The organism is Phycicoccus sp. Root101 (genome assembly GCF_001426245.1).
GTDB lineage: Bacteria > Actinomycetota > Actinomycetes > Actinomycetales > Dermatophilaceae > Pedococcus.
Map to the genome: position 1 here is coordinate 449,167 of NZ_LMCM01000010.1, position 92,991 is coordinate 542,157.

Genomic DNA, 92,991 nt, shown 5'->3' on the forward strand with positions numbered 1-92,991 from the left:
AGGGCGGTGCGCTGGTCGAGCAGCTCGTCGTGGTCGAGGGTGTCCATCGCGACGTGGGCGGTGAGGTCGCAGGTCCCGTCCGGGACCGGGTCCACCGCCCGCCCCTGCCGGTATGCCGCGAGCGTGCCCTGCAGCGGCCGTGACCCGCCGCGGTGCCCGTAGTCCACCGCCACCGCCAGGCCGCTGTGGATGCGGTCGAGCAGGGCGGTCCACGCCTCGTCACGGCTGAGCCCCACCTCGACGCGGTCGCCGGGTGCCTCGGTGGGCCAGTGGGCCGTGGCCCAGGCCAGCTCGGCGCCGTCGAGGGGTTGCCCGAGCGTCTCGGTCCCGGTGCCGGGTTCGACCTCCAGGGTGCGGAGCACTCCCTCGGCGTCGACCTCGCCGACGGTGCACGGGACGACGTCGAGCCACTCGTGGGCGAGGACGAGGGCGCCGGAGAGCTGGTGCAGGGCGGCGGGGAGGTCACGCCCACCGGGGGAGCTGACCCACTCGACCGGTGCCGACAGCGAGGCGGGTCGCTCGACCACGTCGACGCCGGTGAGGCGCAGGGTGGGGTCCGCGACGTGGAGCTGCTCCAGCAGCTCGCCACGCCCGGCGCCGACGTCGACCACGTGGGTCAGACCCTGCTCACGGGCGAGGAGGGCCAGGGCCCCTGCGAGGACGGCGCCGGCCGTGCCGTGGGTGGCCGTCGTGAAGTGACCGCGCGGCCCCCGCTCGTCACGGTAGAACCCCCGCGGTCCGTACAGCGCGTCCTGCCACGCGTCGCGCCACTGCACCCCTGCCATTCGGCACACGCTATCGAGGTCGGGGCGAGCCGCGGGTCCGTCAGAAGGACGGTCTGTCACCCGTCCCGTCCGGCTCCGCCGAGGGCCTTCACCCGTGGGGACCCCACGAACCGTCCACCCTGCCACCGCCCCACCACCACCCGGTCGCGCGGGCGCCGCATGGGGTGGGGCTCGGCGGGGGTAGCGTGCTCGCGTGAGTTCGGCCGACGAGCGTCCAGCACGGCTGGCCGTCGGCGTGGTCGGGACCGGCCGCGTCGGCGCCGTCCTCGGTGCTGCGCTGCGCCGGGCCGGGCACAGGGTCGTGGCGGCCTCGGGCGTGAGCGAGGCCTCCCGCAACCGCGCGCAGGAGCTGCTCCCCGGCATACCGGTCCTCCCGGTGGAGGACGTGGTGGCGCGGGCCGAGCTCGTCCTGATCGCGGTGCCCGACGACGCGCTGGCCGACCTCGTGGCCGGGCTGGCGAGCACCCGCACCTGGCAGGCGGGTCAGCTCGTCGTGCACACGTCGGGGCGGCACGGGCTCGAGGTGTTCGAGCCCGCGCTCGGCCAGCACGTCCTCGGGCTGGCGCTGCACCCCGCGATGACGTTCACGGGCACCGCCCTCGACCTCGACCGGCTGGTGGACTGCTGCTTCGGGGTGACCGCCCCCGAACCCCTGCGAGCCGTCGCCGAGGCCCTCGTCCTCGAGATCGGGTCCGAACCCGTCTGGGTCGAGCAGGAGATGCGTCCGCTCTACCACGCAGCCCTGGCGCACGGCGCGAACCACCTCGTCACCCTCATCGCCCAGTCCCTGCAGGCGCTCGCTGCGGCCGGCGTGGAGACGCCCTCGAGGGTCCTCGGGCCCCTCGTCGCGGCGGCCCTCGACAACTCACTGCGCGCGGGTGACGCTGCCCTCACCGGACCGGTCGCGCGCGGCGATGCCGGTACCGTTGCCGAGCACCTGCGACAGCTGCAGGGGCTCACCCCCGACATCCGGCCGACGTACGTGGCGCTGGCGCGGGCCACGGCGGAGCGGGCCCTGGCCAGCGGACGGTTGCGACCGCAGGCCGCCGAGCCACTGCTGGACATCCTCGCGAGCGATCAGGAGCAATGAGTGAGTGACCCCCGTCCCGTCGGCGCCGTCGACGGCCCCGTCGTCGCCCGCACCCGCGCGGAGCTGCGGACCGCCCGCGCGCGCCTCACCGGTGGCGACGTCGCCGTCGTGATGACCATGGGAGCCCTGCACGAGGGGCACGCGACGCTCATCGAGACGGCCCGCCGCAAGGCCGCCCACGTCGTCGTCACGATCTTCCTCAACCCGCTGCAGTTCGGGCCGCGCGAGGACCTGTCCCGCTACCCGCGCACCTTCGACTCCGACATGGAGATCTGCCGCAAGGCCGGCGTCGACGTGGTCTTCGCCCCGACCCCGGACGTGATCTACCAGGACGGCGACCCGGGCGTCCGCATCTCCGCCGGTCCGCTCGGCAACGTCCTCGAGGGCCAGGCCCGACCCGGTCACTTCGACGGGATGCTCACGGTCGTCGCGAAGCTGTTCCACCTCACCGGTGCCGACAGCGCCTACTTCGGCCAGAAGGACGCCCAGCAGCTCCTCCTCATCCGCCGTATGGTGCGCGACCTCGACTTCCCGGTCGACGTGGTCTCCGTGCCGACCGTCCGCGAGTCCGACGGCCTGGCGATGAGCAGCCGCAACACCTACCTCACCGACTCCGACCGCGAGGTCGCGCTGTGCCTGTCCCGGGCCCTGGAGGCCGGGGCTGCCGCCGCGGCCGAGGGCCCGTCGGCGATCCGGCGAGCAGCCCGGTCGGTGCTCGTGCGCGAACCCCTGGCCCTCGTGGACTACCTCGTCCTCGTCCACCCCTACACGCTCGAGGACGTGCCCGAGTGGTACCGCGGTGAGGCGCTGCTCGCGGTCGCCGGACGCGTCGGCACGACCCGGCTGATCGACAACCTGCCGGTGCTCGTGGGACCCGGTGGGCGGGCCCTCGAGGTGTTCTCCGACGTCGACACCGCGACGCCCGCCGTCCCTGCGACGCCGTCCGTGACGGGTCGCCCGGATGGCGACTGAGCTGACGGTCCCGCGCTGGCTCGTGGCGGGGGAGCCCGGCTGGACCGCCTCGGCCGACGTCGTCGTCGTCGGCTCGGGCATCGCCGGCCTCACCACGGCCCTGCGGCTGCGCCAGCGGGTCGACCGCGTGCTGCTCGTGACCAAGACGGTGCTGAACGAGGGGTCGACCCAGTGGGCCCAGGGCGGCATCGCCGCGGCCCTCGACCCCGCCGACTCCCCGGAGGAGCACCTGCACGACACCCTCGTCGCGGGCTGCGGCGTCTGCGACGTCCGGGCCGTGACCGCCCTCGTCAACGAGGGACCTGAGCGGGTGCGAGAGCTCGTGGCGCTCGGCGCCGAGTTCGACCTCGACGACGAGGGCGAGCTCAAGCTGACCCGCGAGGGCGGCCACCACCGCGACCGCATCGCCCACGCCGGCGGCGACGCCACCGGCAAGGAGATCTCCCGGGCCCTCATCGCGGCCCTGCACGCGGTGCAGGACGACCCGGGCATCGAGGTCATCGAGCACGCCCTCGTGGTCGACCTCCTCCAGGACGCGCGGGACCGAGTCTGCGGAGTCACCCTGCACGTCATCGGCGAGGGCCAGATGGACGGCGTCGGGGCAGCCCTGGCGCGCGCGGTCGTCCTCGCGACCGGCGGCCTCGGGCAGGTCTACTCCGCCACGACCAACCCCTCCGTCGCCACGGGCGACGGGCTGGGAGCGGCCCTGCGCGCCGGAGCCGTCCTGGCGGACGTCGAGTTCGTGCAGTTCCACCCGACCGTGCTCTGGCTCGGCGAGGGGTCCAGCGGTCAGCAGCCGCTGATCTCCGAGGCGGTGCGCGGAGAGGGTGCGTTCCTCGTGGACCGGGACGGCGTGCGGTTCATGCAGGGTCGGCACCCGCTGGCCGACCTCGCACCACGCGACGTCGTCTCGCGCGCGATCGTCGACCGGATGCACCAGACCGGTGACAACCACGTCTTCCTCGACGCCCGCCACCTCGGTCGTGAGTTCCTCGAGGCGCGGTTCCCGTCGATCGTGGCCCGCTGTCGCGAGCTCGGGTTCGATCCCGTGACCGACCTCCTCCCGGTGGCTCCCGCCCAGCACTACGCCAGTGGCGGCGTGCGCACCGACCTCGTCGGACGCACCTCCCTCGACGGCCTCTACGCCTGTGGCGAGGTCTCCTGCACCGGTGTCCACGGCGCCAACCGGCTCGCCTCCAACTCGCTGCTCGAGGGCCTGGTCTTCGCCCACCGCATCGCCGACGACATCAGCGCCCGGCTCGCCGAGGGCCAGCTGCCGCAGGTGGACCCGGTCCGCCCGACCGCCGACACGGCACTGCTCGACGCCTCGGCCCGGGTGCAGGTCCAGGCCACCATGACGACGGGGTCCGGCGCGGTCCGTTCGGCTGACTCGCTGGCCGCTGCGGCCGCCGCGCTCGTGGAGCTCGCCGCCGCCGCGACCTCGGGCGAACCCGGCCCGCTGTCGTGGGAGACGACCAACCTCCTGCACGTCGGACAGGTGCTGACCCTCGCAGCGGCCCTGCGCGAGGAGACCCGCGGGGGCCACGTCCGCTCGGACTTCCCCGAGCAGGTCGACCCGTCGTGGCGCGGTCACACCCAGCTCGTCCGTGGCGTCGACGGTGCCGTCACGACGACGTTCGTCCCCGTCCCCGAACAGGACCTGGCATGACCGACCTGCAGTTCCCGCAGACCGACGCCCTCGAGGTGGTCCGCGTCGCGCTCGACGAGGACCTCGGCGGCCCCGACGGGGTCGACGTCACCACGTCGGCGACGATCCCCCCGGACCAGGTGAGCACCGCCCACGTGGTGGCGCGCGCGGCGGGGGTGCTCGGCGGCATACCGGTCGTCCCGCTGGTCTTCGACGAGGTCGCGCGACGCCTCGGGGCCGCGCCGGTCCACGTCGAGGTCCTGCGCGCCGACGGTGACCGGCTCGTCCGCGGCGACGTCGTCGCGACGGTCGAGGGCTCCACGCAGGTCGTCCTCGTCGGCGAACGCACCATGCTCAACATCGTCTGCCGGCTGTCCGGCATCGCCACGCACACGCGCCAGTGGGCCCAGGAGCTCGAGGGCACCGGGGCGACCGTCCTCGACACCCGCAAGACCACGCCCGGGCTGCGCGCGCTCGAGAAGTACGCCGTGCGAGCCGGCGGCGGCACCAACAAGCGGATGGGCCTGCACGACGTGGCCATGATCAAGGACAACCACAAGCTGGCGGCCGGTTCCCTCGCCAGGGCGTATGCCGCGGTGCGGGCCCGCTACCCCGACGTGCCGGTCCAGGTGGAGGTCACCACCACGGCCGAGGCGCTCGAGTCGGTGGGGGTCGGGGCGCGGTTCCTGCTGTGCGACAACATGTCCGTCGACCTGCTGCACGAGACGGTCGAGGCGGTGCGCGCGACCGGCGAGGACGTAGAGCTCGAGGCGACCGGCGGCCTGACGCTCGACGTGGCGCGCGAGTACGCCCTGACCGGGGTCGACTACCTCAGCGTCGGTGGGCTCACCCACTCCTCGCCGATCCTCGACCTCGCCCTCGACCTCGTCTGACCCAGGCCGTCGTCGTCGCCGGTCCCGCCCGGCGGTGCCCCGTTACCCGTGCCGCGTTGCCCGTGCCCCGTTGCCCGCGCGAAGCGGGTGTCGTTCGGTGAACCGGCACTTATTTCCCATGGTTTCCCCGAAGGACACCCGCTTTGCGGGGAAGCGGGGCGGACGCCGGGCGGGGTGCAGGGACCGGGTATGGCGCTGGGTACCCTTTGCTGGTGAGTGAAACCCCCAGCGCCACCACCGCCAACCCCACCGACGCCGCCGCTCCCGAGGCCGACCTGCCCGAGCAGATGCAGGTCCGTCGGGACAAGCGCGACCGGCTGCTGGCGCAGGGCAAGCAGGCCTTCCCGGTCACGGTGCCGCGGACCCACTCGCTCGGCGAGGTGCGCGACCAGTGGGGCCACCTCGAGACCGGTGAGGAGACCCAGGACGTCGTCGGGGTCGCCGGCCGGGTGATCTTCGTCCGCAACACCGGCAAGCTGGCGTTCGCCACCCTCCAGGAAGGGATCGGGACTCGTCTGCAGGTCATGCTCAGCCTCGCCGAGGTCGGCGAGGAGGCGCTCGCGGAGTGGAAGTCGACCGTCGACCTCGGTGACCACGTGTTCGTCGAGGGGCGCGTCATCAGCAGCCGCCGCGGCGAGCTGTCGGTCATGGCGACCAGCTGGGAGATGGCGTCCAAGGCGCTGCGCCCGCTGCCGGTGCTGCACAAGGACCTGTCCGAGGAGGCGCGGGTGCGTCAGCGGTACGCCGACCTCATCGTGCGGCAGGAGGCTCGCGACATGGTCCGCACCAAGGCGCAGGTGCTCTCCTCGATCCGCCACGTGCTGGAGGGCCAGGGGTACCTCGAGGTCGAGACGCCGATCATCCAGCTCGTCCACGGCGGCGCCGCTGCCCGTCCGTTCAAGACCCACATGAACGCGTTCGACCAGGAGATGACCCTGCGGATCGCGTTGGAGCTCAACCTGAAGAAGGCCGTCGTCGGCGGGGTGGACCGCGTCTACGAGATGGGCCGCATCTTCCGCAACGAGGGCGTCGACGCCACGCACAGCCCCGAGTTCACGATGCTCGAGGCCTACCAGGCGTACGGCGACCAGACGACGATCGCGGCGCTGATGCGCGACATCTTCGTCGGGGTCGCCGACTCCCTGGGCTCCCGGCAGGTCGAGACCGCGGCCGGCACCATCGACCTCGACGGTGAGTGGCGCTGGCTGCCCGTCTACCAGGGAGTGTCCGAGGCGGTCGGCGAGACCGTCACCCTCGACACCGACGTGGAGACCCTGCGCGGGTATGCCGCGAAGCACGACGTCGCGATCGACCCGGCCTGGGACAAGGACAAGGTGTTCCTCGAGCTGCTCGGCGAGCTGGTCGAGCCCGGCCTGCTGCAGCCCACGTTCCTGTGCGACTACCCGGCGGTGGCGCAGCCGCTGGCGCGCCCGCACCGCAGCGAGCCCGGGCTGATCGAGGCCTGGGACCTCATCATCGGTGGCGTCGAGCGCGGCACCGGGTTCTCCGAGCTCGTCGACCCCGTCGTGCAGCGCGAGGTGCTCACGGCCCAGTCCATCAAGGCGGCCGGTGGCGACCCGGAGGCGATGCAGCTCGACGAGGACTTCCTGCGTGCCCTCGAGTACGGCGCCCCGCCCATGGGTGGCCTCGGGTTCGGTGTCGACCGGCTGGTCATGCTCTTCACCGACGCGAACATCCGCGAGACCATTCTCTTTCCCCACCTGAAGCCCGAGGTCTCCCGATGAACATCTGGCCCTACGTCGCGGCCCTCATTCCGTCCGCAGGGGTCGGATTCCTCTTCTACCTCGTCATCAAGAACATGATCGAGGGGGACAGAAAGGAACGTCTCGCGCATTCCCAGTGGGAGAAGGCGCACGCGGAGAATGCCGACAATTCAGCTCCCGCGACAGATGTCGACAATTCTCGCTGAGGGTCGTCTTTTGCCTTGAGCGGGAATAGCGAATACTTTCAGGTGCAAACCCCTGCACCGAACCCCGAGAGGAATTCGCCATGGCACAACGCGTCAACATCGTTCTCGAGGACGACCTCGACGGAAGCCCCGCCGACGAGACGGTGACCTTCGCCCTCGACGGCGTCACGTACGAGATCGACCTCACCGCCGCGAACGCCACCGCCCTGCGCGAAGCGCTCGCCCCCTACGTCGGGCACGGCCGTCGCTCCGCGGGCCGTCGCACGACCAGCCCCCGCACCGCAGCCCGTCCCGCTGGTGCCAAGCGCGACCTCGGGGACGTTCGCGAATGGGCCCGCAAGAATGGCCACAAGGTCAGCGAGCGCGGGCGCATCTCAGCCGAGGTCCAGGCCGCCTACGACAAGGCGCACTGAATCCTGGTCCAGTGACCGGGCCGTTTGCGTGGTCCTTTTCCAGCGGGTGGCATTTCCGGGGTCGGCCCGGAAATTCCACCCGCTGGCCTCGTGACCTGCAGCGATGCCGTGGATGAATCCCTGAGCGCCCTCGTGCGCGTCGTCCAGCCGCACCTGTTGTGGCAGGTCGTCGCGGCCGACGACAATTCCCCCGACCTTCCCCTCGTGTGGTCGCACCTGGCCTCGGCGGGACCGGGTGATCCCACGGCGCGGTGGCGGGCGGCGTTCTCCGCGGCGACCGAGCGCTACTACCGCAGCCCTCCGCCGCCCGCGATGCCGGCCGCCTTCGTCCTCCAGTGGTGCCTCGAGCTGCCGGCCGCGCTCACGGCCACGGCCGCCCTGTTCGGCCCGTGGTCCCTGGACCCCCGCACCATCGGGCTGAGCTTCGCTGTCGAGCCGTCGGCGGCCTACCCGACGACCCTCCAGGTCCGCTCCGCCGGTGCGCTCGTCGCGGACCCGGGGCAGCGGCTCGAGTCCGCCAGGGCCGCCTACCTCGATGCGGGGCGTGAGCTCGCCGCGAACTTCCGCCCGGGGGTCAACCTCGGCCGCCACCAGCGCCTCGCCATGGTCGAGGACCTCTGGGAGATGTCCGTGGCGAGGGTGCGTCGCCGGCCTCCGGTGGAGCGCGACTCGTGCTGCTACCTGTATGCCGTGCCCGGCACCCACGAGTGCGCCGGCTGCCCGAGGCTCCGCCGCCGCTGACCGGGCCGTCCTGCGCGTGGCGCGGTTCTTGGGAAATGCCCGCTGGCCGGTTCCCGTCCGCGCGGCGGCCACGGCCCCTAGCATCGACCCATGCGTGAGGTCAGGGGTGAGGAGCCCGCCGAGGTGAGCCCGCTGTCGCCTGCCGGTCAGGTACGGCAGTGGGGCGACCTGGCCCACGGCTTGACGTCCAACGACCAGGGCCGTCGCCGGGGGCTGCGGATGCTCGCGGGCCTGGCGGTGGTGGTGCTCGTCCTGGGCGCGCTGGTGCTCGCCCTCGCCTGACCCCCGGCGAGACCGGTCAAGCTCGTCGGCCGTCAGAGGAGGTCGGCCACGAGGTCGCCGTCGGCATCGAGCCGGTCGAGGACCTCGTCGAACATCAGCTGCTCGAGCTTCTTCCCGGCCGCCCCGGCCTCGACCTCGTCCCACGTGCGAGGCGCCGCGACGGTGGGGGTCTCCTTGCCTCGCAACGAGTACGGGCAGATCGTCGTCTTGGCGGCGACGTTCTGGCTCCAGTCGAGGAAGATCTTCCCGGGGCGCAGCGACTTGGTCATCTTCCAGACGACCAGGTCGGGGTGCTTCTTCGTCAGCTCCTGGGCGAGCTGCTGGGCGAGGTCGCGGGTCTGGTCGGACGAGAGGTCGCCCGGCAGGCCGGCATACAGCTGCATCCCCTTGCTCCCGCTGGTGACGGGGAACAGCTCCAGGCCGAGCTCGGAGAGCCGGTCGCGCACCATCACGGCGACCTGCGCGCACTCGCGCAGGCCGGCACCCGTGCCCGGGTCGAGGTCGATGACCAGCCGGTCGGGGTGCAGGCGGTTCCCGTCCTCGTCGATCCTCCACTGCGGCACGTGCAGCTCGATGGAGTTGAGGTTGACCAGGTAGGTGAGCTGGGCCAGGTCCTCGACGAGGGGATAGGTCACGTCGTCGATCCGCACCCGGGGCAGCCACGAGGGAGCGCCCGACGGGAGGTTCTTCTCGAAGAAGCTCTGGTCGCCGGTGCCGTGCGGCCAGCGCACGCGGGTCAGCGGCCGTGACGCGAGGTGGGGAAGCAGGACGTCGGCGACCTGCGCGTAGTAGTTGAGCACCTCGCCCTTGGTCGTCTCGGTGGAGGGGAACAGCAGCTTGTCGAGGCTGGTCAGCTTGAGCTTGCGGCCCTCCACGACGACGGAGGTCGACTCAGACATCACCGGCCTCCTCGTCGGCCCCGGCAACCTCGGAGAGCAGGTCCTCCGGGGTCAGGTCGGTCCGGACCCCGAGGTAGGCCGGCTGTCGCAGCCGACCGTCCCTGGTCACCTCCAGCGTCCGGGCCTCGACGACGACCCGCGGCTCGACCCAGAACGCGCCGTCGGCATCGATCCGGGGCACCTGCGTGACGAACGGCGACGTCTCGCGCGCCAGCGGCGCCAGCACCTCGGCCAGCTGGCGCTGGGCCCTGCCGGCGATCCCCGAACCCATCCGCCCGGCATACCTCCATCCCTGGGGGGAGGGCACGCCCAGCAGGACCGCGCCGAGGCGGTCGGTCGTGCCGACCTCCGGGCGCCACCCGCCGACCACGGCCGAGACGGTGAGCTTGTGGGGTGACTTGAGCCAGTCGGTGGACCGCCGACCCGGCAGGTATGGCGCGGAGAGCCGCTTGCTCACGACCCCCTCGAGCCCCTGCTCCAGGGTCGCGGAGAACAGCTCCTCGCCGTCGTCGTAGACGGGCGGCACCTGCCAGTGCCGGCCGGCGAGGTCGAGCCGCTCCAGCAGGTCTCGGCGGTCCGACAGCGGCTGCGAGGTGAGGTCCGAGCCGTACAGGCGCAAGAGGTCGAACACCATGAGGGTCACCGGCCGCACCGCGGCCAGGCGTTCGGCCTTGCGCCGGTCACGCACGTGCATGCGCTCGGCGAGGGCGCCGAACGACGGGCGGCCGCCGTCGAGGGCCACCACCTCCCCGTCGAGGAGCATGTCGTCGTACGCCTCGGCGAGCGGGGCGAGCTCGGGGTAGCTGGCCGTGACGTCGTTGCCGGTGCGCGACGTCAGGGTGAGGTGACCGTCCCGGATGTCGGCGAGCACCCGCATGCCGTCCCACTTGACCTCGTGGACCCAGCCGTCGCCGTGGGGGATCGCGGTGGCCGGGCTGGCCAGCATGGGGCGCATGGGGCCATCCTGACGCATAGGCTTTGCCGTGGAAGGCAACCGGGGACAAGGAGCGTGTGGCATGCGAGCGATCTGGAAGGGCGCCGTGTCGTTCGGCCTGGTCAACGTGCCGATCCGGCTGTACTCGGCGACGGAGAACCACGACGTGCAGTTCCGCCAGGTGCACCGCGAGGACGGCGGTCGCATCAAGTACCAGCGGATCTGCAGCATCGACGGCGAGATCGTGTCCTATGACGACATCGCCAAGGGGTACGAGACCGAGGACGGCGACATGGTCGTGCTCACCGACGAGGACTTCAAGGACCTGCCGTCCAAGAGCTCCAAGGAGATCGCGGTCGAGAAGTTCGTGCCCGCCGACCAGATCGACCCGATGCTCCTGGACAAGTGCTACTACCTCGAGCCGGACAAGGCCTCGACCAAGCCGTACGTCCTGCTGCGCGACGCCCTGGAGAAGGAGAACCGCATGGCGGTCGTCTCCGTCTCCATCCGCACGCGGATGACGATGGCGGTGCTGCGCGTGCGCGACGGCGTGATCGTCATGCAGACCATGCTGTGGCCCGACGAGATCCGCAAGCCGGACTTCGCCCACCTGGACGACGACGGGAAGGCGACCAAGCAGGAGCTGGCCATGGCCGACCTGCTCATCGAGCAGCTCGCCGGCGACTACGTGCCCGACGACTACGAGGACGACTACGCCACTGCCCTGCAGTCGCTGGTCAAGGCGAAGGTCGAGGGTGGCGAGGTCCAGGTCGCCGAGGAGTCCAAGGACGAGTCGGGGGAGGTCGTCGACCTGCTGGCCGCGCTCAAGCGCTCGGTCGACAAGGCCAAGGCGGCGCGCGGCGAGTCGACGTCCGACGACGCGCCCGCGACGAAGAAGGCGGCGTCGAAGTCCACCGCGGCGAAGTCCACGACGAAGAAGGCCGCCGCCAAGAAGACCGCGAAGAAGGCCAGCTGACGTGCCCACCTCCACCACGGCAGAGATGCCCACGCAGGACGACTGCGACATCGTCAAGGACTGCGAGCTGGCCCTGCTGCGTGGGGCGGTGCGGGGTGACCGGACCTCGGCGACCTTGTTGCTGCACAGGGACTTCCACGAGTTCGGTGCCTCGGGCGCTGTGTGGGACCGCGATTCGGTCCTCGACATGATGGAGGCCGAGGCAGCCGAGGGCCCGGTGGACATCAAGGCCGTCGACCTCGTGACCACCGGGCTCGGCCCGGGCGTCGTCCTCGTCACCTACGACTCGGTCACCCCGACCCGTCGCGCCCACCGCAGCTCGGTCTGGCTGCGGGAGGCCGGCCGGTGGCAGGTGCGCCACCACCAGGGCACCGTCGTCGCCGACTGACGACGGCGCCCCGGCGGGCTAGGCGTTCTCCTTGCGGAAGGTGGACGTCCCCCACGCCACTGCCAGCACGAAGAGGACTGCTGCCCACACGGTGCCCCAGATCATCGGCGACGAGGCGAAGTCGCCGGAGAAGGCCGTGCGGACCGCGTCGACGACCCACCGGAACGGCATCCAAGCCGAGATGTCGAGCAGCCACTTCGGGCCGATCGTCATCGGCAGGAGGATGCCGGACAGCAGCAGGACGGGCATCATCACCATGTTGATGACGGGGGCCATGACGTCCTCACTCTTGGTCGTCAGCGCCAGGGCGTTGGAGGCGGCGGCGCAGGCGCCACCGACCAGCAGGGTGAGCAGGATGCCGAAGACGATCCCGCCGGCGGACCCGCGCATCCCCATGGCGTAGCCGAGCGCCACGAGGATCAGGGCCTGCACGAAGAGCTGGAGGATGTCGCGGATGAGGCGCCCGACCAGCAGGGCCGTCCGGCTCGCCGGGGTGACCCGCTCGGCTTCGATGACCCCTTCGCGCCACTCGCCGATGAGGCTGAAGCCGGCGAAGAAGGCCCCGAAGATGCCCAGCTGCACGAGCATCCCGGGCACGAAGAACGTGTAGGCGTTCGTCGCGCCGAACTGCTTGATGAGCGGCTTGAGCAGCGGCCCGAAGAGCAGCAGGTAGAGGATCGGCTGGAGGAGCCCGATGATCACCCACGCAGGGTTGCGCAGGTTCATCCGCAGCTGTCGCCGGAACACGATGTAGGACTCGCGCCAGAACCGCATGTCAGTTCTCCTTCGTCGTGGCGCCGGGTGCTCCGGCGGGACTGGTGTCGGCGGCGTCGCGCAGCGACCGTCCGGTCAGGGTGAGGAACACGTCGTCCAGGGTCGGGCGGTGCACCTCGATGGACTCCAGCGAGATGTCGGCGTCGTGCAGGTCGCGCAGCAGGCCGGGGACGGCCTTGCCGGCGCGCTGGACCCGTCCGCGGACGTGGTTGCCCTCGATCTCGACGCCCTGCAGCCCGTGCCGGGGTGCCTCGGCGATGGAGTCGAGGCGTTGGGCCGCCGCGGTGACCAGTTCGGCGTCGGAGACCTCGAGGTCGACCAGGTCACCGGCCACCTGGGCCTTGAGGTTGTCGGAGGTGTCGGCCGCCACGATCCTGCCGTGGTCGATGATGATGATCCGGTCGCTCAGGGCGTCGGCCTCGTCGAGGTAGTGCGTGGTGAGGAACACCGTGGCCCCTCGGCGGCGACGCAGGTCGGCGATGTGCTCCCAGAGGTTGGCCCGCGCCTGCGGGTCCAGGCCCGTGGTGGGCTCGTCGAGGAAGACGAGCGTGGGCTCGTGGATCAGGCCCATGACGATGTCGAGCCGCCGTCGCTGGCCACCGGACATGTTCTTGGGCATCCGGGTCCACAGGCCGTCGAGGTCGAGCTGGGTGAACAGCTCCTTGCCCCGCCGCTCGGCCTCGGCGCCCTTCATCCCGTAGAGCATCCCGTGGTCGACGACCTCGTCGCCCGCGCGTGCGCCGCTGAAGGCGCCGCCTGCCTGCGAGACGTAGCCGATGCTGCGCCGCACCTGCTCGGAGTCCTTGACCACGTCGTACCCCGCGACCGTCGCCGTGCCCTCGGTCGGCCGCAGCAGCGTGGTCAGCATGCGCAGCGTCGTGGTCTTGCCGGCGCCGTTCGGACCGAGGAAGCCGACGACCTCCCCCTCCGCGACGTCGAGGTCGACGCCGTCGACGGCGCGCACCTCGGTCTTCTTCTTGCCCTCCCGTGTCTGGAAGGTCTGCACGAGCCCCCGTGCGTGGATCATCTGCCGCCCCCTTGATCTGTCGGCCGCGTGGGTCGGTGGTCCCGCGCGACCTGACCAGTGTTCAACATTGAATAGTGCCCGTCAACAGCGCTGCCCGCCCGGATCGCAGGACGACCCGACCGCATGCGCCGCAACGTAGACCCCGGCACCGACAGGAACTCATCGCTGACGGGTGCGCAGAGAGGGTGGAGGCCTACTCGGCCAGCATCGCCCGGTAGCGCTCGCGGTCGGCCTGCATCTGCCAGCCGGGGTCGTCGGCGGCGGGCTGCCACCCCATCGGCTCCCCGGCATACGCGAAGTCGCCCGCCCGCACCCGCCGGACGGTCTCGTCCAACCAGTCGTGCTGCGTGGCCGCGAGGCGGCTCCAGAGGTCCACCAGGGCGACGACGTGCGGTGGCAGGGAGTCGCCCGCTGCGGCTTGCGCGGCGTCGGCGGCCATCTTCTCGCGCATCGCGCCCAGGGTCGCGAGCCGCTTCTCGAGGTGGCCCAGGACGACTGGGCGGGGGACGAGCACGCTCATGCTCAGCGCGGTCTGGAGGCCGATCGAGTCGTAGGCGTCGACCGTCTCCAGGGCCTCCCCGAAGAGGCGGTCCAGCTCGGCGCGACCGGCCGGCGACACCGTGTAGACGGCGACGGTGCGCCCGCCGTCGACGAGGTCGTGGCGGACGAGGTGCTGCTGCTTGGTCAGGGTGGTGAGGGCGGAGTAGATGGAGCCGGGGTTGATGTGCGCCCACTGCTCGACGTCCCACGACAGCAGCTCGCGGCGGATCTGGTAGCCGTTGACCGGCTCGAAGAGGGCGACGGCGCCGAGCACCAGAAGCCGGGTCTGGGTGGCTGCCATGCCCGCAGTGTAGGAGTGCCGCATGATGGCCCCATGCCCGAAGGCCACACCCTGTACCGCCTCGCCCGAGACCTCGACGCCGCATACAGGGGAACGCAGCCCGAGGCGAGCAGCCCGCAGGGCAAGTTCGCCGCCGGTGCCGCCCTGCTGTCGGGCCGCACCTTCGTCCACGCGACATCGTGGGGCAAGCACCTGTTCGTCGAGTTCGACGGTGACGCCTGGCTGCACGTCCACCTCGGGCTGATCGGGACGTTCACGATCGACGAGCACGCCTACATCGGGGAGGTGCCGGTGGTCGGCCAGGTGCGCCTGCGCCTCGCGAACGACGCGCACGTCGCCGACCTGCGCGGCCCCAACCTGTGTGCCGTGATCACCCCGGAGCAGGTCGAGTCGGTCACGGCCCGGCTCGGGCCGGACCCGTTGCGACCCGAGCCCGACCCGGAGCTGGCCTGGCGCAAGATCTCGCGCAGCGCCCGGTCGGTGGCCGAGCTGCTCATGGACCAGTCGGTGCTGGCCGGGGTCGGCAACGTCTACCGCAGCGAGGTCCTCTTCCGGCAGCGCATCGACCCGTTCCGGCCCGGGAAGGAGCTGCGCCGCTCGAGCTGGGACGCCATCTGGCTCGACCTGGTCGACCTGCTGCCGCTGGGGGTGGCGACGGGGAAGATCGTCACGGTCGCGGAACAGGTCGAGCAGGTGCGCGCCGAGGTGGCAGCCGGCCGGGTCGACCCGCTCCAGACCCGGACCTCCTACGTGTACAAGCGGCAGGGTGAGCCGTGCCTGGTGTGCGGGTCGCGCATCCGGACCCGTGAGGTGGCGGGCCGCAACCTGTTCTGGTGCGGTCGCTGCCAGCGCCGCCGCTGACCCTGCTCCGCGTCAGTCGAGGGCGTCGCAGACGTTCTCGGCGCTGCCGTGCCGGCCGAGGGTGAAGCTGCGCGTCCCGTCGGCGGCGAAGGTCACGCGGGTTCCCTTGCCCGACAGCACGAACAGCCCGGTCGCCGGGGTGCTCCCGGCAGGCAGCGTCGCCCCGAACGGCCCCTTGAGCGACGTGAGCGACGCGGGCGACCCGTCCGGGTTGTAGGCGAACACCGCCGTGGCGCTGAGGTCCCGGACGACCGATGCCCCGGTCGACAGGTTCGTGTAGCGCTCGACGAGGGTGCCGCGGAACAGCTGCTCCCTGGGCGTGCCGTCGGGGTATGTCGCCGTGGTGCGGTACTCCTCGTCGTCCTCGACGACGGAGATCCGCACGTCGAACGCGCACGTCGAGCGAGCTGCCGTGACGGTCACGTCGCTGGACCGGTATGGGGTCCAAGGACTTCCGGTCCCGCCCGCGGCAGCCGGGGTGCTCCCGGACCCGAGGACGGCGGTGGTCGCCAGCAGGGCGGCGGGGGTTGCGGCGAGTCGTCGCATGATCGTCTCCTAACCAGATAACATGCTTTGAATGGTTAGCAGTCAAGCGGTGACCTCCGCCGAGGTCAAGGGCGGCCACTGGTTCGTGGTGGACGGACTCGCCATGCCCAGGGCCGTCGGCGGACACCCCGGGCTCGACTTCGTCAACACGCTGGCCGGGTGGGCGGAGGCGGAGCCCAGCGACTACCTGAAGACCTACGACCACCTCGCTGTCTGGGCGTCGGTGTCAGGGCTCCTCGAGGCGGACGCGGCTGCGGCGCTGCGTCGTCGGGCGGCCAGCCGGAAGGCCGAGGGCGACGCGATCCTCAAGGACGCCAAGCGATTTCGCGCCGACCTGCGCGCACTGGTCCTCGACCCGGCGGACGGTCGTGCTCTGCGCCGTGTCAACTGCGTGGTCGGCAGGGCCGCCGCCCGGGCCGAGCTGGTTCCCGGCCCGGGACCGGCACCACGGTGGTCCGTCGGGGGCGGGCTCGAGCGCCCCCTCTTGGCGGTCGCGTGGGCCGCGTCGGAGCTCCTCACCCAGGAGGACCTGTCAGCCGTCGGCGCCTGCCCGGGGGACGGTTGTGGATGGGTCTTCCTCGACCCGAGGGGTCGTCGGCGGTGGTGCAGCATGCAGTGGTGCGGCAACCGCTCCAAGGTCCGCGCCCACGCCGAACGCCACCGCGCCTGAGCCCCCACTCCGCCTGCCCGGCGCGCGAACCACCCGTAATCGCCGGAAAGCCGCCAGATGTGGGTGTTCAGGACCCCATCACAGGAGTACAAGGGACACACGGCGTCACTGGGGAGGCACCATGCAGGGCACACGAGTCCGTGGTCGGGTGGCGGTGACAGGGCTGCTGGCCGTCACCGTCGCGGCGTGTTCTGGGGCGCCGGTCGACCCGGGTCCAGCCACCTCGGCAGGGTCCACGACCACGACAGCGCCGACCACCACGACGGTGCCAACCACCACCACACCGGTGTCCACGCCCACGTCCACGACCAGCGCCGAGAGTGCCGGCCCCGTCGACTGGGCGAAGCTCGTCGCCGATGCCCGGCCCGGCGTGGTCCGGCTCGAGGTCGCCTCGTGCGATGCGCGGTGGATGGGGACCGGCTTCGTGGTCGGGCCGCACCAGATCATGACGGCGGCCCACGTGGCGATCGACGCGCAGACCGTCAGCGTGCAGGGCGACGGCTTCAACACGACCGCCGACGTGGTGGCCCTGGACCGCGGTTCGGACTCAGCCCTCCTCTGGTCGCCCGAGGACCTCCAGCATCCGCTGAAGCTCGCACCGGTCGCGCCGCAGCTGGCCGCCCCGGTCGCGTTGCTGGGATTTCCGCAGGCCGTGAGCGACCTGCGCGTCACGCAAGGGATCGTCAGCGGGCTGCAGGCGTCAGCCGACTACTCCGACGTCGACATCCACCTGGCCGGACTCATCGCCACCGATGCCGCGATCAACGGCGGCAACAGTGGCGGTCCGGCGCTGGGCCGTGACGGGTCTGTCATCGGCCTCGTCACCGGCAAGCAGGTCTGGAACGTCGAGGACGATCCCGTTGAGGGCACCGGGTTCCTGGTGCCCGCGGCGCAGCTCGCCCCCCACCTGCGCGAATGGCGTGACCTGACGCCCCCGGACGGTGGACGCGGATGTGACGGTGACAACCAGGCCCCCGAGGCGCAGGGCTCCATCCTCGAGGTCGAGGTGGTGCCCGACTCCGCCGAGGCCGGGGATGTCGCGCGCTCCCTCGTGCTGCACGGCGAGAGCATCAACCACGGCGACTACGAGATCGCCTGGGGGCTGTTCACCCCCCGCCTGAAGCGTGACCTCGGAAGCCTGAGCACCTGGGAGTCCGGGCTGGGGTCGTCGTACTGGACCAACCTGACCGTGGGATCGGTCGAGGTCTCCGGTGACGAAGCCGTCGTCGAAGCAGCCCTGCGGACCGAGCAGGATGCCAAGGACGGGTACCGCGGCCAGACCTGCTCGATCTACTCGCTCACCTACTCGATGAAAAGGGACGGAGCGGCTTGGCTGATCGACCACGCGAAGAATGCCCAGGGTTCCCCACGCGCCTGCCCCTGACGTCGGTCAGCTGGGGTTGGACCGCCAGCGGCTGCCGAGCCACAGACCGCCGAGGAGCAGCACTGCGGCCATCGCCGCGAACGCGACGCTCACGTCGACCGACTGCTCCTGGGTGACCACGTGCTTGGGCAGGTCCGCCAGCACCCCCTGGAGCTGGTCCGCGTCGCTGGCGGTGAAGTACTCGCCGCCCGTCGTCGAGGCCACGGCGCGCAGGGCGTCCTCGTCGACGACGAGGAAGTTGCGCCCTCCGGGACCGATGCCGCTCAGCCCCTGTCCGGGCCCGTCGTACAGCCCGCCACCGAGCTGTTCGCGGGTGCAGACCATCTGCGTGGGCTCGGTCGTGCCGAACCCGATGGGGTAGACGCGCACCCCGCGGGCGGCGGCCTGGGCCGCTGCCTCCTCGGGGGTGACCCCGCGGGTGTTCGCCCCGTCGGTGAGCAGCACGACGATCTCGGGCGCGGTCTGCGCCGCCTTCGGGGTGGGGGTCGTCGGGTTGCCGGGGGTCCCGGGCTGTCCGGGCAGCCCGCCGGGAACCCCCGGCACCTGGCCGCCCGCGCTGGTGTCTGCGGGGGCGACCTGGGGGTTGATCTCGGCGATGGCGTCGATGGACTTCAGGATGGCGGCGCCGATGGTGGTGCCGCGTCCGGTGGTGAGGCCGTCGACGGCCTTCGTGAGCTGGTCGTGGTCGGTCGTCGGTGCGACCGCGACCTGCGCGAACCCGGAGAACACCACGAGCCCGATCCGGGTGCGGTCGTCCTGCTTGTCGATGAAGGAGCGCACCGCGTCCTGGGCTGCCGCCAGCCGGTTGGGGGTGACGTCGGTGGCGCACATCGACCCTGACACGTCGACGGCGAGGATCACCGCGGAGGAGGAGATGGGCACCTCGGCGCGCACCTGCGGCCGGGCGGCGGCCGTGCCGAGGGCCGCGAGCGCGGCGAGGACGAGGGCGATGGGCACGTGCCGACGCCACATCCGCTGCCTGGGCAGCGCCGCGCGGATCAGCGCGACGCTCGAGAAGGCGACCGCCTGCCGACGACGTCGGCGCAGCTGCCACAGGTAGAGGCCGACGAGCAGCGGCACGGTCACGAGCGCGACGAGTGCGTAGGGGATCGCGAACGACATCTAGACCACCCGTCCTGAACGGAGCACCGACACGGCCGCGCCGAGCAGCAGCAGGATCGCCGCCGCCGTGGCGAACCACGACGTCACCTCGCGCTCCTGGGTGCGCGCGGTCCACGCCAGGTCGATGGAGCTGTAGACCTTCGAGAGGGAGGCGGCGTCGTCGGCGGCGTAGTAGGCGCCGTCCGTGGTCTCGGAGATCTTGCGCAGCGATGCCTCGTCCAGCGCCGTGGAGATCTGGAACCCGTCCACCTGCAGGACCGTGCCCCGGGTGCTGCCCACGCCGATCGTGTAGATCTTCACGCCGGCGCTCGAGGCGAGGTCGGCGATCTCGAGGGGGTCGGGATCGGTGGTGTTCTCGCCGTCCGAGAGCAGCACGATGGCCGCGGAGCCGTAGTAGCCGATGTCGGCGTCGTCCCCGGCTCCGGGCGTGGCCCCCACCTCGATCGGCTTGCCTGCGATGGCGCTGAGCGAGGACACGATGCCCCGGCCCACCGCGGTGGCGCCCTGCGGCGTGAGGCGGTCGATCGCCGCGAGCACCTCGGTGCGGTCCTCGGTCGGCTGCTGGGAGACCAGGGCGCTGTCGCCGAAGGCGACCACCCCGATGCGGATCGTCGACGGCTGGCGCTCGACGAACTTCCGCGCGGCGGCCTTGGCGGCGTCGAGCCGGGTGGGGGAGATGTCCTTGGCCGCCATGCTGGTCGAGATGTCGAAGGCCAGCATGACCGTCCCCTCCCGCCGGGGCTCGGCCACGGTGGCGGTGGGCCGGGCCAGCGAGACCAGCAGGACCGTGAGCGCTGCCAGCATGAGGGCCGGGGCCAGGTGCCGCCGGCGGTCGCGGCGCCGCCCCGGGGAACCGGCTGCGCCCCATACCTGTCCCGGCCCGGCTGCGCCGGCCTCGGTCGGTATGCCGCCCACGGGCACCAGCCCCATCGCGGCCAGCTCGTCGCGCCGTGCGTCATGACGGCGCTGCTGCGCCCGGTAGGCGACCACGAGCGCGGGCACCGCGAACAGGCCCAGCAGCATCCACGGCCAGGTGAAGCTCATCGGCCCTGGCTCCTGCGCAGGGCGGAGATCCGGGCCAGGGCCCGGACCAGGTCGTCGTCGGTGGCGACGGTGTGGATCATGGTGCCGGCCTTGCGGGCGGCGGCCTGGAGGGACTCCTGGCGTTCTGCGGCCAGGACCCCCAGGCGCTCGCGGAAGACCGGGTCGTCGGTGTCGACGAAGATCTGCTCTCCCGTCTCGGAGTCCTCGACGTAGACCATCCCCACCGCCGGCAGCTCGGACTCGCGCGGGTCGACGACCTGGATGGCGACGACGTCGTGCCGTCGGGCCAGCAGCGACAGGTGCTTCTCCCACCCCGGCTGGGTGATGAAGTCGGAGACGATGACCAGCAGCGAACGTCGACGCGCCAGGCCGAGGGCGGCGCGCAGCAGCGCCGACAGGTCGGTGGTCCCGGGGGTGGCCGGTTCCTCCGTGTGGGACCGGCCCCAGCGGCGGCCGGTGCGACCGGTGCGTGAGACGGGCGCGGCCGGCGGTGGGCGCAGCAGGGCCTGGGCGATCCGCAGGACCTGGTTGCGTCCCTGGCCGGGAGGGATGGTCTCGATGGTCCCGTCGAACAGGGCCGCGCCGATCCGGTTGCCGCCGCGGGACAGGACGTGGGCCAAGGTGGTGGCGACCTCGGCGAGCACGAGCGACTTCTGCCGGTCGACGGGGCCGAACCCCATGGACGCGGTGCGGTCGAGCAGCAGCCAGCAGGTGACCTCGCGGTCCTCGATGTACTCGCGCACGTACGGGGTGTCCATCCGCGCGGTGACGTTCCAGTCGATGTGGCGCAGGTCGTCGCCGGGGGCGTACTCCCGAAGATCGGTGAAGTCGACACCGGACCCGCGGAACAGCGTGCGGTAGTCGCCCTGCAACCGGCCGTCGAGCCGGCGGATGACGCGCCACTCCAACCGCCGCAGCAGTCGCTCGGCGGTGAGCGGGGAGGCCGTGGCCCCCGGCTCGGTCAGCGTGGCCCGGCGGTCCACGGTGCCTCGGTCTGCTGGGGGCGGCGGTCCCGGAGCGGGACGTCGGGCATGGAGACGGCGCGCAGGATGGGCTCGAGCAGGTCGTCCGGTCCGATGCCCTCGGCCAGGGCCTCGTAGGACAGGACGAGGCGGTGCCGCATCACGTCGAACGCGAGGTCGCGCACGTCCTGGGGTCGGGCGAAGTCGCGACCACGCAGGAACGACAACGCCTTGCCCGCGAGGACGAGGTTGATGGACGCGCGCGGGCTGGCCCCGAACGACAGGTACCTGGCCAGCTCGGGCAGCCCGACCGACGCCGGGTTGCGGGTCGCGCCGACGAGCCGCACCGCGTACTCGATGACCGCGGGGTCGACGTAGACCGCGTCTGCCTGCTGCTGGTACTCCACGAGCCGCTCCGGGTCGAGGACCCGCTGGGTCGGTTCGAGCCGCGTGGTCATCCGCTCGACGACGACGAACTCCTCCGAGGGCGTGGGGTACCCGATGACCGTCTTGAGCATGAACCGGTCGACCTGCGCCTCCGGCAACGCGTAGGTGCCCTCGGACTCGATGGGGTTCTGGGTCGCCATGACCAGGAAGGGGTTCGGGGCCTTGAAGGTCTCGCGGCCGATCGTCACCTGGCGTTCCTGCATCACCTCGAGCAGCGCGCTCTGGACCTTCGCCGGCGCGCGGTTGATCTCGTCGGCGAGGACGAGGTTGGCGAAGACCGGCCCGAGGGAGACCTGGAACTCGCCCTCCTTCTGGTTGTAGATCCGCGTGCCGATGACGTCGGCCGGCACGAGGTCGGGGGTGAACTGGATCCGCTGGAACTCCCCACCGATCGCCTCCGCCAGCGTCTTGACCGCCATCGTCTTGGCCAGCCCGGGGACGCCCTCGACGAGGAGGTGCCCACGCGCGAGGAGGGCGACGAGCATCCGCTCCACCAGCAGGTCCTGCCCGACGATGGTCTTCTTCACCTCGTAGAGCGCCTGCTCCAGCGGGTGCTGCGGGCGACCGGGCTGCGGGCGGTGCGGGTCCATGGGCTCTCCTGGGTTCACTGCGGCGGGCTGCCGGCGACGCCGCCGGCCGTGGCGATGGGAACGGCGAATCCGATGCCCACGAAGAAGTTCTGCTCGGACGGGTTGGCCAGCCCGGTGACGATGCCGATGACCTGTCCGTCGCGGTTGAGCAGCGGGCCACCGGAGTTGCCGGGGTTCACCGCGGCGTCGAACTGGATCAACCCCTTGAGGGTCTGTCCGGAGCCGACGCTGATCGAGCGGTCCAGCGCCGACACGAGGCCGCCGCTCAGGGACTGGGTGAGGCCGAGGGGGTGGCCGAGGGGGAAGACCTCGTCGCCGACCTGCGCACCCCCGCCCAGGACGGCGGGGACCACGACCTGGGGCAGCGTGTCCGGCGTCAGGACGGCGGTGTCGCTGGCCGCTTCCTGCTCCTTGATCGAGGCGCTGGCCCGGGTGCCGTCGGTGAACTGAACGCGGATGGTGTCCGCACCGTCGACGACGTGCAGGGCGGTGAGGATGGTGCCCTCGGCGCTGACCACCACCCCTGCTCCCGTGCCGTTCTGGGATCCCTTGGCACCCACACCCGTGGTGGTGATGGTGACCAGCGAGGGCAGGGCGGCCCGGTAGGCCGTCGCCGCGTCGGTGGGGGCCTTGCGGGCGTTCTCCTGCGCGTCGGCGATGCCCTTCTCGACCTGCTTCTGGACGTCTGCCTGCGTCAGGGGAGGGACGTCCGGTCCGCGGGTGAGGGCGAAGCCCGTGCCGGCGGCCACGACCACGGCCAGCACCGCGGCGAGGACGATCAGGCGGCGGGCCGGACGGGACCGGCCGGCAGGCGGAGCCACGTCGCTCACCGGTCCCGAGGGGGTGTCGACGACCAGCGGCGACTGCACCCGGTCCACCTTGGCGAGCGTACGTCCGATCCCCGGTGGGCGACACCGGCATCCGGCATTCACGGGAAACTCTCAGGTTCGGGGGCCGTGGGCCGCGGCACGCCACTGCGCGGGTGGCAGTGCGAGGATCGCTGCCATGGACAACGTCGTCTCGTCGGTGGAGGAGCTGCGCGCCCAGCAGCTGGAACGGCTGCGCTGGAGCCTGCGTCATGCCTATGACCACGTCCCGCACTACCGCGGGGCCTTCGACGCCGCCGGGGTGCACCCCGACGACGTCCACGAGCTCGCAGACCTCTCCCGCTTCCCGTTCACGGCCAAGGCCGACCTGCGCGACAACTACCCCTTCGGCATGTTCGCGGTGCCGCGGGAGCAGGTCTCGCGCATCCACGCCTCGAGCGGCACGACGGGCAAGCCCACCGTCGTCGGCTACACCCGCGAGGACATCGACACCTGGGCCGAGGTGATGGCCCGCTCGATCGAGGCCGCCGGCGGCCGTCCGGGCGACATGGTCCACATCGCCTACGGCTACGGCCTGTTCACCGGTGGCATCGGTGCGCACTACGGCGCCGAGCGGCTCGGCTGCACCGTCGTGCCGGTCAGCGGCGGCATGACCGAGCGCCAGGTCCAGCTCATCCAGGACTTCCGGCCCCGCATCATCATGGTCACGCCCTCCTACTTCCTCGCGATCCTCGACGAGATGGAGGCCCAGGGCATCGACCCGAAGGACACCTCGCTGGAGATCGGCATCTTCGGCGCCGAACCCTGGACGGAGCAGATGCGCGAGGAGGTCCAGCGCCGCAGCAACCTCCGGGCGGTCGACATCTACGGGCTGTCCGAGGTCATGGGCCCGGGCGTCTCGCAGGAGTCGGGGCAGACGCAGGACGGGCTGCACGTCTGGGAGGACCACTTCTACCCCGAGGTCGTCGACCCGATCACGGGCGAGGTGCTCCCGGACGGCGAGGAGGGTGAGCTCGTCTTCACGTCGTTGACCAAGCAGGCGATGCCGGTGGTCCGCTACCGCACCCGCGACCTCACCACCCTCCTGCCCGGCACGGCCTATCCGCAGTTCCGCAGGATGGCCAAGATCACCGGGCGCAGCGACGACATGATGATCGTCCGTGGGGTCAACGTCTTCCCGTCGCAGATCGAGGAGCACCTGCTCGCCATCGAGGGGCTGACCCCCCACTACCTGTGCGTGCTCACCAGGCCCGGACGCATGGACGAGCTGACCGTCCAGGTGGAGTCGGCGCACCCGACCGACGAGGCCGCCCGCGCGGCGATGGCCTCCGCACTGCGTTCGCGCGTGAAGGACCACGTCGGCGTGACGATCGCCGTCGAGGTGCTCGCGCCCCACGCGCTCGAGCGCTCCCTGGGCAAGGCCAAGCGGATCAGCGACCGTCGCGACCTGCGCTGAGCCGAACCGTTCGCCCTGAGCGGACACCTCTGATGGCGTGGTTGTAACGGTGTAATCATCATTACATGACTACCAAGACCACAGCAGAAGCATGGCTTGCCGGTCGGCTCCCCGCCGACTGGTTCACCGGGCCCGTCGAGGTCACCCGTGACCGTGACGAGCTCGTCATCGTCGGCACCCTGGCCGAGCCCGCCCTCGAGACGGACGCCGACGACACCACCGCCCGCGAGATCGCCGCGCGCGGCCGCATCACCTCCTTCCGGGAGGACACCCGCGAACGCCGCATCGAGATCGCCCGCGAGCTCGAGCACCTCTCCGGCCGCAAGGTCTCCTGGGGCGTTCGGGTCGGCGACACCGAGGCGATGTTCACCCACCTCGCGGCTCCGGTGATGACGCGGCTGCGCCAGCCCGAGCGCCGGGTCCTCGACACGCTCGTCGAGGCCGGCGTCGCCAAGTCGCGCTCCGAGGCCCTCGCCTGGTGCGTCCGCCTGGTCGGGGAGAAGTCCGACAGCTGGCTCGCCGAGCTGCGGACCGCGATGGAGCACGTGGACGAGGTCCGCAAGAAGGGTCCGGGGGCCTGATCGCCCACCACCCGGGAGGTATGGCGCGGGGCCGGCCGCGCGCCATACCCAGCCCGGAAGGGCCCGAGTGGGCCTCGACCACGCCCGGAGTCCGTCCGCCCACGGCGAACATGAGCCGACCCGGCTCAGGGTGGGGAACAGGCGGCCACGCACGGGCGTTCCCCGAACAAGCACCACGAGCAGGCCGGAACCGTCCCGATCAGGTATCGGTCGGCGGAAGGCGCGCGCGGGGCGCGTGTCGCACGGATAGCATCGAGGATGACTCGATAGGCAGGAGCAGAAGAGATGTTTGAACGGTTCACCGACCGGGCCCGTCGGGTTGTGGTGCTCGCGCAGGAAGAGGCGCGCATGCTCAACCACAACTACATCGGCACGGAGCACATCCTGCTCGGCCTCATCCACGAGGGTGAAGGCGTCGCCTCCAAGGCTCTGGAGAGCCTCGGTATCTCGTTGGAGTCGGTCCGCGAGCAGGTCCAGGAGATCATCGGCCAGGGCCAGCAGGCCCCGAGTGGACACATCCCCTTCACGCCGCGGGCGAAGAAGGTCCTCGAGCTCAGCCTCCGCGAGGCGCTGCAGCTCGGCCACAACTACATCGGCACCGAGCACATCCTGCTCGGGCTCATCCGCGAGGGTGAGGGCGTTGCCGCGCAGGTCCTCGTCAAGCTCGGGGCCGACCTCAACCGGGTGCGCCAGCAGGTCATCCAGCTGATCTCGGGCTACCAGGGCAAGGAGGGCCAGGCCACCGGCGTCGGCGGCGGCGTCCAGCAGGAGGGCACCCCCGCAGGGTCGCTCGTGCTCGACCAGTTCGGCCGCAACCTGACGATGGCCGCCCGGGAGGGCAAGCTCGACCCGGTCATCGGGCGCGAGAAGGAGATCGAGCGGGTCATGCAGGTGCTGTCCCGCCGCACCAAGAACAACCCGGTGCTCATCGGTGAGCCCGGCGTCGGCAAGACCGCCGTCGTCGAGGGCCTCGCCCAGGACATCGTCAAGGGCGAGGTGCCCGAGACCCTCAAGGACAAGCAGCTCTACACCCTCGACCTCGGCGCGCTCGTGGCCGGCAGCCGCTACCGCGGTGACTTCGAGGAGCGGCTGAAGAAGGTCCTCAAGGAGATCCGCACCCGCGGCGACATCATCCTGTTCATCGACGAGATCCACACCCTGGTGGGTGCGGGTGCCGCCGAGGGCGCGATCGACGCCGCCAGCATCCTCAAGCCGATGCTGGCCCGTGGCGAGCTCCAGACCATCGGGGCCACGACGCTCGACGAGTACCGCAAGCACATCGAGAAGGACTCGGCGCTCGAGCGTCGTTTCCAGCCGATCCAGGTCGCCGAGCCCACGCTCAGCCACGCGATCGAGATCCTCAAGGGCCTGCGCGACCGCTACGAGGCGCACCACCGCGTGTCCATCACGGACGCTGCGCTGGTCTCCGCGGCCAACCTCGCCGACCGCTACATCAACGACCGGTTCCTCCCGGACAAGGCGATCGACCTCATCGACGAGGCGGGCGCGCGGTTGCGCATCCGCCGGATGACCGCACCGCCGGACCTGCGCGAGTTCGACGACAAGATCGCCGCCGTGCGCCTGGAGAAGGAGTCGGCCATCGACGGCCAGGACTTCGAGAAGGCCGCCAGCCTGCGCGACGACGAGAAGAAGCTGCTCGCCCAGAAGGCCGAGCGCGAGTCGCAGTGGAAGTCCGGCGACATGGACGTCGTGGCCGAGGTCGACGAGGAGCTCATCGCCGAGGTCCTGGCTGCGAGCACCGGCATCCCGGTCTTCAAGCTCACCGAGGAGGAGTCCTCGCGACTGCTCCACATGGAGGACGAGCTGCACAAGCGCGTGGTCGGTATGGACGACGCCATCAAGGCGATGTCCCAGGCGATCCGGCGCACCCGCGCCGGTCTGAAGGACCCGCGTCGTCCCGGTGGCTCGTTCATCTTCGCCGGTCCGACCGGTGTCGGTAAGACCGAGCTGGCCAAGACGCTCGCCGAGTTCCTCTTCGGCGACGAGGACAGCCTGATCCAGCTCGACATGTCGGAGTTCTCCGAGAAGCACACCGTGTCGCGGCTGTTCGGTTCGCCTCCCGGCTACGTCGGCTACGAAGAGGGTGGGCAGCTCACCGAGAAGGTGCGCCGCAAGCCGTTCTCCGTGGTGCTGTTCGACGAGGTCGAGAAGGCCCACCCGGACATCTTCAACTCGCTGCTGCAGGTGCTCGAGGACGGCCGCCTCACCGACTCCCAGGGTCGGATGGTCGACTTCAAGAACACCGTCATCATCATGACGACCAACCTCGGCACGCGGGACATCTCGAAGGGTTCGCTGGGCTTCTCGGCGGGCGCGGAGACCCGCAGCGACTACGACCGGATGAAGAACAAGGTCACGGACGAGCTCAAGCAGCACTTCCGCCCCGAGTTCCTCAACCGCGTCGACGACATCATCGTCTTCCCCCAGCTCACGCAGGACGAGATCGTGCAGATCGTCGACCTCGAGATCGCCAAGCTGGACAAGCGCCTCAAGGACAAGGACATGGGCATCGAGCTCACGACCGAGGCCAAGAACGCGCTGGCGAAGAAGGGCTACGACCCCGTGCTCGGTGCGCGACCGCTGCGTCGCACCATCCAGCGCGAGATCGAGGACGTGCTGTCCGAGAAGATCCTCTACGGCGAGCTCAAGGCCGGCGAGCTGGTGCTCGTCAACGCCGAGGGCGAGGGCAAGTCGGCGACGTTCACCTTCGTCGGCACCCCGCACCCGAGCGGGATCGAGCTCCCGATCGTCGAGACCGTGGGCGACTCCTCGGAGTGACCACCGGTATGGCGCGCGGGTGACCTCGCGCCATACCCACCGCCAGAGGGCGGCACCCCACGGGTGCCGCCCTCTCGTGCTGCCGGGTCCGGTCGGGTCAGGTGAGGCGGTCGAGCATCTCGCGCATGTAGCCGATCTGGACGGACTGGGTCACGTGGATCTCGTCGCCCAGCTGGGTGACCACGTCGTCGGTGCCGTCGCGGTGCTGCTGGACCACCATGGCGAGGGCGCCCTCGTGGTGCGCGGTCATGAGCCGCAGCCAGAGCGTGTCCGCCTCCGGGCCGCTCGCGTCGGCGAGCTGCGCGAGCTGGGCAGGGGTGGCCATGCCGGGCATGCCGCGGTGGTGCGAGGAGGCCGCGCCGGCCTCGGGATTGGCCGCCTGCGGGGGAACGGTCTGGTCCCTGTCCTCCAGCCACTTGGCCATCGCGTCGATCTCCGGGCGCTGCTCGTCGGCGATGCGCGCCGCGAGGGACTTCACCTGCGTGTCGGCGAGGCGGTCCCTGACGAGGGAGACCATGACGATCGCCTGGGCGTGGTGGACGATCATGTCCTGCATGAAGCGGACGTCCGCCTCGAGGGGCTCGCCCCTGGTCGTGGGGAGGGCTGCCGACCCCGTGAGGGAGGCGTTGGGCTCGCCGGGGGATCCCGGCTGGAGCACCGGGGCGGTGGGGGACGTCGCGGTGGTGGTCGGCGGGGCCGGGTCCGGGGAGCACCCGGACACGAGCAGCGCCAACCCGACGGACAGCCCTGCGACGACACGGATGCCGGGCGTCCGGGCACGGCGAAGAGCCTCGTGGTGCTCGTTCCTCATCGCCTCACCCTAACCGGAATTTTTTACCGGAAGCAGGGCAAAGCACCCTTGAGATGCGCACCCGAACCCGGGCAGGGTGGACGGATCGTCACGATTCCGACGCTGAAGGGGCGCCGGAACGGACGCCTCTACGGCAGGAGCCTGCGAGATGAGAATGCGTCACACGGTGCTGGCCACCGCTGCCGCGCTCGCCCTCACGATCCCAGCGACTGCGGCCTACGCCGCGGACGGGGTCGGCAAGTCCGGCACCCAGCTGGGACCGGACGAGATCGGGCGCAGCGCCAACGTCGAACACCTGATCAACCTCCCGAGCAGCGGCCCCCTCGCGGGCGCGACCGGGACCGACATCGCCTTCCAGGACGACATGGCGTTCGTCGGCAACTACAACGGGTTCGTCATCTACGACGTGAAGAAGCCCGAGAAGCCCCGCATGGTCGCCCAGGTGAGCTGCCCGGGTTCCCAGAACGACGTCACGGTCTCGGGCAACCTGCTCTACTTGTCCACCGACTCCTCACGATCGGACGACTCGTGCACCTCGGTGCCGCAGTCCGCGACGATCAAGGAGTCGTGGGAGGGCATCAAGATCTTCGACATCTCGGACGTGCGCAACCCGAGGTACATCAAGTCGGTCGAGACGGCGTGCGGTTCGCACACTCACTCGCTCATCCCCGGCAAGAAGACCGACTACCTCTACGTCTCGAGCTACTCGCCCAGCGAGACCTTCCCGGACTGCAAGCCGCCGCACGACTCGATCTCGATCATCGCGGTGCCGAAGAAGGCGCCGACGAAGGCCGCGGTCGTGGCCGAGCCCAACCTGTTCCCCGACGGCGGCTACACCAACACCTCCGGTTGCCACGACATCACCGTCAACCCGGCCCGGGGCATCGCGGCCGGTGCCTGCATGGGTGACGGCATCATCATGGACATCACGAACCCGGTGGCGCCCAAGGTCATCGACCGCGTCAGGGACACGACGAACTTCGCCTTCTGGCACTCGGCGACGTTCAACAACGACGCCACCAAGGTCGTCTTCACCGACGAGCTCGGCGGCGGCGGTGCGGCCACCTGCAACGCGGCCATCGGCCCGAACCGTGGCGCGAACGGCATCTACGACCTGGGCAAGGACCGCACGCTGACGTTCCGCTCGTACTACAAGATCCCGCGGCACCAGTTCGACTCCGAGAACTGCGTGGCCCACAACGGCTCGCTCATCCCGGTCAAGGGCCGCGACGTCATGGTGCAGTCCTGGTACATGGGCGGCACGAGCTTCTGGGACTTCACCGACAGCTCGAACCCCAGGGAGATCGGGTACTTCGAGCGGGGCCCGGCCGGCCCGGCCGGTGGTGGGGGCGGCACGTGGTCCTCCTACTACTACAACGGCCACGTCTACTCCTCCGACCTCGGCAAGGGGTTCGACGTCCTGCGCATCACGGACAAGTCCCTGGGCAAGGCGGCCAAGGTCAGGATGGACCAGCTCAACGTCCAGACCCAGCCGATCTACAAGGTCAAGTAGCCCGGCCGCACGACCCCGCCGGCGCGCGCCCGGCGGACCGGGTGGCCCGGACCCCGACGGGTCCGGGCCACCTCACTGTGCGCTCGCACCCGTCATACCGGTGCGCGGCGGTGGGGGACGCGCGGGGGGTGAGTGGTGCACACCGGGTATGGCGCCGCGACGTACCCTGTTGCGCGTGGTTCCTCCCCTCGTGCGTGACTGCCTGCCCGGTCTCTCCCTCTTCCGTCGTCCCGTGCCCCGTCGCTCCCTGCTGCTCGGCCTGCTCGGCGCACCGTTGACGCTCGCGGCGTGCACGAAGGACGAGAAGAAGGCGGCAGCCCCCTCGTCGTCCTCGACCGCCGCAGCTCCACCGGCGCCCGCCAAGCCCGCCGCGACCGGCAAGGGTCTGCCGGCGGACCTGCTCGCCGTGATGACCAAGGTCTACCTCGGCGGAACGGTGCCGGCGTCCGGGGCGGTGGCCACGGCGCTGTCCAAGCGCAAGCCGGGCACCAAGGGCGTGATCGTGATCGGGTCGACCGGGAACTGGAAGGGCGTCGCGGTCGCGTCGGTCGTGCGGGGCAAGGACGTCACCCTGCTCGTGAAGGACAAGACCTGGAAGGTCGTCGGCGGCTGGTGGCCGTCGCTGGGAGTGGCGCGCCCGCCGTTCGCGACGATGCGGGTGCTGGCCATCGGATCCGACGCCCGGACGCCGCAGCCGGTCGAGAAGTGCCGTGGCGACGCCCTGCACATCATCGGTGTCGATGCCAAGGGCGTCGGCGGCATCGTCGGCATCCCCCGCGACTCGTGGGTGCCGCTCGCGGGCGGGGGCAACGCCAAGATCAACGCGGCCCTGGTGTTCGGCGGGGTCAAGGGCCAGGTCGCCGCGGTGTCCAAGGCCTCCGGGGTGCAGATCGACGGTTACGTCATCGCCGGCTTCAAGGGCTTCAAGGACCTGGTCCGGGCGATCGGCGGCATCTACTACGTGGCCGACAAGGCGCTCAAGAGCGTCGACAACATGCAGATCACCAAGAAGGGCGCGAACCTGCTGGACGCCCAGCGGGCCCTCGCCTTCGCCCGCGAGCGCAAGCACCTGCCCAACGGCGACTTCGGACGCTCGGCCCACCAGGGCGAGCTGATCAAGGCCGGTGCGGTGATGGCCCGGAAGATGGGCCCTGCGCGGCTCGCGTCGCTGCTCGGCCGGATCGCACCGCACCTGGCCACCGACCTCTCGCCGGCCGAGGTGCTGAACCTCTCGGCCAGCGTGTTCGTGTCCGACCCGGCCGCGATCCGCAACACCGTCGTCCCGGGTGCGATCGGCACCCGTGAGCGCCAGTCGGTGGTCCTGCTGGGCTCGGCCGCCCAGAGCACGTTCAAGGACATGCGGAACGGTCGCCTTGGCGCCTGAGCCCGGCCTGCGCACGACGGGCGCCGGCCCGACCGGTGGGTTGGTCGTCCGCAGGGCCCGGACCAGCGACATCCGTGCCATCCGCGACCTCGTGCGCCCGCACGCCGAGTCGCGGGTGCTGGTCTCGAAGGACGCCGTCACCTACTACGAGGCCGTCCAGCAGTTCCGGGTCGCCGAGGTCGGGGACGGGTCCCCGCTGCTGGGCTGCGGTGCCCTGCACGTGATGTGGGAGGACCTGGCCGAGATCCGCACCCTGGCCGTGAGCCCGGCCGCCAAGGGCCGGGGCGTCGGGTCGCAGCTGCTGGAGGCGCTGATGGCCGATGCCCGCGAGCTCGGGGTGCAGCGGCTGTTCTGCCTCACCTTCGAGGTCGACTTCTTCACCCGGCACGGGTTCGAGGTGATCGAGGGGCAGGCCGTCGAGCCCGAGGTGTACGCCGAGCTGGTGCGCTCCTACGACGAGGGTGTCGCGGAGTTCCTCGACCTCGAACGGGTCAAGCCCAACACCCTGGGCAACACCCGCATGCTCCTCACCCTCTGACCGCCCGGGGGCCGAGCGGGGTCAGACTGCCGGGGCGGGGTGGCCCAGGTGCCGTCGGGTCATCCTGATGCGGATCGAGGCGGCGAGCACCAGTACGAGCAGGCCGGCGATCACGCCGAAGCCGAGCTGGGGGATCAGGGGCAGGCCGATGCCGATGCCGCCGCCGACGACCCAGGCGATCTGGAGCACCGTCTCCGACCAGGCGAAGACCCGCGTGCGCACGCTCTCGTCGATGTCGCGCTGGACGACGGCGTCGCTGCTCAGCTTGATCAGCTGGGCGGCGAGTCCGGCGACGAGGCCCAGCACGAGCAGCGTGACCAGCGAGTAGAAGACGGCCGCCACCAGGGCGGCGAGCACGTCGGCGATCAGGGCCACGGCGATGATCACGTCCGGGCGCAACCTGCGCAGGGCGTTGCCGATGACGGTGCCGAGGGCGTTGCCGGCGCCGGCCGCCCCCACCACCAGACCCAGCACGAGGGTGCCGCTGTGCCCCGGGATCGGGTGCTCGCGCATGAGGAACGCCATGAACAGCGTGAGGAATCCGGTCAGCAGCCGGGCCCCGACGGCGCTGGTGAGGGCTACGAGGACGGTGGTGGGCAGTGCGGCCACCCGCGCCCGCAGCCGCCGGAGCACGCCGGTGCGGCCCGCGTCACGACGAGGTATGGCGACCGGCCCGGTGTCCTCGATGTCCAGCTCGCCGGTGCTCGAGTCGACCCGCGCCGGGAGCCTGATGGCGAGCACCGTGCCCACGACGTAGATGAGGAACGCCAGCCGCAGCGACCATTCGGGGCCAACCTTGGCAGCCGCGCCGGCGAGACCGCCGCCGACGGCCATGCCGGCGACCCCGGCCAGGGCGTTGCGGGAGTTGGCGTTGACGAGGCTGAACCCCGCAGGGAGCAGGCGGGGTACTGCGGAGGCGCGGGTGACGCCGTACGCCTTGGACGCGACGAGGCATCCCAGGGCCGCAGGGAAGAGCCACGGCGAGTCGTTGGCGACCGCCCCCGCGAGCACCCAGCAGAGGAAGGCGCGCAGGGCCAGGGTGGTCCCGATCGCCCAGCGCCGGCCGTGCCGGAACCGGTCCAGCAACGGGCCGATGAACGGTGCGAGCAGGGCGAACGGCGCCATCGTCAGCGCGAGGAACTGCGCGACCTGCCCCCGGGCCTCGTCGGTCGGGATCGCGAAGATCGTGCCCGCGAGGCTGACGGTGAGGGCGGCGTCGCCCGCGAGGTTGACGAAGTGCAGCTCGATGATCCGGGCCAGGCCGGTCTCCCCGGCACCGGAGGAGCTCGTGTAGGCCCTGGCCCTGCGGGCTCCCGCCCGACCGCCCCGGCCGGCCAGACGCGCCCCCGCCACGGTCCCTCGTCCGATGGCCCGTCCGGTGGCCGAGGCACCGTGCCGCAGCGCCTTCGCCGCCCTCCGGTTGCGCGGCCGGTCCCCGGTGCCGGGCGCGGCCCGTCCCTGGTCGGAACCCACCGGAGGCGTGGTCATCTCAGCTCCCGAGCGCGCCGGGCAGCCGGAAGAAGTCTCGGGCGAGGGGCTCGACCAACCCGTCGGCGACGAGCGAGTCGAGGCACCGCTCACGCTGGACGACGTTGTCGGACACGCCCTCGAGGACCGACCTCGGCACCGGTCCGGGGCTCTCCCGCAGGCGCCGCAGCAGGGCTCCCCGCATCTGGCGGTCGGTGCCGGCCCAGGCCTGGCCCCGTCGTGGTGGCCCCTCGTGGGCGGGACGGCCCAGCGACTGCCACCGGCACAGGTCGAGGATCGGGCACTCGCCGCAGCGGGGTGCCCTGGCGGTGCAGACCAGCGCTCCCAGCTCCATCACCGCGACGCTCCAGGTCCGGGCGCGGTCGGAGTCCTCGGGGACCAGGCTCGTGGCCAGGGTGTGCTCGGCCCGCGTCGGTGAGGCCGCGCCATACTCGTCGCCGGTGACCGCGCGGGCGATCACCCGGCGCACGTTGGTGTCGACCACGACGGTGCGCTCGCCGAACGCGAAGGTGGCCACGGCTGCGGCCGTGTAGGCGCCGACCCCGGGCAGGGTGGACAGCTCGGCCTCGCTCATCGGCACCTTGCCGCCGTGCCGTTCGGTCATGGCGACCGCTGCAGAGTGCAGGCGCAGCGCACGACGCGGGTACCCGAGGCGGCCCCACGCGCGGACCGCCTCCCCGGGGGCCTCGGCCGCCAGGTCGGCCGGCTCCGGCCAGCGCTGCATCCACTCGGTCCAGACAGGAAGGACGCGCGCCACCGGGGTCTGCTGCAGCATGACCTCGGAGACGAAGATGCCCCAGGCCGACGCGTCGCCGTGCCGCCACGGCAGGTCGCGCTGGGCATCGGCGTACCACTCGAGCACGCGCTCGTGGAGTCGCTCGGGGGCGACGGCCTGCGCGAGCGCCCCGCGGGAAGCCCCCGCAGCCGGCCGCGGGTGGGACCCGGTCACACGTAGCGTTCGAGGATGCTGGACTCGGCGAGGCGCGACAGGCCCTCGCGGACGGCGCGGGCGCGGCCCTCGCCGACCCCCTCGACGTCCATGAGCTCCTCGAGGTTGGCGGCCAGCAGCTTCTGCAGGCTCCCGAAGTGGTCGACGAGGCGGTCGACGATCGCCCCGGGCAGGCGCGGGACCTTGCTCAGCAGGCGGTACCCGCACGGGCTCACCGCGGAGTCGAGCGCATCGCCGCCGATCGCGAACCCGACGGCCTTGGCCCCGGCCGACAGGTCGAGCAGCTCGGTCGAGGTGAGCTCCTCGAGCGCCGCCATGGCCTGGTCGAGGGTGAGGCCGCCGCGGCTGACGGGGAGGTAGTCGCGGATGACGAGCTCGCGGTCGTTGCCGAGGCCGCCGGTGAGCTCCTCGAGCTGGAGGGTGAGGAGCCGGCCGTCCACACCGAGCTCGACGACGTACCCCGAGATCTCGTCGCGGATCCGTCGCACCATCTCGAGGCGCTGCAGGACGCTGGCGACGTCGCGGACGGTGACGAGGTCCTCGATCTCGAGCGCGGACAGCGTGCCGGTGACCTCGTCGAGGCGGGACTTGTAGCGCTCGAGGGTCTGCAGGGCCTGGTTGGCCCGCGACAGGATGGCGAGGGAGTCCTCGAGCACGTGACGGCGGCCGTCGACGTAGAGCGCGACGATGCGCATCGACTGGCTCACCGAGACCACGGGGTACCCGGTCTGCTTGGCCACGCGCTCGGCGGTGCGGTGCCGGGTGCCGGACTCGCTGGTCTCGATCGAGGGATCGGGCACGAGCTGGGTCGCGGCACGCAGGATGCGGGACACCTCGCGGTCGACGACGATGGCGCCGTCCATCTTGGCCAGCTCGCGCAGGCGGGTCGCCGAGAACTCGACGTCGAGCGGGAACCCGCCCGTCGCGAGGCTCTCGACGGTGCGGTCGTAGCCGAGGACGATCAGGGCGCCGGTGCGGCCGCGCAGGATGCGCTCGAGGCCGTCACGGAGTTCGGTGCCCGGCGCCACTGCGGCGAGGGTCGCGCGGAGCGCGTCGTCCTCGCGAAGATCCACTTCTCAAGCCCCTTGGTATGCCGCCGGTCAGGTGTGCCGCGAGTCTAACCGTGCGAGGCCTGCAGAGCGGCGTGCACCGCGCTGCGGATGTCGGCGCACTCCACGACGTCCATCCCCGACGGCATGGGCCCGTTGCCCAGGACACCGGCCGGGACGTACGCCGTCCGGAAACCCAACCGGGCCGCCTCGGCCAGTCGGCGCGGGATGCCGGCGACCGCCCGGAGCTCGCCGGCGAGCCCCAGCTCGCCGAACGCGATGGAGTTCTCCTTGAGCGGGCGCTCCATCACCGAGCTCGCCACGGCGAGGGCGATGGCGAGGTCGGAGGCCGGCTCGGTCAGCCGTACCCCGCCCACGGTCGACAGGTAGACGTCGGAGCTGCCGATCGGCGCTCCGGCACGCTTGGCGAGCACGGCGATGATCATGGCCACCCGGGCCGAGTCGAGGCCGCTCGTGGCCCGGCGCGGCGTCGGGATCTCGCTCTTGGCGACCAGCGCCTGGACCTCGGTCATCAGCGGCCGGCGGCCCTCGAGGGTCACGGTGACGCAGGTGCCGGGCACCGTGAGGGTGCCCCGCGAGAGGAACAGCGCGCTGGGGTCGGGGAGCCCGACGATGCCGACGTCGGAGAGCTCGAAGCAGCCGACCTCGTCGGTGGGGCCGTAGCGGTTCTTCACGGCCCGCACGAGCCGCAGCTGGGAGTGGCGGTCGCCCTCGAACTGCACGACCACGTCGACGAGGTGCTCGAGCACCCGCGGTCCGGCGATCGAGCCGTCCTTGGTGACGTGGCCGACGAGCAGCGTGGCGATGCCGCGGGACTTGGCGACCTGGATGACGGACGCTGCGACCTCACGGACCTGGCTGACGTTGCCCGCCGAACCCTCGACCTCACCGCTGGAGATGGTCTGCACCGAGTCGATGACGACGAGGTCGGGCTTGATGGCCTCGATCTGGCCCAGCACCGTCGCGAGATCGGTCTCCGAGGCGAGGTAGAGCGTCTTGGCCATCGCCTCGATGCGCTCCGCGCGCATGCGGACCTGGGCTGCGGACTCCTCCCCGCTGACGTAGAGGACGGTGCGGCCCTCGCCGGAGCGAGCGGCCCGGGCGGCGACGTCGAGCAGCAGGGTCGACTTGCCGATGCCGGGCTCCCCGGCCACCAGCACCACGGCCCCGGGGACGAGCCCGCCACCGAGCACCCGGTCGAACTCACCGACCCCGGTCGGATGGGCCTCGGCGCGGCGGACGTCGACCTCGCCGATCGGCAGGGCGGGACGCTCGACCCGGGCCGCGGCCGTCGTCCGGACGGTGACGGCACCGACCTCGCCGACGGTGCCCCAGGACTGGCACTCGCCGCAGCGACCGACCCACTTGGGCGCGGTCCAGCCGCACTCCGAGCAGCGGTAGCCGCTCGACTTCGTCGATGCCTTGGTTGCCATGGGCGACAACCTACGTGGCCGCCCCGACAGCGCTCAGAAGCGGCGCCACCAGAGGTTCACGGCGTAGTCGACCCCGGTGCCCTCGTGCTCGGCGAGGATCCCCTCGGCCGCGGTCTCGGGGAACTCGATCCCGACCACCGCCTCGAGGTCGGCCCGGCTGTCGAAGTCCCAGCGGATGGTCAGGCGCTCGCGGGACCAGCCCTGCCGGCCCCAGAAACGCTCGACGGCCAGGGCGTCGTAGCCCGGGTAGGCCCGCGAGAACCAGTGGCCGAACGTCGAGCGGGTGGCGTCGTTGTCCACGACGAACGCCGTCCCTCCCGGTCGCAGCACGCGCTCGAGCTCGGCCAGCCCGGGCTCGCAGCCGGCGCCGAAGAAGTACGCCCAGCGCGCGTGCGCCACGTCCATGCTGTCGTCGGCCAAGGGCAGCGACTGGGCGACGCCCTCCTCGACCCGCACCCGCGGCATACCGGCGGTGCGGTCCCTCGCCACGTCGACCAGGGGAGGGTGGGGCTCGACGCCGACCACGCTCGCGCACCCCAGGCGCACGAAGCGGGGCAGGTGGAAACCGGTCCCGCAGCCCACGTCGACGAGGTCGGTCCCCTCGAACGGGTGCAGCGCCGCCATGGCGGCCTCGATGAGGCCGTCGCGGTCGACGCCGAGGTTCTCGACCTCGTAGACGTCGGGGGAGTCCCAGATGTTCGGGCTGCGGGTCGGCTCGTGCGGCGTCCCGCCCGTGGTCGGCTCGGTCACCGGCGCTTGCGGCCCTCCTGGGCAGCCAGCGTCGCCGGGTGCACGAGCAGGGGAAGCATCTTGCGGGAGTAGGCGTTCCGCGCAGCCTTGACGCTGGCCAGGTGGGCCTCGCATCGGATCTCGAGCTCGGCGTAGGCCTCCTCGCCCATGAGCTCGACGAGCTCGCCCCTGTTGCTGCGGAACACCGGCTCGCGGCCGACGTGGGCCTCGGGGTTGCTCGAGCAGTACCAGTCGAGGTCGTGGCCGCCGGGGCCCCAGCCGCGACGGTCGTACTCGGTGATGCTGACCTCCTGCCACGACGAGCCGTCCGGCATCTCGACCTTGCGGTAGGTGCGGCGGATCGGCAGCTGCCAGCACACGTCCGGCTTGACCGTGTGCGGCTCCTTGCCGTGGAGCACCGCGTGCTGGTGCAGGGCGCAGCCCGCGCCCGCCGGGAAGCCGGGGCGGTTGAGGAAGATGCAGGCGCCGTCGACGACCTTGGTCTTGGTGGCGTCGTCCTCGGGCTCGGTCCAGGCCGAGACCTTGGTCGAACCGGGGTGCAGCTGCCACTCGTCCTCGCCGAGCTCCTTGACGACCTTCTTGACGCGCTGGAGGTCGTCGTCGTCGGTGAAGTGGGCGCCGAGCGTGCAGCACCCGTCGTCGGGGCGGTCGGCGTAGATGCCCTGGCAGCCGCTGCCGAAGATGCAGGTCCAGCTCGACGTGAGCCAGGTCAGGTCGCAGCGGAACCGCTGACCGGAGTCGGTGGGGTCCGCGAACTCCACCCAGATGCGCGCCGTGTCCAGCGGGGTCTCAACCACGGGGGCAACCCTACGTGGCGTGGTGGCCTCCGGCGGGGACGGTCCGGCGCTGGACCACCCGTCGAGCGCTCCGGGAGCGTGCCGCCGAGACGGCGAGGAGGACCAGCAGCACCGCTGCGAGCACCCATCCGGGTCGCAGCAGCTCACTGCCGAGGTCCGCCCAGGCGAGTGGTCGGTCGGGCCAGGGCTCCCGGCCGATCCCGCTGCGGCTGGCCCACTCCAGGCCGAGGGGGACCAGGAGACAGGTCGGCGCGGCGAGCAGGAGGATCCCCCACCTGCTGCCCCAGCGCACGGCGAGCACGCACAGGAGGGCGAGTGGCACCGCGGCCGTCGCCAGGGCCATGCCCGACTCGATCTGTTCGTCGCGGGTGGGCTGCTCACCGAAGAAGGGGGCCGAGTTGATCGCCGCGACGAGCAGGACCCAGGCGATGAAGCACCACCCGAGCAGGACGGCGGCCGCGGTGACGGGCCAGGTGCGGCGGGAGGGGTGCGGAGGGTCGGGCTGGGAGGGGTGGGGGAGATCGGGCTGGGAGGGGGCCGGCGGCATACCGGGCAGTGTGTCCCGGCCACGGACGGCGACGCATGGGTGCGGGTACTCACCACTAGCGTGGGCGCATGCGCCTCGGAGTGGTCGACGTCGGATCCAACACGGTGCACCTCCTCGTCGTCGACGCGCACCGCGGGGCGCAACCGCTGCCCGCGACGTCGCACAAGATCGAGCTGAGGCTCTCGGAGCACGTCACCGACGACGGCCACATCGACGAGTCCGGTGAGCGCGCGCTGTCGGGCTTCATCGGGGAGTGCCTCACCGTCGCGGAGGACCAGGGCGTCGAGGAGGTCCTGGCGTTCGTCACGAGCGCCGTCCGTGAGGCGCCCAACGGGGAGGACGTGCTGGCCCGGGTGCGCACGGAGCGTGGGGTCGACCTGCAGGTGCTCTCCGGGGAGGACGAGGCGCGGCTGACCTTCCTCGCGGCGCGACGCTGGTTCGGCTGGTCGAGTGGCACCCTGCTCGTCGTCGACATCGGCGGTGGCTCGCTCGAGCTCGCTGCGGGCATGGACGAGGACCCCGACGTGGCCGTGAGCCTGCCGCTCGGTGCGGGCCGGCTGACCCGCGACCTCCTGCCCGGGGACCCGCCCGACGCCGACGTCATCCGTGAGGCGAGGCGCGCCATCCGTGTCCGCCTCGCGGGCGACATCCGCCCGCTCACCAAGGCCGGGGTGCCGGACCGCGCCGTGGGCACGTCCAAGACCCTGCGCTCGCTCGCCCGGATCACCGGTGCCGCGCCGAGCAGCGACGGCCCGTATGCCGCCCGCCACCTCGAGCGCGCCGCTCTCGCCGACCTCGTCCGGACCCTGGCGGGGAAGACCGCCGCGCAGCGGGCCGGGCTCCCCGGCGTCTCGGCGGGGAGGGCCCGCCAGCTGCTCGCCGGCGCGCTGGTCGCCGAGGCCGCGATGGACCTGCTCGACCTCGAGCGCCTGGACATCTGCCCATGGGCGCTGCGCGAGGGCATCATCCTCAACCGGCTCGACAGCATGCGCTGACGCGGGTGACCCGTGGCCGGGGCGTCTCGCGGCTGCGTCGGTAGGCTCGGTGACATGTCCTCGGCGGTCAGGGTTCCCGGTGCCACGGTGGCGCTCTCGACCGCCTCGGTCTACCCCGAGAACTGCGCAGCCGCCTTCGCGCTGGCCGCCCGACTCGGGTACGACGCCGTCGAGGTGATGGTCTGGACCGACCCGGTGACGCAGGAGGCGGGGGCGCTCCGGGCGCTCAGCGAGCTCCACGGCCTCCCGGTGGTGTCCGTGCACGCCCCGACGCTGCTGCTGACGCAGCGGGTGTGGGGTCCGGAGCCGTGGACCAAGGTCGACAAGTCGATCGAGCTCGCCCAGGAGCTCGGTGCCTCGACGGTGGTGCTGCACCCGCCGTTCCGGTGGCAGAAGGAGTACGCCCGCGACTTCGTCGAGGGGGTCGCGTTGCGCGAGCACGAGACAGGCATCCGGCTCGCCGTCGAGAACATGTTCCCGTGGCGGGCCCGGCAGCGGGAGTTCGAGGCGTACCTGCCGCACTGGGACCCGGTCTCCCAGGCGTACGACAACGTCACGCTCGACCTGTCGCACACGGCGACCGCGGGCTCCGACGCGATGGAGATGGCCCGGGTGCTCGGCCCGCGCCTGACCCACGTGCACCTCGCCGACGGGCTGGGCTCGCTCAAGGACGAGCACCTCGTGCCGGGGCGTGGCCTGCAGCCGTGCGCCGAGTTCCTCGAGATGCTCGCCGCCCGTTCCTACTCCGGCTCGGTCGTCGTCGAGGTCGGCACGAGGAAGCTGCTGCCGGAGGAGCGCGAGCTCGACCTCGCCGAGGCGCTCGCGTTCGCGCGGCTCCACCTCGCGACGGCCTCGGTCGCAGGGGCGTCGTGAGCCCTCGCGGCCGGCGTCCGGGCGCCTCCGACACCAAGGCGTCCATCCTCGCCGCCGCGCGGGCGGACTTCGCCGAGCAGGGGTATGACGCCACCTCCGTCCGCGGTGTCGCCCGCCGGGCCGAGGTCGACCCCGCCCTGGTGCACCACTACTTCGGCGGCAAGGCGGCGTTGTTCGCCGCCGTCATGGACATCCCCGCCGACCCGGCCGTCCTCATCGCCGCCATCGTGCACGGCCCGCGCGAGCGGGTCGGGGAGAACCTGGTCCGCACCTTCCTCCGCGTCTGGGACGGCGAGGAGGGCAAGGAGCGCTTCCAGGCCCTGATCAGGTCGGCGCTGACGCACCACGAGGCGACCGTGATGCTGCGGGAGTTCCTGACCCGCGAGGTGTTCGGCCGGGTGCTGCGCGAGCTGGCACCGCAGGGGGAGCCGCCGCACGAGCTGGAGCTGCGGGCCGGGCTGGCGGCCTCGCAGATGGTCGGGCTCGCCGTGATGCGCTACATCGTGGAGTTCCCCGCCGTCGCCGACGCGTCGCACGACGAGCTCGCTGCCCAGCTCGGCCCCACCATCCAGCGGTACCTCGCCCCACTGGACTGAAGTGTCGGCGCTACGTCACTGATCGCACTGCGCGATCAGTGACGTAGGCCCCGGCGCACCTGCCGCCGAACCTGTCGTCGCAGCTGTTGCCGCACCGCCGTGGCACCCGTCCGCGCACCCGTCCGCGCACCCATCCGTCGCACCCACCGGGCGCGCCTGCCGGCGCACCTTCGGGGCGCGCGCCCCCTTGTCGGGCGCCCGAACCGGGAGTACATTTCATCGCATGATGAATAACGCCGTGGAGATCGACGGGCTGCGGGTCGTCCGAGGAGGGCGCACGGTGATCCCGGGGCTGTCGGTGCGTGTCCCCGCCGGTCAGGTGGTGGGCCTGCTCGGCCCGAGCGGGAGCGGGAAGTCCACCCTCATCCGCGCGGTCGTCGGGGTCCAGGTCGTGGCAGCCGGGTCGGTCCGTGTCCTCGGCGAGCCCGCCGGGTCGCCGACCCTGCGCCACCGGATCGGCTACGTCACCCAGAGCCCCAGCGTCTACGACGACCTCACGGTCCGGGCGAACGTCCGCTACTTCGCATCGATCCTGGGGGCCCCGCGCACGTCGGTCGACGAGGCCATCGCCGCCGTCGACCTCGGCAGCCACGCCGACTCGCCCGTGGGTCGGCTGTCCGGCGGCCAGCGGTCCCGGGCCTCCCTGGCCTGTGCCCTCGTCGGCGACCCGGAGCTGCTCGTCCTCGACGAGCCGACCGTCGGTCTCGACCCGGTCCTGCGACGCGACCTGTGGGACCTGTTCGGCCGCCTTGCGGCACAAGGCCGTTCGCTGCTCGTCTCGAGCCACGTGATGGACGAGGCCGCGCGGTGCGACCGGCTCCTGCTGCTGCGTGAGGGCGAGGTCCTCGCCGACGCGACGCTGCCCGACCTGCTCCAACGCACCGGTGCCACCGATGCGGAGGGCGCCTTCCTGGCCCTCATCGACCGAGCCGAGGAGGCTGCCCGATGAACGTGCACCGCACCGTCGTCACCGCCGCCCGGGTGCTGGCCCAGCTGCGGGCCGACCACCGCACCATCGCCCTGATGCTCGTCGTGCCCTGCGTGCTCATCGGGCTGCTGGCGTGGATCTTCCAGGACACCCCCGTGTTCGACGCCCTGGGCGCGCCACTGCTCGGGGTGTTCCCCTTCGTCGTGATGTTCATCGTGACGAGCGTGGCCACCCTGCGCGAACGCACCTCGGGCACCCTCGAGCGACTGCTCACCACCCCGATGGGCAAGGGTGACTTCATGCTGGGGTACGCTCTCGCCTTCGGGGTGATGGCGGTCCTGCAGGCCCTGGTGGCAACGGGTTTCGCGGTCTGGGTGTGCGGCCTCGACGTCGCCGGCCCGGTGTGGCAGCTCGTCGTGGTGGCCGTCCTCGACGCGCTGCTCGGCTCGGCCCTCGGCCTGCTCGCCAGCGGGTTCGCCCGCACCGAGTTCCAGGCCGTGCAGTTCATGCCGGCGTTCGTGCTGCCACAGTTCCTGCTGTGCGGGCTGCTCGTGGCCCGCGACCGCCTGCCCGACGTCCTGCACGTGGTGTCCGACGTGCTGCCCCTCTCGTATGCCGTGGACGCCATGAAGGTCGTCACCACCAGTGCCAGCCCCGGCCAGGACGTGACGGCCGACGCGACGGTGATCGTCGGCTGGGTGGTCGCCTCCCTGGTGCTCGGCAGCCTCACCCTGCGGCGACGCACGGCCTAGGACCTTCCCGACGCCCTACGACGATCGCAGGAGTTGCGACCCGTGGGGCGTGGCTAGCGTGATCGACGTGCAGTGGGTTCCGGCGGCCCCGCCGTCCCGACCTTCGCCGTCAGCGTCGCAGCAGGGGGCCACGATGGGATCCACCCGATCGCCCCGCGCGCGGCCCACCCTGGTCCTCACCACGGTCGTGACCACCATCCTGGCTGCGGTCCTTGCTGCGGTCGCCCTCTGCCTCGCGCCCCTGCCGGCCGTCGCAGCGCCGGCGCCGGTGGTCCCGACCCCCGCTGACACCGTGACGGCCGACGCCCTGCCCACGGTGCAGGTCGACGGCGTCGTCTGGTCGCAGGTCATCGTCGGCAACACGGTGTACGTCGGGGGGTCCTTCCTCAACGCCCGACCGGCGGGGGCCCCACCCGGCACGAACCTCACCCGCCGGACCCACCTGCTCGCCTACGACCTCACCACCGGTCGGCTGGTCCCGGGTTTCGTCACGACCCTCAACGCCCAGGTGCTCTCGCTGGCGGCGTCGACCGACGGCCGTCGCATCTACCTCGTGGGGGACTTCACCACGGTGAACGGACAGGCTCGCCGCAGGGTGGCTGCCGTCGATGCGGTCACCGGGGCCCTGGTGACGGCGTTCAAGCCCGTGGGGGTCAACTCGCAGGCCCGCGCGGTGGCCGTGACGGCCGACACCGTCTACGTGGGTGGTGGCTTCGCCGGCCTCGGCAACGGGTTGCTCCGCAGCAACCTGGCGGCCTTCCGCGCCTCGGACGGCGCGACCAGGGCCTGGAACCCGGGTGCCGACTACACGGTCTGGGCCCTCGCGGTCTCGCAGGACCAGCAGTGGGTCATCGCGGGTGGCTCGTTCCAGAACGTCGGTGGGCAAGCGGCATACGGGCTGGCCAAGATCGGCGCGGGCAACGGGACGCTCGACCCCACCTGGCGCCCCGCGGTGCGCAACGCGGGCGTGGACGCGGGCATCAGCAGCCTCCGGGTGCAGGGGGCCTTCGTCTACGGCACCACGTGGCACTTCGGTCCCGGTGGCAACCTCGAGGGCACGTTCAAGGTCCCGGTGACCACGTCCACCCTCGAGTGGGTGACCGACTGCCACGGCGACAACTACTCCGCCTACATGGCCCACGGGATCGTCTACACCACGAGCCACACGCACTACTGCGGCACGCAGGGCGGCGGGATGCCGCAGGACAGCCCGACGCGTTTCCAGCGTGCGATGGCCTGGACCGACACGGCGCAGGGCGACATCCTCACCGACGCCCTCGGCTATGCGGACTGGCGCGGCAAGGCACGGACGCCGTCGATCGTCAGCTGGACGCCGAGCATGACCAGCGGGACCTTCACCGGCCAGTTCCAGGCGGGCTGGAGCGTCGTCGGGAACGACGACTACATCCTGTACGGCGGTGAGTTCCCGAAGGTCAACGGCGTCGGCCAGCAGGGGCTGGTGCGCTTCGCCCGCAAGCCGATCGCGCCCGCGAAGCAGGGACCGCTGTTCGCCACCGGGGTGTTCACGCCGCGGCTGGTTCCCACGTCGTCGTCCGCCGTGCGGGTCAGCTGGGCGGCCGGGTACGACCGTGACGACCTCTTCCTCACCTACCGCGTGGTCAGGGGCGGCGCCTACGGCAGCCCGCGGTACACCACCACGGCACCGTCGAACTGGTGGAACCTCCCGGCCCTCGGGTTCGTGGACACCGGGCTGACGCCGGGAGCGACGTACACGTACCAGCTGGTCGCGAACGACGACGACGGCAACACCGTCTACGGCGCCACCACCACGGTGACGATGCCCCTGGCCGTGCCACCGAGCACTCCGTACGCCCAGGCCGTCCGCGCGGCCGGTGCGCGGCTGTACTGGCCGATGGACGAGCCGGCCGGACTACAGGTCACCGACCGCGCAGCCGGCACCACGACCTCGACGGGGGTGGGCGTCACCGACGGGCTGGCGGACACCGACAGCACCGGCGCCAGCGGGATCGGGTGGGGGCGTCCCGGGGCGATCGACGGGAGCGCGGCCGTCCAGCTCACGGACAGTGCCTACAGCCGCATCCACGCGCTGGGGACGGAGACGGCCCCGGACACGTTCAGCGTCCAGGCCTGGGTGCTCACCTCGACCACCCGGGGCGGCCGGATCCTCGGCTTCGGGGACCTGCAGTACGCCAACTCCCACCACGCGGACCGCCAGCTGTGGATGGACAACGCGGGACGCATCAACTTCGGCGTCCGCGCCCAGGACGGCACGACCAGGGTGGTCACGAGCACCGGTCCCTACAACGACACCCGGTGGCACCAGCTGACCGCGACGATGAGCCCCGCCGGGATGCGGCTGTACGCCGACGGGGTGCTCGTGGGCCAGCGGACCGACACCACGTCGGGCGAGGCCTACCTCGGCTACTGGCGGGTGGGCAGCGACCTGCTCACCGCGGCACGCGGGAGCATCGCCTGGCCGAACCTGCCGACGTCGCGGAACTTCGTCGGGGGCGTCGACGAGTTCGCGGTCTACCCGAGCGCCCTCACCCAGGCGCAGGTGCAGGCGCAGTACGCCCTGCGCGGCACCGGCACCCGGTAGCTGTCGCGGGGGACTGCTACCGCTGGCGGTCGGGGTCCTACGACGATCGCTCGATCCGGCGCCCGGCGTCCGTGGCTAGCGTGGTCGTGTCCGACAGCGCACGACGCGTCTCGCAGGGGAGGCCCGACGCGACCTGGCGTCCGCACACCGGATCCGAGGTTCCCTCATGGTGCCGACCCGCAGGCTCACCGCCTCCCTGGCCGCCCTCGGGCTGGCGCTCGGGCTCCTCGTCGCGGCAGGGACACCCGCCGGCGCGGCCCCCGCCCCGGTCGTCCCCGCGCCGGCGAGCTCGGTCACGGCCGACGCACTGCCGACCGTGCAGGTCGACGGTGTCGTCTGGTCCCAGGTCATCATCGGCAACACCGTCTACGCCGGCGGCTCGTTCGCCAACGCCAGACCACCCGGCGCGGCGCCCGGCACCAACCTCGTCCCCCGCAGCAACCTCCTGGCCTACGACCTCACCACCGGCCAGCTGGTGGCGGATTTCGCCCCGGCCCTCAACGCCCAGGTGCTGTCCGTCGCCGCGGCCCCCGACGGCAGCCGCCTCTACGTCGTCGGCGACTTCACCGCCGTCAACGGGCAGGCCCGTCGACGGGTCGCAGCGCTCGACCCCGCCACCGGTGCGCTCGTGACGGCGTTCAACCCCACCGGCGTGAACTCCCAGGCGCGGTCCGTGGCGGTGACCGCCGACACCGTCTACGTCGGCGGCGGTTTCGCGGGGCTCGGCAACGGTCAGCTGCGCAACAACCTGGCCGCCTTCCGCGTCTCCGACGGCGCGGTGCTGCCCTGGGACCCCGGTGCCGACTACACGGTCTGGGCGGTCACGGTCTCCGAGGACGGGCAGTGGGTCTTCGCGGGTGGCTCGTTCCAGAACGTCGGTGGGCAGGCGGCATACGGGCTGGCCAAGATCGGGGCCGTCAACGGCGTCCTCGACCCGACCTGGCACCCGGCCGTCCGGAACGCCGGGGTGGACGCCGGGGTGAGCAGCCTCCGGGTGCAGGGGTCGTTCGTCTACGGCACGACGTGGGCCTTCGGTCCGGGCGGCAACCTCGAGGGCACGTTCAAGGTCCCGGTGACCACGTCCACCCTGGAATGGGTGACCGACTGCCACGGCGACAACTACTCGGTGTTCACGGCCAACGGCATCGTCTACGCCGCCGAGCACTCGCACTACTGCGGCACCCAGGGCGGCGGGATGCCGCAGTACGAGCAGTGGCGCTTCCTGCACGCCATGGCGTGGACGGACACGGCACAGGGCGACATCCTCACCGACGCCCTGGGGTACCCCGAATGGCGGGGCAAGGCGCGGACTCCGTCCATCGTGACCTGGCTCCCGGACATGACCATGGGGACCTACACGGGCCAGTTCCAGGCGGGGTGGAACGTCACGGGCAACGCGGACTACGTCCTCTACGGCGGCGAGTTCCCGACCGTCAACGGCGTCGGCCAGCAGGGGCTGGTGCGCTTCGCCCGCAAGCCGATCGCCCCCGCGAAGCAGGGCCCGCTCTTCGCCACCGGGGTGTTCACGCCGCGGCTGGTTCCCACGTCGTCATCCACCCTGCGGGTCAGCTGGACGGCCGGCTACGACCGTGACGACCTGGCCCTCGCCTACCGGGTCATCCGCAACGGTGCGTTCGGCGCCCCGCGGTACACGACGTCGAGCAGCTCGAACTGGTGGAACACCCCCGCGCTCGGGTTCGTGGACACCGGGCTGACGCCGGGAGCGACCTACACGTACCAGCTGGTCGCGAACGACGACGACGGCAACACCGTCTACGGCGCCAGCGTGGGCGTGACCATGCCGACGACCTCGCCGACGAGCACGGCCTACGCGCAGGCGGTCCGGGCCGCGGGTGCGCGCCTCTACTGGCCGATGAACGAGACCTCCGGACTCCAGGTCAGCGACCGGGCAGCGGGCACCACGGCCAGCCCCGGCGTCGGCGTCACCGACGGCCGGGGCAACACCGGGATCAACTGGAACCAGCCGGGAGCCATCGTCGGTGACACCGCCGCCCAGCTCACCGACAACGACTGGAGCCGGGTCTACGCACTCGGCACCGAGACGGCCCCGGACACCTTCACGATCCAGGCCTGGGTGCGCACCACGAGCACCCGCGGCGGACGCATCTTCGGTTTCGGCGACCAGCAGTTCGGCGACTCCGACCACCGCGACCGCCAGCTCTGGATGGACAACGCCGGACGGGTCAACTTCGGCGTCCGCGCCCAGGACAACTCGACCCGGGTCGTCACGAGCGCGGCCGCCTACAACAACAACCAGTGGCACATGCTCTCCGCGACGATGGGGGCGGCCGGCATGCGGCTCTACGTCGACGGTGCCCTCGTCGGCCAGCGTGCCGACACCACCGCGGGGGAGGCCTACCTCGGCTACTGGCGGGTGGGCGGCGACTGGTTCACCATGGCCGGCGCCACGCCCCCGTGGCCGAACGTCCCCACCTCGCGCAACTTCGTCGGCAACGTCGACGAGTTCGCGGTGTACCCGACGGCCCTGACCCAGGCGCAGGTGCAGGCGCAGTACGCCCTGCGCAACGGCGGTGGCGGCGGCAACCAGCCCCCCACCGCGTCCTTCACCTCCGGTGCGACCGGCCTGACCGCCACCTTCGACGGCTCCGGCTCGAGCGACCCCGACGGCTCGGTCACGAGCTGGGTGTGGACCTTCGGCGACGGTGCCACCGCCACCGGCGTGACTGCCAGCCGGACGTATGCCGCGCCCGGCACCTACACGGTCACCCTCACCGTCACCGACGACGCCGGGGCGACGGGGACGACCAGCAGCCAGGTCGTCGTGGCCGACCCCGCCGTCATCGCCGCTGACGACTTCGAGCGCACCGTGACCGGCGGCTGGGGCTCGGCGGCCACGGGCGGTGCCTGGACGCTGACGACGGCCGCGACCAACTTCTCGGTCTCGGGTGGCAGCGCCACGATGCAGCTCGCCGCGGGCAGCGGGCCCTCGGCCTACCTGGGTTCCACCTCGGCGGTCGGCGCCGACGTCCGGACGGCGATGCGGTTCGACAAGGCGACCACCGGTGGTGGCGTCTTCGCCTCCGTCGTGGCGCGGCGGGCAGGCACCTCCGACTACCGGCTCAAGGTGCGGGTCACCGCGACCGACACCACGGCATACCTCGCGCGCACGGTGGGGGGAGTGGAGACGGTCCTCGCGACGGCGCCGCTGACGGGGCTCGTCGTGGCGGCCGGCGACAGCCTCGACCTGCGGCTGGTCGCCTCCGGCACGAACCCGACGACCCTGACCGGGAAGGTGTGGCGGTCCGGGACCGCCGAGCCGGCGGCCTGGACGGTCTCCTCCACGGACGCCACGGCCTCCCTCCAGTCGCCCGGCGCGGTCGGCGTCTACGCCTACCTGTCCGGTTCCGCCACGAACGGTCCCATCACCCTCGGGCTGCCCTCTTTCGTCGCCACCGCGCCCTGACGTTAGCCTTGTGGGCGGCCTCCGGGCCCCCACATCGTCGTCGGAAGGACCCCTGTGGACGCCAGTGACCTGCTGCGCAACTCCCTGCTCCAGCTCTCCAAGAGCGGAACGGTCCGCCAGACCATCGAGAAGGCGCCGGTCAGCCGCAGCGTCGTCCGGCGGTTCGTCCCCGGTGACGCCACCGCGGACGCCGTGGCCGCCGTCGCGGAGCTGCGGGCCACCAACCGGCTCGCGACGATCGACTACCTGGGCGAGGACACGACCGACCTCACGCAGGCGATCCGCACGCGTGACCACTACCTCGAGCTGCTCAAGGCGCTCGCCGACGCGGACCTCTCCCAGCACGGGATGGGCGAGGTGAGCCTCAAGCTCTCCGCGCTCGGCCAGTACCTTCCGGGCGACGGCCACAAGATCGCCCTCGACCATGCGCGCGAGATCTGCCAGGCGGCCGCGAACGCCGGCACCACCGTGACCCTCGACATGGAGGACCACACGACCACCGACGCCACGCTGGAGTCCCTGCGCGAGCTGCGCCAGGACTTCCCGTGGGTGGGCGCCGTCATCCAGTCGTACCTCAGGCGCAGCGAGGGTGACTGCCGCGACCTCGCGCACGAGGGGAGCCGGGTCCGGCTCTGCAAGGGCGCCTACAAGGAGCCCGAGTCGGTCGCGCACCAGTCGTCGGCCGACGTGGACCAGAACTACGTGCGCTGCCTGAAGATCCTCATGGCGGGCGACGGCTACCCCATGGTGGCCAGCCACGACCCACGGCTCATCGAGATCGCGGGCGCGCTCGCGGCCCACCACCACCGCGACGCCGACTCCTTCGAGTACCAGATGCTCTACGGGATCCGCCCCGAGGAGCAGAAGCGCATCGCCGACCGCGGCAACCAGATGCGCGTCTACATCCCCTACGGCGAGGAGTGGTACGGCTACCTCATGCGCCGCATGGCCGAGCGTCCCGCCAACACCATGTTCTTCCTGCGCGGTCTCGCCTCGAAGAACTGACGCGCCCGAGCGCCTGCGCGGCTGACAGACTGCCCCCATGGGAACTGTCGCGATCCTCGGTGCCGGCACGATGGGGGAGACGCTGCTCTCCGGGTTGATCAGGTCCGGCCGACCGGCCGATGACCTCGTGGTCACTGCGCGACGCCCCGGGCGGGCCGAGGAGCTCGCGGCGCAGTACGGCGTGCGCGCGCTGTCCAACACCGAGGCCGCGGAGGCCGCCGACACCATCGTCCTCGTGGTGAAGCCGCAGGACATGGGCCAGCTCGTCGAGGAGATCAGCGACCACGTCTCGGCGGGCAACCTCGTCGTGAGCCTCGCCGCGGGCATCCCCACGGCCTGGCTGGAGAGCCGGCTCCCCGCTGGGGTGGCCGTGGTCCGCGTCATGCCCAACACCCCGGCGCTGGTCGACCAGGGCATGGCCGCGGTGAGCCCCGGACGCAGCGCCGACGCCGTCCACCTCGAGGAGGCGGCCGAGCTGCTGCGCTCCTGCGGGCGGGTGGTCCAGGTCGCCGAGAAGCACCAGGACGCGGTCACCGCCATCAGCGGCTCCGGCCCCGCCTACATCTTCTACGTGGTCGAGGCGATGATCGAGGCCGGCGTGGTGCTGGGCCTGCCGCGGCCGACGGCCACGGAGCTGGTCGTCCAGACGTTGTTCGGCGCCGCAACCATGATGCGCGAGACCGGCCAGCACCCGACGGTGCTGCGCGAGCAGGTCACCTCCCCGGGCGGCACGACCGCGGCAGCCCTGCGCCAGCTGGACGACCACAAGGTGCGCGCCGCGTTCATCACGGCGATGGAGGCGGCCGCGAACCGTTCGCACGAGCTCGCCTCCGGGCATGAGTGACCTGACCATCCGCAAGGTGCTCCCGGAGCACTGGCAGGTGCACCGCGCGGTGCGCTTCGCCATGCTCCTGGACCAACCTCGTGCCTACGGGAGCACCTTCGCCCGCGAGATCGCCTTCGACGACCAGGTCTGGCACGACCGGGTCAGGGACGGCGCGGCCTGGCTGGCTCTCCACGGCGACCTGCCGGTGGGGACCGTGACGCTGTGGGCGGTGCCGGACCGTCCCGCCGACGAGGCCTGCCTCGTGGCGATGTGGGTCGCGGCGCACGCCCGAGGGACGGGGGTCGCGGACGGCCTCGTCGAGGCGCTGCTCGCGCACGCGACCGGGCTGGGGCTGCGCCGGGTCACCCTCGACGTCGCCGAAGAGAACCCCCGGGCCGCTGCCTTCTACGAGCGGGTCGGGTTCGTCCGCACGGGACGGACCGGCGAGCTGCCGCACTACCCGGGGGTGGGCGAGTTCGAGATGGAGCACCTTCTCAGGAGGCGCACAGACGCCTCACGGTGAACTCTGGGTGACCTCGCCCCACCAAACCGCTCCCGTCGTGCGAGAGTGTCCGCATGAGCGAGATCTCCGTGCGCCGGCTGGGCGAGGACGAGTGGGAGCAGTACAAGACTGCTCGCCTCAGTGCTCTCGAGGAGTCCCCGGAGGCCTTCGCGGCCTCCCTGGACGAGGAACGCGGCTACGACGAGGACTTCTGGCGCACCCGGCTGCGCCGCTCGCAGCGGCTGCTGGCCGAGGTCGAGGGTCAGACGGTCGGGGTCGTCAGCGTGGGGCAGGCCCAGGAGGGCAACGACCGCGTGGCCGAGCTCTTCGGGCTGTGGGTCACCCCCGCGGCCCGGGGGACCGGGGTCGCCACCCAGCTGGTCCAGGCCGGCGCCGACGAGGCGCGCGCGCAGGGACGCAGCCACCTCGCCTACTGGGTCGGTTCGGACAACGGCCGCGCGGTCGCCTTCGCCAGCGGCGCCGGGTTCCGCCCGACGGACAGCCGCCGTCCCATGCGGGTCCAGCAGGGTGAGGACGAGGAGGACGAGGTCGCCATGGTGCTGCCGCTCGGCGAGGACCGCGGGACCCCCTCGCTCTGACGCAGGTGGCGCACCGTGGTGCGTCGGCGCCTTCCCTGACCGTCAGGGGCGGGAGGCCAGCCGGTCCAGCAGGTCCGTCGGACCACTGACGATGAGCGTGTCGTGCGCGGTGACCTTGGTCTCCGGCACGGCATACGTGAAGTCCTGCTCGGGTGCCTTGACGCCCACGACCGTGACGCCGTACTTGCTGCGGATCTGGCTCTGCGCCAACGTGAAGCCGATGGCCTCCTGCGGCGGCTTCATCTTGACGATGGCGAAGCCGTCGTCGAACTCGATGTAGTCCATCAGCTTGCCGTTGAGCAGGTGCGCGACGCGGCGGCCGCTCTCGGCCTCGGGCGAGATGACGTGGTGCACACCGATCCGCTCGAGGATCCGCGCGTGCTCGGGGCTCAGCGACTTGGCCCAGATGGTGGGGATCCCCGCGTCCACGAGGTTCATCGCGCAGAGCACCGAGGCCTCAACCGAGGAACCGATGCCCACCACCGCGAGCTTGAAGCTGCGCGCCTTGAGGTGCGCCATGGACTGCGGCTGGCTGGCGTCGGCCTGGACGATCTTGGTCACCTTGCCGAGGAACGTCTCGGCCAGCTCGTGGTCCCGCTCGACGGCGACGACGTGGTGCCCGAGCCGCTGCAGCTCGACGGCGACCGAGCCGCCGAAGCGCCCGAGCCCGATGACGAGGACGTCGTCCTCGTACAGCTTCTTACCCACCTGAGCAGCCCTCCGTGGCGTCGTCGACGTGAGCAGGCCACGCTACCGCGTCCCTGCTGGTGGGACCGTGCTGTCCACCGGAGGCTACGCACGGGTAGCGTTCCCGCATGCCCTCACAGGTGCGGGTGGTCTGGGACCCCGGCTTCACCGCCTACGACTTCGGGCCGGGTCATCCGATGAGCCCGGTCCGTCTCGACCTGACCGCGCGGCTCTGCGACGCGCTGGGGGTCTTCGACGGGGACGGGGTCGACGTCTTCAGCCCCGAGGTCCCGGACGACGAGGTCCTCGAGACCGTCCACGACGTCGACTACATCGCCGCGGTGCGGGCCGCCTCGCTCGACCCCGCGGTCGCCGACCCGGCCTTCGGCCTGGGCACGGAGGACGACCCCGCCTTCGTCGGTATGCACGAGGCAAGCGCGCGGGTCGCCGAGGGCACCAGGGCCGTGTGTGCCGACGTGTGGGAGGGCCGCGCCGAGCACGGAGTCAACTTCTGCGGCGGCATGCACCACGCCATGCCGGGGAACGCCGCCGGCTTCTGCATCTACAACGACATCGCCGTCGGCATCCAGTGGCTGCTCGACCACGGCGCCGAGCGCGTCGCCTACGTGGACGTCGACGTCCACCACGGTGACGGCGTGGAGCGGGCCTTCTGGGACGACCCGCGCGTCCTCACCATCTCCCTGCACGAGTCCGGGCGGGCGCTGTTCCCCGGCACCGGCTTCGCCGGCGACATCGGCGGCCCCGCGGCGCAGGGCGATGCCGTCAACATCGCCCTCCCTCCCGGCACCGGCGACTCCGCCTGGCTGCGTGCCCTGCACTCGACGGCGCTGCCGCTGGTGCGGGCCTTCAAGCCCGACGTCCTCGTAACCCAGCACGGGTGCGACACCCACGCGCAGGACCCGCTGGCCCACCTCTCCCTGTCGGTCGACGCCCAGCGGGCGGCCGCCGACGCCCTGCACCGGTTGTCGCACGAGGTCTGCCGGGGGCGCTGGGTCGCCCTCGGCGGTGGCGGCTACGAGATCGTCGACGTCGTCCCGCGGTCGTGGACCCACCTCACGGCGATCGCGGCGCACCGGCCGGTGCCGCTCACCGAAGCCGTCCCGGAGGGCTGGCTCGACCACGTGCGCACCCTGCTCGGGCGTGAGGGCCCACGCCGGATGGGCGACCTCGACCCCGCCGAGGGGCCGATCTGGCACCAGCCCTGGGACATGGGCTACAACCCGCACAGCGAGGTGGACCGGGCGGTGATGGCCACGCGCCAGGCCGTCTTTCCCCTCCACGGCCTCGATGTCTGGTTCGACTGAGGGCGGTCCGTTCGGGCGATCTGTTCCATCCGTACGGCGTGTCGACTGGACAGTGGGGATTTAGTTTTCACATTGACTTCCCCATGAGTCACATCAGCCCCTACAGTTCCCCTTGCACGAGCGTAGAGGTCCGCCGGAGGGGAAGCCGGCGATGCGCGCGTGTAGAAGATCGAGGTTCACATGTCCAACGAGCGACAGCTCGCCGAGGTGCGGTTCCTGACCGTCGCCGAGGTGGCCTCGATCATGCGCGTGTCGAAGATGACGGTGTACCGCATGGTGCACGCAGGTGAGCTTCCCGCCATCCGCGTCGGTCGGTCCTTCCGGGTCCCGGAGGATGCCGTGCACAAGTACCTGCGCACTTCGTACGTCGACACCGCCTGATCGGTCGGCTGCAGCAGACAGCGAGGGCGGACCGGGACGAGGAGTCCCGGTCCGCCCTCGCTGTGCGTCGCGGCCGCCTGGTCGCCGCCCCGCAGGGACGCCCCGTCAGCGGTTGTCGACCGCGGTGACCGCCACCTTGACGTTCGCGCCGGTGTAGAGCTGCGTCACCAGGTAGACCGAGCCGGGTGGGATGACCGCCGACTCGTCGCCGGCCGCGGTCGCGACCGACCCGGTGGGCTGGCAGGAGCTGTCGAGGAAGTACAGGTCGAGGTCGTGCCCGACCGTGGCGTCCGCGTCGCTCGTGCCCTTGACCGACACCGAGTGCAGCCCGTCGGAGAACCCGGCCGGGAACTTGCTCACCCAGCCGTCCACCCCCTGGCTGGCCGGCGGGAACGTGCAGGCGGTGTTCATCTCCGTGCCCGTGACCCCGAAGACGTTCTGCAGCCCGGTGGCGTCACCCGCGGCGGGGTTCGGGGCGGTGATGGTGCCGGAGTCCGTGAAGGGCTTGTCAGGGGTGACCGAGCCGTTCTGGACGACCGCCCCCGACCCGAACACCTCGATGTCGGCGACCTGCGCCTGGGTGGCGGTGTTGCCCTGCACCGAGTCGACGAAGAACCGCACGTACCCCGCCTTCACCGGCGTCGACAACGCGAACGTCGTGAAGTTGAGGTCGGGCGCCGTGGGCCGCGGCGCGGCATACGCGAAGGCACCGGTGCGGGCCGTCGTCCAGGTGACCCCGTCGGTCGAGGTCTGCACGGTGAAGCCCTTCAGGGCGCTGAACCGCGAGGCGTTGGTGGCCTTGAACGCGCTGACGCGCACGCTGCTCACCGTGGCGGGAGCCGCGAGCTTCACGGTCACCCGCTGGTCCGGTCCCTGGTTGTACGGCGTCGTGCCCGCCTTGGTCGCCCAGACCGACGCCGCGGTGTCGTCGAAGGCGAACTTCGCCGGTGCACCGTCGTCCTGGCTGGACGCGCTCACCACCGTGGCACCCGCCGAAGTGGAGGCGAGGTTGGGGGCCAGCTTGATGGTGCGGGCCGCGTTCCTGCCCGCAGCGACGGCGAACCCGTCGATCGTCTGCACGCCGAACCCGGGGGCCTGGAGGGTCAGCGGGTAGGTGCCGGCGACGGCCTTGACGGAGAAGCCGCCGGTGGAGCCGGTCCGGCCGAGCGGGCTCACCCGCGCCTCGAAGCGACCGAGGATGACCTTGGCGTTCGGGACGGCCTTGCCGGTCGTGGCGTTGAGGACGGTCAGGGCGACCGTGCCGTTGCGCGCCGCGGCCGGGTGGTCGAAGCCGGGGGTCGGGTCGGTGTCGTCGCCCGTGATGCTCCTGGCCGAGGCGCCGGCGCCACGCTTGGCGAAGACCGACCAGATGAGGTCGGTGTTGGCGCCGTGGAAGCGGTCGAGGTCGGCGGACAGGATGCCGTCGCGGGCGTCGAGGAAGGACGGGTCCGGTGCGGTCAGCGGCATGCCGTCGGTCACGAGCCGGGCCGCCACGTCCGCACCCTTGGCCGCGCCGTAGCGGGCCACGAGAGCCTTGCGCAGGTCCCACAGCGTGGCCGTCCAGATCTCACCGTCGGCGTGCACCTCGGGCCCGGTGAGGTCGTAGCCGATGTCGCCGAACGTGGTGGGGTTCTGGTCGTAGTTCCAGTTGCGGATGCCGCGGGTCGCGTTGCCGGTCACGTAGTCGCCGACGATCGGCTTGGTGAGCAGGCCGGCGTTGAACCCGTGGTTGAGCGCGTACCAGTCGGACCAGCCCTCACCCATCGACCCGGCCTGCTGCGAACCGAGCGCACTGCCACCCGCGACGTACCGCGTCGACAGGCCGTGGGTGTACTCGTGCTGGATGACGCTCATGTCGAACGAGCCGTCGCGGTAGGGCCCCTCGAACGCGTCGTCGATCGGCTCCCAGAGGAACATCCCGCTCCACGGCGGGATGCCGTCGTCGAGCGTGAGCATGTAGGCGTTGTCCCGACCGGTGTAGGTGGGGCTGCCACCGGAGGCGGCGCCGGCCTGGACGAGGCCGCGGATCGCATCGCCGCCCATGCCCCCGTTGCTGCCGTTGTCGAGCTGGAAGTTGCCCGCGGTCTCGGTGAAGCCGAGCGCGTAGTACTCGTCGTGGATCCGGTTGTGCTGGAAGAACAAGTTGGTCGCGGCGGGGTTGAGGTCCTGGGCGTACGACGGGGGAGTCGTCTGGCCCTTGGTCGCCGCCCACTGGTTCGTGTAGGTGTAGCTGAAGTTGCCCGTCGGAGCGACCGGCCGGGGCGCATTGTCAACAGGCGCAAGGAAGTTCGACCAGTTGGCGTAGGTGTCGGCGTTGTTGCCGTACGTCGTCACACCGGTGCCGACGAGTCCTGTCGGGTCCACCCAGCCCTTGGGGGACTGGGCCGTCGGCCCGAACGACTGCTGTCGGGGCGTGCCGCCCTTCGCGGCCCCCGGGTGGTTGTCGTACACCGTGCCCTGGGGGTCCTCCGCGTGCTGGACGACGCTGGTGCGGTAGAGGATCCGACCCGTGGTGCCGTCGACGACGACCTCCCAGGCCTGCGCCGTGCTCTTGAGGAAGTACACCTTGTATGCCGCGACGGGGCCGGCCTTGGTGCCGAACGTGACCTTCTTGACGTACGACGGCCCGCCGAACGGTCCCCGGGCGAAGGTGGTGTACCCGGCCTGCCTGCCGTCCGCCTTCGGCGTGAAGGCGGTCCCGGGTGCGAGGACGCCGGCGGTCCGCAGCAGGGCGCCGGTCTCACCCAGCACCCAGCCGCCCGTGAGGGTCGCGCCGGGGGTGGGGTCGCCGGCATACGAGAGGACCCGACCGTCCTGGGTGACCGCGATGTTGAGCCGACCGCCCCGGGCGGCGGCCACCCCGGCGGTGGTCTGCACGAGGTCCACGACGTGCGTCCCCGTGCCGGGGAGCGTGTGGTCGCGCACGACCGCGAGGCCGTCGACCTGGCCGGCGGTGAGCCCGAACGCCGCAGCGTTGGACCGCACCCAGCCGCGGGCCACGGCGACGGCGGACCCGGTGGCGGGCGCCGTCAGCGGCTGCGACCCGCGCAGGGACCGCAGGGTCCCGAAGCGTTCGTCCCAGGTCGCACGCGCACCGGCGCCGCTGCGGGCGAGCAGCGCGCTCAACGCGTTCTTCGCGGCGGTGGTCGGGACGACGGGACGGGCCACGGCCCGGGTGTCGAGCGTCCTGGCGAGCGCGTCGACGGTGTCGCCGAGTGCCGGCAGCGCCGGCGAGCCGACGGCGTCGGGGACGGCGGCGGGGGCGCCCGCCGCGGAGGAGAGGGGGAGGGCGGTGGCGGCCGCGGTCAGCAGGCACACCCCCATGGCGATCGAGTGCGTGCGGGACGTCTTCACGGGATCTCCTGCGGACGGGCGGGTCCTCTGTGACCCGGTCGCCCTGTCAACGAGGCCCCTGACGTGGGGTTACTCGGCCTGCGTGGCGGACTGCCGTCGTGGTCGCGTCGGATCCCCGCCACGGGTCGCGCAGAGGGCGAGTTTGGGTGGGACGTGTCGGGCCGCTAGAGTGGCCACCACTGTTCGGCGTGGTGCGTTGGTTCGTTGCCCCGTCCGGCAACACACCACGACCGCAAGGACACTCATGGGCTCTGTCATCAAGAAGCGCCGCAAGCGGATGGCGAAGAAGAAGCACCGCAAGCTGCTTCGCAAGACCCGCCACCAGCGTCGCAACAAGAAGTGATCAAAGGCCCCCGCAGCGCGGGGGCCTTTGCTCTGCCCGGACGCGCCGTCCGGTCCGCGGCCGGGGGGCCGGGTGGTCCGCGGGCCCACGCCCCCTCGCGGCGCCCCGAGTGTGACGAGCGCCGCGTCCACGACGAGGACGCACCCCTCGACGGACGGGCCCGGCTGGATAGGGTGGCATCGGCTGCGAGGAGTGGGACGGCTCGTGACCGCACCAGTTCGTGACTGCGAGATCCAGGGGAGGTGGCCATGGCTGATGTCGTCCTCGTGACCGGCGTCTCCCGCTACCTCGGCGGCCAGTTCGCCCGGCAGCTCACCCAGGACCCGTCGGTCTCCCGGGTCATCGGCGTCGACGTCATCCCGCCCCCGCACGACATCGGTCGGGCGGAGTTCGTGCGGGCCGACATCCGCAACCCGATGATCGGCAAGATCATCGCGCAGTCCGAGGTCGACACCGTCGTCCACATGAACGTCATCGCGACGCCCACGCACGCCGGCGGACGGACCTCCCAGAAGGAGATCAACGTCATCGGCACCATGCAGCTGCTCGCTGCGTGCCAGAAGGCGCCGAGCATCCGCCGGCTCGTCGTGAAGTCGTCCGCAGCCGTCTACGGTTCGAGCCCCCGTGACCCCGCGATGTTCACCGAGGACATGGGCCCGAAGGCGTTGCCCCGGGCCGGTTTCGGCAAGGACTCGGTCGAGGTCGAGGGGTACGTGCGCGGGTTCTCGCGGCGCCGGCCCGACGTCGAGATCTCCATGCTGCGGTTCGCCAACATCATCGGCCCTGGCATCCGCACCTCCCTGACCGACTACTTCGCCCTGCCCGTCGTGCCGGTGCCGTTCGGGTATGACGCGCGCCTGCAGTTCGTCCACGAGCGTGACGCCGTCGGCGCCCTGCTGCTGGCCACGACCGGCCCGGCCGCCGGCATCACGAACATCTCGGGCGACGGCATCATCACCGTCACGCAGGCGGCAGGCATGGCGGGGCGTCCCGTGCTCCCCGTGCCGATGCCGGCTGCCGGGGTGTTCGGCCTCCTGGTCAAGCGCTCGGGCCTGGCCGACTTCAGCAGCGACCAGATCCAGTTCCTCGCCTACGGTCGAGGTCTGGACACCCGCCGGATGCGCGAGGTGTTGGGGTTCGAACCCGCGTTCACCACCCGTGAGGCCTTTGCCGACTACGTCCGCGGCATCGGCTCGGCCCTGCCCGGCGGGGCGGCCCTGGGGGCGGCCGTGTCCGGTGTGGCCGGTTCTGCCGCGACGGCGATCGGTCACGTGTGGGCGGCAGGGAGGAACGACTGATGGCGACCAGCGAGCCCACGAAGAAGGCCACCGCGGCGACGCGGACCACGGCCGCGAAGCGGTCGGCGGCGACCACGAGGTCCGCCGCGAAGACGGCGGCCGGGAAGTCCGCGGCCAGGAAGTCCACGACCACGAAGTCCGCGGCCGCCAAGAGGTCGTCGGCGTCCACGAGGTCCGCCGCGAAGACGGCGGCGCCCCGCCGGGGTGCCCTGGCCGCCGGGGCGGCTCGTGCCTCGGGCGAGCGCGCGCGCCGCCGCAGCACCCCCCTGATCCAGGCGCCCGCTGCAACGACCCGCACCACGGCCCCCGAGACGGCGGTGACACCCGCACCCGCGACCGCGAGCGAGCCGACGGCTCCCCCCAGGGCCACCGCGACCGCGTCGAGCGCGAGCAAGCACCGGCCGCGTCCGGTCGCCAAGGCCGTCCCGAGCCGCAAGGCGGTGGCGCGGTCCGGGGCCCGCACCGGACGACCGGTCAGGGCGCGGACCGCCAAGAAGTCGGCAGCGTCCAGCGCGACCCGCCCGACCCGGGTGCTCAAGGCCGTGCCCGACGAGGTCGTGCTGCCCCCGGAGCTCGTCGTGCCGACCCCCGACCGCACCTCCCGCAGCGTCGCGCCCGGGGTGGAGGAGCTGCTCACGGCCGGCATCGCCGCGATCCGGGTGGCGGCCGAGGCCGCCGGGGTCTCGCCCGATGACGTCGAGCGGCACCTCGCCGCGATGCTGTCCTACCTGCGCCGGCGGATCACCGGCGACTACGCGGTGGACGAGTTCGGTTTCGACGAGGACTTCACCCGCCACTTCTACCTGCCCGTGCTGCGCCCGCTCTACCGGTCGTGGTTCCGGGTCGAGGTGCGCGGCATCGAGAACATCCCGGCGACCGGTGGCGGCCTCGTGGTCGCGAACCACTCGGGCACCATCGCGATGGACTCACTGATGACGCAGGTCGCCGTCCACGACGAGCACCCGGCCCACCGCCACCTACGCATGCTCGGCGCCGACCTGGTGTTCCAGACGCCCGTCGTCGGGCAGGTCGCCAGGAAGTCGGGGTCGACCCTCGCGGCGAACCCCGACGCGGAGCGGCTGCTGTCCAACGGCGAGCTGTGCGGCGTCTGGCCCGAAGGCTTCAAGGGGGTCGGAAAGCCGTTCAGCGAGCGCTACAAGCTGCAGCGCTTCGGCCGTGGCGGGTTCGTCTCGGCGGCGCTGCGCACCGGTGCGCCGATCATCCCGTGCTCCATCGTCGGGGCCGAGGAGATCTACCCGATCATCGGCAACATGAAGGCCGTGGCCCGGCTCTTCGGCGCCCCCTACGCGCCGATCACGCCGACGTGGCCGCTGCTGGGTCCGCTGGGGCTGATCCCGCTGCCGAGCAAGTGGATCATCGAGTTCGGGCGCCCGGTGGAGACCGCCGACCTCGGACCGGGTGCGGCCGACGACCCCATGCTCGTCTTCGACCTCACCGACCAGGTGCGCGAGACGATCCAGCAGACGCTGTACTCGCTGCTCATGCAGCGCCGCTCGGTCTTCTTCTGACCGACTGGCACCGGGAGGGCGCCTGCACAGCGCGCGCGAGAAGGTGCGTGGCGTGGCGACAGTGGCGGCCGTGCAGCCGCGCCCGGGGGTCAGGGGAGCTTGATCGTCGACCCGGGGAGCGTCACCGGGCCGAGCGTCGACCCCGGGACCGTCGCGGTGATGCCGCCGGTCCCGACCGTGGCCGAGGGGAGCGGGACCGTCACCGTCGCGGACGGCAGGGGGAGGGTCGCGCTGATCGTGGGCAGGGTCGCGGTCGCGCCACGGGTCGACAGGGTGGCCCCGACGCCGCCGCCACCGATGGTTGCCCCGCCCGTGCCCGCGGTCGCGCCGGGAGCCGGCCCGTTGCCGCCGACGCCACCGGCGCCACCTGCGCCGCCGGTGACCGGGGCGTCGGGGACGGTGATGCCGCCGCCACCGGCGGTCGCCGGGGAGCTCGACGAACCCGAGCGGACCGGGCCGGACGTGGAGCTCGCGGTGCTGGTGACGTTCGGAAGGGACGACGGCTGGAGGCTGGTCCGCAGCACCTCACCACAGTGCCCGCCGCAGGCGGCGATGCGCCTGGCGGTGGCCACCTGGGAGTCCCGCAGCAGCGCCTCGAGCCGGTCGAGCGACGCGCGGGAGCCGAGCGGGACCTCGTCGCGGAGCGCGTCGACCTGCGGCAGCGCCCGGTCGGTGAAGTCGCGCTGGGCGAGCAGGGCCTGCGGGTTGCCGGTGGCGGCGTAGTCGCGGTCGAGGGCCCGCTGGCCGGCCTGCACCGAGTCGGCGGCAGCGGACAGGGCGGTGTTGATGTCGCCGACGTCGGGCTCGGTGCGAGCAGCCAGGTCCCGGCTGTCGGAGATGTGCTCCTGGGCCTGTCCGAGGTACGTCGTCCCGCGCTGGAAGTCGCTGGTCGCCAGTCGGACGGCCACCCCGTCGAGCCAGCCCTTCACCGGGTACAGGGACTCGCCGGGCACGGATGAGCGCGATGCGACGCCGACGATGCCACCGACCAGGAGGGCGGAGGCCGCGGCGCCGACCAGGGCCCGCGGCAGCCCGCGACCGACGACGACCACGACGGGGGCGGTGCGGGCAGCGGCCCGTCGCGCCGTCGCGGCGCGGGCTGCGGCTGGCGTGGGGGCGGGCAGGGACCGCGCCTCGACCATGAGGCGCTCGCGCAGGGCGGCGACGAACTCGGCGTCGGGCCCGGGAGCGACGGCGCCGACCGACAGCAGCTGGTGGCTGGTCTCGAGGAGGGCGCGAACGCGCGGGTCGTCGGGGTGCTCTCCCTCGAGCGCACGCTGGAAACGATCTGCCGAACGGTTCAGGACTGCCATGCCGACACCTCCCTCCCCAGCTCGGTCGCGGTCTTACGTGCTGAGAACGACGCGGAGGGGCGGAAGTTACGCAGGGAAACCCGTGCGAACCGGGCGGACCGCACGGGGCCGGCCCCGGGCGTCATCGACCGCTCAGAGCGCGACATCGGCGAGCTCCCGGTGCAGCGAACGGACGGCCCGCAGCTGGAGCTGCTTGACCGCCCCCTCGGACTTCCCGAGGACCTTGGCGGTCTCTGCGAGGGTGAGCCCCTGGAGGAAGCGCAGCACGACGCACTCGGCCTGCTCCGGCTTGAGGTTCTTGACGGCGGTGAGCAGGCGCTCGTCACGGAGCCGGTCGAGCACCTCCTGGTCGGGGGCGTCCACGCGCCGGTCGGCGTCGAGCATGTCGGCCGTGGTCACCTCCATGCGGAAGCGGGCCGACTTGGCGTTGTCGGTGATGAGGTTGCGGGCGATGGTGATGAACCAGGCCGCGATGTCACGGCCCTGCCAGGAGAAGGAGTCCATCCTGCGCAGGGCCCGCAGGAACGTCTCCGAGGTGATGTCCTCGGCGAGCTGCTGGCCCCCGACGCGGACGTAGACGTAGCGGTAGACCACGTCCACGTAGCGCTCGTAGAGCATCCCGAACGCCTCGGCATCGCCGCGCTGGGCCAGCTCGACGAGGGCGCTGATCCGCTCGAAGTCCTGGGGCGCCTCGCCCGGACCGAACCCGGCGCGCGCCGCCGGACCGGAGTCCTCCCCGCGGCCACCACCCGAGCCGTCGAGGGTCTCGCCACCGGCGACGCTGAGGGCGACCCGGAGCTGGTCGAGGAACCGCTGCGTCGCCGGTCCCATGCCGTGTCCGTCCAGTCCGACCCCTGCCGCGGCCGGGACGAGGCCGCCGAACGGGTCCGTGCCCAGGGCAGCGCGCAGCCCCGCGAACGGGTCCGCGGCACGGCGACGTGGGCGCATCCAGATAGGGGGAACCTCCTGACCGGACAGTTTTGCCGAAATCACGGCGTTTGTCAGGAGACCTCCACCACACCCGGACGCACCCGGAGCCCGTCGCAGGGCAACTCACGTACCGACGGGTAACCCTCGCGTCGACCGGAACCCCGGCACGCGGCATACGCTGGTCACATGCCCGACCACGCAGAGACCGATGGGGCCGTCGCGCCGCGGATCCGACTCCTCGGCAAGCCCGGCTGCCACCTGTGCGACGACGCCCGGGCCGTGGTCGCCAGGGTCGCCGCAGACCTGGGGGTGGGGTGGCGCGAGGACTCGGTGCTGGACGACCCGGCCCTGATGGAGCAGTACGGCGAGCAGATCCCGGTGACGTTCGTCGACGGGCGTCAGCACGACTACTGGCGGGTCGACGAGACCCGGCTCCGCGCCGCCCTGCAGTCCTGAGCGAGGGTGCCGTGAGGGGCCGTGGTGACGTGGCTCACGCGGCGCGTGAGACGGCTGCTTGTGACTTTGTGCATCGGTTCACAAAGGCGTAATCTCGGTTCGCAGCCCGCGTCAGCCAGGTGCGGACCTTGCATGAACTGAAGGAGCCGGAGAAGACGTTGTCTGCCGACCCGAGCGCTCGTCGGGGCATACCCGACGCCACGGTGGCACGGTTGCCGGAGTACCTGCGCGCCCTGACGGGGTTCGCCGAACGCGGCATCACGTCCGTGTCCTCCGAGGAGCTCGCGGCTGCCGCGGGGGTCCGCAGCGCCAAGCTGCGCAAGGACCTGTCGCACCTGGGTTCCTATGGCGTCCGCGGGGTCGGCTACGAGGTGGACCACCTCGCCTACCAGATCTCCCGCGAGCTCGGACTCACCCAGGACTGGCCCGTGGCCATCGTGGGGATGGGCAACCTCGGGCACGCGCTCGCGGCCTACAGCGGGTTCGCCACGCGGGGGTTCCGCGTCGTCGCCCTGCTCGACCAGGACACCGTCCTGCACGAGCAGGAGATCGCCGGCCTGCCGGTGCAGCCGATGGAGGCCCTCCCGTCACTGGTCACCGACCAGGGCCTGGCCATCGGGGTCATCGCGACCCCGGCCGCGTCGGCCCAGTCCGTGTGTGACCAGCTCGTCGCCGCCGGGGTCCGCTCGATCCTCAACTTCGCACCGTGCGTGCTCGTCGTGCCCGAGGGCGTCGACGTCCGCAAGGTCGACCTCTCGACCGAGCTGCAGATCCTCGCCTTCCACGAGCAGCGCAAGTCGCTGGCCGCCCAGGGGGCCCTCGACGCCGTGGCCGAGGCGGTGTCGCGATGAGCCTGGTCATCCTGGGCCTGTCCCACCACACCGCGCCGCTGAGCCTCCTCGAGTCGATGTCCCTCGACGCCGACGGGCGCTCCGCCCTCGCGGCCAACCTCTTCGCCCGCGACAACCTCTCCGAGGTCACCGTGGTGTCCACGTGCAACCGCACCGAGGTGTATGCCGAGTCGCTCACCTTCCACGGCGCCGTCACCGACATCACCGACGCCCTCACCGAGGTGACCGGGGTGTCGCGCGACGAGCTGCGCGAACACCTCTACGTCCACTACGAGGACCGGGCCATCGCCCACGCCTTCACGGTCGCCTGCGGCCTGGACTCGATGGCGGTCGGCGAGGCGCAGATCCTCGGCCAGATGCGCACGTCGCTGCGCGAGGCCCAGCGCGCCGGGCACGCCGGGCCGTCCCTGAACACCCTCTTCCAGCAGGCGCTGCGGGTGGGCAAGCGGGCACACACCGAGACCGGGATCGACTCGGTCAGCGTCTCGCTCGTCGAGGCCGGGCTGGCCCGCGCCGAGCGTGAGCTGGGTTCGCTCGGGGGCCTCGACGTGCTCGTCGTCGGCGCGGGCGGCATGAGCTCGCTCGCGGCGACCACGGTGGCCCGGCGCGGCGTGCGTTCCCTCACCATCGTCAACCGCACGCTGTCCAAAGCCACGCGGCTGGCCGAGCGCACCGGGGCGAAGGCGCGTCCCCTGGACGAGCTCCACCGCGCCCTCGCCGGCGCCGACGTGGTCATCTCCTGCACCGGCTCCACCGGGGTCGTGGTCGACCTCGCCGGTGCCGCCGACGCCCAGGTGCTGCGTGCCGGCCGTCCCCAGGCCTACGTCGACCTGGCCCTGCCGCACGACGTCGCCCCCGAGGTCGACTCCCTCAACGGTGTGACCCTGGCCGGGCTCGCCTCCCTCGGTGCCGACCTGTCCGGCGGCGAGACCTCGAGCGAAGTGCAGCAGGTGGCCGACCTCGTGATCGGCGAGGTCGCGGCGTACCTCACCTCCCGCGCGGCGGAGACCGTGGCCCCGACCGTGGCTGCCCTGCGCTCGCACGCCGCCGACGTCGTCGCCGGTGAGCTCTCGCGCCTCGACCAGCGTCTTCCCGACCTCGACGACACCGAGCGGGCCGAGGTCCAGCTCGCGGTGCACCGCATCGTCGAGAAGCTTCTGCACACCCCCACCGTCCGCGTGAAGGAGCTCGCCGTGGGCGGTCACGGCGACGGGTACGCCCAGGCCCTGCGCGAGCTGTTCGACCTGCGCCCCGGCGAGGCCGCCACGATGTCCGTGCCGCCCGAGCGGGGAGGTATGCCGTGAGCTCCACGACCGCATACGCGACCGGCTCCCAGCCGGCCACCCGCCCGCTCACGCTGCGTCTCGGCACCCGGCGCAGCGCGCTCGCGACGACGCAGTCGTCGTGGGTCGCCGACCGGTTGCGCGCCCTGGGCCACACGGTCGACCTCGTCACCATCGTCACCGAGGGCGACACCTCCACCGCGTCGCTCTCGACGCTGGGCGGGACGGGCGTCTTCGCCGCGGCGCTGCGCCGCGCCCTGCTGGCCGGCGAGGTCGACTTCGCCGTCCACTCGCTCAAGGACCTGCCCACCGCCCCCGAGCCGGGCCTGACCATCGCCGCCGTCCCGGTCCGCGAGGACCCGCGCGACGTCCTCGTCGCCTCGGAGGGCCGCACCCTCGGCGAGCTGGGGGAGGGCGCCGTCGTCGGCACCGGCTCCCCGCGCCGGGTCGCGCAGCTGGCCGCCCTCGGGATGGGCCTGTCCTTCAAGGACATCCGCGGCAACGTCGACACCCGCATCGCCATGGTGCACGGCGGTGCCCTCGACGCCGTGGTGCTCGCGCGCGCCGGCCTGGCCCGGCTGGGCCGGTTGGACGAGGTGACCGAGTCGATCGACCCGCTGCAGATGCTGCCCGCGCCCGGTCAGGGCGCGCTGGCGGTCGAGTGCCGTGAGGACGACGACGCCACGCGCTCGGCCCTGGCCGTCCTGGACCACGCCGACACCCGCGCCTGCGTGACCGCCGAGCGGGCCGTGCTGGCCCGGCTCGAGGCGGGGTGCTCCGCCCCGATCGGCGCGCTCGCCGAGGTCGTCGAGGGTGAGGACGGCCTCGAGCTGTCGCTGCGCGCGTTCGTCGGCGCGATCGACGGCTCGGTCGACCTCCGTCGCTCCGTCGTCGGCCCCGTCGACGAGGCCGCCACGCTCGGTCACCGCCTCGCCGAGGTCCTCCTCGAGGACGGTGCCGACGTGCTGCGCGGGCCCGAGGAACGACCACCGGCTGACACCGGGGGCCCGGACCCGACGGGCGACCGCCCGTCCGGCCCCGGCCAGCCCCCCGACCCACCCGGGGCGAACGGAGCTACTCCGCTCGCCGCCCCCGACCGCCGCCCAGAAAACGACAGCACGGAGCGTGCCACGTGAGCCCCACGCGCACCCAGCCCACCACCAAGCCCACCCGCCAGCCGGGTCGTGTCGCCTTCGTCGGCGCCGGCCCGGGTGACGCCGGTCTGATGACCGTCCGCTCGATCGAGTTCCTCGCCAAGGCCGACGTCGTCGTCATCGACCAGGTCGCCCGCGAGGACGTCGTCGCCCGTCACTGCCGTGCGGACGTCGAGGTCGTTGACGCCGGTCACGGCGACCACGGCCAGCCGCTGACGCACGCGATGCGTGCCAAGCTCGTCGTCAAGGCGGCCAAGGCCGCCCACGGCGGGCTCGTCGTCCGCCTCATGGACGGCGACCCGGCCACCTTCAACGGCCTCGCCGAGGAGGCGCTGGCCTGCCAGAAGGCCGGCATCGGCTTCGACGTCGTCCCCGGTGTCAGCGCCGTCTCCGCGGTCCCGGCCTACGCCGGCATCCCGCTCACCTCGAGCAGCTCGCCGGCCGTGCACGTGATCGCGGCGAACGACCGGAGCGTCGACTGGTCCGCCTCGGCGACCGAGTCGGTCACCGTGGTGCTGCTCGGCGCGCCCGACGACCTCACCGGCGCACTGGCCAAGCTGCTGGCCGCCGGCCGGTCCGAGTCGTGCCCCGTCGCCCTGACCGAGCGCGGCACGACGATCCGCCAGTCGACCCGGGTCACCACGCTCGGTGAGGTCGCCAAGGTCATGAAGACCGTGGAGTTCCCGGCCCTGGCCGTCGTCGGCTCCACCGTCGCGCTGCGCGAGCAGCTGTCGTGGTTCGAGACCAAGCCGCTGTTCGGCTGGAACGTCCTGGTCCCGCGGACCAAGGAGCAGTCCGGCTCGACCATCTCCCGCCTCGAGTCCTACGGCGCCACCGCCGAGGTCGTCCCGACGATCAGCGTCGAGCCGCCCCGCACGCCCCAGCAGATGGAGCGCGCGGTCAAGGGCCTGGTCACCGGTCGCTACGAGTGGATCGGCTTCACCTCGGTCAACGCCGTCAAGGCCGTCCGCGAGAAGTTCGAGGAGTTCGGGCTCGACGCCCGCGCCTTCGCCGGGCTCAAGGTCGCGGCCGTCGGCGGGGTCACCGCCGAGGCGCTGCGCGAGTGGGGCATCGTCGCCGACCTGGTGCCGTCGGGGGAGAAGTCCGCCAACGGCCTGCTCGCCGACTGGCCCCCCTTCGACGAGGTGCTCGACCCGATCAACCGCGTCTTCCTGCCCCGCGCCGACATCGCCACCGACACCCTCGTCGCCGGACTGGTCGAGATGGGTTGGGAGGTCGACGACGTCACGGCGTACCGCACTGTCCGTGCCGCTCCGCCCGCCGCGGAGATCCGTGAGGCCATCAAGGGCGGCCAGTTCGACGCGGCCGTCTTCACGTCGTCCTCGACGGTGCGCAACCTCGTCGGCATCGCCGGCAAGCCGCACCCGTCGACCGTCATCGCCTGCATCGGGCCGGCGACCGCCAAGGCGGCGGAGGAGCACGGTCTGCGGGTCGACGTCCTCGCCCCCGAGGCGTCCTCCGACTCCCTCGTCGACGCGCTGGCCGACTACGGGCTGGGCCTGGCTGCTGCTGCGGCCGAGGCCGGTGAGGACGTGGTGCGACCGAGCGCCAAGAAGGCCTCGTCGCGTCGTCGGGCGAAGTGACCGACGTGACTGACGCGCGTCTGCCTGCGGGACCGGTCCTCCGGCCCCGCAGGCTGCGGCAGTCCCCGGCCGTGCGCCGGCTGGTCGCCGAGACCCGCCTGCACCCGGCCGAGCTGGTGCTGCCGGTGTTCGTCCGCGAGGGGATCACCGAGCCGGTCGCGATCTCGGCCATGCCCGGGGTCGTCCAGCACACCGTCGAGTCCCTGGTCGCCGAGGCGCACCGCGCCGTCGAGGCGGGTCTCGGTGGCCTGATGCTGTTCGGGGTGCCGGAGCACAAGGACGCCACCGGCTCCGGTGCGGACGACCCGGAGGGCATCCTCAACGTCGCTCTGCGTGCCGTCGCCGACGCGGTCGGTGACCGGCTCGTCGTCATGGCCGACCTGTGCCTCGACGAGTTCACCGACCACGGCCACTGCGGTGTCCTCACCGCGGACGGGCGCGTGGACAACGATGCGACCCTCGAGCGGTATGCCGCGATGGGCCTCGCGCAGGCCCGCGCCGGCGCAGCCGTGCTCGGCCTCTCCGGGATGATGGACGGCCAGGTGGCGTTCGTCCGCGACGCGCTCGATGCGGAGGGCTTCACCGACACGGTCATCCTGGCCTACTCGGCGAAGTACACCTCCGGGTTGTACGGGCCGTTCCGCGAGGCCGTGCAGTCCTCGCTCCAGGGCGACCGCGCGACCTACCAGCAGGACCCCGCGAACGCCACGGAGTCGTTGCGCGAGCTCGAGCTCGACATCGCCGAGGGCGCCGACATCGTCATGGTCAAGCCGGCCGGGCCGCACCTCGACATCGTCGCCGCGGCGGCTGCCATGTCACCGGTTCCCGTTGCGGCATACCAGATCTCGGGCGAGTACAGCCAGATCGTGGCTGCCGCCGAGAACGGCTGGATCGACCGTGAGCGGGTGATGATGGAGTCGCTCATCGGCATCCGTCGCGCCGGCGCGCAGATCATCCTGACCTACTTCGCGTTCGACGCCGCCGCCCTGCTCCGAGACTGACCCGCAGCGGCCGCCCCGCGCCATACCCCTCCCGCCCACCCGCGAGTTTGAAGCGGTGGCGACGTCAGGGCGTCGCCACCGCTTCAAACTCGCGGGGTGGGGGAGGCGGGGCGGAGGCCGGGGGAGGTCGCCCGTGGGTGAGGGGTCAGCGGGTGAAGAGCGCGTCGACGGCGGGGATCCGCGCGCGGTAGCCGCGCAGGAGCTCGCGGGCGACGGTGACCGAGTCGACCAGCGGGTGCAGGGCGAACGCCTCCACGGCCTGACGCTCGTCGCCGGTGGCCGACGCGGAGATGGTGAGGCGCTCCACCCCCCTGACCTGCAGCACCAGCCCGAGCTGGTGCGGTGTCAGGGGGCTGACCGGCAGCGGCCGCGGCCCGTCGGAGTCGACCGTGCACGGCACCTCGACCACCGCGTCCTCGGGCACGCCGGGGACGGCTCCGCGGTTGCGGACGTTGAGGATCAGCGAGGCGGGCTCACCGCGGGAGATCGCCGCCATGATCGCGAGGGCGACGCCTTCGTAGCCACCCCCCTGGACGTCGTGCTCGTCCCGCTCCTCGCCCTCGTCCCTGGCCTCCTTCATGTAGGTGGCGTTGCGCTCCATGCGGACGCGGTCCCACTCGCCGAGCGCGTCGGGGGGTGAGGCGGCCATCGACGCGTAGAAGCCGCGCTGCTGGTCCAGGAGGTACTCGCCGCGGGTCTGGTCCGCGGCCCGGATCGAGGCCACCGCGTCACGGTTGAAGTAGTAGTAGTAGAGGTACTCGTTCGGTATGGCGCCCAGGGTGCGGATCCAGTCGAGGCCGAAGAGCTGACCCTCCTCCATCGAGCCGAGCAGCAGGTCGTCGGCGAGGAGCCGGGGCAGGACGTCCTCGCCGCCGGAGTGCACGCCCCGCAGCCAGCCGAGGTGGTTGAGCCCGACGTAGTCGACGCTCGTCGTGAGCGGGTCGAGCCCGAGGGTCGCGGCCGCCCGCCGGCCGAGGCCGATGGGGGAGTCGCAGATGCCGACGACCCGGTCCCCGAGGACCTGCTGCATCGCCTCGGTGATCATGCCGGCGGGGTTGGTGAAGTTGATGACCCAGGCGTCCGGGGCGACCGCGCGAACGCGTTCGGCGACGTGCCGCGCGACCGGGAGGGTGCGCAGCCCGAACGACAGCCCGCCGGGCCCGGTCGTCTCCTGCCCGAGCAGGCCGAGCTCGAGGGCGACGCGCTCGTCCTGGGTGCGCCCCTCGAGCCCGCCGACGCGGATGGCCGAGAAGACGAAGTCGGCGCCCTCCAGGGCCTCGTCGAGATCGGTCGTCGTGAGCACCGACGGCGGGTCCTCGTGTGCGGCGCCCATCTGGGTCAGGACGCGGCCGATCGCCTCGAGCCGTGACTCGTCGACGTCGTGCAGGCGGACCTCGTCGACCCGCTGCTCGTGGTGGTCGGTGAGCAGGGCCCCGTAGACCAACGGCGTCCGGAACCCCCCGCCACCCAGGATCGCGAGCCTCATACGACGTGGACCTCCGTGCCTGCCGCGCGAGCGGCGTCGAGGGTGGGGCCGTGGGCCCCGGTGGTGGTGATGACGGCATCGAACTCGTCGAGTCCGCAGACCCGCAGCGCTCCGGTGCCGGGGAACTTGTGGCGGTCGACGAGCAGCACCGACCGCTGCGAGGTCGCGAGCAGGGTCCGCTTGACCGGCACCTCGACGAGGGTGGTGTCGAGCACCGTGCCGTCGGTGGCGACCCCGCTCGCACCGAGGAAGGCGCAGGTGGCCCGCACCTGGCGCAGGGCGTCCTCGGTGAGGGTGCCGACGAGCGAGTGGTAGGTCCGGCGGACGATCCCGCCGAGCAGGACCAGCTCGACCGCCGGGTCGTCGCGCAGCACGTCGAGCACCGCGAGGCTGGCGGTCACGACGGTGACGGGGCGGCCGCGCAGCTCGCGGGCCAGCATCATCGTCGTCGTGCCGATGTCGAGGATCACGCAGTCGCCGTCGGCGACCATCGCGGCGGCCCGGACCGCCACGGCCCGCTTGTCGTCGGCGTCGCTCGCGGCCACCTCGGCGAACCCGCGCACCGCGTCGGCGTCGGTCTCCGGCGAGTCGCCGGTCCCGACTCCGGCGCCCCGGCCGTCCGCCGTGTCGAGCACCGCCCCGCCGTGGACCCGGCGCAGCGCACCCGCCGTCTCGAGCTCGATGAGGTCGCGGCGGACCGTGGCCAGGCTGACGTCGCAGAGCGCGGCCAGCTCCTCGGTGGAGGCAAGGCCGTGGGAGTGCAGCCGCTCGACGATCGAGCGTTGCCGGGTGACCCGCATGGAGGCAACATAACAATCACTTCCGCGCAGCGATATGCACAACGCTGAAGAATTGTGATCGTTCTTGCTTGTCTAGGCCGGACCAACAGGGCATTCTGGCCAGCAGGCCCACCGACGAACAGGAGCCCGCAGGTGCCCGACCAGGTGCCCCACCCGCCGTCCGACGCGCCCCCCGTGTCCGACGACACGGCGGCCGCGCACGAGGACCAGGTCTACGACCCCCTCGCTGCCCTGCGCACCCCCGGGACCCCCGAGCTCGACGTCCTCATCTGGGGCACGGTCTTCCTCGACATCATCTTCACCGGGCTCGACGCCCTCCCCGAGGACGGCCAGGAGGTGTGGGCCGACGGTATGGGGTCGTGCCCCGGCGGGATCGCCAACCTCGCCGTCGCCGCGCGTCGCCTCGGCCTGCGCACCTCCTTGGCCGCCGCCTTCGGTGACGACGCCTACGGGGACTTCTGCTGGGAGACCCTGGCCGACAACGAGCACGTCGACCTGAGCCGGTCGCAGCGCTTCGAGGGCTGGCACTCGCCGGTCACCGTCTCCATGGCGGTCAACCGCGACCGCGGGATGGTCAGCCACGGGCACGCCCCGCCCCTCGGCCCCGCCGAGCTCATCGGCACGCCGCCGCCCACCCGGGCCGTCATGGTCGAGCTGTCCGAGCAGCGTCCGCTCATCGGCGCGTCCGAGCCCACCTGGGTGCAGCAGGCGCAGTCGGCCGGCTCGCTCGTCTTCGCCGACGTGGGCTGGGACCCCACCGGGCGCTGGTCGGGCGAGGTCCTCGACCAGCTCGCGGTCTGCCACGGCTTCCTGCCCAACGCCGGTGAGGCGATGGCCTACACGCGCACCAGCACCCCGCACGAGGCGCTCTACGCCCTCGCCGACCACGTGCCGCTCGCGGTTGTCACGAACGGCGAGTCCGGTGCGCTCGCGATCGACTCGGCCACCGGCGAGGAGGCCGTCGTCCCGGCCCTGCGCGTACCGGCGATGGACCCGACCGGGGCGGGTGACGTGTTCGGCGCCTCGATCGTCCTGGGTACCCTCGCGGGCTGGCCGCTGCAGCAACGCCTGGCGTTCGCCGCCCTCTGCTCCTCGTTGTCGGTGCAGCAGTTCGGCGGCAGCCTGGCCGCCCCCGGCTGGGGTGACATCGCGGACTGGTGGACCCAGCGACGGGCGTCGGGCGACGCCAGCTCCTACCATCAGTCGCTGCTGCGCCGGTACGGCTTCCTCGACGACCTCGTCCCCACCATCCCGTTCGGCGCAGGTCGCCGCGCCACCGCCACGATCGCCCGCCACGTCGACGTCGAGGGCTACCCGTGAGCCGCCCGACCCCCGCACCGCACACCTCCAGCACCGCCAGCCCTGCGCCATACCCATCAAGGAGAACGCCCATGAGGAACCGCCCCACGATCCTGCTGGCCACCGCCGGCCTCGTCGGTGCCGCCGCGCTCGCCGCCTGCACGCCGGGCTCCAACGCCGACACCTCGGGCACCACCCCCACGGGCCAGGTCTCGACCGACGCCTCGAAGCTCGGTGACGTGACCCTGACCGTCTGGGACCAGGAGGTCCGCGGCGGCCAGGCGGCGCAGATCGAGGAGCTCAACAAGGAGTTCCAGGCGAAGTACCCGAACATCAAGCTCAAGCGGGTCACGCGCTCCTTCGACGACCTCAAGACCACGCTCAAGCTGGCGCTGTCGGGCAACACCCCGCCCGACGTCTTCGAGGCCAACAACGGTCGCCCGGACATGGGGTCGTTCGTCCAGGCCGGCCAGCTGCTGGCGCTCGACAAGTACGCCACCGCCTACGGGTGGGACAAGCGCTACCCGGAGTCGGTGCGCAAGTACTCGTCGTACACCCCGGACGGCAAGACCTTCGGCTCGGGCAACCTGTACGGCCTCCCGCAGGTCGGCGAGGTCGTCGGCATCTACGCCAACACCGACATCCTCAAGAAGGCCGGCGTCAACGAGGTCCCCACGACGTGGTCCGACTTCGAGTCGAGCCTCGGCGCCATCAAGTCGGCCGGCGAGCAGCCGCTCGTCCTCGGCAACCTCGACAAGTGGCCGGCCATCCACGTCTTCGGCACGGTCCAGGCCCAGAACGCCAAGCCGGACGCGATCCGCACCCTCGGCTTCGGCCAGAAGGGTGGCACGTGGAAGACCCCGGAGAACGCGAAGGCGGCGCAGACGCTCGTCGACTGGGTCGACAAGGGCTACTTCGCCAAGGACGTCAACGGCCTGGGCTACGACCCGGCGTGGCAGGCGTTCTCCAAGGGCAAGGGCGCCTACCTCATCGCGGGCACCTGGCTGCAGGCCGACCTCGGCAAGGCCATGGGCGACAAAGTGACCTTCACCCTCCCGCCGGCTGCCTCGGGCACCCCGGTCGCGACCGGTGGCACGGGCCTGCCCTGGGCGGTCTCCAGCAAGTCCAAGCACCCTGACGCCGCCGCGGCCTACATCGACTTCATCACGAGCAAGGACGCCATGGGCGTGCTCGCGAAGAACGACAACCTGCCCATCGCCGACACCGCCGACCAGACCGCCGGCGACGCGCTCGGCAAGGACGTGTTCGCGGCCTTCGGCACCGCGGTGAAGGACGACTCGCTCGTGCCCTACCTCGACTACGCGACGCCGACGATGGCCGACACCCTCGGCGCCTCGTTGCAGGACCTGCTCGCGAAGAAGGCGACGCCGGACAAGTTCCTCGACACCGTCGAGAAGGACTACAGCGGGTTCGTCTCCTCGAACGGCTGAGGGTGGCCACCCCCTCCGGTCCGCCGGGTGAGCCGCGCAGGATCGCGTGGCTCTACCTGCTGCCCGCCTTCCTCGTCTACGCCGCGTTCCTGCTCTACCCCCTCGGGCGCGCGGTCCAGATCTCGTTCTACGACTGGAACGGCAACACCCTGGCCACGTGGGCGGGGCTGTCCAACTACGCGGACGTCGTCACCGACCCGGCCCTGCGGGCGTCGTTCGGGCACGCGCTGGTCCTCATGCTGTTCTACGCGGTGCTGCCCACCGTCATCGGCCTCGGTCTCGCGGCGATCCTCAACCGCGCCAAGGTCCGTGGGCTCGCCTTCTTCCGCACGGTGGTCTTCCTGCCGCAGGTCGTGGCGATGGTCGTCATCGCCGTGGCCTGGCGCCGGATGTACGCCCCCGACGGCACGGTCAACGACCTGCTGGGTGCCATCGGCCTGGACTCGCTGACCCGCGGCTGGCTCGGCGACTACACCGCGGCCCTGCCCGCGGTCGGGTTCATCGGCACGTGGTTCGAGATCGGCCTCGTGACGGTCCTGCTCCTCGCCGGTATGGGGCGCATCCCCGGCGAGCTGTACGAGGCCGCGCGCCTCGACGGCGCCGGCCCGTTCCGCGAGTTCTTCGCCGTGACGCTGCCGTCGGTGCGTGGTGAGATCTCGGTCGCGTTGACGCTGACCGTGATCGCGGCCCTGCGGACGTTCGACCTCGTCTACGTCACCACCCGCGGTGGGCCGGGGACGAGCACGTCTGTGCCGTCCTTCGAGGTCTACAACCGGGCGTTCCAGCAGGGTCGGGTCGGCTCCGCCGCCGCCATCGCCGTCGTGCTGACGCTGATCATCTTCGCGATCTCGTTCGGCATCACCCGCATCGCCGAGAGGGACGACCGGTGAGGGTCTCGCGCGCCGAACGCACCGGCAACTACGTCATCCTCATCGCCTTCGCGGTCTTCGCGCTGACGCCGATCCTGACGGTCCTGGGTGCCGCCCTCGGCCCCGACGACGCCGCCGGGGGCGTGACGTCCGGGGGAGTGCTCGGACTGCACCCGGGCAACTTCGGGCAGGCCTGGGACATCGGCCACTTCGGCAGCTACCTGCGCACCAGCCTGCTCGTCTCCACGACCGTCGTGGTCGTCAGCCTCGTGCTGTCGATCCTGGCCGGGTATGCGTTGGGCACCATGCGTTTTCGCGGCGCGACGGTGGTGTTCTACCTCTTCCTGCTGGGCATCATGATGCCCAGCGAGGCCGTCCTCGTCCCCCTGTACTACGACCTGCGGGCACTCGGTCTGACCGACACCGTCTGGGCCGTCGTGCTGCCACAGGTGGCGCAGTCGGTGGCCTTCGGGACGTTCTGGATGCGGGCCTACTTCCGCAGCTCGAGCCGGGCCCTGGTCGAGGCCGCGCGCCTCGACGGCGCCTCCACGTGGCGGATCCTGTGGCAGGTGCTCGTCCCGCTGGCGCGGCCCGCCGTCGTCACCCTCACGGTGCTGGTCTTCATGTGGACCTGGAACGAGTTCCTCATCCCGCTGGTCATGGTCACCTCGGAGAACCTGCGCACCGCCCCGCTCGGGCTCGCGTTCTTCCAGGGCCAGTACACGCAGGGCTTCACGCTCCTCGCGGCGGGCGCGTGCATCGTCGCGACCCCGGTCGTCCTGCTCTACGTCTTCCTCCAGCGCCACTTCATCGCCGGGATGCTCGAGGGGGCAGTCCGGGAGTAACAGACCGCAACCCGACCCAGGAGGTCAACGATGATCGCAGGGAATCGCCCACTGGCCAGAGCGGCAGCGGCGTCAGCCGCAGCCCTCGCCGCCGCAGCAGCACTCGGACTCGCAGGATCCGGTCCGGCGCAGGCGTCGCCGCACGACCGCGGCGGACCCAGGCCACCGGACCGCACCACCTCGGCCGGGTCACCGGTCGACCTGGGAGCGCTGTTCATCGGGGCCCACCCCGACGACGAGGCGGGACAGCTCTCGGCGTACGGCGAGTGGAAGGAGAAGTACGGCCTGCGGACGGGCGTCATCACCGTCACCCGCGGCGAGGGCGGCGGCAACGCGGTCGGCCCGGAGGAGGGCCCGGCCCTCGGTCTCCTGCGCGAGAAGGAGGAGCGCGCGGCGGTCGGCAAGGCCGGCATCACCGACGTCTTCAACCTCGACAAGGTCGACTTCTACTACACGGTCTCGGCCCCGCTGACCCAGCAGATCTGGGACCACGAGCAGACGCTGGGCAAGGTCGTGCGCATCATCCGCCAGACCCGTCCCGAGATCCTGTCGACGATGAACCCGGCCCCGTCGCCGGGCAACCACGGCAACCACCAGGAGGCGGGGCGCCTGGCCATCGAGGCCTTCACCGCAGCGGCCGACCCCACGCGCTTCCCGGAGCAGCTCAGCAAGGAGGGGCTGAAGACCTGGGCGCCCTTGCGCCTGCTGGTCCGTGGCTCTGCCGCGACCGCCCCGAACGGTGCCGCCTGCGCCACCGGGTTCACCCTCAAGGACACGACGCAGAACGTGTACGGCGTGTGGTCCGGTGAGCGCGCGAAGTCGGGGAAGACGTGGGCCGCCATCGAACGTGACGCCCAACGGCTCTACGCCTCGCAGGGCTGGGCGACCTTCCCCGACGTGTCGAGCGACCCGAACGCCCTGGGCTGCGACTACTTCCAGCAGGTCGACTCCCGCGTGCCGTTCCCCGCGCCCGGCTCCGCAGCCGCGGGTCGGCCGTCCGCGTCCCTCGACGGGGCGGTGACGCACGCCGCGGGCACGGTGCCGCTGGGAACGCGGATGCGGGTGGCCACGACGAGGTTCGGCGTCCTCGCCGGAGCGCCGTTCACGGCGACGGTCGAGGTGACCGCTCCGGCCAAGGGCCTGCACGACGCCCGGCTGGTGCCGTCCGTGCCGTCCGGCTGGACGGTCGCCGGGAGCGGGGCGATCGGCACGCTCAAGGCCGGTCGCACGGTGACGAAGACCTTCACGGTGACCCCGGCAGCCGGTGCCGCCGTGGGAGACCGCGCCCGCGTTGCCGCGACGCTGCGCTCCGACGAGGGCAGCGGCTACTCCGACCGCCCGGTGCAGGTGGTTGCCCCGGTCGCAGGCACCCAGCAGCTGCTCCCGCAGGTCGCCGACTTCGAGAGGTGGACCGGTGCTGCTGCCGGACAGCCGCAGCTGAGCGGCACGGTGAGCCCGGTGCTCACCCTCGCCTCCGGTGGTTCGCGCCAGGTGCGCGTCGACCTGCGAAACAACTCCGCGTCGGCCCAGTCCGGCACGGTGGCGCTCGCCCTCCCGGCCGGGTTCACGGCGTCGCCGGGCACGGCGGCATACGGGCCGGTCGCGGCGGGAGGGACAGGTTCGGTGACGTTCACGGTCACCAACTCCGATCCCTCGCTGAAGACCTCGAACCAGGGCGGCACCCCGGCTGCGCCTGCGGGTGACTACGCCTACACGATCCGGACGACGTCGTCGGCCGGGTCGAGCACGGCGTCCGCCGCGCTCGAGCTGGTGCCACGGACGACGATCGCGCAGGCGCCGACCGCGCCGTCGGTCGACGGCGTCGACACGGCAGGGGAGTACCCCGGTGCCGCGATCGACATCTCCCGGCTCTGGGAGGGGACGGCCTGCGACTCGGCGGCCGACTGCTCGGCGACGGCGAAGCTGGCGTGGCGCGACGACACCCTCTACGTGCTGGTCGACGTCACCGACGACACCCTCGGCACGAAGCTCGACGCCGCCGACTGCAAGCGGCACTGGCGCACCGACTCCGTCGAGCTGGCCATCGACCCGAGGGGCACGTCGGAGAACACCTCGACGACGTTCAAGGCGGCGATCCTCCCGGTGACCGCGGAGGGTGGTCCCTGCTACGAGCGGGACGCCGACAACCACCAGGGTCCTGGTGCCCAGACGGCACCGGGCATGAAGGTGGCCTCGAAGGTCCGGTCCGGCGGGTACACCGTCGAGACCTCGATCCCGATGTCGCTGCTGCCGGGAGCGGTCGACCCGGAGCACCTGGGGCTCAACCTGTTCGTCTACGACTCGGACACGCAGGACCTGACGGGCCAGACGCGGATCGGCTGGTCGACGTGGGGCGGGGTGCAGGGTGACCCCTACCGCTGGGGCCAGGCGACGGTTGCGGGCTACACGCCGCCGGCCGGTCGTCCGACCACGGCACCCGAGCCGGTCATCCCGCTCAGTGCGCTGTCCTCGCTCGACTCCCCGCAGAGCCTGCGTCAGGCGGTGGCCATCGACGTCCCACTGGCCGGGGGAGCGGCGAGCACGCGGGCGGCCAGTGGCTGGGTCGACAAGGCACGGCTGCGGGGCGACACCGCCCTGGTGCGGATGAGGGCGAACTCCGCCGGGTCGGCGCACGTCCACGTGGTCGACTCGTCCGGGACCGTCGGCAGCCGCACGGTGCAGGTGGCGGCAGGCAGGCACGAGTACGGCGTCGTGCTGGACCGGGCGCCCGAGGGCTCGGTGACGGTGTACGTCGGGTGGCAGGACGCCGCCGGCGGCACCCTGGCCTCCAAGGCGGCCGTCCGTTGAGGTGAGGCCGGCCGGCGGTCAGGACCGCCGGTGGGTGCGCGGAAGGGGCCGGTTCCTCGCGGAACCGGCCCCTTCTCGTGCGTCAGGTGTGCGTGTCGGGCTCAGGCAGCCTTGACGAGCTGGATGTCCAGGTTGATCTTGATCTTCTCGGAGACGAGGACGCCGCCACCCTCGAGGGCGACGTTCCACTCGAGGCCGAAGTCCTTGCGGTTGATCTCGGTGGTGGCCTCGAAGCCGGCCTTCTGGTTGCCCCACGGGTCGGTGGCCAGGCCGTTGAACTCGAGGTCGAACTCGACGGGCTTGGTGACGCCCTTGATGGTCAGGTCGCCCTTGAGGGTGTCGTCGCTGACCTCGGTGGAGGTGAAGGTCATGGTCGGGTTGTTCTCGACGTCGAAGAAGTCGCCGGACTTGATGTGGGCGTCGCGGTCGGCGGAGCCGGTGTCGACGGAGGCGAGCTGGACGGTCGCGTTGATCGTGGAGGCGGTGACGTCCTCGGGGACCGTCGCGGTCGCCTCGAACTCGTTGAACTTGCCGCGGACCTTGGTGACCATGAGGTGGCGGGCGGTGAAGCCGAGCTCGCTGTGCGAGGCGTCGACGTTCCAGGTTCCGGCGGAAAGGTCCTTGATGCTGGCCATGGGGTGTATCTCCTGTGTTGAGGGGGTCTCCGCGGGACTTTCCCGCGGGGTCACTGTGTTGAACATAGCAGAACTGATTTATATTTCAACGATACCGAAGAGATGGAATACTTGACCACCATGAGCACCGCAGTGACCGCGCCACCGCGCTGGCTGACCCCTGAGCAGCAGGAGGCCTGGCGCGCCTACCTGCGTGGCAGCCGCCTCCTCGAGGCCGCCCTCGACCGTGACCTGCAGTCCCACGGCGTCCAGCTGTCCGAGTACGAGATCATCTCGATGCTGTCCGAGTCCCCGGGGCGCCGCCTGCGCATGTCCGGCCTGGCCGACCTCGTCGTGCAGTCCCGCAGCCGCCTCACGCACACCGCTGCCCGGCTCGAGAAGCGTGGCTGGGTGCGCCGTGAGTCCTGTCTGGAGGACCGCCGCGGTGTCGAGCTCGTGCTCACCGAGCGTGGGCTCGCGGCCGTCGAGGAGATGGCGCAAGTCCACATCGAGAGCGTGCGCCGCAACATCGTCGACACCATGACGCCCGAGCAGTTCGCCACGCTCGGGCTGGCCATGGCTGCGATGCGCGACGCCATCCTGGCCGGCGGGCTGCCGTCCTGCAGCGAGGTCTGACCCACCCACCCTCCTCCCCGGGTGTGACCCTGCGCACGCCCCCAGCCACACCCGTCCGTCCGTCCTCAGGAACGGCTGTGACAATGGGTGGCATGACGGCACACCCCTTCGACGCCCCGGCTTCGCAGGCCCTCCTCGAACGCGCGCTCGCGGTCACCCCCGGTGGCGTGAACTCCCCGGTCCGGGCCTTCCGCGCCGTCGGCGGAACGCCCCGGTTCATGGCCTCCGGCTCCGGCCCGTACCTCACCGACGTGGACGGTCGCGAGTACGTGGACCTGGTCTGCTCGTGGGGTCCGATGATCCTCGGCCACGGTCACCCGGCCGTCGTCGACGCCGTCAGCACCGCTGTCTCGCAAGGGTTCTCGTTCGGCACCCCCAGCGAGAACGAGGTCGCGCTGGGCGAGGAGATCGTTGCCCGGGTCGAGCCCGTCGAGCAGGTCCGCCTGGTCTCCAGCGGCACCGAGGCGACGATGAGCGCCATCCGCCTCGCCCGGGGCTACACGGGCCGCTCCCTCGTCGTGAAGTTCGCCGGCTGCTACCACGGCCACGTCGACTCCCTCCTCGCCCAAGCGGGCTCGGGTGTCGCGACGTTCGCCCTCCCGGACTCCGCGGGGGTGCCCAAGGAGATGGCGGCCGAGACGATCGTCCTGCCGTTCAACGACCTGGCGGCGGTCGAGGAGGCGTTCGCCGCCCGTGGCTCCGAGATCGCCGCGGTCATCACCGAGGCCTCGCCCGGCAACATGGGCGTCGTCCCGCCCGCACCCGGCTTCACCGACGGGCTGCGCCGGATCACCGCCGCGCACGGTGCCCTGCTCATCTCCGACGAGGTGATGACGGGCTTCCGCTGCTCGGCTGCCGGCTGGTACGGGCTCGAGGGCCCGTATGCCGCCGGGGCGCCGGACCTGTTCACGTTCGGCAAGGTCATGGGAGGCGGCTTCCCCGCGGCAGCCTTCGGTGGCCGGGCCGACGTGATGGCCCTCCTCGCACCGGTCGGGCCGGTCTACCAGGCCGGGACGCTGTCGGGGAACCCCGTCGCCACCGCGGCCGGACGCGCGACGCTGCAGCAGTGCACCCCCGAGCTCTACGCCCGGCTCGACGAGGTCGCCGACGCGATCACCGGCGCCCTCGACACCGAGCTCGGCAGGGCCGGCGTGCCGCACACCATCCAGCGCGCCGGGAGCATGTTCAGCGTCTTCTTCCGGGACGGCGCCGTGACGAACTACGACCAGGCCCGGGCCCAGCACGTGCCGGCGTTCGCGGCGTTCTTCCACTCGATGCTCAGCCAGGGCGTGTACCTGCCGCCGAGCGCGTTCGAGTCGTGGTTCGTCAGCGGCGCGCACGACGACGCCGCGGTGGATCGCATCGTCTCGGCGCTGCCCGCCGCGGCGTCGGCGGCCGCCGAGTCGTTTGCGACAATCGACTCATGAGCCCTGCCCCCCGCACCGTGGTGCACCTGCTGCGCCACGGCGAGGTGCACAACCCCGACGGCGTGCTCTACGGGCGGCTCGACGGCTACCACCTGTCCGAGCTCGGCCGGGAGATGGCACAGGCCGCCGCCCGCCACCTCGAGGACCACGACATCACCCACGTCGTCGCCTCGTCGCTGACCCGGGCCCAGGAGACGGCCACGCCGATCGCGACGTCGCACGACCTGCCCATCACCACGGACGACCGCGTCATCGAGGCGGGCAACTCCTTCGAGGGGGAGCACGTCGCCGGGATGCGGGCCTCGGCCTTCGCGCACCCGCGCTACTGGGGGCGGTTGACCAACCCCTTCAAGCCGTCGTGGGGCGAGCCCTACGCCGAGATCGCGACCCGCATGGTCGAGGCGATCGCGGACGCCCGTGAGCAGGCCCGCGGTCACGAGGCGGTGCTGGTGTCCCACCAGCTGCCGATCTGGACCGCCCGCAACCAGCTCGCGGGGCGCCACCTCTGGCACGACCCCCGCAAGCGGGAGTGCCGCCTCGCCTCCCTGACCACGCTCACCTACGTCGGCGACGAGCTCGAGGCCATCGCGTACTGCGAGCCCGCTGCCGCCCTGCTCGTCCGCTCCCACGGGGGAACCGGATGAGCCACCGCACCTCCCGTATGGCGCGCGCCTCGGCGATGCTCGCCATACCGGTCCTCGCACTGTCGCTCGCGGCGTGCTCGCAGGACCCGAACTCCATCGCGGCCCAGGCCAAGTCGGGCAACCGTCAGGGCTACATCTCCGGCGACGGCACGGTCGAGGCCATCCCCGTCGCCCAGCGCAACAAGCCCGTCGTGCTGTCCGGGAAGACGCTGGACGACCAGTCGTGGTCGGTGGCCGCCCAGGCCGGCAAGGTCGTCGTGCTCAACGTCTGGGCCTCCTGGTGCCCGCCCTGCGAGAAGGAGGCGCCCGAGCTCAAGGACGCCGCCGAGAAGGTCGCGGCTGCGAGCAAGCCGGTGGTGTTCATGGGGATCAACACCCGGGACAACCCCGACTCGGGCAGGGCGACCGCCAAGCGCCAGGGCATCCCGTACCCGTCCCTGGATGACCAGGACGGCCGGATGATCCTCGCGCTGCAGGGGAAGGCCCCGACGCCGCCGGTCACGCTCGTCCTCGACCCCACCGGCCGCATCGCGGCCCGGGTCGTCGGTGAGGTGACGTCCTCGACGCTCACCGGGCTCGTCGACGACGTGCTGGCCGAGAAGTAGGTCGGCCACCCTTGACTGCTGATGTCGCGGACACGGTGACCTCCGGCGCCCTCCCGGTCGCCGTCGTCGTCGCCCTGCTCGCCGGGATGGTGTCGTTCGCCTCACCCTGCGTGCTGCCGCTCGTGCCCGGATTCCTGGGGTACGTCACCGGGCTGTCGGACGAGTCGCTGGCGCAGCGCTCGCGGCACCGGATGGTGGCCGGCGCGCTGCTGTTCGTGCTCGGATTCACCGTCGTCTTCATGGCGACGACGGTGTTCCTCGCGAGCCTCGGTGCCACCTTCGTCGAGCACCGTCAGCTGCTCATGCGCGGAGGGGGCGTCCTCGTCATCCTCATGGCGCTGGTCTTCCTCGGTGTGGGGACCCGCGCAGGGTCGCAGCGCGAGCTGAAGATCCACCGCCGTCCGGCCTCGGGACTTGCGGGCGCGCCCCTGCTCGGGGCGGTCTTCGGTCTCGGCTGGGCGCCCTGCACCGGCCCCACGCTGGGGGCGGTGGTCGCCCTGGCCACCATCACCGGCGACCAGTCGGCGGTGACGCGCGGCACCATCCTCGCGCTGGCCTACAGCCTCGGTCTGGGCCTGCCCTTCCTCCTCATCGCCGCGGGGTTCGAGCGGTTCGGGCGGGTCTCGGCCTTCCTGCGCCGCCACCAGCGCGGCATCCAGCTGTTCGGCGGCGCCCTGCTGCTGGTCATCGGGGTCCTCCTCGTGACCGGTGTCTGGGAGTCCTGGACCCGATACCTGCAGACCTCGCTGGTCAGCGGATTCCAGACGGTGATCTGACGTGGCCGACACCATCACCCAGCCGAGGCTGGGCCTCGTGGGCTGGCTGCGCTGGATGTGGCGCCAGCTCACGAGCATGCGCACCGCCCTCTTCCTCCTGCTGCTCCTGGCGATCGGCGCCCTGCCGGGCTCGATCTGGCCGCAGCGCAGCATCGACTCGGCGCGCACCGCCGACTACATCGCCAACCACCCCAAGGCCGGGCCGTGGCTCGACCGGTTCGGGTTCTTCGAGGTGTACGCCTCGCCGTGGTTCGCGGCGATCTACCTGCTGCTGTTCGTCTCCCTCGTCGGCTGCGTGCTGCCCCGCAGCAAGGTGCACTGGACCGCGATGCGCTCCCGGCCGCCGCGGGCGCCGGCGCGGCCCGAGCGGCTGCCGTCGTCGGGTCGGGCCGAGCTGGAGGCCACCTCCGAGGAGGTGCTCGACGCGGCTCGTGAGGTGCTGCGCGGCAAGCGGTTCCGCACCGACTCGCACGACGAGACCTCGGTGAGCGCGGAGAAGGGCTACCTCAAGGAGACCGGAAACCTGGTCTTCCACCTGTCGCTGATCTTCGTCATCATCGGCGTCGCCGTGGGCCACCTGTGGGGCTGGAAGGGCGACGTGATCATCCCCGTGGGCAAGACCTTCTCGAACACGCTGCTGCAGTACGACACGTTCGCCCCCGGGCCCTGGGTCGACCCGCAGAAGCTGTCCCCGTTCAGCCTCAAGGTCGACAAGCTCGACGCCACCTTCGAGGAGAACGTCACCGGGCGCGGCCAGTTCGGCCAGCCGCGCGACTTCACCGCACACGTCACGACCGAGGCCGTGCCCGGCGCCCCGCCGAAGCAGTCGACGATCAAGGTCAACCACCCGCTCGAGATGACCGACGCCGGGGTCTTCCTGCTGGGCAACGGCTACGCCCCGGTCGTCACCGTGCGCGACAAGGACGGCAACAAGACCTACAGCGGACCGGTGCCGTTCCTCGCGCAGGACAACAACTACACGTCGGTCGGGGCCATCAAGGTGCCCGGTGCCGGGCCCAAGCAGCTCGGCTTCTCGGGCCTGTTCCTGCCGACCGCCATCATCGACAAGGACAAGGGTCCGACCTCGATCTTCCCCGACGCGAAGAAGCCGGCGCTCGCACTGACGCTCTTCGAGGGAACCCTCTTCCCGGGTGGTCGGCCGCAGTCGGTGTACGTCCTCGACACCGCCGAGATGACCCAGGTGAAGACCGACAAGGACCAGCCCCTGCGGATCTGGCTCGAGCCCGGCAAGACCTTCGAGCTCCCCGGCGACCGGGGGTCGATCACCTTCGACAGCGTGGACCGGTTCGCCGGGCTGTCGATCCGGCACGACCCCGGCAAGTTCATCACCCTGGCCGCGGCGCTCCTCGCGCTCGCCGGCCTGATCTCCTCGCTGGTGGTGCGGCGACGTCGGGTCTTCGTGCGGGTTTCCCCTGCACCCGAGGCGGGACGTACCGTGGTCACCGTCGGCGGGCTCGCCAAGGGCGACGACGACGGGCTCCAGGAGGTGGTCGAGGACATCCTCGCCACCGTGCAACGACGATTGGGCAGCGCATGACGAACGAGACCCTGGCGGGCTACGCCAACGTCAGCCTCTACTCGGCGATGGCGGTCTTCACGATCGCCATGCTGTGCTACGCCGTCTACCTCGCCGGTCTGCTCCCGGCCCGCGACCGCGCGGGCGACCGGGAGCCGGAGCTCGCGGTCGACCGCGAGCTCGTCTCCGCCGGTGCCCCCTCGGAGACGGCGGGCACGCCTGTGTCCGGGACCCCGCGCCCCGGGCGCCCCGACGAGTCGGACGTCCCCTCGCGGGCCCGTGCCGCGGCCGGCATCGGTGCGACGACGACCTGGCTGGGCGGGATGCTGCTGGTCGTGTCGATCGCCCTGCGCGGCCTGTCGGTCGACCGGTGGCCGCTGGGCAACATGTTCGAGTTCGCCGTGATGGGGTCGATGTTCACCTCGATCGCCTTCTCGGTCTGGGCGACCAAGCGGGACCTGCGCTGGCTGGGACTGTTCATCACCGGCCCGATCCTGCTCGTCCTCGGCATGGCCGTCCGGGTCTGGTACACCGAGGCCGCCGAGCTGCTCCCGTCGCTGCAGAGCTACTGGCTCGTCATCCACGTGACCGTCGCCGTGCTGGCCAGCGCCATCTTCACCCTCGGCGCCGCCGCGTCGGCCGTCTACCTCGTCAAGGACGCGTTCGCCCGTTCCGGCCGCAGCAGCTTCCTCGACCGGTTCCCCGACGCGCCGTCGCTCGAGCGCACGGCCTACGGCCTGCACATCGTCGCGTTCCCCCTGTGGACCTTCACCCTCATCGCCGGGGCCATCTGGGCCCGCCAGGCGTGGGCGTCCTACTGGAACTGGGACCCCAAGGAGGTCTGGACCTTCGTGATCTGGGTCGTCTACGCGGCATACCTGCACTCGCGGGCGACCAGCGGGATCAGCCGGCAGACGGCGACGTACATCGCCCTGGCCGGCTACGCCTGCATCATCGTGAACTTCGCCGTCGTCAACGTGTTCTTCGTCGGCCAGCACTCCTACTCAGGCCTGTAAAGGAACCACCCGAACCATGCTGCGGTACTCCGTCCTGCGACTGCTCGTCTTCTTCGGGGTCCTGTCGTTGCTCTGGCTGCTCGGCCTGCGCGACAAGGACCAGCAGTGGATGCTGCTCGTGCTCAGCGCCCTGATCTCCATGGTGCTGTCGTACTTCGTGCTCGCGCGGTTCCGCGAGGAGAGCACCCGGCAGCTGGCCGAGCGCGTGCAGCGCCGCACCGAGGCGAAGCAGGCCGCGGCGGCGGCGGGCGTGGGCACGGTCCACGGGCGCGACGAGTCCGCCGAGGACGCCGAGGACGAGGGCGGCCCGGTCCAGTACCGCTGACCCGCTAGCCGGGGGTCGCGGCCGAGGGTTCGGGCAGCGAGGGCCCGTCGGTGGGGTAGACGCCGACAGCGAAGCCGTAGACGGTGTCGCCGGACCGCGGGAGCTCGTCGAACTCCCGCACGAGGGCGGCCATCCGCTCCCAGAACTCGCCGACCCGGTCCTCCGGAAGCCGGGCGTGGCGGATGAAGCCCCAGAGCTTCCCGTCCCGGAACGCGGCCGCAGACTCCTGCGCGGCGACCTCGAAGTCGTTGAAGTCGCCCGGCAGGTCGGGCTCGCCGGCGCCCCGCTCGACGGCGACGTGGAACATCCGGGCGGTGCGGCCGTAGAAGCGCTCCTCGACGGCGCGGACGCGACGGGTGCGCACGACGCGGACCAGTCCCGCGTCGGCCAGGACCTTCACGTGGTGGGCCATCGTGCTCTTGGGGCGGCCCACCGCGGTCGCCAGCTCGGTGACCGTGGCGGCCCGCTCGTGCAACAGGCCCAGGACCGAGGTGCGCAGGGGGTTGCTGATCGCCCGGACCTGGGCCGGGGTGGTCAGCGCGAGCCGGTCGGCGAGCTCGTAGTCGGGAGGGGTGTTGTCAGCCATGGCCCGATCAGACTACTCTCACAGAACGTTCCATACTGTTGGATCGTTGGAGGAGGAAGTCATGGTCGAGGTCGTCGTGTTCCACCACGTGCAGGGGCTCACGCCGGGGGTGAGGGCGTTCGCGGACGAGCTGCGGCAGGCCGGGCACACCGTGCACACGCCGGACCTGTTCGACGGCCGCACGTTCACGACGATCGACGAGGGCATGGCGCACGCGCGCTCCGTCGGGTTCGACACCCTCCTCGATCGTGGAGTGGCCGCCGTCGAGGACCTGCCGGCGGACCTGGTCTACGCCGGGTTCTCGCTCGGCGTGATGCCGGCCCAGAAGCTCGCCCAGACCCGGGCAGGGGCGCGTGGCGCGCTGCTGCTGCACGGATGCATCCCCGTCTCCGAGTTCGGAGAGCGCTGGCCCGACGGCGTGCCCGTGCAGGTGCACGGCATGGACGCGGACCCCTTCTTCGCCGAGGAGGGTGGCGACCTCGACGCGGCCCGCGCGCTCGCCGCGTCGACCGACCAGGCAGAGGTCTTCCTCTACCCGGGGGAGGAGCACCTCTTCACCGACTCCTCGCTGCCCGCGTATGACGCGCAGGCTGCGGACCTGCTCACGCAGCGGGCGCTGCAGTTCCTCGACCGCGTGGGGCGTACCGCGGACGAGGTGTAGGCCGGCGCCCTGGCCGAAAGCTCGCTGGACGGGCGGGTTCGGTGGCGCATCCTGACCCGCGACACGGCGGATTCCCGCTGCTAGTGTCCCAGCACCTCCATCAAAGGGGGTGGGGGCAAGGGGAACACGGGGACAGGGGACGCGTATGTTCAGCACGCTCAAGCGGGTCGGGGTCGTCGCAGCACTGGTCGGGGGATCGGTTCTCGCGCCGACCCAGGCCTACGCCGCGGACGGGTGCGGCACCGACTACTACAAGCACAGTGACGGCTACCTCACGGCGGACCAGCACTGGACGCAGTCCGGGCGCAGCGCCTGGATCTACCACTCGGGCAGGGTGCGCTGGTGCACCCAGAACGACCCGTTGAACGACGACGAGCGACGCCGTGCGGTCGTCGGCTACCCGTCGTCGGACTACCCGTTCGAGAGCTGGATCATCAAGGGCAGCAACTACCGGGCCTTCTGCGTGAGCCAGAAGATCCGGATCCACATGACGGGGATCAAGTCGTCGTCGTCCTGGAGCCTCGGCGGCACCGTGTCCAAGGACGGACCGGGCGTGGGCTACACCTACAGCTCGAGCTCGGACACCGTGACCGTGACGGTCAACCGTTCGGGGGCCAAGGCGTGCAGCGCCACCAACAACGTCATCGCCCGCACCAGCGGCATCGTCGCGACGGCGCAGGACGAGTCCGGCAAGGTCGACTGGGTCGAGCTCCAGACGACGATCAGCGGGTCCTACGTGGTCAGCGGGACGGTCGTCGGTTTCAGCCACACGTTCTCGGAGAAGGACTACAGCTAGTCGCTCCACGGTGTGCGGCCACGGGCCGTGCGGTCCTCGCACCTCGGGGGGATCGCACGGTCCGTGCCCTACCCGACGGGGCCCGGGTCACATGAGCTCGGCCAGTCGGGCCAGTCCCGGTCCCGTGTGGGTCGCCAGGCGTTCTCGGGCGTCGTCGAGGGCGGTCGACCCGGGGTGGCCGGGCGGAACCCTGGCCGGGTTGAGAGCGACGCCTGTCGACCACTCACGGATGTCGTCCTCCGCCGAGAACGACAACGTGCTCCGGGTGCCGTGGACGATCATCCGCGCCCAGTCCTGGAGGGTGTTCCCGTACTGCGACGGGGGGCAGATCCGGTTCTTCTCGGTGTCGTCGCCTCGGGTCGCCTCGACGTAGCCGGTCAACGCGGCCCCGAACGAGGGGAACCCCGCCCTGATCGTCTGCAGCGTGATCGCCTCGGGCCGCCAGACCGGCACCCGCCCGGGGACCTTGAGGCCGTCCGCCGCGCAGTGGACCACCAGGGCGTCCGGGGCGACCGCGACCGAACCGTGCTCGAAGGTGAGCCGGCCCCGCTCGACGGCCCGGAGGTGTCCCCGGCGCACCACGTTCTCCACCGTCCGCAGCTCCTCGAGCTCCCACGTGGCCAGGGTCGGCGCCTTGGCCATGGCCGGGGTGACGGCAGGGTCGAGGCGCAGCATGATGCCGCGGTCCTCGAGCCGCAGGAACAGCTCGTCCAGCGATCGGGTGTGCCGTGCAGCCTGCATCAGGTCGGCCAGCATCCCGAGGAACACCGCCGGGTCCGGCTGGATGACCGCTCGGTTCAGCATCCAGGGATCCCGTGGCCTGACCCAGCAGATCGCATCCGGATCGACGCCGCGCGCGAGGAGCCAGACGCACGCGTCGGTCGCGGTCTTGCCCGACCCGACGACGACGTACTGGCTCGGTGCCTCGTCCACCCTGCCGAGGTCGTTCACCGACACCACCCGGGCGCCCTTGGCCACCGCGAACGGTGGCGGCGTCTCGGCCGGGATGCTGGGGGACAGGTAGTGGGCGTCGACGATCCGGCACCCCGGCCGCACCTCGGACCGTGCGCCCGAGACCCGCGAGACGAACGTGCGGTTGCCGACGTACTCGGTGGTGGGGTGGAACTCGACCCGCTCGCTGCTCACCAGCCGGTCGAGGACGTGGGCGTAGTACGTGCAGATCTCCGGTTGGGTGGCCCGCTCCTGCAGGCCCCTCTCGGGACCGTCCTGCTGGACCTTGCCGCCGCCGAGCAGGGTCGACGCCACCCCGTAGAAGCACGACGGCTGGTGCAGTCGCACGAAGGGGTATGCCTCGAGCCAGTGCCCGCTCACACCGTAGCGACGGTCGACCAGGACCACGCGGACATCGGCGTGGTCGACGAGCGCATCGGTGAACGCCATGCCCATGGCGCCCGCGCCCACCACGAGGTAGTCGGCTTCGACGACGCGGGTCACGGGGCCACGCTGCCACTCCCCGGGTGGCTCGTCCATGGTCAGCGCAAGGACACCTTCGGCTCGATGCCGAGGATCTCGGCCAGGCGCGCCACTTCCTGCCGGAGTGCGCGGTCAGGGCGCGGGCTCCCGTCCAGCCAGGTGACGGTCAGCTCGCTCGCCTTCGTCGCCCAGGTGCCGCACACGAGACCGCCCCGGACGACGGGGTTCGCCTTGCGCGTCATCAGCTCTCGCAGGGGAGCCGGAGTGACGTGGACGTCCTTGGTGCCGGGGCCCATGACCCACTGGTCGTGACCCGGCAGGAACCGGACCGCGTCCGACGGCTCCGCCGCGAGGAGGTCGTCGACGTCTGCCGCCAGGACCAGGGCCGGGGTGCCCGCCAGGTCGACCGTCGCCAGGTCGTCGGCCAAGGCCGCTAGCCAGCCGTCGATCCGCCTGCGCCCGGAGCTGAGGCCGTTGCCGAGCCAGTAGTGGACGTGGTCGCGGGTGGCCGGTCCGTACACGCGCAGGTAGGCCGACACGGCATACGCCCCGGCCTCGTCGAGGTCGGGGATGCCGCGCCAGCGCGGGTTGGTGTCGAGGCGCTGGAGCGTGAGGCGGCCGTCGCGGGCGGGCGCGATGCTCACGTCGCCCTGCCAGGTCAGTGGCTTCACGAGGGTGCCGGCACCCTCGTCGAACACCGGACGGAGGTGGCGGTACGCGCGGTTCCCGGCCAGGGCCTCCCCGAGCTCCTGCACGGTGAGGGGACCGTCCGCGACCGCCTCACGGACCGCGGCCCGGAAGTCCGGCCAGGCTTCTGGAGTGAGCCGGTAGTGCTCGACCCAGCTCGAGCGTTCCCACTGTCGCCCCGCGGACCGGAGTGCGAGGTAGGCGCCGCCCTCCTCCGGCGACAGGTGGTGCACCGCGCCGCGGAAGGCGAAGGCCTTGATGACGGTGCCCTCGGCCAACGCCTCCGCGAGCCCACCGGGGGTCGAGGACCTCTGGCGCGTCCGGACCGCCAGCTCGGCGAGGGACTCGTCCATCGACGGTATGGCGCCGAGCCGGCGCACGACCTCCGCGACCCCTTGCGTGCCGACGGGATCGAGGAGGTGTCGCCGCAGGCGCCACGACAGGGCCTGCGCCCACGTCGTCGACACCTCTGTGCGCGTGCCCATCGGTGCGCCGACCCCTCAGCCCGCCGCTGCCACGGTCTTGGTCATCACGCAGTTCTTCGCGCCCTTGGGGCGGTCGTAGGTGAAGCCGGCTCGCTCGAACAGGGCGCGGGTCCCGTTGTACAGCACCGACATCTTCTTCCCGTCGTTGTCGTGCGGGTACCCCTCGACGACCCCGCCACCGGCTGCCGCCACGAGGTCCAGGACTCCCTGCAGGGCGATCGCGGAGATGCCGGAACGTCGGTAGCGCTTGTCGACGAACAGGCAGGTGATCCGGAAGTCGGGCACGCGCTCGCTCGTCTCCTCGTACTGCTTGCGGTGGTAGATGTTGGGCAGCTCGTCCGGCGGGCCGTACTGGCACCAGGCCACCGCCTCGTCGCCGTGCAGGACGACTGCGGCGTGCGCCCGGTCGCAGTGGACGAGCCGTTCCTTGAGGGCGCGGTTGGAGTCCGCGTCGTACGTCTTCTCGCCGGCCATGGTGTGGAAGTACGTGCACCAGCACCCGCCGAACACCCCGTTGTGCCGCTCCATGAGGGCCGCGTATGCCGCCCACGTGTCCGGTCCGAGGGCCTCGACCCTGAGCTCGTCCGTGGCCACGGGAGACCTGGTCGTCCTCGTGGTCGTCGTCTTCGTCGTCGTGGGCCTTGCTGTCCCCGCCATGGCGACACGGTAGACCTCGAAGCGGACGATCGGCTTCCGGAAAGTTGTCAGTCCCGGCTCCGGCCGCGTGTCCACAGGGCGGCACGTCACGTCTCGTTGTCCACAGGATGGGTCCTGGCGGGTTGCGTTCCCGGACAGGTCTGGCAGTCGGGATCCGTTGGGGTGCAACGGGTTTGGTGTCTCGGCGGAGTTCGATGGCTGTCGGTGGTCGGGGCTAGGGTTGTCGTATGGATGGGGGCCAGACGCTGGTGCAGCGACGCGAGTCGATCGCGGCTGCCCGGGTGGCGTTGGCCGGTCTGGGGGACTGGTTGTGGCAGGCCGGTGGGGGTGCGGTTGGTGGTGTCGGCGGGTTGGCTGAGCTGTTGGGTGAGGTCGATGCGTTGGGGGCTGCGTGTGATGCGGCCAGGGTGGCGGTGGTGGGGGAGGCGATCGAGCGTGGTGAGCCCGGTAGCGGGCCGCAGGCGTTGAGTGTGGTGTCGTGGGTGCGTCGTCATGCTCCGTCGACGCGGGCTGGTGGTGCGCGGGCGGTGGTGGAGGTTGCTGCGGCGTTCACCAAGGCGGCCAATGCGCCGGTGAGGGCTGCGGTGCAGGCGGGGGTGTTGCCGGTGCGGTCGGCGGCGGTGGTGGTGGCCGAGGCGGACCGGTTGCGTCCGGTGCTGGTCGCGGGTGCTGAGCCGCATGTCGTCGATGGTCTGGTCGCGATGGCGGTCGAGCATGGTCCGCGGGGGTGTCGGATGCTGCGGCCGGCGTTGTTGGCCAGGTATGGCCGGGGGG

The 92,991-nt window shown here is 71.8% G+C and carries 88 protein-coding genes and 1 pseudogene (1 of these 89 only partly in view); 58 read left to right on the forward strand and 31 right to left on the reverse strand.

The features are described from left to right. On the reverse strand, positions 1 to 785 hold the 5' portion of the coding sequence (locus ASC58_RS19040; protein WP_056920378.1) for an SAM-dependent methyltransferase. Its footprint begins 160 nt before the window's first position; the window shows 785 of its 945 coding nt (coding positions 1-785); its start codon is at positions 783 to 785; the stop codon falls past the left edge of the window. Between the two features lie 193 nt (positions 786 to 978). Between ASC58_RS19040 and ASC58_RS19045 the strand changes: the two genes are divergently transcribed. The 9 genes from ASC58_RS19045 to ASC58_RS19085 all read left to right on the forward strand — a co-directional run bounded on the left by ASC58_RS19045 (position 979) and on the right by ASC58_RS19085 (position 8,754). After that, positions 979 to 1,875: a Rossmann-like and DUF2520 domain-containing protein gene (locus ASC58_RS19045; protein ID WP_056920379.1), complete on the forward strand. Its 897-nt coding sequence runs from the start codon at positions 979 to 981 to the stop codon at positions 1,873 to 1,875. Then, positions 1,876 to 2,847, forward strand: coding sequence for a pantoate--beta-alanine ligase (gene panC, locus ASC58_RS19050; protein ID WP_056915658.1), 972 nt, complete (start codon positions 1,876 to 1,878; stop codon positions 2,845 to 2,847). Continuing rightward, on the forward strand, positions 2,837 to 4,516 hold the full coding sequence (locus tag ASC58_RS19055; RefSeq protein WP_056920380.1) for an L-aspartate oxidase: 1,680 nt from the start codon (positions 2,837 to 2,839) through the stop codon (positions 4,514 to 4,516). Before panC ends, ASC58_RS19055 begins: the two co-directional genes overlap by 11 nt. Next, positions 4,513 to 5,388 (forward strand): carboxylating nicotinate-nucleotide diphosphorylase, encoded by an 876-nt coding sequence (gene nadC / locus ASC58_RS19060; protein WP_056920381.1) that lies wholly within the window; start codon positions 4,513 to 4,515, stop codon positions 5,386 to 5,388. The genes ASC58_RS19055 and nadC overlap by 4 nt, the downstream gene beginning before the upstream one ends. A gap of 212 nt (positions 5,389 to 5,600) precedes the next feature. Beyond that, a complete protein-coding gene (gene lysS / locus ASC58_RS19065; protein WP_056915655.1) occupies positions 5,601 to 7,133 on the forward strand; it encodes a lysine--tRNA ligase in 1,533 nt (510 codons plus the stop codon). Next, positions 7,130 to 7,318, forward strand: a complete 189-nt coding sequence (locus ASC58_RS19070; protein WP_056915654.1) for a hypothetical protein — start codon at positions 7,130 to 7,132, stop codon at positions 7,316 to 7,318. Before lysS ends, ASC58_RS19070 begins: the two co-directional genes overlap by 4 nt. Positions 7,319 to 7,398: 80 nt before the next feature. Beyond that, on the forward strand, positions 7,399 to 7,731 hold the full coding sequence (locus ASC58_RS19075) for an Lsr2 family protein (protein WP_056915653.1): 333 nt from the start codon (positions 7,399 to 7,401) through the stop codon (positions 7,729 to 7,731). Between the two features lie 108 nt (positions 7,732 to 7,839). Beyond that, positions 7,840 to 8,472, forward strand: a complete 633-nt coding sequence (locus ASC58_RS19080) for a hypothetical protein (protein ID WP_157581412.1) — start codon at positions 7,840 to 7,842, stop codon at positions 8,470 to 8,472. A gap of 90 nt (positions 8,473 to 8,562) precedes the next feature. Next, positions 8,563 to 8,754, forward strand: a complete 192-nt coding sequence (locus ASC58_RS19085; RefSeq protein WP_056920382.1) for a hypothetical protein — start codon at positions 8,563 to 8,565, stop codon at positions 8,752 to 8,754. A gap of 32 nt (positions 8,755 to 8,786) precedes the next feature. On the opposite strand, the gene ligD (ASC58_RS19090) is transcribed toward ASC58_RS19085, so the two are convergent. After that, on the reverse strand, positions 8,787 to 9,653 hold the full coding sequence (gene ligD / locus ASC58_RS19090; protein ID WP_056915651.1) for a non-homologous end-joining DNA ligase: 867 nt from the start codon (positions 9,651 to 9,653) through the stop codon (positions 8,787 to 8,789). After that, positions 9,646 to 10,608 carry a non-homologous end-joining DNA ligase gene (gene ligD / locus ASC58_RS19095; protein ID WP_056920383.1) on the reverse strand — a complete coding sequence of 321 codons (963 nt, stop codon included), beginning with the start codon at positions 10,606 to 10,608 and terminating at the stop codon, positions 9,646 to 9,648. The genes ligD (ASC58_RS19090) and ligD (ASC58_RS19095) overlap by 8 nt, the downstream gene beginning before the upstream one ends. A 61-nt stretch (positions 10,609 to 10,669) precedes the next feature. Here ligD (ASC58_RS19095) and ASC58_RS19100 point away from each other — a divergent pair, with 61 nt between their 5' ends. Next, positions 10,670 to 11,563 (forward strand): Ku protein, encoded by an 894-nt coding sequence (locus ASC58_RS19100; protein ID WP_056920384.1) that lies wholly within the window; start codon positions 10,670 to 10,672, stop codon positions 11,561 to 11,563. 1 nt (position 11,564) lies between these two features. Continuing rightward, positions 11,565 to 11,951 carry a DUF4440 domain-containing protein gene (locus ASC58_RS19105; RefSeq protein ID WP_056920385.1) on the forward strand — a complete coding sequence of 129 codons (387 nt, stop codon included), beginning with the start codon at positions 11,565 to 11,567 and terminating at the stop codon, positions 11,949 to 11,951. 18 nt (positions 11,952 to 11,969) lie between these two features. Here the strand turns inward: ASC58_RS19105 and ASC58_RS19110 are convergent, their stop codons facing one another. From ASC58_RS19110 to ASC58_RS19120, 3 genes are all read right to left on the reverse strand, one after another. Further along, entirely contained in the window at positions 11,970 to 12,725 is a 756-nt protein-coding gene (locus ASC58_RS19110; protein WP_056915647.1) for an ABC transporter permease, read from the reverse strand. A 1-nt stretch (position 12,726) separates the two neighbouring features. Further along, positions 12,727 to 13,752, reverse strand: a complete 1,026-nt coding sequence (locus tag ASC58_RS19115) for an ATP-binding cassette domain-containing protein (RefSeq protein ID WP_056920386.1) — start codon at positions 13,750 to 13,752, stop codon at positions 12,727 to 12,729. Between the two features lie 193 nt (positions 13,753 to 13,945). Then, a complete protein-coding gene (locus tag ASC58_RS19120) occupies positions 13,946 to 14,593 on the reverse strand; it encodes a PadR family transcriptional regulator (RefSeq protein WP_056920456.1) in 648 nt (215 codons plus the stop codon). Positions 14,594 to 14,626: 33 nt separating this feature from the next. Between ASC58_RS19120 and ASC58_RS19125 the strand changes: the two genes are divergently transcribed. After that, positions 14,627 to 15,454: an Fpg/Nei family DNA glycosylase gene (locus ASC58_RS19125; protein ID WP_056915644.1), complete on the forward strand. Its 828-nt coding sequence runs from the start codon at positions 14,627 to 14,629 to the stop codon at positions 15,452 to 15,454. Positions 15,455 to 15,466: 12 nt separating this feature from the next. Here the strand turns inward: ASC58_RS19125 and ASC58_RS19130 are convergent, their stop codons facing one another. After that, on the reverse strand, positions 15,467 to 16,000 hold the full coding sequence (locus ASC58_RS19130; protein WP_056920387.1) for a hypothetical protein: 534 nt from the start codon (positions 15,998 to 16,000) through the stop codon (positions 15,467 to 15,469). Positions 16,001 to 16,031: 31 nt separating this feature from the next. Here ASC58_RS19130 and ASC58_RS21755 point away from each other — a divergent pair, with 31 nt between their 5' ends. Beyond that, positions 16,032 to 16,670 carry an ABATE domain-containing protein gene (locus tag ASC58_RS21755; protein WP_082553455.1) on the forward strand — a complete coding sequence of 213 codons (639 nt, stop codon included), beginning with the start codon at positions 16,032 to 16,034 and terminating at the stop codon, positions 16,668 to 16,670. Positions 16,671 to 16,956: 286 nt separating this feature from the next. Beyond that, the gene (locus ASC58_RS19140) at positions 16,957 to 18,054 is read left to right on the forward strand and encodes a trypsin-like peptidase domain-containing protein (protein ID WP_157598575.1); all 1,098 of its coding nucleotides are present in this window, start codon (positions 16,957 to 16,959) and stop codon (positions 18,052 to 18,054) included. A 6-nt stretch (positions 18,055 to 18,060) separates the two neighbouring features. Here the strand turns inward: ASC58_RS19140 and ASC58_RS19145 are convergent, their stop codons facing one another. Genes ASC58_RS19145 through ASC58_RS19165 form a run of 5 tightly spaced genes read right to left on the reverse strand, consistent with a single transcriptional unit; the run spans position 18,061 to position 23,097 of the window. After that, the gene (locus ASC58_RS19145; protein WP_056915640.1) at positions 18,061 to 19,176 is read right to left on the reverse strand and encodes a VWA domain-containing protein; all 1,116 of its coding nucleotides are present in this window, start codon (positions 19,174 to 19,176) and stop codon (positions 18,061 to 18,063) included. After that, complete coding sequence (locus ASC58_RS19150) at positions 19,177 to 20,220, reverse strand: VWA domain-containing protein (protein WP_056920390.1); 1,044 nt, start codon at positions 20,218 to 20,220, stop codon at positions 19,177 to 19,179. Next, entirely contained in the window at positions 20,217 to 21,203 is a 987-nt protein-coding gene (locus tag ASC58_RS19155) for a DUF58 domain-containing protein (protein ID WP_235529324.1), read from the reverse strand. Before ASC58_RS19155 ends, ASC58_RS19150 begins: the two co-directional genes overlap by 4 nt. Beyond that, positions 21,182 to 22,219 carry a MoxR family ATPase gene (locus ASC58_RS19160; protein WP_056915638.1) on the reverse strand — a complete coding sequence of 346 codons (1,038 nt, stop codon included), beginning with the start codon at positions 22,217 to 22,219 and terminating at the stop codon, positions 21,182 to 21,184. Before ASC58_RS19160 ends, ASC58_RS19155 begins: the two co-directional genes overlap by 22 nt. Positions 22,220 to 22,233: 14 nt before the next feature. After that, positions 22,234 to 23,097 (reverse strand): S1C family serine protease, encoded by an 864-nt coding sequence (locus ASC58_RS19165; RefSeq protein ID WP_235529325.1) that lies wholly within the window; start codon positions 23,095 to 23,097, stop codon positions 22,234 to 22,236. A gap of 127 nt (positions 23,098 to 23,224) precedes the next feature. Between ASC58_RS19165 and paaK the strand changes: the two genes are divergently transcribed. From paaK to ASC58_RS19180, 3 genes are all read left to right on the forward strand, one after another. After that, positions 23,225 to 24,502 (forward strand): phenylacetate--CoA ligase PaaK, encoded by a 1,278-nt coding sequence (gene paaK, locus ASC58_RS19170; RefSeq protein ID WP_056915637.1) that lies wholly within the window; start codon positions 23,225 to 23,227, stop codon positions 24,500 to 24,502. A gap of 65 nt (positions 24,503 to 24,567) precedes the next feature. Further along, positions 24,568 to 25,083, forward strand: a complete 516-nt coding sequence (locus ASC58_RS19175; RefSeq protein ID WP_056915636.1) for a hypothetical protein — start codon at positions 24,568 to 24,570, stop codon at positions 25,081 to 25,083. Positions 25,084 to 25,368: 285 nt separating this feature from the next. Beyond that, positions 25,369 to 27,882 carry an ATP-dependent Clp protease ATP-binding subunit gene (locus tag ASC58_RS19180; protein WP_056920391.1) on the forward strand — a complete coding sequence of 838 codons (2,514 nt, stop codon included), beginning with the start codon at positions 25,369 to 25,371 and terminating at the stop codon, positions 27,880 to 27,882. Between the two features lie 97 nt (positions 27,883 to 27,979). Here the strand turns inward: ASC58_RS19180 and ASC58_RS19185 are convergent, their stop codons facing one another. Further along, positions 27,980 to 28,693 (reverse strand): DUF305 domain-containing protein, encoded by a 714-nt coding sequence (locus ASC58_RS19185; protein ID WP_056920392.1) that lies wholly within the window; start codon positions 28,691 to 28,693, stop codon positions 27,980 to 27,982. Between the two features lie 148 nt (positions 28,694 to 28,841). Between ASC58_RS19185 and ASC58_RS19190 the strand changes: the two genes are divergently transcribed. From ASC58_RS19190 to ASC58_RS19200, 3 genes are all read left to right on the forward strand, one after another. Beyond that, the gene (locus ASC58_RS19190; RefSeq protein ID WP_056920393.1) at positions 28,842 to 30,206 is read left to right on the forward strand and encodes an LVIVD repeat-containing protein; all 1,365 of its coding nucleotides are present in this window, start codon (positions 28,842 to 28,844) and stop codon (positions 30,204 to 30,206) included. A gap of 175 nt (positions 30,207 to 30,381) precedes the next feature. Further along, positions 30,382 to 31,590 carry an LCP family protein gene (locus tag ASC58_RS19195; RefSeq protein ID WP_157598576.1) on the forward strand — a complete coding sequence of 403 codons (1,209 nt, stop codon included), beginning with the start codon at positions 30,382 to 30,384 and terminating at the stop codon, positions 31,588 to 31,590. Beyond that, positions 31,580 to 32,128, forward strand: a complete 549-nt coding sequence (locus ASC58_RS19200) for an amino-acid N-acetyltransferase (RefSeq protein WP_235529326.1) — start codon at positions 31,580 to 31,582, stop codon at positions 32,126 to 32,128. Before ASC58_RS19195 ends, ASC58_RS19200 begins: the two co-directional genes overlap by 11 nt. A gap of 21 nt (positions 32,129 to 32,149) precedes the next feature. Here the strand turns inward: ASC58_RS19200 and ASC58_RS19205 are convergent, their stop codons facing one another. Genes ASC58_RS19205 through ASC58_RS19235 form a run of 7 tightly spaced genes read right to left on the reverse strand, consistent with a single transcriptional unit; the run spans position 32,150 to position 39,162 of the window. Then, the gene (locus ASC58_RS19205; protein ID WP_082553459.1) at positions 32,150 to 33,616 is read right to left on the reverse strand and encodes an MFS transporter; all 1,467 of its coding nucleotides are present in this window, start codon (positions 33,614 to 33,616) and stop codon (positions 32,150 to 32,152) included. A 1-nt stretch (position 33,617) separates the two neighbouring features. After that, positions 33,618 to 34,565: an adenine glycosylase gene (locus ASC58_RS19210; RefSeq protein ID WP_082553460.1), complete on the reverse strand. Its 948-nt coding sequence runs from the start codon at positions 34,563 to 34,565 to the stop codon at positions 33,618 to 33,620. Then, complete coding sequence (gene disA, locus ASC58_RS19215) at positions 34,562 to 35,638, reverse strand: DNA integrity scanning diadenylate cyclase DisA (protein ID WP_056915630.1); 1,077 nt, start codon at positions 35,636 to 35,638, stop codon at positions 34,562 to 34,564. The genes ASC58_RS19210 and disA overlap by 4 nt, the downstream gene beginning before the upstream one ends. Positions 35,639 to 35,682: 44 nt before the next feature. After that, the gene (gene radA / locus ASC58_RS19220) at positions 35,683 to 37,068 is read right to left on the reverse strand and encodes a DNA repair protein RadA (RefSeq protein ID WP_056915629.1); all 1,386 of its coding nucleotides are present in this window, start codon (positions 37,066 to 37,068) and stop codon (positions 35,683 to 35,685) included. Between the two features lie 33 nt (positions 37,069 to 37,101). Next, entirely contained in the window at positions 37,102 to 37,818 is a 717-nt protein-coding gene (locus ASC58_RS19225) for a class I SAM-dependent methyltransferase (RefSeq protein WP_056915628.1), read from the reverse strand. Then, positions 37,815 to 38,615: a hypothetical protein gene (locus tag ASC58_RS19230; protein ID WP_056915627.1), complete on the reverse strand. Its 801-nt coding sequence runs from the start codon at positions 38,613 to 38,615 to the stop codon at positions 37,815 to 37,817. The genes ASC58_RS19225 and ASC58_RS19230 overlap by 4 nt, the downstream gene beginning before the upstream one ends. Positions 38,616 to 38,625: 10 nt before the next feature. After that, the gene (locus ASC58_RS19235) at positions 38,626 to 39,162 is read right to left on the reverse strand and encodes a hypothetical protein (protein ID WP_056920396.1); all 537 of its coding nucleotides are present in this window, start codon (positions 39,160 to 39,162) and stop codon (positions 38,626 to 38,628) included. A gap of 68 nt (positions 39,163 to 39,230) precedes the next feature. On the opposite strand from ASC58_RS19235, the gene ASC58_RS19240 reads away from it, so the two are divergent. The 11 genes from ASC58_RS19240 (at position 39,231) to ASC58_RS19290 (ending at position 52,264) form a co-directional block, all read left to right on the forward strand. Further along, a complete protein-coding gene (locus ASC58_RS19240) occupies positions 39,231 to 40,157 on the forward strand; it encodes a Ppx/GppA phosphatase family protein (protein ID WP_056920397.1) in 927 nt (308 codons plus the stop codon). A gap of 54 nt (positions 40,158 to 40,211) precedes the next feature. Further along, positions 40,212 to 41,030 (forward strand): sugar phosphate isomerase/epimerase, encoded by an 819-nt coding sequence (locus ASC58_RS19245; protein ID WP_056915624.1) that lies wholly within the window; start codon positions 40,212 to 40,214, stop codon positions 41,028 to 41,030. Further along, positions 41,027 to 41,626 (forward strand): TetR family transcriptional regulator, encoded by a 600-nt coding sequence (locus ASC58_RS19250; protein WP_056915623.1) that lies wholly within the window; start codon positions 41,027 to 41,029, stop codon positions 41,624 to 41,626. The genes ASC58_RS19245 and ASC58_RS19250 overlap by 4 nt, the downstream gene beginning before the upstream one ends. Positions 41,627 to 41,849: 223 nt before the next feature. After that, on the forward strand, positions 41,850 to 42,575 hold the full coding sequence (locus ASC58_RS19255; RefSeq protein ID WP_056920398.1) for an ABC transporter ATP-binding protein: 726 nt from the start codon (positions 41,850 to 41,852) through the stop codon (positions 42,573 to 42,575). Continuing rightward, positions 42,572 to 43,306 (forward strand): ABC transporter permease, encoded by a 735-nt coding sequence (locus ASC58_RS19260; protein ID WP_056920399.1) that lies wholly within the window; start codon positions 42,572 to 42,574, stop codon positions 43,304 to 43,306. The genes ASC58_RS19255 and ASC58_RS19260 overlap by 4 nt, the downstream gene beginning before the upstream one ends. 133 nt (positions 43,307 to 43,439) lie before the next feature. Continuing rightward, the gene (locus ASC58_RS19265) at positions 43,440 to 45,887 is read left to right on the forward strand and encodes a LamG-like jellyroll fold domain-containing protein (protein WP_157598577.1); all 2,448 of its coding nucleotides are present in this window, start codon (positions 43,440 to 43,442) and stop codon (positions 45,885 to 45,887) included. A gap of 166 nt (positions 45,888 to 46,053) precedes the next feature. Then, positions 46,054 to 49,332, forward strand: a complete 3,279-nt coding sequence (locus ASC58_RS19270; protein WP_056920401.1) for a PKD domain-containing protein — start codon at positions 46,054 to 46,056, stop codon at positions 49,330 to 49,332. Between the two features lie 54 nt (positions 49,333 to 49,386). Then, on the forward strand, positions 49,387 to 50,337 hold the full coding sequence (locus tag ASC58_RS19275) for a proline dehydrogenase family protein (RefSeq protein ID WP_200947873.1): 951 nt from the start codon (positions 49,387 to 49,389) through the stop codon (positions 50,335 to 50,337). Between the two features lie 37 nt (positions 50,338 to 50,374). Beyond that, positions 50,375 to 51,181, forward strand: a complete 807-nt coding sequence (gene proC, locus ASC58_RS19280) for a pyrroline-5-carboxylate reductase (RefSeq protein WP_056920402.1) — start codon at positions 50,375 to 50,377, stop codon at positions 51,179 to 51,181. Next, positions 51,174 to 51,686, forward strand: coding sequence for an N-acetyltransferase (locus ASC58_RS19285; protein WP_056920403.1), 513 nt, complete (start codon positions 51,174 to 51,176; stop codon positions 51,684 to 51,686). Before proC ends, ASC58_RS19285 begins: the two co-directional genes overlap by 8 nt. A 53-nt stretch (positions 51,687 to 51,739) precedes the next feature. After that, positions 51,740 to 52,264, forward strand: a complete 525-nt coding sequence (locus ASC58_RS19290) for a GNAT family N-acetyltransferase (protein ID WP_056915616.1) — start codon at positions 51,740 to 51,742, stop codon at positions 52,262 to 52,264. 42 nt (positions 52,265 to 52,306) lie between these two features. Here ASC58_RS19290 and ASC58_RS19295 read toward each other — a convergent pair whose 3' ends face one another. Then, positions 52,307 to 52,972, reverse strand: coding sequence for a TrkA family potassium uptake protein (locus ASC58_RS19295; RefSeq protein ID WP_056915615.1), 666 nt, complete (start codon positions 52,970 to 52,972; stop codon positions 52,307 to 52,309). Positions 52,973 to 53,079: 107 nt separating this feature from the next. Here ASC58_RS19295 and ASC58_RS19300 point away from each other — a divergent pair, with 107 nt between their 5' ends. Further along, positions 53,080 to 54,276, forward strand: coding sequence for an acetoin utilization protein AcuC (locus ASC58_RS19300; protein WP_056920404.1), 1,197 nt, complete (start codon positions 53,080 to 53,082; stop codon positions 54,274 to 54,276). Positions 54,277 to 54,456: 180 nt separating this feature from the next. Then, a complete protein-coding gene (locus tag ASC58_RS19305; RefSeq protein ID WP_056915613.1) occupies positions 54,457 to 54,657 on the forward strand; it encodes a helix-turn-helix domain-containing protein in 201 nt (66 codons plus the stop codon). Positions 54,658 to 54,762: 105 nt separating this feature from the next. Here the strand turns inward: ASC58_RS19305 and ASC58_RS19310 are convergent, their stop codons facing one another. Then, positions 54,763 to 58,011, reverse strand: a complete 3,249-nt coding sequence (locus tag ASC58_RS19310; protein WP_235529327.1) for a M36 family metallopeptidase — start codon at positions 58,009 to 58,011, stop codon at positions 54,763 to 54,765. 244 nt (positions 58,012 to 58,255) lie between these two features. Here ASC58_RS19310 and ASC58_RS20820 point away from each other — a divergent pair, with 244 nt between their 5' ends. The 3 genes from ASC58_RS20820 to ASC58_RS20825 all read left to right on the forward strand — a co-directional run bounded on the left by ASC58_RS20820 (position 58,256) and on the right by ASC58_RS20825 (position 61,181). Beyond that, positions 58,256 to 58,354, forward strand: coding sequence for a 30S ribosomal protein bS22 (locus tag ASC58_RS20820; RefSeq protein ID WP_003792170.1), 99 nt, complete (start codon positions 58,256 to 58,258; stop codon positions 58,352 to 58,354). A gap of 248 nt (positions 58,355 to 58,602) precedes the next feature. Then, positions 58,603 to 59,652 carry an NAD-dependent epimerase/dehydratase family protein gene (locus ASC58_RS19315; RefSeq protein WP_056915612.1) on the forward strand — a complete coding sequence of 350 codons (1,050 nt, stop codon included), beginning with the start codon at positions 58,603 to 58,605 and terminating at the stop codon, positions 59,650 to 59,652. After that, positions 59,652 to 61,181, forward strand: coding sequence for a lysophospholipid acyltransferase family protein (locus ASC58_RS20825; protein WP_082553462.1), 1,530 nt, complete (start codon positions 59,652 to 59,654; stop codon positions 61,179 to 61,181). The genes ASC58_RS19315 and ASC58_RS20825 overlap by 1 nt, the downstream gene beginning before the upstream one ends. Before the next feature lie 89 nt (positions 61,182 to 61,270). Here the strand turns inward: ASC58_RS20825 and ASC58_RS19325 are convergent, their stop codons facing one another. Both ASC58_RS19325 and ASC58_RS19330 read right to left on the reverse strand, forming a co-directional pair. Beyond that, on the reverse strand, positions 61,271 to 62,494 hold the full coding sequence (locus ASC58_RS19325) for a hypothetical protein (RefSeq protein ID WP_056920405.1): 1,224 nt from the start codon (positions 62,492 to 62,494) through the stop codon (positions 61,271 to 61,273). Positions 62,495 to 62,626: 132 nt separating this feature from the next. After that, positions 62,627 to 63,442 (reverse strand): sigma-70 family RNA polymerase sigma factor, encoded by an 816-nt coding sequence (locus ASC58_RS19330; protein ID WP_235529328.1) that lies wholly within the window; start codon positions 63,440 to 63,442, stop codon positions 62,627 to 62,629. 168 nt (positions 63,443 to 63,610) lie between these two features. Between ASC58_RS19330 and ASC58_RS19335 the strand changes: the two genes are divergently transcribed. The 6 genes from ASC58_RS19335 (at position 63,611) to hemB (ending at position 69,773) form a co-directional block, all read left to right on the forward strand. Further along, positions 63,611 to 63,880 carry a glutaredoxin family protein gene (locus ASC58_RS19335; RefSeq protein ID WP_056915610.1) on the forward strand — a complete coding sequence of 90 codons (270 nt, stop codon included), beginning with the start codon at positions 63,611 to 63,613 and terminating at the stop codon, positions 63,878 to 63,880. 158 nt (positions 63,881 to 64,038) lie between these two features. Beyond that, a complete protein-coding gene (locus ASC58_RS19340) occupies positions 64,039 to 64,731 on the forward strand; it encodes a redox-sensing transcriptional repressor Rex (protein ID WP_056915609.1) in 693 nt (230 codons plus the stop codon). Then, positions 64,728 to 66,035, forward strand: a complete 1,308-nt coding sequence (locus tag ASC58_RS19345; protein ID WP_056920406.1) for a glutamyl-tRNA reductase — start codon at positions 64,728 to 64,730, stop codon at positions 66,033 to 66,035. The genes ASC58_RS19340 and ASC58_RS19345 overlap by 4 nt, the downstream gene beginning before the upstream one ends. Next, complete coding sequence (hemC, locus tag ASC58_RS19350) at positions 66,032 to 67,150, forward strand: hydroxymethylbilane synthase (RefSeq protein WP_235529329.1); 1,119 nt, start codon at positions 66,032 to 66,034, stop codon at positions 67,148 to 67,150. Before ASC58_RS19345 ends, hemC begins: the two co-directional genes overlap by 4 nt. After that, positions 67,147 to 68,772 carry a uroporphyrinogen-III synthase gene (locus ASC58_RS19355; protein WP_056920407.1) on the forward strand — a complete coding sequence of 542 codons (1,626 nt, stop codon included), beginning with the start codon at positions 67,147 to 67,149 and terminating at the stop codon, positions 68,770 to 68,772. The genes hemC and ASC58_RS19355 overlap by 4 nt, the downstream gene beginning before the upstream one ends. 5 nt (positions 68,773 to 68,777) lie before the next feature. Continuing rightward, complete coding sequence (gene hemB, locus ASC58_RS19360; protein ID WP_082553480.1) at positions 68,778 to 69,773, forward strand: porphobilinogen synthase; 996 nt, start codon at positions 68,778 to 68,780, stop codon at positions 69,771 to 69,773. 145 nt (positions 69,774 to 69,918) lie between these two features. Here hemB and ASC58_RS19365 read toward each other — a convergent pair whose 3' ends face one another. After that, on the reverse strand, positions 69,919 to 71,259 hold the full coding sequence (locus tag ASC58_RS19365) for a 6-phospho-beta-glucosidase (protein ID WP_056920408.1): 1,341 nt from the start codon (positions 71,257 to 71,259) through the stop codon (positions 69,919 to 69,921). Continuing rightward, positions 71,256 to 72,059 carry a DeoR/GlpR family DNA-binding transcription regulator gene (locus ASC58_RS19370; protein ID WP_056920409.1) on the reverse strand — a complete coding sequence of 268 codons (804 nt, stop codon included), beginning with the start codon at positions 72,057 to 72,059 and terminating at the stop codon, positions 71,256 to 71,258. Before ASC58_RS19370 ends, ASC58_RS19365 begins: the two co-directional genes overlap by 4 nt. A 174-nt stretch (positions 72,060 to 72,233) precedes the next feature. Here ASC58_RS19370 and ASC58_RS19375 point away from each other — a divergent pair, with 174 nt between their 5' ends. The 5 genes from ASC58_RS19375 (at position 72,234) to ASC58_RS19395 (ending at position 79,331) form a co-directional block, all read left to right on the forward strand. After that, the gene (locus tag ASC58_RS19375; protein ID WP_056920463.1) at positions 72,234 to 73,379 is read left to right on the forward strand and encodes a carbohydrate kinase family protein; all 1,146 of its coding nucleotides are present in this window, start codon (positions 72,234 to 72,236) and stop codon (positions 73,377 to 73,379) included. Positions 73,380 to 73,450: 71 nt separating this feature from the next. Then, positions 73,451 to 74,809, forward strand: coding sequence for an extracellular solute-binding protein (locus ASC58_RS19380; protein WP_056920410.1), 1,359 nt, complete (start codon positions 73,451 to 73,453; stop codon positions 74,807 to 74,809). A 2-nt stretch (positions 74,810 to 74,811) separates the two neighbouring features. Beyond that, positions 74,812 to 75,699, forward strand: coding sequence for a carbohydrate ABC transporter permease (locus ASC58_RS19385; protein ID WP_235529330.1), 888 nt, complete (start codon positions 74,812 to 74,814; stop codon positions 75,697 to 75,699). Further along, complete coding sequence (locus ASC58_RS19390; protein WP_056915602.1) at positions 75,696 to 76,523, forward strand: carbohydrate ABC transporter permease; 828 nt, start codon at positions 75,696 to 75,698, stop codon at positions 76,521 to 76,523. The genes ASC58_RS19385 and ASC58_RS19390 overlap by 4 nt, the downstream gene beginning before the upstream one ends. Before the next feature lie 30 nt (positions 76,524 to 76,553). Beyond that, a complete protein-coding gene (locus tag ASC58_RS19395) occupies positions 76,554 to 79,331 on the forward strand; it encodes a sugar-binding protein (protein ID WP_056915601.1) in 2,778 nt (925 codons plus the stop codon). A gap of 101 nt (positions 79,332 to 79,432) precedes the next feature. Here the strand turns inward: ASC58_RS19395 and ASC58_RS19400 are convergent, their stop codons facing one another. Continuing rightward, on the reverse strand, positions 79,433 to 79,966 hold the full coding sequence (locus ASC58_RS19400) for a YceI family protein (protein WP_056915600.1): 534 nt from the start codon (positions 79,964 to 79,966) through the stop codon (positions 79,433 to 79,435). Between the two features lie 120 nt (positions 79,967 to 80,086). Between ASC58_RS19400 and ASC58_RS19405 the strand changes: the two genes are divergently transcribed. From ASC58_RS19405 to ASC58_RS19440, 8 genes are all read left to right on the forward strand, one after another. Continuing rightward, on the forward strand, positions 80,087 to 80,581 hold the full coding sequence (locus ASC58_RS19405) for a MarR family winged helix-turn-helix transcriptional regulator (protein ID WP_056920464.1): 495 nt from the start codon (positions 80,087 to 80,089) through the stop codon (positions 80,579 to 80,581). Between the two features lie 92 nt (positions 80,582 to 80,673). Beyond that, positions 80,674 to 82,008, forward strand: a complete 1,335-nt coding sequence (gene hemL / locus ASC58_RS19410) for a glutamate-1-semialdehyde 2,1-aminomutase (protein WP_056920465.1) — start codon at positions 80,674 to 80,676, stop codon at positions 82,006 to 82,008. Then, complete coding sequence (locus ASC58_RS19415; RefSeq protein ID WP_056915599.1) at positions 82,005 to 82,652, forward strand: histidine phosphatase family protein; 648 nt, start codon at positions 82,005 to 82,007, stop codon at positions 82,650 to 82,652. The genes hemL and ASC58_RS19415 overlap by 4 nt, the downstream gene beginning before the upstream one ends. Next, positions 82,649 to 83,257 carry a TlpA disulfide reductase family protein gene (locus tag ASC58_RS19420; protein ID WP_056920412.1) on the forward strand — a complete coding sequence of 203 codons (609 nt, stop codon included), beginning with the start codon at positions 82,649 to 82,651 and terminating at the stop codon, positions 83,255 to 83,257. Before ASC58_RS19415 ends, ASC58_RS19420 begins: the two co-directional genes overlap by 4 nt. 11 nt (positions 83,258 to 83,268) lie before the next feature. Next, positions 83,269 to 84,033 carry a cytochrome c biogenesis CcdA family protein gene (locus tag ASC58_RS19425; protein WP_056920413.1) on the forward strand — a complete coding sequence of 255 codons (765 nt, stop codon included), beginning with the start codon at positions 83,269 to 83,271 and terminating at the stop codon, positions 84,031 to 84,033. A 1-nt stretch (position 84,034) separates the two neighbouring features. Beyond that, entirely contained in the window at positions 84,035 to 85,591 is a 1,557-nt protein-coding gene (locus ASC58_RS19430) for a cytochrome c biogenesis protein ResB (RefSeq protein WP_056920414.1), read from the forward strand. Continuing rightward, complete coding sequence (gene ccsB, locus ASC58_RS19435; protein ID WP_056920415.1) at positions 85,588 to 86,586, forward strand: c-type cytochrome biogenesis protein CcsB; 999 nt, start codon at positions 85,588 to 85,590, stop codon at positions 86,584 to 86,586. Before ASC58_RS19430 ends, ccsB begins: the two co-directional genes overlap by 4 nt. A 16-nt stretch (positions 86,587 to 86,602) precedes the next feature. Further along, positions 86,603 to 86,911: a DUF4229 domain-containing protein gene (locus ASC58_RS19440; protein ID WP_056915595.1), complete on the forward strand. Its 309-nt coding sequence runs from the start codon at positions 86,603 to 86,605 to the stop codon at positions 86,909 to 86,911. A gap of 4 nt (positions 86,912 to 86,915) precedes the next feature. Here ASC58_RS19440 and ASC58_RS19445 read toward each other — a convergent pair whose 3' ends face one another. After that, the gene (locus ASC58_RS19445) at positions 86,916 to 87,497 is read right to left on the reverse strand and encodes a transcriptional regulator (protein WP_056920416.1); all 582 of its coding nucleotides are present in this window, start codon (positions 87,495 to 87,497) and stop codon (positions 86,916 to 86,918) included. A 61-nt stretch (positions 87,498 to 87,558) separates the two neighbouring features. Here ASC58_RS19445 and ASC58_RS19450 point away from each other — a divergent pair, with 61 nt between their 5' ends. Together ASC58_RS19450 and ASC58_RS19455 are read left to right on the forward strand one after the other, a co-directional pair. After that, positions 87,559 to 88,158, forward strand: coding sequence for a dienelactone hydrolase family protein (locus tag ASC58_RS19450; protein WP_056915593.1), 600 nt, complete (start codon positions 87,559 to 87,561; stop codon positions 88,156 to 88,158). A gap of 145 nt (positions 88,159 to 88,303) precedes the next feature. Continuing rightward, positions 88,304 to 88,954, forward strand: a complete 651-nt coding sequence (locus ASC58_RS19455; RefSeq protein WP_056915592.1) for a hypothetical protein — start codon at positions 88,304 to 88,306, stop codon at positions 88,952 to 88,954. An 87-nt stretch (positions 88,955 to 89,041) separates the two neighbouring features. Here the strand turns inward: ASC58_RS19455 and ASC58_RS19460 are convergent, their stop codons facing one another. From ASC58_RS19460 to ASC58_RS19470, 3 genes are read right to left on the reverse strand one after another with little or no spacing between them, the layout of a single operon-like run. Next, complete coding sequence (locus ASC58_RS19460; RefSeq protein ID WP_157598579.1) at positions 89,042 to 90,409, reverse strand: pyridine nucleotide-disulfide oxidoreductase; 1,368 nt, start codon at positions 90,407 to 90,409, stop codon at positions 89,042 to 89,044. A gap of 38 nt (positions 90,410 to 90,447) precedes the next feature. Next, positions 90,448 to 91,560: a DNA glycosylase AlkZ-like family protein gene (locus tag ASC58_RS19465; protein WP_056915590.1), complete on the reverse strand. Its 1,113-nt coding sequence runs from the start codon at positions 91,558 to 91,560 to the stop codon at positions 90,448 to 90,450. A 15-nt stretch (positions 91,561 to 91,575) separates the two neighbouring features. After that, a complete protein-coding gene (locus ASC58_RS19470) occupies positions 91,576 to 92,217 on the reverse strand; it encodes a GNAT family N-acetyltransferase (protein WP_235529331.1) in 642 nt (213 codons plus the stop codon). Positions 92,218 to 92,444: 227 nt separating this feature from the next. Between ASC58_RS19470 and ASC58_RS19475 the strand changes: the two are divergent. Beyond that, positions 92,445 to 92,991, forward strand: a pseudogene (locus ASC58_RS19475) (hypothetical protein); the annotation flags it as partial.

Coding starts and splice junctions, on each gene's coding strand:
- ASC58_RS19055 (WP_056920380.1), top strand. CDS start 2,837: ATGGCGACTGAGCTGACGGTCCCGCGCTGGCTCGTGGCGGGGGAGCCC.
- nadC (WP_056920381.1), top strand. CDS start 4,513: ATGACCGACCTGCAGTTCCCGCAGACCGACGCCCTCGAGGTGGTCCGC.
- ASC58_RS19070 (WP_056915654.1), top strand. CDS start 7,130: ATGAACATCTGGCCCTACGTCGCGGCCCTCATTCCGTCCGCAGGGGTC.
- ASC58_RS19075 (WP_056915653.1), top strand. CDS start 7,399: ATGGCACAACGCGTCAACATCGTTCTCGAGGACGACCTCGACGGAAGC.
- ASC58_RS19085 (WP_056920382.1), top strand. CDS start 8,563: ATGCGTGAGGTCAGGGGTGAGGAGCCCGCCGAGGTGAGCCCGCTGTCG.
- ligD (WP_056915651.1), bottom strand. CDS start 9,653: ATGTCTGAGTCGACCTCCGTCGTCGTGGAGGGCCGCAAGCTCAAGCTG.
- ligD (WP_056920383.1), bottom strand. CDS start 10,608: ATGCGCCCCATGCTGGCCAGCCCGGCCACCGCGATCCCCCACGGCGAC.
- ASC58_RS19100 (WP_056920384.1), top strand. CDS start 10,670: ATGCGAGCGATCTGGAAGGGCGCCGTGTCGTTCGGCCTGGTCAACGTG.
- ASC58_RS19110 (WP_056915647.1), bottom strand. CDS start 12,725: ATGCGGTTCTGGCGCGAGTCCTACATCGTGTTCCGGCGACAGCTGCGG.
- ASC58_RS19115 (WP_056920386.1), bottom strand. CDS start 13,752: ATGATCCACGCACGGGGGCTCGTGCAGACCTTCCAGACACGGGAGGGC.
- ASC58_RS19120 (WP_056920456.1), bottom strand. CDS start 14,593: ATGGCAGCCACCCAGACCCGGCTTCTGGTGCTCGGCGCCGTCGCCCTC.
- ASC58_RS19125 (WP_056915644.1), top strand. CDS start 14,627: ATGCCCGAAGGCCACACCCTGTACCGCCTCGCCCGAGACCTCGACGCC.
- ASC58_RS19130 (WP_056920387.1), bottom strand. CDS start 16,000: ATGCGACGACTCGCCGCAACCCCCGCCGCCCTGCTGGCGACCACCGCC.
- ASC58_RS21755 (WP_082553455.1), top strand. CDS start 16,032: ATGGTTAGCAGTCAAGCGGTGACCTCCGCCGAGGTCAAGGGCGGCCAC.
- ASC58_RS19145 (WP_056915640.1), bottom strand. CDS start 19,176: ATGTCGTTCGCGATCCCCTACGCACTCGTCGCGCTCGTGACCGTGCCG.
- ASC58_RS19150 (WP_056920390.1), bottom strand. CDS start 20,220: ATGAGCTTCACCTGGCCGTGGATGCTGCTGGGCCTGTTCGCGGTGCCC.
- ASC58_RS19160 (WP_056915638.1), bottom strand. CDS start 22,219: ATGGACCCGCACCGCCCGCAGCCCGGTCGCCCGCAGCACCCGCTGGAG.
- paaK (WP_056915637.1), top strand. CDS start 23,225: ATGGACAACGTCGTCTCGTCGGTGGAGGAGCTGCGCGCCCAGCAGCTG.
- ASC58_RS19175 (WP_056915636.1), top strand. CDS start 24,568: ATGACTACCAAGACCACAGCAGAAGCATGGCTTGCCGGTCGGCTCCCC.
- ASC58_RS19180 (WP_056920391.1), top strand. CDS start 25,369: ATGTTTGAACGGTTCACCGACCGGGCCCGTCGGGTTGTGGTGCTCGCG.
- ASC58_RS19185 (WP_056920392.1), bottom strand. CDS start 28,693: ATGAGGAACGAGCACCACGAGGCTCTTCGCCGTGCCCGGACGCCCGGC.
- ASC58_RS19190 (WP_056920393.1), top strand. CDS start 28,842: ATGAGAATGCGTCACACGGTGCTGGCCACCGCTGCCGCGCTCGCCCTC.
- ASC58_RS19205 (WP_082553459.1), bottom strand. CDS start 33,616: ATGACCACGCCTCCGGTGGGTTCCGACCAGGGACGGGCCGCGCCCGGC.
- radA (WP_056915629.1), bottom strand. CDS start 37,068: ATGGCAACCAAGGCATCGACGAAGTCGAGCGGCTACCGCTGCTCGGAG.
- ASC58_RS19235 (WP_056920396.1), bottom strand. CDS start 39,162: ATGCCGCCGGCCCCCTCCCAGCCCGATCTCCCCCACCCCTCCCAGCCC.
- ASC58_RS19240 (WP_056920397.1), top strand. CDS start 39,231: ATGCGCCTCGGAGTGGTCGACGTCGGATCCAACACGGTGCACCTCCTC.
- ASC58_RS19245 (WP_056915624.1), top strand. CDS start 40,212: ATGTCCTCGGCGGTCAGGGTTCCCGGTGCCACGGTGGCGCTCTCGACC.
- ASC58_RS19255 (WP_056920398.1), top strand. CDS start 41,850: ATGATGAATAACGCCGTGGAGATCGACGGGCTGCGGGTCGTCCGAGGA.
- ASC58_RS19260 (WP_056920399.1), top strand. CDS start 42,572: ATGAACGTGCACCGCACCGTCGTCACCGCCGCCCGGGTGCTGGCCCAG.
- ASC58_RS19265 (WP_157598577.1), top strand. CDS start 43,440: ATGGGATCCACCCGATCGCCCCGCGCGCGGCCCACCCTGGTCCTCACC.
- ASC58_RS19270 (WP_056920401.1), top strand. CDS start 46,054: ATGGTGCCGACCCGCAGGCTCACCGCCTCCCTGGCCGCCCTCGGGCTG.
- proC (WP_056920402.1), top strand. CDS start 50,375: ATGGGAACTGTCGCGATCCTCGGTGCCGGCACGATGGGGGAGACGCTG.
- ASC58_RS19285 (WP_056920403.1), top strand. CDS start 51,174: ATGAGTGACCTGACCATCCGCAAGGTGCTCCCGGAGCACTGGCAGGTG.
- ASC58_RS19290 (WP_056915616.1), top strand. CDS start 51,740: ATGAGCGAGATCTCCGTGCGCCGGCTGGGCGAGGACGAGTGGGAGCAG.
- ASC58_RS19300 (WP_056920404.1), top strand. CDS start 53,080: ATGCCCTCACAGGTGCGGGTGGTCTGGGACCCCGGCTTCACCGCCTAC.
- ASC58_RS19305 (WP_056915613.1), top strand. CDS start 54,457: ATGTCCAACGAGCGACAGCTCGCCGAGGTGCGGTTCCTGACCGTCGCC.
- ASC58_RS20820 (WP_003792170.1), top strand. CDS start 58,256: ATGGGCTCTGTCATCAAGAAGCGCCGCAAGCGGATGGCGAAGAAGAAG.
- ASC58_RS19315 (WP_056915612.1), top strand. CDS start 58,603: ATGGCTGATGTCGTCCTCGTGACCGGCGTCTCCCGCTACCTCGGCGGC.
- ASC58_RS20825 (WP_082553462.1), top strand. CDS start 59,652: ATGGCGACCAGCGAGCCCACGAAGAAGGCCACCGCGGCGACGCGGACC.
- ASC58_RS19325 (WP_056920405.1), bottom strand. CDS start 62,494: ATGGCAGTCCTGAACCGTTCGGCAGATCGTTTCCAGCGTGCGCTCGAG.
- ASC58_RS19330 (WP_235529328.1), bottom strand. CDS start 63,442: ATGCGCCCACGTCGCCGTGCCGCGGACCCGTTCGCGGGGCTGCGCGCT.
- ASC58_RS19335 (WP_056915610.1), top strand. CDS start 63,611: ATGCCCGACCACGCAGAGACCGATGGGGCCGTCGCGCCGCGGATCCGA.
- ASC58_RS19345 (WP_056920406.1), top strand. CDS start 64,728: ATGAGCCTGGTCATCCTGGGCCTGTCCCACCACACCGCGCCGCTGAGC.
- ASC58_RS19365 (WP_056920408.1), bottom strand. CDS start 71,259: ATGAGGCTCGCGATCCTGGGTGGCGGGGGGTTCCGGACGCCGTTGGTC.
- ASC58_RS19370 (WP_056920409.1), bottom strand. CDS start 72,059: ATGCGGGTCACCCGGCAACGCTCGATCGTCGAGCGGCTGCACTCCCAC.
- ASC58_RS19380 (WP_056920410.1), top strand. CDS start 73,451: ATGAGGAACCGCCCCACGATCCTGCTGGCCACCGCCGGCCTCGTCGGT.
- ASC58_RS19395 (WP_056915601.1), top strand. CDS start 76,554: ATGATCGCAGGGAATCGCCCACTGGCCAGAGCGGCAGCGGCGTCAGCC.
- ASC58_RS19400 (WP_056915600.1), bottom strand. CDS start 79,966: ATGGCCAGCATCAAGGACCTTTCCGCCGGAACCTGGAACGTCGACGCC.
- ASC58_RS19405 (WP_056920464.1), top strand. CDS start 80,087: ATGAGCACCGCAGTGACCGCGCCACCGCGCTGGCTGACCCCTGAGCAG.
- hemL (WP_056920465.1), top strand. CDS start 80,674: ATGACGGCACACCCCTTCGACGCCCCGGCTTCGCAGGCCCTCCTCGAA.
- ASC58_RS19415 (WP_056915599.1), top strand. CDS start 82,005: ATGAGCCCTGCCCCCCGCACCGTGGTGCACCTGCTGCGCCACGGCGAG.
- ASC58_RS19420 (WP_056920412.1), top strand. CDS start 82,649: ATGAGCCACCGCACCTCCCGTATGGCGCGCGCCTCGGCGATGCTCGCC.
- ccsB (WP_056920415.1), top strand. CDS start 85,588: ATGACGAACGAGACCCTGGCGGGCTACGCCAACGTCAGCCTCTACTCG.
- ASC58_RS19440 (WP_056915595.1), top strand. CDS start 86,603: ATGCTGCGGTACTCCGTCCTGCGACTGCTCGTCTTCTTCGGGGTCCTG.
- ASC58_RS19445 (WP_056920416.1), bottom strand. CDS start 87,497: ATGGCTGACAACACCCCTCCCGACTACGAGCTCGCCGACCGGCTCGCG.
- ASC58_RS19450 (WP_056915593.1), top strand. CDS start 87,559: ATGGTCGAGGTCGTCGTGTTCCACCACGTGCAGGGGCTCACGCCGGGG.
- ASC58_RS19455 (WP_056915592.1), top strand. CDS start 88,304: ATGTTCAGCACGCTCAAGCGGGTCGGGGTCGTCGCAGCACTGGTCGGG.
- ASC58_RS19465 (WP_056915590.1), bottom strand. CDS start 91,560: ATGGGCACGCGCACAGAGGTGTCGACGACGTGGGCGCAGGCCCTGTCG.
- ASC58_RS19470 (WP_235529331.1), bottom strand. CDS start 92,217: ATGGCGGGGACAGCAAGGCCCACGACGACGAAGACGACGACCACGAGG.